Annotated in this window: 45 protein-coding genes, 1 rRNA gene and 1 pseudogene (1 of these 47 running past the window's edge); 22 read left to right on the top strand and 25 right to left on the bottom strand. The window is 62.2% G+C overall.

Annotated elements, in window-relative coordinates; all coding sequences use genetic code 11:
• On the top strand, nt 1-638 hold the 3' portion of the coding sequence (locus FBY12_RS00250) for a LuxR C-terminal-related transcriptional regulator (protein WP_145249969.1). It extends 67 nt beyond the left edge of the window; 638 of the gene's 705 nt are visible here — the last part of the coding sequence; its start codon lies off the left edge, out of view; it ends in the stop codon at nt 636-638.
• Between the two features lie 15 nt (nt 639-653).
• On the opposite strand, the gene FBY12_RS00245 is transcribed toward FBY12_RS00250, so the two are convergent.
• From FBY12_RS00245 to FBY12_RS00225, 5 genes and pseudogenes are all read right to left on the bottom strand, one after another.
• Nucleotides 654-2,612: a MacB family efflux pump subunit gene (locus FBY12_RS00245; RefSeq protein ID WP_145249966.1), complete on the bottom strand. Its 1,959-nt coding sequence runs from the start codon at nt 2,610-2,612 to the stop codon at nt 654-656.
• Between the two features lie 2 nt (nt 2,613-2,614).
• Entirely contained in the window at nt 2,615-3,763 is a 1,149-nt protein-coding gene (gene macA, locus FBY12_RS00240; RefSeq protein ID WP_145249963.1) for a macrolide transporter subunit MacA, read from the bottom strand.
• A 71-nt stretch (nt 3,764-3,834) separates the two neighbouring features.
• Nucleotides 3,835-12,129: pseudogene (locus tag FBY12_RS00235) on the bottom strand (amino acid adenylation domain-containing protein); the annotation flags it as partial.
• Between the two features lie 50 nt (nt 12,130-12,179).
• Entirely contained in the window at nt 12,180-25,154 is a 12,975-nt protein-coding gene (locus tag FBY12_RS00230) for a non-ribosomal peptide synthetase (RefSeq protein WP_145249957.1), read from the bottom strand.
• A gap of 923 nt (nt 25,155-26,077) precedes the next feature.
• On the bottom strand, nt 26,078-32,491 hold the full coding sequence (locus tag FBY12_RS00225; protein ID WP_145249954.1) for a non-ribosomal peptide synthetase: 6,414 nt from the start codon (nt 32,489-32,491) through the stop codon (nt 26,078-26,080).
• A gap of 493 nt (nt 32,492-32,984) precedes the next feature.
• On the opposite strand from FBY12_RS00225, the gene FBY12_RS00220 reads away from it, so the two are divergent.
• Together FBY12_RS00220 and FBY12_RS00215 are read left to right on the top strand one after the other, a co-directional pair.
• Nucleotides 32,985-33,788 (top strand): helix-turn-helix transcriptional regulator, encoded by an 804-nt coding sequence (locus tag FBY12_RS00220; RefSeq protein WP_145252265.1) that lies wholly within the window; start codon nt 32,985-32,987, stop codon nt 33,786-33,788.
• A gap of 29 nt (nt 33,789-33,817) precedes the next feature.
• The gene (locus FBY12_RS00215) at nt 33,818-35,239 is read left to right on the top strand and encodes an efflux transporter outer membrane subunit (RefSeq protein WP_145249951.1); all 1,422 of its coding nucleotides are present in this window, start codon (nt 33,818-33,820) and stop codon (nt 35,237-35,239) included.
• A 580-nt stretch (nt 35,240-35,819) separates the two neighbouring features.
• Here FBY12_RS00215 and FBY12_RS00205 read toward each other — a convergent pair.
• A complete protein-coding gene (locus tag FBY12_RS00205; RefSeq protein WP_145249948.1) occupies nt 35,820-36,962 on the bottom strand; it encodes an MFS transporter in 1,143 nt (380 codons plus the stop codon).
• A 99-nt stretch (nt 36,963-37,061) separates the two neighbouring features.
• On the opposite strand from FBY12_RS00205, the gene FBY12_RS00200 reads away from it, so the two are divergent.
• The 3 genes from FBY12_RS00200 to FBY12_RS00190 all read left to right on the top strand — a co-directional run bounded on the left by FBY12_RS00200 (nt 37,062) and on the right by FBY12_RS00190 (nt 40,630).
• A complete protein-coding gene (locus tag FBY12_RS00200) occupies nt 37,062-37,826 on the top strand; it encodes a helix-turn-helix transcriptional regulator (protein WP_145249945.1) in 765 nt (254 codons plus the stop codon).
• Between the two features lie 96 nt (nt 37,827-37,922).
• Nucleotides 37,923-39,044 carry an HlyD family secretion protein gene (locus tag FBY12_RS00195; RefSeq protein WP_145249942.1) on the top strand — a complete coding sequence of 374 codons (1,122 nt, stop codon included), beginning with the start codon at nt 37,923-37,925 and terminating at the stop codon, nt 39,042-39,044.
• Nucleotides 39,041-40,630, top strand: coding sequence for a DHA2 family efflux MFS transporter permease subunit (locus tag FBY12_RS00190; RefSeq protein ID WP_145249939.1), 1,590 nt, complete (start codon nt 39,041-39,043; stop codon nt 40,628-40,630). Before FBY12_RS00195 ends, FBY12_RS00190 begins: the two co-directional genes overlap by 4 nt.
• Here the strand turns inward: FBY12_RS00190 and FBY12_RS00185 are convergent, their stop codons facing one another.
• From FBY12_RS00185 to FBY12_RS00175, 3 genes are all read right to left on the bottom strand, one after another.
• Nucleotides 40,631-41,071, bottom strand: coding sequence for a carboxymuconolactone decarboxylase family protein (locus tag FBY12_RS00185; protein ID WP_092279773.1), 441 nt, complete (start codon nt 41,069-41,071; stop codon nt 40,631-40,633). It lies immediately after the preceding gene.
• A 156-nt stretch (nt 41,072-41,227) separates the two neighbouring features.
• Complete coding sequence (locus FBY12_RS00180; protein WP_101208614.1) at nt 41,228-42,670, bottom strand: mechanosensitive ion channel family protein; 1,443 nt, start codon at nt 42,668-42,670, stop codon at nt 41,228-41,230.
• A 201-nt stretch (nt 42,671-42,871) separates the two neighbouring features.
• Complete coding sequence (locus tag FBY12_RS00175) at nt 42,872-43,738, bottom strand: pirin family protein (protein ID WP_145249936.1); 867 nt, start codon at nt 43,736-43,738, stop codon at nt 42,872-42,874.
• A gap of 274 nt (nt 43,739-44,012) precedes the next feature.
• Here FBY12_RS00175 and dkgB point away from each other — a divergent pair, with 274 nt between their 5' ends.
• Complete coding sequence (gene dkgB / locus FBY12_RS00170; RefSeq protein WP_145249933.1) at nt 44,013-44,816, top strand: 2,5-didehydrogluconate reductase DkgB; 804 nt, start codon at nt 44,013-44,015, stop codon at nt 44,814-44,816.
• Nucleotides 44,817-44,825: 9 nt separating this feature from the next.
• On the opposite strand, the gene FBY12_RS00165 is transcribed toward dkgB, so the two are convergent.
• From FBY12_RS00165 to FBY12_RS00145, 5 genes are all read right to left on the bottom strand, one after another.
• Nucleotides 44,826-48,071: a transporter substrate-binding domain-containing protein gene (locus FBY12_RS00165; RefSeq protein ID WP_371927352.1), complete on the bottom strand. Its 3,246-nt coding sequence runs from the start codon at nt 48,069-48,071 to the stop codon at nt 44,826-44,828.
• Nucleotides 48,072-48,692 carry a response regulator transcription factor gene (locus FBY12_RS00160; protein WP_121732249.1) on the bottom strand — a complete coding sequence of 207 codons (621 nt, stop codon included), beginning with the start codon at nt 48,690-48,692 and terminating at the stop codon, nt 48,072-48,074.
• Between the two features lie 110 nt (nt 48,693-48,802).
• Nucleotides 48,803-49,261: a response regulator gene (locus tag FBY12_RS00155; protein WP_121732248.1), complete on the bottom strand. Its 459-nt coding sequence runs from the start codon at nt 49,259-49,261 to the stop codon at nt 48,803-48,805.
• A gap of 358 nt (nt 49,262-49,619) precedes the next feature.
• The gene (locus FBY12_RS00150) at nt 49,620-50,957 is read right to left on the bottom strand and encodes a lysine N(6)-hydroxylase/L-ornithine N(5)-oxygenase family protein (protein WP_121732247.1); all 1,338 of its coding nucleotides are present in this window, start codon (nt 50,955-50,957) and stop codon (nt 49,620-49,622) included.
• 131 nt (nt 50,958-51,088) lie between these two features.
• Nucleotides 51,089-51,571, bottom strand: a complete 483-nt coding sequence (locus FBY12_RS00145; RefSeq protein ID WP_121732246.1) for a sigma-70 family RNA polymerase sigma factor — start codon at nt 51,569-51,571, stop codon at nt 51,089-51,091.
• A gap of 312 nt (nt 51,572-51,883) precedes the next feature.
• Between FBY12_RS00145 and FBY12_RS00140 the strand changes: the two genes are divergently transcribed.
• The 3 genes from FBY12_RS00140 to FBY12_RS00130 are packed head-to-tail and all read left to right on the top strand — an operon-like array spanning nt 51,884 to nt 56,444.
• Nucleotides 51,884-53,068, top strand: coding sequence for an efflux RND transporter periplasmic adaptor subunit (locus FBY12_RS00140; RefSeq protein WP_145249930.1), 1,185 nt, complete (start codon nt 51,884-51,886; stop codon nt 53,066-53,068).
• Nucleotides 53,069-55,042, top strand: a complete 1,974-nt coding sequence (locus tag FBY12_RS00135) for a MacB family efflux pump subunit (RefSeq protein WP_145249927.1) — start codon at nt 53,069-53,071, stop codon at nt 55,040-55,042.
• A gap of 7 nt (nt 55,043-55,049) precedes the next feature.
• Nucleotides 55,050-56,444: an efflux transporter outer membrane subunit gene (locus FBY12_RS00130; RefSeq protein ID WP_145249924.1), complete on the top strand. Its 1,395-nt coding sequence runs from the start codon at nt 55,050-55,052 to the stop codon at nt 56,442-56,444.
• 61 nt (nt 56,445-56,505) lie between these two features.
• On the opposite strand, the gene FBY12_RS00125 is transcribed toward FBY12_RS00130, so the two are convergent.
• Complete coding sequence (locus FBY12_RS00125) at nt 56,506-58,134, bottom strand: PvdJ/PvdD/PvdP-like protein (RefSeq protein WP_145249921.1); 1,629 nt, start codon at nt 58,132-58,134, stop codon at nt 56,506-56,508.
• Nucleotides 58,135-58,342: 208 nt separating this feature from the next.
• On the opposite strand from FBY12_RS00125, the gene pvdM reads away from it, so the two are divergent.
• The 5 genes from pvdM to FBY12_RS00100 all read left to right on the top strand — a co-directional run bounded on the left by pvdM (nt 58,343) and on the right by FBY12_RS00100 (nt 68,154).
• The gene (gene pvdM, locus FBY12_RS00120; protein ID WP_145249918.1) at nt 58,343-59,713 is read left to right on the top strand and encodes a pyoverdine-tailoring dipeptidase-like protein PvdM; all 1,371 of its coding nucleotides are present in this window, start codon (nt 58,343-58,345) and stop codon (nt 59,711-59,713) included.
• Nucleotides 59,710-61,017 carry an aminotransferase class V-fold PLP-dependent enzyme gene (locus tag FBY12_RS00115; protein ID WP_145249915.1) on the top strand — a complete coding sequence of 436 codons (1,308 nt, stop codon included), beginning with the start codon at nt 59,710-59,712 and terminating at the stop codon, nt 61,015-61,017. The genes pvdM and FBY12_RS00115 overlap by 4 nt, the downstream gene beginning before the upstream one ends.
• 279 nt (nt 61,018-61,296) lie before the next feature.
• The gene (locus FBY12_RS00110; RefSeq protein ID WP_145249912.1) at nt 61,297-62,184 is read left to right on the top strand and encodes a formylglycine-generating enzyme family protein; all 888 of its coding nucleotides are present in this window, start codon (nt 61,297-61,299) and stop codon (nt 62,182-62,184) included.
• Nucleotides 62,185-62,315: 131 nt separating this feature from the next.
• The gene (locus FBY12_RS00105) at nt 62,316-63,974 is read left to right on the top strand and encodes a cyclic peptide export ABC transporter (protein WP_145249908.1); all 1,659 of its coding nucleotides are present in this window, start codon (nt 62,316-62,318) and stop codon (nt 63,972-63,974) included.
• A 34-nt stretch (nt 63,975-64,008) separates the two neighbouring features.
• Nucleotides 64,009-68,154 (top strand): non-ribosomal peptide synthetase, encoded by a 4,146-nt coding sequence (locus FBY12_RS00100; RefSeq protein ID WP_145249905.1) that lies wholly within the window; start codon nt 64,009-64,011, stop codon nt 68,152-68,154.
• A 705-nt stretch (nt 68,155-68,859) separates the two neighbouring features.
• On the opposite strand, the gene FBY12_RS00095 is transcribed toward FBY12_RS00100, so the two are convergent.
• The 5 genes from FBY12_RS00095 to FBY12_RS00075 all read right to left on the bottom strand — a co-directional run bounded on the left by FBY12_RS00095 (nt 68,860) and on the right by FBY12_RS00075 (nt 101,852).
• Entirely contained in the window at nt 68,860-71,331 is a 2,472-nt protein-coding gene (locus FBY12_RS00095; RefSeq protein ID WP_121732235.1) for a TonB-dependent siderophore receptor, read from the bottom strand.
• Between the two features lie 337 nt (nt 71,332-71,668).
• Entirely contained in the window at nt 71,669-74,947 is a 3,279-nt protein-coding gene (locus FBY12_RS00090) for an amino acid adenylation domain-containing protein (RefSeq protein ID WP_145249902.1), read from the bottom strand.
• Complete coding sequence (locus FBY12_RS00085; protein WP_145249899.1) at nt 74,944-88,518, bottom strand: non-ribosomal peptide synthase/polyketide synthase; 13,575 nt, start codon at nt 88,516-88,518, stop codon at nt 74,944-74,946. Before FBY12_RS00085 ends, FBY12_RS00090 begins: the two co-directional genes overlap by 4 nt.
• The gene (locus FBY12_RS00080; protein WP_145249896.1) at nt 88,518-100,871 is read right to left on the bottom strand and encodes a non-ribosomal peptide synthetase; all 12,354 of its coding nucleotides are present in this window, start codon (nt 100,869-100,871) and stop codon (nt 88,518-88,520) included. The genes FBY12_RS00085 and FBY12_RS00080 overlap by 1 nt, the downstream gene beginning before the upstream one ends.
• 246 nt (nt 100,872-101,117) lie before the next feature.
• On the bottom strand, nt 101,118-101,852 hold the full coding sequence (locus tag FBY12_RS00075) for a thioesterase II family protein (RefSeq protein WP_145249894.1): 735 nt from the start codon (nt 101,850-101,852) through the stop codon (nt 101,118-101,120).
• A gap of 132 nt (nt 101,853-101,984) precedes the next feature.
• Between FBY12_RS00075 and FBY12_RS00070 the strand changes: the two genes are divergently transcribed.
• Nucleotides 101,985-103,127: a cupin-like domain-containing protein gene (locus FBY12_RS00070; RefSeq protein ID WP_145249892.1), complete on the top strand. Its 1,143-nt coding sequence runs from the start codon at nt 101,985-101,987 to the stop codon at nt 103,125-103,127.
• 107 nt (nt 103,128-103,234) lie between these two features.
• Here FBY12_RS00070 and FBY12_RS00065 read toward each other — a convergent pair whose 3' ends face one another.
• Complete coding sequence (locus FBY12_RS00065; protein WP_121757355.1) at nt 103,235-104,407, bottom strand: MFS transporter; 1,173 nt, start codon at nt 104,405-104,407, stop codon at nt 103,235-103,237.
• Between the two features lie 175 nt (nt 104,408-104,582).
• Between FBY12_RS00065 and FBY12_RS00060 the strand changes: the two genes are divergently transcribed.
• From FBY12_RS00060 to FBY12_RS00045, 4 genes are all read left to right on the top strand, one after another.
• A complete protein-coding gene (locus tag FBY12_RS00060; RefSeq protein ID WP_145249889.1) occupies nt 104,583-105,383 on the top strand; it encodes a glucose 1-dehydrogenase in 801 nt (266 codons plus the stop codon).
• Nucleotides 105,376-107,202 (top strand): glycoside hydrolase family 15 protein, encoded by a 1,827-nt coding sequence (locus FBY12_RS00055; RefSeq protein WP_145249886.1) that lies wholly within the window; start codon nt 105,376-105,378, stop codon nt 107,200-107,202. Before FBY12_RS00060 ends, FBY12_RS00055 begins: the two co-directional genes overlap by 8 nt.
• A gap of 274 nt (nt 107,203-107,476) precedes the next feature.
• Nucleotides 107,477-107,872 (top strand): hypothetical protein, encoded by a 396-nt coding sequence (locus FBY12_RS00050; protein ID WP_121732227.1) that lies wholly within the window; start codon nt 107,477-107,479, stop codon nt 107,870-107,872.
• 234 nt (nt 107,873-108,106) lie between these two features.
• Complete coding sequence (locus tag FBY12_RS00045) at nt 108,107-109,009, top strand: alpha/beta fold hydrolase (RefSeq protein ID WP_256663245.1); 903 nt, start codon at nt 108,107-108,109, stop codon at nt 109,007-109,009.
• Here the strand turns inward: FBY12_RS00045 and FBY12_RS00040 are convergent.
• Nucleotides 108,978-109,961 (bottom strand): GlxA family transcriptional regulator, encoded by a 984-nt coding sequence (locus tag FBY12_RS00040; RefSeq protein ID WP_145249880.1) that lies wholly within the window; start codon nt 109,959-109,961, stop codon nt 108,978-108,980. The genes FBY12_RS00045 and FBY12_RS00040 overlap by 32 nt on opposite strands.
• 91 nt (nt 109,962-110,052) lie before the next feature.
• Here FBY12_RS00040 and inhA point away from each other — a divergent pair, with 91 nt between their 5' ends.
• Nucleotides 110,053-110,736, top strand: coding sequence for an isonitrile hydratase (inhA, locus tag FBY12_RS00035; RefSeq protein WP_145249876.1), 684 nt, complete (start codon nt 110,053-110,055; stop codon nt 110,734-110,736).
• Between the two features lie 690 nt (nt 110,737-111,426).
• On the opposite strand, the gene FBY12_RS00030 is transcribed toward inhA, so the two are convergent.
• Entirely contained in the window at nt 111,427-111,915 is a 489-nt protein-coding gene (locus FBY12_RS00030) for an SRPBCC family protein (protein ID WP_121732724.1), read from the bottom strand.
• A 323-nt stretch (nt 111,916-112,238) separates the two neighbouring features.
• Here FBY12_RS00030 and FBY12_RS00025 point away from each other — a divergent pair, with 323 nt between their 5' ends.
• Entirely contained in the window at nt 112,239-112,643 is a 405-nt protein-coding gene (locus FBY12_RS00025; protein WP_145249873.1) for a lysozyme inhibitor LprI family protein, read from the top strand.
• 219 nt (nt 112,644-112,862) lie between these two features.
• Here FBY12_RS00025 and mrdA read toward each other — a convergent pair whose 3' ends face one another.
• Nucleotides 112,863-114,755: a penicillin-binding protein 2 gene (gene mrdA, locus FBY12_RS00015; protein ID WP_145249870.1), complete on the bottom strand. Its 1,893-nt coding sequence runs from the start codon at nt 114,753-114,755 to the stop codon at nt 112,863-112,865.
• A 221-nt stretch (nt 114,756-114,976) separates the two neighbouring features.
• Nucleotides 114,977-115,092 (bottom strand): 5S ribosomal RNA (gene rrf, locus FBY12_RS00010).
• Nucleotides 115,093-115,343: the final 251 nt, after the last annotated feature.

Below are 115,343 nucleotides of genomic sequence, written 5' to 3'. Positions count from 1 at the left end.
CGCAGATGCTCCACGAGCTGATGCTCACCCGCCTGGCCATCGACGCCACGCACATTTCGCAGACCAACGTCGACGCCCACGGCCATTTGCAGACGCAAACCTGCGGCTGCTGGCTCGGCGCGCAATTGACGTCCCTGCCCACCACCGAGACGTCGCCGCAATTGCACATGAGCCGCCGCGACGCCAATGTGCGTTATCTGGTCTCGGTGCATCGATCGCCGCACGCTGCGGACTTTTCCGCGCAGGATCGACGGCTTTTCGAAGGTTTCGCCCCGCTGCTGCTGCCGATGGTGGAAAAACACGTCGCCGCCCTGCACCACGCCGCCATCGGCCACGAACACGCCACCGCAAGCAGCGAAGGCCAGCACCTCGACGTGTTGCGGCAAAGGTTTTCCGAACGTTTGCTGCAGTCGGGCTTGAGCCTGTCCAATCGCGAACTGGAAGTGTGCATCGGCTTGCTCGCCGGCAGCACCGCGCCCGAGTTGGCGCAGCAGTTCAACCTCAAGGCCAATACGGTCGAAAGCTACCTCAAACGCGCCGCGATAAAAATGGGCATCAGTGGCCGCCATTCGCTGAAGCGCTGGATGTACTCAGCGCAGGACCGCGCGGCCACCGAGACGTCCTTCACGCTGGCCTGAGCGCATTGCTCGTGCTCAATCGCGCGCCAGCGCTTCAATCGGGTCCAGGCGCGCCGCGTTGCGCGCCGGGACAAAACCGAAAACGATGCCGATCAATGTCGAGCAGGCAAACGCGGTGATGATCGAGCCCATCGAGAAGACCATTTGCCATTCCTTGACGAACAGCGAAAACAGATAGCCGATAGCGTAGGACAACGAAATACCGATCACCCCGCCAATCAGGCAAACCATCACCGCTTCCACCAGAAATTGCTGGCGAATGTCCGATTGGCGGGCGCCGACCGCCATGCGGATGCCGATCTCGCGGGTGCGCTCGGTCACCGACACCAGCATGATGTTCATCACGCCAATGCCGCCGACCAGCAACGAAATCACCGCAATCAGCGACAACAACAGCGCCAGTGAACGGCTGGTTTTCTGCACCGTTTGCATGATGCTGTCGAGGTTGTTGGTGAAAAAATCCTTGCTGCCGTGGCGCTGCAACAACAGCTTGTTGACGTGATCTTCCACCACTTTGCTCGGCTGGCCGTCCTTGATCCGCACGGTGATGCTGTCCAGATAACGCTGGCCCAGCAAACGTCCGGCGGCGGTTTCGTACGGCACCCAGACGTTGAGCAATTTGCTCGCGGCGAAGATGTTCTTGTTCTCGGCAGTGACGCCGATCACCGTGCACGGCAAATTGCCGATCAGGATCACCTGCCCCAGCGGATCGACCCCGGCACCGAACAGCCGCAGACGCGTGTTGTGATCAATCACCACCACTTGCGCCTGGCGCCGCGCATCGCTTTCGCTGAAGGCAATGCCGGCCGCCATTTTCAAACCTTTGACCTTGAAATACTGATCGCTGACGCCGTTGACCTGGGCATTCAGGTCGATGTTGCGAAAGCGCAGCAACAGGTTGCGCCCGACCACCGGGGTGGCGCTGTCGACGTAATACAACTGGCTCAGCGCGAGCACGTCCGCCGGCACCAGTGTTTCTATCGCCGTCGCCCGACTGTCGCCGAAACTGGTGCCGGAATAGACGTCGATGGTGTTGCTGCCAATCGCCTGAATGTCCTTGAGGACGTAGCCCTTGGCGCCTTCGCCGATGGCCGAAATCGACACCACCGAGGTGATGCCGATGACAATCCCGAGCATGGTCAGCAGCGTGCGCATGCGATGGGAAATCAGCGCCACCCACGCCATGTTGAACGCTTCCTTGAACAAGCCGAGGCTCGCCACCAGCCGCCGCGTGCGGTTCGGTTTGAGCGTGGTTGATGGCTCGGAGGACAACGGCTGCTCGGTGCGTTCGTTGCGCCGGTCGCTGAGGATCTGGCCATCGCTGACCTCGATGATCCGTTGCGCGTTGGCGGCGACTTTCGGGTCGTGGGTGACGAGTATCACCGTGTGCCCGGCCGCGTGCAGCTCCAGCAGGATGCGCATCACTTCCTTGCCGCTGGTGGTGTCGAGCGCACCGGTCGGCTCGTCGGCGAGAATCACTTCGCCGCCATTCATCAAGGCGCGGGCGATACTCACGCGCTGCTGTTGCCCGCCCGAGAGCTGGCTCGGCCGATGCGTCAGATGCCCGGACAAGCCCAGCCGCGCCAGCAGGTCCCTGGCGCGGCCATGCCGTTTGACCTCGGCGGTGCCGGCATAGATCGCCGGCATCTCGACGTTGTGCATCGCGCTCAGGTGCGGCAGCAAGTGGTATCGCTGAAAGATGAAACCGAAGTAGTCGCGGCGCAGCTCGGCCAACGCCTGATCGTCGAGTTCTCGGGTTTCCAGGCCATTGATTTTGTAGCTGCCGGCCGTTGCGTAATCGAGGCAACCGAGGATGTTCATCAAGGTCGATTTGCCGGAACCGGAAGCGCCGATAATCGCCACCATTTCCCCGGAATGGATCGTCAGGCTGATGTCCTTGAGCGCGAGAAACTCACGCTCGCCGGCCATGAAACTGCGGGTGATGCCCTGAAGTTCGAGTAATGGCTGGCTCATGTTCAGCTCCCGGCCACGGCGGGCAGCGGATCGCCAATCACCACTTTGTCGCCCTCGGCCAGGCCTTGGTTGACCTGAACTTTGACGTTGTTGTTGATCCCGGTGTGCACGTTGCGCGTTTGCGCCTGGCCCTTGGCATCCAGCACGCGCACCGGAAAAGTGCCGTCACTGTTGCGCGGCCCGAGCGCCGCGACCGGCACGGTCAAAACCGAGGTCGCGGTGTCGAGGACGATGCGCACCTGCGCAGTCATGGCGATGCGCAAACGGTGGTCCGGGTTCGGCACATCGAACAGCGCGTTGTAGAACACCGCAGTGTTCTGTTTCGGCGTGCCGGCGGTCTGGGTTTCGAGGAAGTTTTGCGGCGCCGGTTCGGTGCCGCGCAATTTGCCGTAGTAGCGTTTGTCCTCGCCGAGAATGGTGAAATAAACGTCCTGCCCCGGCGTGATGTGAATCACGTCGGCTTCCGAGACCTGCGCCTTGACGGTCATGGTGTCCAGGTCCGCCAGTTTCAGCAGCACTGGCGCCAGTTGCTGGGCGATCACCGTTTGCCCCTCCTGAGTGACGATGCCGACCACGTCGCCGTCAATCGGCGCGACGATTCGCGTATAGGCGAGATTGACCTTGGCGGTGTCGATCTGAATGTGCGCGCTCTTGATTTGCGCATCGAGGGACAACAGGTTGGCGCGCTGCACGTCGTAGGCGGATTCAGCGGTTTCGAAATCCTGTCGGGAGATCGAGGCGTCTTCCTGCAAGTCGCGATAACGCGTGTAAACCGCCTGCGTCTGTTTGAGTTGGGCCAGCGTGGCGCGGCGTTGCGCTTGCAGGTTTTCTTCGTCGACCTGGGCCTGGCGCAAGGTGTTCTGCAGCACCAGTGGATCGATTTCCGCCAGCCATTGGCCCTTTTTCACCTTGTCGCCGAGCTTGACCTTGAGCGACTTCATTTGCCCGGACACCTGCGCGCCGACATCGACCTGCTTGATGCCTTCGAGCAAACCGGTGGCCAACACGGCGTTTTCGATGTCCGCCCGCTCGACGCTGGCCAGCAGGTATTGCGGCGGCTCGGCCGGTGCTTGCACGGTGTAGAAAATCAACCCGGCCACCGCCGCCAGTCCCAGCGCCAAACCGATTTTGCGTAGCTTCGACTTTTCCATAAATGACCACAAAAAGCGTTGAGGGCAGACCCGACCGGCAGCGGCCGGGCCTGTGTTCAAGCGAACGGCATTCAAGACACCTGCGCGGCGCGCGGCAGCGCCAGACCATCGCGCCACCACGCGGCCAGGTGCAACACGTGCGGGGGTTTGAGCAAAGTGAAATGGTTGCCCGGCCCGTGCCATACCGCTAACTCGCGACAGTGCTGGCGCCAGCCTTCGAGCATCGCCATTTGTTCGCGCTGGTTGCCGGCGGCATCCAGTGTCGGGTCGTCGGCGAGCACCAGCCGCACCGCGCCGGTGTAGGGCTGGCGCGGTTGATAAACCGTGCGCAGCGCCGTGGCGAACGTGCGCGCCAAGCCGTGAAGCGACTGCGCCGTCGAACGCGCCGGAATCAGCCCAACGCGCACCATGCCGGCGTGCAATTGCTGCAACTGCGTGGCGTCATCGGCGTCGGCAAACTGCGCCGGTTCGATGCCCAGCGATTGGCCGCTGGCCAGTTGCATGGCTTCGATCAAACGCTGCAACGCCGCCGTGGTGGTGTACGGCTTGCCGACCACGCCGTTGCCGCCGGGTGATTCGCTGTCGATCAAGGTCAGCGACGCCACTTCACGCCCCTGCGCTTGCAACCGCGCGGCCATTTCACAGGCGACCCAGCCGCCGAACGAGTGGCCGAGCAGATGCAAAGGGCCGTCTGGATAATGTCGTTGCAGCGCTTCGAGGTAATGCTCGGCCGCGCTCTCGACGGCGCTGTGCGGCACCGCTTCGCCGTCCAGCCCTCGGGGTTGCAGACCGATGATCGGCCACTGCGGCCCGAGCGCCTGGGTCAAACCGATAAACCCGGTGACGCTGTCGCCCGCGCCCGGCACGCAGAAAATCGGCGCATGCCCCGGTTGACCGATCTGCAACGGCAATACCGGTTGATGACGCGACGGCGGCTGTGCTTTGACCCACGCTGCCGAAGCCTCGATCGCCGCGCTGATGGCCTGCCCCAGCGCGGCGATGTGCGGCGCTTTCATCATGCTTTGGTGATCGCCGGGCACACCAATGCACTGCAGCCGTTCGGGCGCCACCACCTCGGCCCAACCGAGGGTTTGGCTCAAATGCGCCAGCTCTGGCGGCCGCTCCTGCGCTACGAACAGATGCAGCGGCACCGGCAGCGGCGCCAGGCTGTAATGGGCCATGGCATGACCGTGACCGACCTCGCGTTCCAGGTAATGGCGCACGTCGCGGTCCGCCGCAGCGGCGATTTGCGGGTACAACAGTTGCTGCTCACGACAGGTTTGCAGCAGCGAATCGAAATCCAGCCGTTCAAGGGATTGCTCAAGGGCCTGCAATTGTCCGCGCGCGGCCTCACCCGCAGCGCCCTGGCCGGTCCAGTATTGCGTGCACAGCAGCAGCAATTGGCGTTTCGTTGCATGGTGATCGGACCAACGCGCCTTGCCCTGATCCGCCAGACGCGGCACATAAGTGTCGATCAAACCGAGGAATTCCACCGCTTCGTCGGCACCGAGCAATTGCGCGGCAATCTCGTAAGCCAGCACCCCGCCAAAAGACCAGCCGGCCAGCCGATAAGGCCCGTGCGGCTGCACCGAACGGATGATTTTTACCAGCCGCGCCGCCAGACAGTGCATGGTTTGCAACTGTTCCTCCCCGAGCGCCAGCCCCGGCAGACCGTACACCGGAATCCCCTCGGCGATGTGCCGACCGAGTGCCGGAAAATATAGGTCCTGACCGCTGAACTCATGCACCAGAAACAGCGGCGGCTGACTGCCGCCAGTGCGCACTTTTACCAGTTGCTCATCATCGCCGGCAGCGCCTGAGCGTTGGCTCAAGAACAACGCCATCGACTCGATGCTGGCGTGCTGGAAAAACTCGGCTAGGGTCACCGGCAAACCGGACTTTTGCATCAGGTTGACCAAGCGCACGGCCAACAACGAGTGGCCGCCGAGTTCGAAGAAGTTGTCGTGACGACCGACCCGTTGCACGGTCAACACTTCGGCCCACAAGCTCGCAAGGTTCTGCTCCAACGGCGTAATGGGCGGCGCGTAGTCGCGGCTGAGCATTGCGCTTGGCTGCGGCGCGGGTAACGCTTTGCGATCGACTTTGCCATTAGCGGTCAACGGCAGGTTTGCCAGGTGTACGTAGGCGGCCGGGATCATGTAGTCCGGCAATTGCCCTTGAAGGTGCGTGCGCAGATGTTCGATGTCGAGCGCGTCGTCGGCGGTGTAATAAGCGACGAGGCGCTTGTCCCCCGGCGCGTCCTCGCGGGCCAGCACCACCACGTCCTTGACGCCTTTAGCGGTGGTCAGCCGGGCTTCGATCTCGCCCAATTCGATGCGGAAACCACGGATTTTCACCTGATCGTCATTTCGCCCGAGGCATTCCAGCAAGCCTTGCGCGTTCCAGCGACCGAGGTCGCCGGTGCGGTACAGCAAGGCGTCGGGATCGGCGCTGAACACGTCAGGCACAAACTTTTCGGCAGTCAGCTCCGGGCGATTTAAATACCCCTTGGCCACACCCTGCCCGCCGATGCAGATTTCGCCAACGGCGCCGATTGGCACGGGTTGCCGAAAAGCGTCCAGCAGATAGATCTGCGTGTTGGAAATCGGCCGGCCAATCGGCACGTTGTCGGCATCGGCCGCTAACGATTTCACTTCGTAAGTGGTCGCGTAAGTGGTGCTTTCCGTGGGTCCGTAGCAATGCACCAAACGCAGTTCTGGAGCAAATGCGAGCAAGCGCCGAAACGCCGCCGGGTCCGCGCGTTCGCCGCCGCACAGCAAAATTCGCAAACCCTTGAGCACTTCGGGAATCAGTTGCACGTATTGGTTGAACAACGCCGTGGTGACAAACAACACAGTCGCCCCGGCGTCACTCAGCACTTGGCCAAAGCGTGCCGGTTCGAGCAGCGTCTGATGGTCGATCACCAGCACTTGTCCGCCATTGAGCAACGGCCCCCAGACGTCCATGGTGCTCGCGTCGAATGCCGGATTGGAGGCAAACGCCACGCGATCCTGCGGATTGAAATCGGCGTAACCGTTATTCAGCACCAGCCGCGTGATCGCCCGGTGCGGGACCAATACGCCTTTTGGCGTGCCGGTCGAACCAGATGTGTACATGATGTACGCCACCGCTTCCGAGGACTGCGGCAGTTGCGGGTTGTGCGTTGGTAAGCCGGTCAGCGTCAGCCGGTCGAGGTCAACCCGTTGCAGCGCGCCGCTGCTGGCAAGGTTGCTGGCAAGACCGCTGCGGGTTAACAGGCACACGGCGCCGCTGTCGCCCAACATGAAGGCCTGGCGCTCGGCCGGGGCATTAAGGTCCAGCGGCACATACACCGCCGCGCATTTGCACACAGCCAATTGGCTGACGAGCAAGTCCAGCGAGCGCTCCAGCACTATCGCCACGCTGTCGCCCGGCGCCACGCCGAGGCTGACCAAGTGGTGGGCCAGTTGGTTGGCGCGCTGATTCAACGCGGCATAGCTCAACGCGGCACAGCCCTGCGAATGCGCGCCGTCCAACGCCGCCAAGGCTTCGGGGCGCAGCAGCACTTGCGCTTCGAACAGTTGATGGACCGTTTGTGTCTGCGGATAAGCACGGTGGGTGGCGTTGAAATCCACCAGCAACTGCCGGCGCTCGGGCTCATCGAGCAAGTCCACCTGCGCCAGCAGCGCTTGGTCATTGGCGACCATCGCTTGCAACACCCGATTGAAATAACCGGCAAAACGCTGCGCTGTCGATTGATCAAACAGCGCCGTCGCGTATTCCAGCACACCGCTGATCCTGCCCTGCCCTTCGCCGAGGCTCAGCGACACATCGAACTTGGCAACATGACTGGCTTCGGCCAGCCCTTCCACACGCAAGTCCGCCAGGGTCAACGCCGTGCTTTCGAGGTTGTGCCACGCCAGCGAAGTCTGGAACAACGGGCTGTACGCCAGGCTGCGCGTGGGTCGCGTGACTTCGACTACTTGCTCGAACGGCAGGTCCTGATGGGCCTGCGCTGCCAGGGTTTGCGCCTTGACCCGGGCCAGCAGCGCCGCGACGTCGAGCGCGCCGGACGTGTCGATGCGCACTGCCAGAGTGTTGACGAACAGGCCGATCAAACCTTCGACCTCGGCGCGCTGCCGATTGGCCGCCGGCGAACCGATGACCACATCGTCCTGCCCGGACAGACGACTCAACACCGCGGCCCACGCCGCCATCAGCGTCATGTACAGCGTGGTGCCGTGGCGCTGACTCAACGCCTTCAACGCCGTCGTCAGTTGTTCATCGAGACGAATGTCGACGCTGCTGCCGGCGTAATCCTGTTGCGCCGGGCGCGGCCGGTCGGTCGGCAACAGCAACAACGCCGGGGCGCCGGCCAGCGCGTGTTGCCAATATTCGCTCTGGCGTTGCAGCACCTCGCCGCTCAACCAGCGCCGCTGCCACCGGGCAAAGTCGCCATATTGCACGGCCAGCGCCGGCAGCGGATCGGCCTCGCCCTGACTGAATGCCTGATACAACGCGATCAACTCAGCGGTCAGCACGCCCATCGACCAGCCATCGGCAACGATGTGATGCAGGGTCAGCAGCAACACGTGGTGATCATCGGCGAGGGTCAGCAAACTGCCGCGAATCAACGGGCCATGCTTCAGATCAAACGGCTGCACCGCTTCGGCCTGAATCCGCGCGCTCAATGCCTGCGGCGATTGCGCCTGATCACGCCAGTCTTCGATTTGCAGACGCAACGTCGCAGTGGCGTCGATCGACACCTGCGGCTGGTCCTGATGCTCGACAAACCGGCTGCGCAACGTGGCGTGCCGCTCGACGATGCGCGCCAATGCCTGTTGCAGCGCCGCGACGTCGAGCCGCCCGCGCAGCCTCAGGCTCGCCGCAATGTTGTAGGCGCTGTTGCCGCCGTCCATTTGCGCGAGAAACCACAAGCGCTGCTGCGCGAATGACAGCGGCGATCCTTCGTCATCCGCGCCAGCCATGATCGCTGGCAAGGTGCTGCGCCCGGCCTCGGCCAGCACCTGCGCGACCGCGCTCAGTTGCGGGTTGGCGAACAGTTCATTCAGGGCCAGCTCGACACCCAAACGCAGACGAACGCGCGAGACCATGCGCATCGCCAACAATGAATGGCCGCCCAGTTCGAAAAAGTGATCCTCGCGGCCGACCTGCTCGACTTGCAGCACTTCGGCCCAGATCTGCGCCAGCACGGTTTCGATTTCGCCCTGCGGCGCCTGATATTCGCGGGTCAGCAGCGCCGCGTGATCGGGGGCCGGCAAGGCCCTGCGCTCGACTTTACCGTTGGCGTTCAGCGGCAGCGTTGGCAGGTGCACGCAAGCGGACGGGATCATGTAGTCCGGCAGCGAATTTTGCAGGTGAGCGCGCAGGCTTTCGCCGCTCAACGCCGCGCCGTGCACCGTGTAATAAGCCACCAGACGCTTGTCCCCCGGCACGTCCTCGCGGGCCAGAACGACAACATCTTTCACTCCGGGACAGGTTGCCAAGCGTGCTTCGATCTCACCCAGCTCGATGCGAAAACCACGGATTTTCACCTGGTCGTCATTACGACCAAGGCATTCCAGCAAGCCTTGCGCGTTCCAGCGGCCGAGGTCGCCGGTGCGGTACAGCAATTCCTGGGAATTGCCGCTGAACACGTCAGGCACAAACTTTTCGGCGGTCAGCTCCGGGCGATTTAAATACCCCTTGGCCACGCCCTGCCCGCCGATGCAGATTTCGCCGACAACGCCGATGGGCACCGGTTGCTGAAAAGTGTCCAGCAGATAAATCTGCGTGTTGGAAATCGGCCGGCCAATCGGCACGCTGTCGGCGTCGGCCGCTAAGGATTTCACTTCATAAGTGGTGGCGTAAGTGGTGCTTTCCGTGGGTCCGTAGCAATGCACCAAACGTAAATCCGGAGCAAATGCGAGCAAGCGCCGAAACGCCGCCGGGTCCGCGCGCTCGCCGCCGCACAGCAGAATTCGCAAGCCCTTCAGCGCTTCGGGAATCAGCTGCACGTACTGGTTGAACAACGCCGTGGTGACAAACAACACGGTTGCCCCGGCCTGACTCAATACCTCACCGAAACGCGTGGGATCGAGCAGCGTCTGCCGATCAATTACCAGCACTTGTCCGCCATTGAGCAACGGCCCCCAGACGTCCATGGTGCTCGCGTCGAATGCCGGATTGGAGGCAAACGCCACGCGTTCCTGCGGATTGAAATCGGCGTAACCGTTGTTGATCACCAGCCGCGTGATCGCCCGGTGCGGGACCAATACGCCTTTTGGCGTGCCGGTCGAACCGGAGGTGTACATGATGTACGCCAGCGCTTCCGAGGACTGCGGCAGTTGCGGATTGTGCGTCGGCAACGCTTCGCCGGGCGGCAACTGTTCGGGGTCGATGCGCCGGGCGGGAAAATCAAGCGTGGCGCTGGCCGGGCTCAGCACACAGTACGCCTGGCTGTCCTCGACCATAAACCGCTGGCGCTCGGCCGGCGCGTGAATATCCAGCGGCACATAGGCCGCCGCGCACTTGCTGATCGCCACTTGGCTGACCAGCAAACCCACCGAGCGCTCCATCAGGATCGCGACGTGGTCGCCGGGTTTGAGCCCAACGCTGATCAGGTGATGAGCGAGGCGATTGGCGCGGATATTCAGTTGCCGATAACTGAGGATTTGCTCGCCGTGGACCACGGCAATCGCCTCGGGCTGCGCGAGTGCCAGCGCTTCGAACACGCCGTGCACGGTCATTTGATCCGGGTAATCGCGGCGCGTGTCGTTGAAGCCGAGCAACAATTGTCGGCGCTCGCTCGGCGGAATAATCGCCAACCGCGTGAGCGCCGCATCAGCCGGTTGCTCAAGCGCACCCACGAGGTTTTCCAGGGCCTGATGCAAGTAACCGCAGATGCGCGCCGCGTCGATGCCGGGCGCCGTCAGTGCGGTCAGGGCAAAATGTTCGCCGAGGTCATCGACACTCAAGGTCAGCGGGTAATTGGTCCGTTCTTCGCTGCTCAGCGCTTCGATGCCGCGCCACGCCGCGAGCGCTTCGGCACTGGCATTGGCGGCGCTGGAGGTGCTGTGCCGATAGTTGAGCAATGCGCTGAACAGCGGCGTCGGCGCCACGACTGCGCTGCAGCGTTGGGCCAGGGCCAGCGGCGCATGTTCGTGACGCAGCAATGTGGTCAGGCGCGCATGGGTCGTCTTGACTGCGGCGTGCAGCGATTCGCCGCCGACATCGACGCGAAACGGCAAGGTATTGATGAAAATCCCCAGCGCGCGGTCGGTCGCGTCGGCACCGAGCATGCGCCCCATCAGCACTGTGCCGAACACCACGCGCTGCTTGCCGGACACCACCGCCAGCACCTGCGCCCACGCCAGGTGAAACAGGCTCGCCGCGCTCACCCCCAACACCCGCGCTTGCGTGCGCAGACGCCGGCCCAGCTCAGCGTCAACCGCAAGGCTGGCCTCTTCGATGGCGTGGCCGTCGCCCTGCACATCCTGCAAACCGAACGGCAATGTCGGTTCATCGATGTCGCCGAGCATCTCGCGGAAAAACCCTTCGTGCTCCTGTTCGCTGACCCCGAGCAACGCCTGCGCCACATAAGTGCGAAACGGCACTGCGGCACCCAGCCGTGCGCTGCGCCCGAGCAGGAACGCCTGCATTTCCTGGCTCACCACTTCCAGCGCGCTGTGGTCGAGGGCCATGTGGTGAAACATCAGCATCGCAACGATGCGCTGGCTCGCTGCATCCCACGCGTGCACCAGCCGCAGCAACGGCGCCTGGGTCACGTCAATTCGGTAACGCCGACCGTCGAAACGCTGGTGCAATTGATCAGCGATCTCGCCATTTGCCGGGTCGAGGTGCAACGCTTCGACCGGCAACGTCGCCTGTCGCCAGACCACTTGCATCGGTCGCTCCAGTCCTTGCCAGACCACCCCGGTGCGCAAGATGTCGTGACGGTCGATGACGCCCTGCAAGGCGCGGACAAAATCGTCGAGGCGTTCGCGGCTGTCGAACGCGAACCGCGATTGCATGATGTACGGGTCGCCCTGCACGGCGCTGACGTGGTGGAACAGGATGCCTTCCTGCAACGGCGCCAACGGGTAAATGTCCTGCACATTGGCCGCGCCGCCAGGTACGGTGGCGACGATGCGCTCGATGGCGGCCTGATCAAGTGTCGCCAAGGTCAGCATCGACGGGGTGATGCGCTTGGTGCCGGGGCGGATCGCGTTGGCCGGTACCTCGACCGAACCGGCGCGGCTCGGCGAATACTGCCCGGCGCGGATCATCGCGATCAGCGCCGGTTTGTGTTCACGCATCGAAGCGAGGATGGCCGGCTCGCTGAGTGCCTGTTTGTTGCCTTGCACCAGCAACTGATCACCCTTGAGCGACAGCTGAATATCCTTGGCTTTGAGTGTCGCGAGTAATTCGATCACGCTCACAGGACGATCTCCATTCGTTCGGTTACAGCGGCGTAGCCCGCCAGCGTCGGGTGTTCGAACAACGTGCGCACGTCGGCTTCAAGACCTTCCTGGCGCAAACGGCCCATCAGGCTCACGGCCAGTAACGAGTGGCCGCCCAGTTCGAAGAAATTGTCGTCGCGCCCGACCTGTTCGACGTGCAACAACTCGGCCCAGAGCCGCGCCAGCAGTGTTTCGGTATCGCCAATCGGCGCCCGGTATTCGCGGACCTGCATTGCGCTCAGGCCTGGGGCCGGCAAGGCTTTGCGGTCGAGTTTGCCGTTGGGGCTCAGCGGCAAGGCGTCGAGGTGGACGAACAGTGCCGGCACCATGTAATCCGGCAGGTGTTGCAGCAAATCGCCGCGCAGCGCTTCGATGTCCTGCGCGATGCCGGTGTACCAGGCGACCAGGCGTTTATCGCCGGGCACGTCTTCGCGAGCGAGGACCACGGCTTCCTGCACGCCGCTGCACTGAGTCAGCCGCGCCTGGATTTCCCCGAGTTCGATGCGCAAACCACGGATTTTCACTTGGTCATCGTTGCGTCCCAGGTACTCGATGTTGCCGTCGGCGCGATACCGCGCAACGTCGCCGGTGCCGTACATGCGCGCGTTTGGATCGTCGCTGAACGGGTCCTGGAGAAAGCGTTCGGCGTTGAGTTGCGCGCGGTTCAGGTAACCCCGGGCGACTTGCACGCCGCCGATGTACAACTCGCCGATCACCCCCAGCGGCACCGGTTGCCGGTGCGCGTCGAGCAAATAAATGCGCGTGTTGGCAATCGGTTTGCCAATCGGCGTGTTGTCCGGCACTTGCGTTGAAGGCCCGGCGCAATGCCACGCGGTGACGTCAACCGCAGCTTCGGTCGGGCCATAGAGATTGTGCAACTGAGTGGCGGGTAATTGCGCGTGGAAACGCCGCACCACACTGCCCGGCAACGCTTCGCCGCTGCACATCACGTTTTTCACCCCGTGGCAGGCAGCGACGTCGCCGTGGGCGAGGAACACGTCAAGCATCGACGGCACAAAGTGCAACGTGGTGATCTGCTCGGCGGCAATCACTTCGCAGAGGTAGGCCGGGTCCTTGTGCCCTTCCGGGCGCGCCATCACCAGGCGCGCGCCGGTCATCAGCGGCCAGAAGAATTCCCACACCGACACGTCGAAACTGAACGGGGTTTTCTGCAGCACTGCGTCGCTCGGCGTCAGGTTGTAAGCGTCCTGCATCCACAGCAAACGGTTGACCACCGCGCGGTGTTCGTTGATCACGCCTTTGGGTTGACCGGTCGAGCCCGAGGTGTAAATCACGTACACCGTGTGTCGCGGCGTCAGCGCCGCAACCTGCGGATTGGCGATTGGCTGCGCTTGCCACAGCGACTGATCAACCTCGAGATCGATCACCGGCACTGCAACGGCACCGAGCAAACCACGCGTGGCACTTTGCACCAGCACCGCGACCGGCGCGCAGTCTTCAAGCATGTAGGCCAGACGCTCCAGCGGATAGCTCGGGTCGAGCGGCACATAACCGCCGCCAGCCTTGAGAATGGCCAGCAGGCCGACGACCATGTCGAGCCCGCGCTCGACGCAGATCGCCACCCGCGAATCCGGCCCGACACCTAGTTCGCGCAAATGATGGGCCAGTTGGTTGGCGCGCTCATTCAGCTGGCGATAGCTCAGGCGTTGCGGGCCGGCGAGCACCGCCAGCGCCTGCGGCGTGCGTTGCGCCTGGTCTTCGAACAAGCCATGAACGGTTTGCTCCAGCGGGTAATCGGCTTCAGTGGCATTCAGTTCAAACAGCAGGTGTTCACGCTCGCGCGCAGTAAGGACCGGCAAGCGATTGAGCGCGCGTTGCGGCGCCTGCTCCAGCGCATCGACCAGACCTTGCAGCGCCGTGTGCAGGTAATCGCAGATGCGCTGGGCGCCGACCTCGGCCAGGGTCATCGCGCTGAGCATGAAGCCTTCGCCAAAGTCATCGACATTCAGCGTCAGCGGGTAGTTGGTGCGTTCTTCGCTGGTCAGCGTTTGAATGCCGGGCCACTGGTTTTGCGCGGACTGCTGCGGTTCGCTGTGGCGATAATTGAGCATCGCGCTGAACAGCGGCAATGGCGCCGCCACCGCGCTGCAACGTTGCGCGAGTGCCAGCGACGCATGTTCGTGGCCAAGCAACGCGCTGAGCCGCGCATGGGTCGCTTTGAGCGCATCGTGCACGGCGTTGTCACCGAGATCCACGCGCAACGGCAAGGTATTGATGAACAGACCCAAGGCACGGTCGGCACCCTCGCCGCCCTGCATGCGGCCCATCAACACCGTGCCGAAAACCACCGAGTCCTTGCCCGAAGTGGCGCCCAGCACCTGCGCCCAAGCGAGATGAAACAGGCTGGCGGCGCTGACCCCAAGCAGCCGCGTTTGCACGCGCAGACGCTGGCTCAACTCTACCGGCAATGCTTGTCGCGCCTGCTCGATGTCGGCGGCATGCCCTTGCACATTGTGCAAACCGAACGGCAGCGTCGGCTCGTCGATGTCGCCGAGCATGTCGCGGAAAAAGCCTTCGTGTTCCTCCTCGCTGACGCCGCGCCGCGCCTGGGCCACGTAATTGCGATAAGGCATCGCCGCGCCGGGCAGTTGCCCGCCACCGAACAACAAGGCGTGAATTTCGCCACGCACCACGTCCAGCGCGGTGTGGTCGAGGGCGATGTGGTGGAACAACAGCGTCGCGGCGACCCGTTGTCGCGACGAATCGCGCGTGTAGAACAGGCGAATCAGCGGTGCCTGGGTCAGGTCGAGGCGCTCGGGCAGTTGCTCGACCGGGGCCTCCAGCAACAGCAATTGCGCCTGACGCCAGACCACTTGCAGTGGCTGGCTCAACCCTTGCCAAACCACCGCCGTGCGCAGGATGTCGTGACGGTCGATGACTTTTTGCAACGCCTGGGCGAACGCTTGCAGGCGCTCGAGGCTGTCGAACGCCAGCGCCGATTGCAGCAGGTACGGGTCGCTCTGCTCGGAAGTGATGTGGTGATAAAGAATGCCTTCCTGCAACGGCGCGAGCGGGTAAATGTCCTGCACGTTGGCGGCGCCACCGGGCACGTTGGCGAGCACTTGGTCGATGGTGGCTTGATCGAGCTCGACCAGCGGCAACAGGTCTGGGGTAATGTGCTGGCAACCCGCGGTTATCCGATTGGCCGGGACCACGATTTCGCGGCCACTGCCAATCGCAGCGGCCAGCGCCGCCAATGTCGGTTGGCTGAACAGCACACGCACGTCGGCGCCCAAACCTTGCTGGCGCATGCGTTCGATCAGGCTGACGGCGAGCAACGAATGGCCACCGAGTTCGAAGAAATTGTCTTGCCGGCCGACGCGTTCAACCTTGAGCACGTCGGCCCAGATTTGCGCCAACGCCTCTTCGACCGGGCCTTGCGGCGCCTCGTACTCGCGATTCAACAGCGCTGTTTGGTCCGGCTCGGGCAAGGCCTTGCGGTCGAGTTTGCCGTTGGCGGTCAGCGGCAGCTGGGCGAGGCGCACATACGCTGAAGGCACCATGTAATCCGGCAATTGCCCCTGCAAATAACTGCGCAAATCCTCGATCAGCAGCGGCGTGTGCTCGACGAACCAGACGCCCAGGCGCTCGTCGCGCACCAGCGCCACAGCCTCTTTGATCCCGGCGTGACTGGACAACGCCGCTTCAATCTCGCCCAGTTCGATGCGCATGCCACGAATTTTTACCTGATCGTCGTTGCGACCGAGGTATTCAATCCGCCCGTCCGCCAGCCACCGCGCCAGATCGCCGGTGCGGTACATCCGCGAATGCTCGACAAAAGGATCCTCAAGGAAGCGCTCGGCGGTCAGCTCAGGACGATTCAGATAACCCCGCGCAACTCCAGAACCCGCCACGTACAGCTCGCCGGCCACGCCAATTGGTACTGGTCGTTGCTGTGCATCGAGCAAATAAACCCGCGCATTGGCGATGGGCTGGCCGATATGCAGCGGCTCGCCAACATTGACCCGTCCCGAGCTCGCGACTACCGAAGCCTCAGTCGGACCGTAGTTATTGATCACTTCAAAGGTTTGCTGGCGGGTGAACTGACGCAAACGGTCGCCGCCGATCAGCAACGTGCGCAAGGTCGGGTGTTCGAGGTGTTGACTGAAGGCATATTCGGCCACCGGCGTCGGCAGGAAACTCACGTCCAGCGGCTGCGCTTGCCACCAATTCAACAGCTCATCGATGTTCTCGTTGCCGACATCCGCCGGCGGCAAATGCAAGGTTGCGCCGCTGCAAAGCGCTGGCCAAACCTCCCACGCCATCGCATCAAAACCAAAACCGGCGACGCTGGAGGTCTGGCTGTCCTGGCCCAGATCAAACGCTGCGCAGTGCCAGTGCACGAGGTTTTCCACGGTGTGATGCTCGACCATCACGCCTTTCGGCAACCCGGTCGAACCCGAGGTGTAGATCACATACGCGAGGTGCGCCGGGCTCAAACCGGCGATCAGCGGATCGGCGATTGAATGTTGTTGCCAGGTCGCCCCGTCGAGGTCGATCAGCGGGATGTCACCGAGCAAAGCGCGGGTTGTACTGTGCGCCAACACCGCGACAGGCGCGCTGTCCTGCAACAGATAAGCGATGCGTTCGGGCGGGTACGCCGGATCAATCGGCACGTAACCGCCGCCCGCCTTGAGAATCGCCAACAGCCCCACAAGCATGTCCGGCCCGCGCCGCACGCAGAGCGCCACGCGGTCATCCGGTTTGACCCCGTGCTGGACCAGATGATGGGCCAACTGGTTGGCGCGGCGGTTGAGTTGCTGATAGTTCAGCTCCTGCGAGCCCTGAACCACCGCCAGCGCATACGGGCGCAACTGCGCTTGGGCTTCAAACAAACCGTGCAAGGTCTGCGGGCTCGGATAATGCGTGTCGGTAATGTTGAAGGTTTGCAGCACTTGCACGCGTTCGTGCGCCGGCAGGATCGACAACTCGTTGAGCGCCCGTTGCGGGGTCTGTTCCAGCGCGTGGATCAGTTGTTCAAGCGCGGTGTAAACGTATTCGGCCACTCGCCCGGCGCCGACCGAGGCCAGCGTTTGCACGCCCAGTCGAAAGCCTTCACCGGCATCGTTGACGTTGAGCACCAACGGGTAATTGCTGCGCCCGCGCACATTGAACACCTCGATGCCGGGCCAACCGACAAAGCGCTGGCCACCGTCGTCCGCCGCGCTCAGCCGATAGTTGAGCAGTGCGCTGAACAATGGCAATGACGCAGGCACGCAGCTGCAACGCTGGGCCAGCGACAGCGAGGCATGTTCGTGACCGAGCAATTGCGAGAGTCGCGCGTGGGTGGCACGGACCGCCGATTGCACGCCGACCGCATCGACGCTGATGCGCAACGGCAGGGTATTGATGAACATTCCGAGCGCGCGGTCGGCGCCCTCGCCGCCCTGCATGCGACCGAGCAGCACGGTGCCGAACACCACGTCTTCGCGCCCGGTAACCTGCCCCAACACCTGCGCCCACGCCAGGTGCAGCACGCTGGCGGCGCTGACCCCGATTTGCCGCGCCTGTTCGCGCAAACGCTGGCTCAAGGCATCGTCCAGGGTCAATTGCGCGTCTTCGATATCGCTGCCGTCACCGCTGACGTCGTGCAAACCGAACGGCAGCGTCGGTTCATCAATGTCGCCAAGCATCTCGCTGAAAAACCCTTCGTGCTCGTCCTGACTGACGCCCAACCGCGCCTGCGCCACATAGTTGCGATACGGCACGGCGGCGCCCGGTTGCGCGCTCGGGTCAAGCAGAAACGCCTGAATTTCCTGCCCGACCACGTCCATCGCCATGTGGTCCAGCACCAGATGATGGAACAGCAGCGTCGCTTCTATGGGTTGTTGCGACGCCGGGTCCCGCGTGTAAATCATCCGAATCAGCGGCGCCTGGCTGATGTCGAGGCGTCCGGGCAACTGAGCGACCGGCGCTTGTGTAACCGGGGCTTCTGTAACCGGCAAGCGCGCCTCGCGCCAGACCACTTGCAGCGGCTGCTGCAACCCTTGCCACACCACGCCGGTACGCAAAATGTCGTGGCGGTCGATGACTTTTTGCAGCGCGTTGGTGAACGCTTGCAGGCGTTCGAAGCTGTCGAACGCCAGTTGCGTTTGCAGCAGATACGGATCGCCGTGAGTCGCGCTGAGGTGGTGATAAAGAATGCCTTCCTGCAACGGCGCGAGCGGGTAAATGTCCTGCACGTTGGCCGCACCGCCGGGCACGCTGGCGACTACCTGGTCGATTGCGTCCTGATCCAGATCTACCAGCGGCAACAGGTCTGGGGTGATGCGCAGGCAACCCTCGGTTATCGGATTGGCCGGGACCGCAATTTCGCGACCACTGCCAATCGCAGCGGCCAGCGCAGCCAATGTCGGTTGGCTAAAGAGCACGCGCACGTCGGCGCTCAAGCCTTGCTGGCGCATGCGTTCGATCAGGCTGACGGCAAGCAGCGAATGGCCGCCGAGTTCAAAGAAATTGTCTTGCCGGCCGACACGTTCAACCTTGAGCACGTCGGCCCAGATTTGCGCCAGCGCCGCTTCGACCCTGCCTTGCGGCGCCTCGTATTCGCGGTTCAGCAGCGCGGTTTGGTCGGGCTCCGGCAAAGCCTTGCGATCAAGTTTGCCGTTGGCGGTCAGCGGCAAATGGTCGAGGCGCACATAGGCGGACGGCACCATGTACTCCGGCAACTGATTTTGCAGATGTTCGCGCAGGTCCTCGATCAGCAGCGGCGTGTGTTCGACGAACCACACGATCAGGCGTTCGTCGCGCACCAGCGCCACGGTTTCCTTGATCCCGGCGTGGGTTGCCAGCGCGGTTTCGATCTCGCCCAACTCGATGCGCATGCCGCGGATTTTCACCTGGTCGTCATTGCGACCGAGGTATTCGAGGCTGCCGTCGGCCAACCACCGCGCGAGGTCGCCGGTGCGGTACATCCGCGAATGATGCACAAACGGATCGCGGAGAAAACGTTCGGCGGTCATTTGCGCACGATTCAGATACCCGCGCGCCACCCCGGCGCCCGCCACGTACAACTCGCCAGCCACGCCAATCGGCACCGGACGTTGTTGTTGATCAAGCAAGTAAACCCGCGCATTGGCAATGGGCTGGCCGATGTGCAACGGCTCGCCGACGTTCACCCGTCCCGACGTCGCGACGACCGAGGCTTCGGTCGGACCGTAGTTGTTGATCACCTCAAAGGTCTGCGCTTTGGCGAACTGGCGCAAACGGTCGCCGCCAATCAGCAGCGTGCGCAACGTTGGATGCTCGAGGTTTTGGCTGAAGGCGTATTCGGCCACCGGCGTCGGCAGAAAACTTACGTCCAGTGGCTGCGCCTGCCACCAAATCAGCAGTTCATCGATGTTCTCGTTGCCGACATCCGCCGGCGGCAAATGCAGGGTCGCGCCGCTGCACAGCGCTGGCCAGACTTCCCACGCCATCGCATCAAAACCAAACCCGGCGACGCTTGAGGTCTGGCTGTCCTGGCCCAGATAAAACGCCTCGCAATGCCAGTGCACGAGGTTTTCCACGGTGCGGTGTTCGACCATCACGCCTTTGGGTAAACCGGTCGAGCCGGAGGTGTAAATCACGTAAGCGAGGTGCGCCGGGGACAGCCGCGCAAGCTGCGGATTGCTGATTGGTTGTTGTTGCCATGTGGACGAATCCAGATCTATCGCGGCGACATCACCGAGCAAACCGCGCGTGGCACTCTGCGCCAGCACGGCGACGGGCGCGCTGTCCTGCAACAGGTAAGCGATGCGTTCGGCCGGGTACGCCGGGTCAATCGGCACGTAACCGGCGCCAGACTTGAGAATTGCCAGCAGGCCGACGAGCATCTCTGGCCCGCGCCGCACGCAAAGCGCCACGCGGTCGTCGGGCTGCACGCCGTGTTGCAGCAAGTGATGCGCCAACTGATTCGCGCGCTGGTTGAGTTGCTGATAATTGAGCCGCTGCGAACCCTGAATCACCGCCAGCGCATACGGGCGCAATTGCGCCTGCGCCTCGAACATCCCGTGCAAGGTTTGCGCGCTCGGGTAGTCGGCGTCGGTGTGGTTGAAGGTGCGCAGGACTTGTTCACGCTCGTGCGCCGGCAAAATCGACAAGCCATTAAGCGCGGCGCCCGGCGCCTGTTCCAGTGCATTGACCAGTTGCTGCAAGGCGCCATACATATAGTCGCCGACCCGCTGCGCGCCGACCTCGGCGTGGGTTTGCACCACCAGGCGAAAGCCCTCGCCGAGGTCGTCGACGCTGAGCACCAACGGATAATTGCTGCGCTCCTGCGATTGCAGAATCTCGATACCTTCCCAGCCCAGCGGACTGGCGGCAGCGTCGTCCGCGTCATTTTGGCCCGCCGCACTGTGGCGATAGTTGAGCAAGCTGTTGAACAACGGCAACGAGGCCGGCACGCCGCTGCAACGCTGCGCCAGCGACAACGAAGCGTGTTCGTGGCCGAGCAATTGCGAGAGCCGCGCATGGGTCGCGCGCACACCGGCCTGCACGCCGCTGGCGCCGACATTCACGCGCAACGGCAAGGTATTGATGAACATGCCCAACGCGCGGTCGGCGCCCTCACCGCCCTGCATCCGCCCGAGTAAAACCGTGCCGAACACTACGTCTTCTCGACCCGTGACCTGGCCCAACACCTGCGCCCACGCCAAGTGCACGATGCTCGCCGCGCTCACGCCCAACGTGCGCGCCTGCTCGCGCAACCGCCGGCTCAGCGTGGCGTCGAGGTTTTGCTGCGCTTGCTCGATGCCGCTGCCGTCGCCATTGACATCCGGCAAGGCAAACGCCAGGGTAGGCTCATCGATATCGCCGAGCATTTCGCTGAAAAATGCTTCGTGCTCAGCCTCGCTCACGCCCAACCGTGCCTGCGCCACATAGTTGCGATACGGCACCGCAGCGGTTGGCGGCAGCGCCTGGCCGCAGAGGCTGGCGCTGAGTTCCTGCACCAGGACGTCGAGCGCGGTGTGGTCGAGCACCAGGTGATGCAGCAACAGAATGCCGATCCAGCGAGAGTGATCCGGGTCATGCGTATAGGCGAAGCGCATCAGCGAGGCTTTGCTGAAATCGAGGCGATAGTGCCGCGGGTCGAAGCGTGCCTGCATCTGTTGCAGCACGTCACCGTCCTGCGGGTCGGCATCGACGCGTTCCAGCGCCAGCGGCGCCTGCCGCCAGACCACTTGCACCGCTTCGTCGAGCCCTTGCCAATGCACGCTGGTGCGCAAAATATCGTGGCGCTGGATCGCTGCTTGCAGCGCACGTACAAAAGCTTTGATCTGCTTCAGGCCGTCAAACGCAAACTGCACCTGCAACACGTAAGGGTCGCCCTCGGTCGCGGCCAAATGGTGATAAAGAATCCCGGCCTGCAACGGCGCGAGCGCATAAATATCCTGCACATTGGCCACGCCGCCCGGCACGCTGTCGACGATCTGGTCGATGGCCGCTTGGTCGAGCGTCGCCAGTGGCAACAACTCCGGGGTGATGCGCGGGCAATCAGCGGCAATGCGATTGGTCGGCACGCGCACCTGCTGCTGGCCGCCGACCGCTGCCGCCAGTGCGGCGAGGGTCGGTTGGCCAAACAGCACGCGCACGTCGGCGGCCAATTCCAACTGCCGCATGCGTTCGATCAGCTTCACCGCCAACAGCGAATGGCCGCCGAGTTCGAAAAAGTTATCGTGCCGCCCGACCTGTTCGAGGTTGAGCAAGTCGCGCCAGATCGCGGCAATCGCACGCTCGACCTCGCCCTCCGGGGCCTGATAATCGCGACGGGCAACGGCCTCGGCGTCCGGCGCCGGCAAGGCTTTGCGGTCGAGTTTGCCGTGGGTGGTCAAGGGGAAATGATCGAGCAGGACAAACGCGCTCGGCACCATGTATTCGGCCAATGAGCGCAGCAAGTGATCGCGCAATTCGGCGGCGCTCGGCTCGGCGTTTGCAGCGGCATTTGGCTCGGCAATCAGATAAGCGACCAGACGCAAATCACCCGGTGTGTCTTCGCGGGCGACCACCAGCGCTTCGCGCACGCCGTGATGCGTGAGCAATCGCGCTTCGATCTCGCCAAGTTCAATGCGAAAACCACGGATCTTCACTTGATCATCGTTACGCCCCAAGTAGTGCAGGCTGCCATCGCCGCTCCAGCGCGCGAGGTCGCCGGTCTTGTACAGCCGCGCATCGGCGCGGCCGCTGAACGGGTCGGCGATGAAGCGTTCGGCGCTCAGTTCGGCGCGGTTCAGGTAACCGCGCGCGACCCCGGCGCCGCCGACGTACAACTCGCCAATCACCCCGGCCGGCACCGGCTCGCGGCGGGCGTCGAGCACGTACAGTTGCAGGTCGGGAATGCGTCGGCCAATCGGGCTGACGCCGGTCAATTGGCTGTCCGCCGCTTCCAGTGGGTGGTACGTCACGTGCACCGTGGTTTCGGTGATGCCGTACATGTTGACCAGTTGCGTGCCGGCGTTGGCGACCCGGCCATACCACGGTTTGAGGATGCCGGGATCGAGCGCTTCGCCGCCGAAAATAACCTGGCGCAGCGAGTGTTTCTGTTGGCTGTTGCCCTGAGCGACGATCAATTGGCGAAAGGCGCTCGGCGTCTGGTTGAGGATGCTCACGCCGGCCTCGCAGAGCAACGCGTAGCACTCGTCCGGCGAGCGGCTGACCAGTTGCGGCACCACCAGCAATTGCCCGCCGTGCGCCAGCGCGCCCCAGATTTCCCAGACCGAAAAGTCGAACGCAAAGGAATGGAACAGCGCCCAGACGTCTTGCCGATTGAAGTCGAACCAGTCACGCGTCGCCGAAAACAGCCGCGCGACTTGCCGATGCTCGACCATCACGCCTTTGGGTAAACCGGTCGAGCCGGAGGTGTAAATCACATAGGCGAGATTGGCGGCAGTCAGCGCAGGGACGTGCGGATTAGTGGTGGTCTGGTCGCGCAATTCGCGACTTTGCAGATCGATGACCGGCACCGTCAGTTGGCCAACCAGCGCCAGCGTGGCTGGCTGCACCAGCACCGCGACCGGCGCGCTGTCGCTCAGGGTGTAGGCAATTCGCTCGAGCGGATAGGCCGGGTCAATCGGTACATAAGCGGCGCCGGACTTGAGGATGCCGAGCAGGCCGATGAGCATGTCCAGACCGCGCTCGACGCAAATCGCCACGCGATCATCCGGGCGCACGCCGAGGCTCAACAATTGATGCGCAACCTGATTGGCGCGCTGATTGAGCGCGCCGTACGTCAGGTTCCAGTGCTCATACATCACCGCGATCGCGTCCGGGCGCACGGCGGCTTGGGTTTCGACCTGATGATGAATCAGCGAAGCATCGGCGTACTCGCCTTGGGGTGCATTCAGGGTGTGCAGCAGATGATGACGTTCGCTGGCCGGCAGAATATTCAGGGTTTGCACGGCGATCTCGGGTGTTGCTTCGAGCGCCTGAACCAGACTTTCCAGCGCGGTTTGCAGGTAACGTGCGACCCGCGTGGCGCCAATCGAGCAGGCGACCATCACCGTCACCGAGAAGTCGTCGCCGAGATCGTCGACGTTGACCGTCAGCGGATAGTTGGTGCGTTCCTCGGAGGCCAGCACCTGAATGCCCGGGGCAATGTCGATGACGTCCGCGACATCGACCGCGTCGGTGTGCCGGTAGTTGAGAATCGCACTGAACAGCGGCGTCGGTGCGGTCACGCCACTGCAACGTTGCGCCAGCGCCAGCGATGCGTGCTCATGGCCGAGCAATGCGGTCAGGCGCAGGTGCGTGGTTTTCACTGCGGCGCGGACACTTTGCGCGTCGATGTCGACGCGTAACGGCAAGGTGTTGATGAAGATCCCCAGTGCCTGATCCGAGCCGGCGCCGGCGTCCATTCGCCCGAGCAGCACGGTGCCGAACACCACCGACTCAGCAGCCGACACCTTGCTCAGCATCAAGGCCTGCGCGAGGTGCATCAGGCTCGCGGCGCTGACCCCAAGGTGTCGCGCCTGCGCGCGCAAGCGCAGGCTCAACGCGCTGTCCACAGCTACCCGCGACTGTTCGATGTTGCGGCCATCGCCCTGCACATCCTGCAATCCGAAGGGCAATGTCGGCTCGTCGATATCGCCAAGCATGTCGCGGAAGAACGCTTCATGTTGCTGCTCGCTACTGCCGCTCAACGCCTGCGCCAGGTGATTGCGAAACGGCACCGGTTGGCCCAACAGCTCGGTTTGATCAAGCAACCTGGCGCGCAACTCGCGACGCACCACATCGAGCGCGGTGTGGTCCATCACCGTGTGATGGAACAGCAGCATCGCCACCAGGCGTTTTTGACTGGGATCCTTGGCAAATACCAGCCGCAACAGCGGTGCCTGACGCAGATCGAGCCGATAGTGGCGCGGGTCAAAACGGCTTTGCAATTGGCTGAGGCTGTCGCCCTGGGCTGCCGCCAGTCGGACCTCTTCGCAGACCAGTTGCGCGTGGCGCCAGACCACTTGCAACGGCTGGTCGAGGCGTTCCCAGACCAGCGCGGTGCGCAGAATGTCGTGGCGGTCGATCACCCATTGCAGCGCTTCGGCGAAGGCGTTGAAACGCTCGCGGCTGTCGAAGGCGAATTGCGCCTGCAACACGTAAGGGTCGCCCTGTTGCGCCGACAAATGATGGTAGAGCATGCCTTCCTGCAGCGGCGCCAGCGGGTAAATATCCTGCACATTGGCCGCGCCGCCGGGCACGCCGGCGACGATGCGGTCAATGCTCGGCTGGTCGAGTTGCACCAGCGGCAGCATGTCCGGGGTGATGCGAAACGCCGGGCTTAACCAGTCGCCACCGTTGCGCGCGACCAGTTCGAGCAATTGCGTCTTGTGCCGCAGCAGGTTGTCCCACAGCGCGTCGTCCAGCGCTTCATCGTCACCCAGAATGACCAGATCATCCTCTTCGCGCTGAAGACGAATCGCGTAGGTGGAAATAACGGCCATCAATTCGCTGAACTGCATGGGTAACCTGCTCCTTGGTTCAAAAAACGAGTAACGGCAAGACCCGGTTCCAGCGACGCATCCACGCCCGCGCGACAACCTGAAAGTCTGTTTGGCCGTCATGCTCAAAAAGTAAAAAGACACTGCTCCATCAGGCCTGAAAAACTAAAACATCCGCGCGAAGGCGTCTGACACGGGAAGCCGGGACAAGCCGCATGCCCACCAACGCAAGACCCCCACTGATCTGCGTTTGGAAGATCGGGGCGCGGCGTATGACCAACGCAAAACCTGTGGGAGCAGAGCTTGCTCGCGATGGCGTCTATCCATTCAACAATGATGTTGACTGGGCGGATGCTTTCGCGGGCAAGCCTCGCTCCCACAGGGGTTTTGCGGCGTTACGCCGATCGGGTAAACGCTCGATAACCCTGTAGGAGCAGAGCTTGCTCGCGAAGGCGTCTATCCAGTCGATATTGATGTTGACTGACCCACCGCTTTCGCGGGCAAGCCTCGCTCCTACAGGGGTTTTGCGGCGTTACGCCAATCGGGTAAACGCTCGATAACCCTGTGGGAGCAGAGCTTGCTCGCGATGGCGTCTATTCAGTCGAAATTGATGGTGCCTGACACCACGCTTTCGCGGGCAAGCCTCGCTCCTACAGGGGTTTGCGGCGTTACGCCAATCGGGTAAACGCTCGATAGAGCCTGTAGGAGCAGAGCTTGCTCGCGAAGGCGTCTATCCAATCGAAATTGATGGTGCCTGACACCACGCTTTCGCGGGCAAGCCTCGCTCCTACAGGGGTTTTGCGGCGTTACGCCAATCGAGTAAACGCTCGATAAACCTGTGGGAGCAGAGCTTGCTCGCGATGGCGTCTATCCAGTCGAAATTGATGGTGCCTGACACCACGCTTTCGCGGGCAAGCCTCGCTCCTACAGGGCCGCGATTGTGGTCAGAGGCGGCGCTTGCGTTGCAGGGTTGGAATGGTGGTTTCGGGGATGGCGAGTGGTTGCACGTGTTCGACGGTTTTCGCCGCCAATGCCGACAAAGTCGGCTCGCTGAACAACGCGCGGGCGTCGGCGTTCAGGCCCGCTTCACGCATGCGCGCGACCAGATTGACCGCCAGCAGCGAATGCCCGCCGAGCTCGAAAAAGTGATCGTGGCGCCCTACCCGCTCGATCTTCAACACCTCGGACCAGATCGCCGCCAACGCATTTTCCACCGGGCCCAGCGGTGCTTCGTAGTCGCGGGCCAGCACCGCGTCCACGCCCGGCGCTGGCAAGGCGCGGCGGTCGAGTTTGCCATTGGGGCTCAGCGGCAGACTGTCGAGCACCACGTACGCCGACGGCACCATGTAATCCGGCAGCAGGCGCAACAGATAACCGCGCAGCTCTTCGATTGTCGGCATCTGCGCGGCAGTCGTCAGCGTGTAATAGGCGACCAGACGCTCGTCGCGCATCAACACCGCGACCTCTTTCAACGCCGGGTGCGCCGCGAGCCTTGCCTCGATTTCACCCAGCTCGACGCGCAAACCGCGCAACTTAACCTGGAAGTCATCGCGCCCAAGAAACTGCAGCGAGCCGTCCGGCAGATAACGCGCCAGATCCCCGGTGCGGTACAGCCGATCCCCCGCGACAAACGGGCTGGCGATAAACCGCTCGGCCGTCAGTTGCGCCAATCCCCGGTAACCCCGAGCCACGCCGACGCCGCCGATGTGCAAGTGCCCGCTGACACCGAACGGCACCGGCAAATCGTGCGCGTCGAGCAAATACAGGCGGGTATTGGCGATGGCCCGGCCAATTGGCAACTGAATATCGGGAATGGCCGCGCCCGGTTCGAGGGTCCAGGCGCTGCTGTCCACCGTGGCTTCCGTCGGGCCGTAAACGTTGTGCAAACGCACTTTAGGCAATCGAGTTTGCAACTGTCGCGCCAGTTCGGCGGTCAACTCCCCGCCACCGCACACCACGTCAGTGAGGCTGCCGCACAGGCTGATGTCGGCCAGTTCGAGAAACTGCTGGAGCATCGCCGGGACAAACTTGATCACAGTGATGTGCTGTTCATGCACCTGTTGCGCCAGGTACGCCGGTTCGCGATGACCGTCCGGGCGCGCCAGCACCAGGCGCATGCCGACGGTCAGCGGCCAGAAGAATTCCCACACCGAACCGTCGAAACTGAACGGGGCTTTTTGCAACAGCGCGCCGTTCTGGCTGTGCGGGATGAGCTGCGAACTCCACAACACCAGGTTGTTCAAACCCCGATGTTCAAGCATCACGCCCTTCGGCGTACCGGTCGAACCGGAGGTGTAAATCATGTACGCCAAGTGCGACGCGTTGAGGCCCGGCACCTGCGGATTGCTCGGCGACTGACCTTGCCAGGTGCTGTGATCGAAGTCGATCAGCGGCACGCCGATGTCCGGCAGCAACCCGCGAGTGGCGCCGTGAATCAGCAGCGCCACCGGCGCGCAATCGCGCAGCATGAAAGCGATGCGCTCCGGCGGATAACCGGGATCGAGCGGCACATAAGCGCCGCCAGCCTTGAGGATCGCCCACAGGCCAATCACCAATTCCAACCCGCGCTCGACGCAGATCGCCACGCGCGCATCCGGCACCACGCCGTGCTCGCGCAAGTGCGCGGCCAGTTGGTTGGCGCGCGCGTTGAGTTCGGCATACGTGAGGCTTTGCGCGCCGGCCACCAGCGCCACGGCGTCCGGCGTGCGCAACACCTGAGCCTCGAAGATTGCCTGAATGGTCTGCTCCAGCGGCCAATCGACATCAGTGGAATTCAGCTCTGTCAGCAGGTGCTGGCGCTCCTGCGGCGTGAGGATCGGCAAGCGATTCAGCGCCCGATGCGGCGTGTGCTCCAGCGCTTGCACCAGCGACTCCAGCGCAACGCGCAGGCTATCGCCGATGCGCTGCGCGCCGATCTGCGCGGGGGTACGGGCGGTCAGCAGAAAATCTTCGCCGAGGTCATCGACACTCAAAGTCAGCGGAAAATTGGTGCGCTCGTCACTGGCCAGAATCTCGATGCCTTCCCACGCGGTTTGCTGCTGCAACGTGCTGTCGCTGTGACGATAGTTGAGCATCGCGCTGAACAGCGGCAACGCTGGCGCGACACCGCTGCAACGTTGCGCCAGCGCCAGTGAAGCGTGTTCGTGGGCGAGCAGTGCCGTCAGCCGGGCGTGGGTGGCTTTGACCCCGTCGCGCACGCCGGTTTCGCCGACATCAACACGCAACGGCAAGGTGTTGATGAACATGCCCAAGGCCCGATCAGCACCGTCGCCAGCGTGCATTCGCCCCAGCAGCACAGTGCCAAACACCACTGTGTCGTTGCCCGACGCGGCGCCCAACAACCGCGCCCACGCCAGGTGAAACAGGCTCGCCGCACTGACCCCGAGCACACGCGCCTGGCTGCGCAGCCGCACACTTAACGCATTCGGCAGCGTTTGCGTGGCTTCTTCAATGTCGCCGTGCACGCGCTGCAAACCGAACGGCAGCGTCGGCTCGTCGACGTCACCGAGCATCTCGCGGAAAAACGCTTCGTGCTTTGCTTCGCCGACACCCAACCGCGCCTGCGCCACGTAATTGCGATACGGCATCGGCGCGTCCAGCGGGGTGCCGTTGCCGTGCAAAATCGCCTGGATTTCAGCGCGCAAGACGTCGAGCGCTGTGTGGTCCATGACGATGTGATGAAACAGCAACACCGCCACCACCCGCGCATTCCGAGGGTCCGGCGCGTACATCAGCTGGATCAGCGGCGCCTGGGCGAGATCCAGTCGATAGTGTCGGGCATCAAATCGGGCGTGCAACTGGCCGAGCACATCGCCGTCGCGCGGATCGAGAATGATCTGCTGCAGCGGCAACATCGCCGCGCGCCGCACCACTTGCAGCGGTTGGCTGAAACCCTGCCAAAGCACTGCGCTGCGCAGGATATCGTGACGGTCGATGACGGTCTGCAATGCCTGCGCGAACGCCTGCAAGCGCTGAATGCTGTCGAACGCCAATTGCGCGTTGAGCAGATACGGGTCGCCTTGCTGGGCGGTGATGTGGTGGTAAAGCACGCCCTCCTGCGACGGCGCCAACGGGTAAATGTCCTGCACATTGCCGACGCCACCGGGCACGCTGGCGACGACGCGGTCGATGCCTGGCTGATCGAGCGTCAGCAAGGGCAACAGCTCTGGCGTGATCGACTGGCAATCGGCAGGGATGAGATTGACCGGCACCTCAATCTCGCGACCGCTGCCGATTGCGCCGGCCAGCGCGGCCAAAGTCGGTTGGCTGAACAACACGCGCACATCGGCGCTGAGCCTGACTTGACGCATGCGCTCGATCAACACCACCGCGAGCAATGAATGGCCGCCCAGTTCGAAGAAATGATCATGGCGCCCGACGCGTTCGACGTTGAGCACTTCGGCCCAGATCTGCGCCAGCGTGGTTTCCACCGGACCTTGCGGCGCGACGTATTCACGGCTGCGCAGCGCCGATGCATCCGGCGCCGGCAAGGCCTTGCGGTCGAGTTTGCCGTTGGCGGTCAGCGGCAGGCTGTGGAGTCGCACATAAGCCGACGGCAACATGTAATCCGGCAAACGCGCTTGCAGGTGCGCGTGCAGATCTTCGATTGCCAGTGTGCGGAACTCGGTGAACCAGGCGACCAGACGCCCCTCCAGCAACTGCACCACGGCTTCTTTCACCGCCCGGAAAGTGCCGAGCGCACGCTCGATTTCGCCGAGCTCGATGCGCATGCCACGGATTTTCACCTGATCGTCATTGCGCCCCAGGTATTCGATGTTGCCCTGCGCCGACCAACGCGCGAGGTCGCCGGTGCGGTACATCCGCGCGTGCGCAGCGCTGCTGAACGGGTCGCTGAGGAAACGCTCGGCGCTCAATTCCGGACGGTTGAGGTAACCGCGCGCGACACCGGCACCGCCGACATGCAACTCCCCGGCGACACCGATCGGCACCGGGCGCTGCTGCTCGTCCAGCAAGTAGATGGTCGCGTTGGCAATCGGCTGGCCGATGTGCAAGTCATGCCCGACCTCGACGCGCCCGGAGGTGGCGACGACTGTGGCTTCGGTCGGGCCGTAGTTGTTGATCACCTCGAAGGTTTGCGCGCGCGAAAACTGCCGCAAGCGGTCGCCGCCGATCAGCAATGTGCGCAAGGTCGGGTGCGAACGGTTTTGGCTGAATGCGTATTCGGCCACCGGCGTTGGCAAGAAACTGACGTCCAGCGGCTGCTCGCGCCACCACTCAAGCAGCGCGTCGATGTCCTCGTTGCCGTCATGCGCCGGCGGCAAGTGCAGGGTCGCGCCGACGCATAACGCCGGCCAGACTTCCCAGGCCATCGCATCAAACCCGAAACCGGCGACGCTGGAAGTGTGGCGCCCCAGGCACAGGTCGAACGCCCGACAATGCCAGTCGAGCAAATTCGACACGCTTCGATGCTCGACCATCACGCCTTTGGGCAGGCCGGTGGAGCCGGAGGTGTAAATCACGTAGGCGAGGTTCGCGGCGCTGAGGCCGTCGACCTGCGGGTTGTGCGCGTTGTGTTGCGTCCACGCGGCGTCGTCGAGGTTGATTATCGGCACGTCCAGCGACGGTAAATGCACGCGTAAATCTGCCTGCGTGAGCAGCGCAACCGGCGCGCAATCGCTCAATAAATACTGCAGACGCTCGGCCGGGTGCGCGGGATCGATCGGCACATAACAGCCGCCGGATTTGAGGATCGCCAGCAAGCCGATCAGCGTTTCCAGGCCTCGCCGGGCGACAATCGCCACCCGGTCATCCGGCTGTACGCCGAGTTCACGCAAGTGATAAGCCAGTGAATTCGCCCGTTGATTCAACTCGGCGTAGGTCAGCGATTGCCCCTGATACAGCGCAGCCACGGCGTGCGGATGTTCGGCGGCGCGCGCTTCGATGCGTTGATGCAGTGTGGTGTTATCGCTGAACGCCTGCTCGGTCGAATTCCACTGCTGCAACAGCGTCGTTTCGGCAGGCGTACTCAGGGAAAAATCGGCCAGTGTCAGGCGCGGATTTTCCAGGCCTTGCTCAAGGATGTGGAGCAAGCGCTGCGCCAAGGCCTCAACCTCGGCGCGCTGAAAATAAGCCTCGTTGTAGACGTAATGCACCCAGGTCTGGTCGTTGCAGGCATTGGAGCGCAAATGGATGGCCAACGGCATCGGCTCGTGGTTGTTCGAGACTTTGACCGACTGCGCCAGTGCCTCGCCGTAGCGATAGTCGTGGTCTTCCTTTTCGTAGGACACCGAGACGTCGAACACCTGCGCGCGATCGTCACGCAACAGCCCCAGCGCCCGATTCAGCTCGCTGAGGGCAAAGCGCTGATGACGAAAATCCTGCTTCAGCACCTCGCTCGTCGCGCGCACTTGCGCGCTGAATGACAGCCCTTGATCGAGCGGAAATCGCACCGCGCTGACTTGGGTGAACAAGCCCAGCGTCGACTTGAACCGCGCGTTGCTGCGGTTGAGCAGCGGCAGCCCGACCACCCACTCGTCACGCTGGGCGCTGCGGCAGAAATACACCTGCAACGCGGCCAGCAACACATGAAACGCCGAGGCCTGGCAGGCGCTGCCCAACTGCTTCATGCGCTGGTGCAACGCCGTCGGAAACGCCAGCACCAGGTTGCTGCTGTGCGCCGCGAGTGTGCCGTTGCGCTCGCGATAACGCGGCGCCAGCAACGGTTCGGGGAGCGAGTGAAATTTCTCCAGCCAGTACGCGCGGTCGCGCGCATGACGCGGCGAACCGTGGTAACGCGCGTCGTCGACAATGAAGTCGATATACGACGGCGCGACGCTGTCGATCGGCTGCTGGCGTTCCAGCGCACTGTAGATTTCGCCGAGCGACTGGAGCATCTGGGCAAACCCCCAGCCATCAAGAATCAGGTGATGCGCCTGAGTGCCCAACAGGTGATGACGCTCGTCGAGGCGTAGCAGAAAAAATCGGAATAACGGGCCGTCGTGCAGCGCGTAGGCCTGCTCCATCTGCTGCTGCATCAAGGCCTGCGCGGCGGCGTGTGGGTCCGGCTGCTCGGAAAAATCATGCAGCGGCACTTCGACTGGCACGCTTTGAGGAAATGTCTGCAACGGCAAGCCGTCGGGGCCGGGTAACAGTCGCGTGCGCAAGGCGTCATGTTTGGCCACCAGCATTTCGATGGCCTGGCGCATCAGCGCGGGGTTGAGGGGGCCGCGGAGTTCGAGGTAACCGCCAATGTTGTACAGCGGTGAATCGCCACGGCTCTGTTGATCGAGCCAGATATCGCGTTGGGCGCTGCTCAGGGCGAAGGTCTGCGGCGGCGTTTGTGGACGGCGCGCAGGGTCAGTAACAGCCACAGCAGCGGCGGCAGAAATAAGCGTCATAAGATCCGTCTCATGGGAGGTGTCGCTGCGCAGCGCCGGTGGTCGGACGCACCGCCCTGTACAGGTTTTTTCCGTATTCAAGCATCGGCGCTGACGGGTGTCTGTCACCGGAAACCCGGACAACGCCAGACGCCCGACGCAGAGCCTTGGTTAATCAATCGCGCGGACAGGGAAAGCTGAAAAATGTGTAGGAGATCGGCTACAGATTGTGCGGGGGCGGGTGGTTAATCTCTGCTATTGAAATGCTTTGTTTTCAGATAGTTAACTAAATTTCAGGGTTCCTCCCGACAGCCTTCGAAAGAGTTTCCTGGTGAAAGCGTCAATTTCTCCACGCGATTTTCATGGCAGGTTTGTCCCCGGATTCCGCTACAGACGTTGCACGGTTCCATGGCTTAAATACAACTCGGGCACTCGGGCCTGTTCAAGGAGAACAGGAACATCGAGTTTCCAATGAGTGGCCGCATCACGTTTGGACTTCAAGGATGATCAGAAAATGGGCCTGACCAGCAGTATCCGCAACATTGAAAGCCCCCATTTCTACGGCGAGTTAGGCGAGCTGATCGCCAGCACCGGCGACGACCGGTTTGCCGCGAACCTGCTGCATCTGGTGGAGAAACTGGTGCCGGTCGACCTCGTCGATCTCAGTGAATGGACCCTCGACGAGCGCCAGGCAAGCATTCTCGAGATCAAGCTGCTCGGCAGCGCCAGCCTTGAGCAGGCAACGCCTTCGCCCGCTCGAACACTGCAACAGCGCGATGATCATCCGCTGCTCAAAACCCTGATCGACATGGACGATTCGCTGCTGATCCAGATGAACGCCCGCACCCGCAGCGCGCACCCGCGCGACACGTCCCACCAATGCAATCTGGTGTCGCGCAACTCCAATCGACGCTGTGTGATTTCCCTCTATCGTCCGCCCACGCAACGGGTCTTTTCCCTGTCTGAACTGGCGTTTCTGAAAAACCTCTCGCAAACCTTGCTGCCGCTGATCGAGTGCCACGCCTACATCAGTCGCCAAACCACCCCGGACAAACCGCAAGCGCACGTTATCGGCAGCATTGGAGAACAGGCCCCGTTGCAACGGGAGTTCTATACGCGGCTGGAACACGGCGACATCAATTTATCGGCGCGGGAAAAAGAGGTGTGCCTGGGTTTGTTGAGCGGCGGCACGGTGCCGGAAATGGCGGAGAAGCTCAGGGTCAAAACCAGCTCCATCGAAACCTACCTGAAACGCGCGGCGGCGAAACTCGGCGTCAGTGGCCGGCATGGTCTGGCCAAGTGGATGGCCGGGGCGTGAGCGCTGTTGATCTGCAGCTAGGCGCGTGAATGAAAGGCTTATCGATGTGGCATTTGGGCATGGCGCTGTTGCTTGGCGGTTGCTCGCTGAGTCCTGAATACCAGACGCCGCAGTTGCCGGTTTCGCCGCAGTATCCGCAGGGTCCGGCGTATGCCGCCGCCGAACCGGCCGCGACAGCCGCGAGGGATTGGCAGCAGGTGTTCCGTGATCGCGGATTGCAGCAGTTGATTGGCGAGGCGTTGCTGAATAACCGCGATTTGCGTGTTGCCGCGCTGAATGTGCAAGCGTTTCAGGCGCAATACCGGATCCAGCGCGCCGACCTGTTCCCCGCCGTTTCCGCGACCGGCGCGGGCAAACGCCAACGGGTGCCGGCCAGCGTGACGGGTGCCGATGACGCGGTGATTACCTCAGCGTATTCGGCGACGTTGGGTATCAGTGCCTACGAGCTGGATTTTTTCGGTCGCGTGCGCAGCCTCGGCGAGCAGGCAATGCTCAACTATCTGGCAACGGAACAGGCGCGGCGCAGCGCCGAATTGAGCCTGGTCGCCAACGTCGCCAATGCCTACCTGACGTGGCGCGCCGATCAGGAATTGCTCGAACTGACCCGCCAGACCCTCGCCGCCGATGAGCAGAGCCTGCGCCTGACTACGCGCACCAGCCAGGCCGGCAAGGTGTCGGCACTCGACCGGATTCAGGCGCAGACCAGCGTCGACAGCACCCGCGCCAGCCTTGCGCGTTATACCCGGCAGGTCGCGCAAGACCTCAACGCGCTGACCCTGCTGGTTGGCGCGCCGGTGGCCGAGTCGATTCCCGGGCAACCGCTGGCCAACGATCTGCTCGCGCAAGTGCCCGCCGGTTTGCCGTCGAACCTGCTGCAACGCCGCCCCGATATCGTTCAAGCCGAATACCAGTTGCAAGCCGCCAATGCGAATATCGGCGCGGCTCGCGCAGCGTTTTTCCCCAGTGTCAGCCTGACCGCCAATGCGGGAAGCAGCAGCCTGGAGCTGTCCGGTTTGTTCAAGGGTGGCTCTGGGAGCTGGACATTTCAGCCGCAAATCAGCCTGCCGATTTTCAACGCCGGCAGCCTGCGCGCCAGCCTCGACTACGCGACATTGCAGAAAGACATCTTCGTCGCACAGTACGAGAAATCGATTCAAGTGGCTTTCCAGGAAGTCGCCGACGGGTTGGCCGCGCGCCAGACTTACAGCGATCAACTCAGCGCTCAACGGGCCTTTGTCCAGGCCAGTCAGGACTATTACGCGATGGCCGAGCACCGCTACCGCATCGGCGTCGACAGCCATCTGGTGTTTCTCGACGCGCAACGCTCGCTGTTCAGCGCCCGGCAAACCCTGATCACCGATCGCCTCGCGCAATTGATCGCCGAGGTGAATTTGTACACGGCTCTGGGCGGCGCGTGGGAGGTGGCGCCGGGATTGGCGGGTAACCAATGACTGCCGTCGTCCGGCCTTGCTCGCGATGAGGCCGGCACCTGCAAAATTAATGTTGGCTGACAGATCGCTATCGCGAGCAAGCTCGCTCCCACAGGGGGATTGTGGTTGATCACAAAAACTGTGTTCACCGCAGTTCCAATGTAGGAGTGAGCCTGCTCGCGATGAGGCCGGCACTCGCAAAATTAATGTTGGCTGACAGATCGCTATCGCGAGCAGGCTCGCTCCCACAGGGGGATTGTGGTTGATCACAAAAACTGTGTTCACCGCAGTCCCCATGTGGGAGTGAGCCTGCTCGCGATGAGGCCGGTTACTGCGAAATAAATATTGGCTGACAGATCGCTATCACGAGCAAGCTCGCTCCCACAGGGGGATTGTGATTGATCACAAAAACTGTGTTCACCGCAGTCCCCATGTGGGAGTGAGCCTGCTCGCGATGAGGCCGGTAACTGCGAAATAAATGTTGGCTGACAGATCGCTATCGCGAGCAGGCTCGCTCCTACAGGGGGATTGTGGTTGATCACAAAACCAGTGTTCACCGCAGTTCCAATGTAGGAGTGAGCCTGCTCGCGATGGCGGTCTATCAGGCGCTTTCCAACCTGGATCGCTGCTTGGCAAGTGCCAACACCAACGAGAAGCCAGCGCAGACCATCAACGTTTCGCCCAATGCCTGAAACCATGCGACAAGCATCAGTCCGCCGCCAATCAACAGGTAATACATCAAGCCGAACAGCGCCCCCGCGGTCCCGAGTCGATCAGCATAATTGACCAGCGCCGCGCCAAGAATGTTGGGGATCGCCATGCCAAACGCCAACACCACCCACAGCATCGCCAACACAAACCAGGCGCTGTCCTGCATCAGCCACACGCCGATTCCGCCGATTAATCCCGAGCCTGCCGCGACAACGATCAAACGTTGGCCGCTAAACCCGCGCCGCAGCAAAGACTTGTTCAACCACGCGCCCAAACCAGACCCCAGCGCCAGAATCTCACCGCTGTAACCGAACCATTGCCCGCTCAAACCCAGCCGTTCAAACAGGAACGGGCCGAGGCTGTAGTAACTGAACAAAGCCACGTTGAACAACGCCACCAGCAGCGCCGCACGCCAGATGTCGCGGTCGCGCAGCATGCGCCACAGCGTTTCGAACAGGCCCGCGTTGACCAGATGCGCCGGCCGGGTTTCCGCGAGAACGCGCCAGCACCACAGCCACAATCCCAACGACAGCAACAATAAACCACCGAGCACGCCGCGATAACCGAAGGCGTGCACCAGGCTCGCACCGCTGAACAAACCGATCGCCGGGCCGGCGGCCAACGCGATGCCGATCAGGGAAAAGACCTGTGCCAGTTCCGCGCCTTGAAAACGATCGCGCAACAACGTTTGCGTGACTACCGAGCCCACCGCCACCCCAAACGCGCCCAGCGCCTGTGCGACTAACAGGCCTTCAAAGGTGCTGACCTGCAGCGCCAGCAACGACGCGCCGGCGTAAATGCCAAGGCCGATCAGCATCGTCGGTCGCCGCCCAACGCGGTCGCACACCCGCCCCCATACCACCATGCCAAAAGCGAATGCCAGGAAATACACCGACAACGTCTGCGCCGCCGCTTGCGGGCCTACGCCGAACGCCTCGCCGATGTCGGCCAGCGCCGGGCTGTACAGGGTTTGGGCGATCTGCGGGAACATCAACAAAGCAATCGCCAATAGCAGCAATGGTTTGGCACTCATCACGTCAGTACTCTTCAAGAAAACTGCCGAAGAGTTTAAGAAGTGCCGGATGACGTATTATCCAAACCCGGACAATTTATCGCTGAAATCGGACAGACCATGGCTTGGCTCGATCCCCGCAGTTCTTTCGACCCTGATCACTACGCCGCTCCGGTCATCGGCATTGCCTCGACCCTTGGCGACCACGACTCCGGGCTGCACCGGCATCATCGCGGACAGCTGCTATTCACGCGCCGCGGCTGCACGCGCATCACCCTCGCGCAGCAGTTGTGCCTGTTGCCGCCGTCGCGCGCGGCGTGGATTCCCTCCGGTGTGGCGCATCGCGTGGCAATGCAGCAAAGCGTGGATTACCGCTCGATTTACCTGACGCCGGCGCTGTGTGCCGACCTGCCGCAGCAAGTCTGCGTGATTGCCGTCAGCCCGCTGCTGCGCGCCGTGCTGGAGCCGATAGCGCTGGCCGATTTCGCCACCGATTGGCAACACGGCAAATTCGCTCATCTGCTCGGTTTATGCCTGAGCGAGATCAACGAAGCGGCGCAGCAACCAATGCTGCTGCCCCTTCCCCGCGACAAACGCCTCGCGCCGCTGCTGGCAAATCCGCAAATCATGCCGCCCGAACTGCAGGTGCTCGAACAACAGATCGGCGGCAGCGGGCGGACCATCGGCCGGATCTTCCGGCGCGAAACCGGCATGAGCTATCAACAATGGCGCCAGCAATGGCGGCTGATGCGCGCCATGGAATTACTCGCCACCGGGCGCAGCCTCAGCTACAGCGCGTTCGAACTGGGTTTCGCCAGTGACAGCGGTTTTATTGCGTTCTTCAAAGACCTGACCGGCACCACGCCCGGCGCCTGGCTCAAGTAAACACCTGACGACCGGCAGCAAATACCAATTGCGACAAAATATTACCTGCGTCATATTACACCCGTAATAAAGACCCGATTCCCACAGGTATTCGCCATGACCAGCATGCCCACCGTTGAACCCGACCTGGCTGCCCCCGTGCAAACCCCCAAGCCACCGCTGCTCAAACGCCTGTTGTTGCTGATCGCAGCAGTCGCCGCGCTGGTGGCTATCGGGCTGTACGGCGTGCACTGGTGGAGCGCCGGGCGGTTTATCGAGGAAACCGACGATGCCTACATTGGCGGCGACGTCACGGTGATCGGGCCGAAAGTCGCTGGTTACATCGAACAAGTGCTGGTCACCGACAATCAGCAGGTCAAGGCCGGTGACGTTCTGGTGCGCATCGATTCACGCGACTATCGCGCCAATCTGGCCAAGGCTGAAGGCGCGGTGGCCGCGGAAGAAGCGCTGCTGGCCAACCTCGACGCCACCGAACAATTGCAGCACGCGGTGATCGGCCAAGCGCGTGCCGGGATCGACGCGGCAGGCGCCGAGACTTCGCGTTCGCGCGATGACGATGCACGCTATAAAAAACTCGTCGGCAGCAACGCGGTGTCGGTCGAAAGCGCGCAACGCGCCAACGCCACGTTCAAGACTGCCCAGGCCATCAGCGCCCGCGCGCAAGCTGAATTGCTCGCCAGTCAGCGCCAATTGCTGGTGATCGAAACACAGAAACAACAGGCCCGCGCGGCACTCATGCAAGCCAAAGCCGAGCGTGATCTGGCGCAATTGAACGTCGGCTACACAGAGCTGAAAGCCCCGGTGGATGGCGTGATCGGCAATCGCCGGGCGCGGGTTGGCGCGTATGCCCAGGCCGGTTCGCAGTTGCTTTCGGTGGTGCCGTCGAGTGGCTTGTGGGTCGATGCCAATTTCAAGGAAGACCAACTGGCGCGGATGACCTCCGGCCAACGCGTGGTTATCCGTGCTGATGTGTTATCGGGTCAGGTATTCCATGGTCATCTCGACAGCCTGGCCCCGGCCAGCGGCGCGCAGTTCAGCGTGTTGCCGCCGGAAAACGCCACCGGCAACTTCACCAAAATCGTCCAGCGCGTGCCGGTGCGCATCGTCCTCGACCCGGCCGACGGCGTGCTCGGTCATTTGCGCCCAGGCCTGTCGGTAACCGCCGAAGTCGACACCCGCGCCGAGGACAAAAGCCCAGCCGTGGCCAGCGCACCATGAGCGCGCTCGCCGCCCCGGCACAACCGACAAGCGCCGCCAACATGGCCACGGCGACCAAGGTTTTCGCCTTCGCCAGCATGTGCATCGGCATGTTCATCGCGCTGCTGGACATCCAGATTGTCTCGGCTTCGCTGCGCGACATCGGCGGCGGGCTCTCGGCCGGCACCGACGAAACCGCGTGGGTGCAAACCAGTTACCTGATCGCCGAAATCATCGTGATTCCGCTGTCGGGCTGGTTGTCGCGGGTGTTTTCGACGCGCTGGTTGTTCTGCGCCTCGGCGGTCGGTTTCACCCTCGCCAGCCTGCTGTGCGGCGCGGCGTGGAACATCCAGAGCATGATCGTCTTTCGCGCGCTGCAAGGCTTTCTCGGCGGTTCGATGATCCCGCTGGTATTCACCACCGCGTTCTTTTTCTTCACCGGCAAACAACGGGTGATCGCCGCCGCGACCATCGGCGCCGTGGCCTCATTGGCGCCGACACTGGGGCCGGTGATTGGTGGCTGGATAACGGACATTTCGTCGTGGCACTGGCTGTTCTACATCAATCTGGTGCCGGGGATTTTTGTCGCGGTAGCGGTGCCGATGCTGGTGAAGATCGATCAGCCGGAACTGTCGCTGCTCAAAGGCGCGGATTACCTGAGCATGCTGTTTCTGGCGCTGTTTCTCGGTTGCCTGGAATACACCCTCGAAGAAGGCCCACGCTGGAACTGGTTCAGCGACAGCACGATCGTCACCACCGCGTGGGTCAGCGGCATCGCCGGCCTGGCGTTCATTGGCCGGACGCTGCACGTGGCCAATCCGATTGTCGATCTGCGGGCCTTGAAGGATCGCAACTTCGCCCTCGGCTGCTTCTTTTCCTTTGTCACCGGGATTGGCCTGTTCGCGACGATTTACCTGACGCCGCTGTTCCTCGGCCGGGTCCGTGGCTACGGCGCGCTGGACATTGGCCTCGCGGTTTTTTCCACCGGGGTGTTCCAGATCCTGGCGATTCCGCTGTACGCCTTTCTGGCCAACCGCATCGATTTGCGCTGGATCATGATGACCGGGCTGGGACTGTTCGCGTTGTCGATGTGGGATTTCAGCCCGATCACCCACGACTGGGGCGCCAAGGAATTGATGCTGCCGCAAGCTCTGCGCGGGATTGCCCAGCAATTGGCGGTGCCCCCCGCCGTGACGCTGACCCTCGGCGGGCTGGCGCCAGCGCGGCTGAAACATGCTTCGGGGTTGTTCAACCTGATGCGCAATCTGGGCGGCGCGATGGGTATCGCCGCGTGCGCGACCATCCTCAACGACCGCACCAACCTGCACTTCACGCGGTTGGCGGAAAACCTCAACAGTACCAATGAAGCGCTGAATCAGTGGCTGTCCCAGGTCGGCAACAACTTTGCCAACCTCGGCCAAAGCGGTGACGCCGCAGTCACCGCCAGCCTGCATCAACTGTGGTTGCTGACCTACCGCGAAGCGCAGACACAAACCTACGGCGACGCGTTTTTGATGATCATGCTCTGCTTCATCATCGCCACGGCGATGGTGCCCTTGATGCGCAAGGTGCAACCACCGGCCGCGCCGTCAGCCGATGCGCATTGATCAGGCTTGAGGCATTTTGCGGAAGCCGACTGCGAGGCGATTCCAGGCATTGATGGTGGTGATCGCCACGGTCAGATCGACCAATTCCTTGGGGCTGAACTCGGCGATGGCCACTTCGTAGTCTTCGTCCGGCGCGTGGGTCTGGCTGAGCAGAGTCAGGGATTCGGTCCAGGCCAGCGCTGCACGCTCACGCGGGGTGAAAAACGGCGTTTCGCGCCACGCCGACAACGTGTACAGGCGCCGCTCGTCTTCGCCGCCCTTGCGCGCATCGGCGCTGTGCATGTCGAGGCAGAACGCGCAGCCGTTGATTTGTGAAGTGCGCAGCTTGACCAGTTCGATCAGGTTCTTTTCCAGCGGCAGTTTCGATACCGCCGTTTCCAACGCGATCATGGCTTTGAGCGCGTCTGGCGAAGCGGTGTAGAAATCGATACGCGGTGTCATGGTGGGGCTCCGTCACAAGTGGGTGTGGAGCTAAGTTAATCCCGCGCGGGCCGCGAACAAATAGCCAATATCCCGGAAAACCCCTAGGCCAGACAGCGGCCATCCGCCCAATCCCCCAAGCCGCCCACCTGCTCACCTGCTCACCTGCTCACCTGCTCACGCACGATTACGCAGCCACTGCAAAAAGCCCTTTTTCGGCACCACCACCGGCTCGTCCTCGGTCAACGCCTTGGCCTTGTGCAAACGGAAGTCGAGCAAGGCTTTCATCGCGTCGTTGATGTCGTGGCGCGCGTCCAGGCACGGTTTGAGGTAGCTCTTCTCTATGCGGTACAGCGCGCAGAATGTCTTCGCGGTGAATTCGGCCGGCACCGAGGTATCGGACAGAATCCCGGCCTCGCCGATCACCTCGCCCGGCCCCATGCGCCCGGACTCGAACGGTGTGCCGTGGCGAGTCAAGGTCACTGTGACCACGCCGGATTCGATGATGAACAAATGATCGCTGACCTCCGCCGCCGCCAGTATCGTTTCGCCGGCGCGGAAGGTTTGCAGGGTCATGTTCTGGCTGAAGGTGTCTTTCTCTTCCTCGCGCAGGGTAGAGAAAATTGCCGAGCTTTCCAGCAATGCCCGTGGCCGCGAAAAATTGCTCGGTGTGTTCGGCTCGACGCTCGACAGCAGATTAATCCCGGACGCCTGCAAGTGCCGGTACGCCAGGTCAAACAGCTGATTACGCACCGCGCGTTTCTGCTCCATCGAGGCGACAAATCCGCTGATTTCGTACTCCATGCCACTGCTGGTAGCGGTTTTCAGCGCGACACTCGGCGCCGGTCGATCGAGCAGAAAACGACAGCCCTGCATTGCTCGCTCCAGTGCTTCGACCACGGTGTTGGGCCGCGCGTGCGGGCTCAGTTGCAGGCTGATGGAGACGCCGAACATGTCGCTCGGGCGGCTGAAGTTGATGATTTTGGCTTTCGCCGCCAGCGAATTGGGAATCACCGCGAGGCTGCCCTGCGCGGTTTGCATGCGCGTGGCGCGCCAGTCGATGTCGGTGACCCGGCCCTCGGTGCCGTCGATGGAAATCCAGTCATCGATTTGGTAGGGCTTGGTGGTGTTGAGGACGATGCCGGAGAAGACGTCGCTGAGGGTACTTTGCAGCGCCAGGCCGACAATGATCGCCACCGCGCCGGACGTCGCGAGCACGCCTTTGACCGGCAGGTCGAGCACATAAGCCATGGCCGCGATGATCGCGATGAGGAAAATCACAGCGCCGAGCAAGTCCTGGAGCAGCCGCCCGGTGTGCCCGACCCGCTGCATCATCACCGCGCCGAGCAGCACGGTCAGGGTCCGCGCGCCGAACAGCCACCAGCCAATCTGCAACCCGGTGGCGGCCAGGTGCAGCGGCACGTTGTCGGCCCATGGCGCCGGTTCCAGCGGGTTCAGGCCTTCGTTGAACAGCACGACGCTGAACAGCGCGAAGATCACCAGCCGCACCAGCAGTTTCCAATTGCTGCCGTTGCTGCTGATCAAGCGCCACAAACCGAGATCGATGAGGATCAGGATCAGCGCGGCCAACAGAGGATGAGCGGTGAGCAGTGACAGCATCAAACAACTCCAGCAAAGGCCAATGACGCGAAGATCGCACATTGCGCACAGTGTAGGAGGAATTGATCACCTGCGAACAACCCTAACCACTGTGGGAGCGAGCTTGCTCGCGATAGGGGTAGAACAGACACTTGTGCAGTGAATGTCAGACCGATATCGCGAGCGAGCTCGCTCCCACAGGGGATTGCGGTGTGGCTTTGGTTACTGGCTCATACGGCCGAATTGGCCGGAATGGAAATCGGCGAAGGCCTGGTGGATTTCCGCTTCGCTGTTCATCACGAACGGCCCGTGACCGACAATCGGCTCGTCAATCGGCTCGCCGCTGAGCAGCAACACCACGGCGTCGTTGTTCGCTTCCAGGCTCAGTTGCTCGCCGTCGCGCTCGAACAACGCCAATTGCCCTTCGCGCGCCAGTTCGCCGCCATTGATCTGCACCGTGCCGCGCAGCACCACCAGCGCGGTGTTGCGCCCTTCGTGCAAATCGAGGGTGAGCAACTTGCCGGCATTCAGGCGAATGTCCCAGACATCGATCGGAGTAAACGTGCGCGACGGCCCGGTTTGCCCATCGAACTCACCGGCGATCAGGCGCAGGCTGCCGGCCTGATCCTGGAGCGGGATGTTCGGAATGTCACGGTCGAGAATGGTCTGGTAACCGGCGTCAGCCATTTTGTCCTTGGCGGGCAGGTTGACCCACAGTTGGACCATTTCCATGTTGCCGCCGCGTTCGGCGAAGGCTTCGGAATGGAATTCCTCGTGGATGATGCCGGATGCGGCCGTCATCCATTGCACGTCGCCGGGACCGATTTTGCCGCCACCGCCGCTGGAGTCGCGGTGCTCGACTTCGCCGTCGTAGACGATGGTCACGGTTTCAAAGCCTCGATGCGGGTGCTGGCCAACGCCGCGACGTTCGCTGGTCGGGGTGAAGTGCGCAGGACCGGCGTGATCGAGCAGCAGGAACGGGCTGATGTGTTGGCCCATGGTGTCGTAGGAAAACAGCGTGCGAACGGGAAAACCGTCGCCGACCCAATGGGCGCGTGGACTGGTGTAGATACCGATGAGGTTTTTCATCGTGCCTCCGAAAAAGGTGGGTGACGCAATGAACCCAGCTTAAAACTGATCGTATTGGTGCGCTAGACGGTAATAACCCACCACAGCGTTCTATCAGTGGGACGATGGGTTGGCGGCAAGGCGTGAAATTGTCTTCGCGGGCAAGCCTCGCTCCTACGCGTTTGAGGGGTATTCATGACTTCGAGTAAACAGTGCTTTGTCCCATCGGCGGTTTTTCTCAAGGATGCGAGCGCGGATACTCGGGGGCATTCCCACTGCAACCCTGGAGTCATTGATGTCTATTCCCGCATTCGGTCTTGGTACGTTTCGCCTGCAAGGTCAGGTGGTCATCGATTCCGTCAGCGCCGGTCTTGAATTGGGCTACCGCGTCATCGATACCGCGCAAATCTACGACAACGAAGCCGACGTCGGCCAAGCCATTGCCGCCAGCGGCATCGCCCGCGAAGAACTGTTCATCACCAGCAAGATCTGGGTCGCCAACTTTGCCAAGGATCGCTTGATCGACAGCCTCAAAGAGAGCCTGCAGAAGTTGCAGACCGACTACCTCGACCTGACGCTGATTCACTGGCCATCGCCGGAAGACCAGGTGCCGGTCGAAGAATTCATGAGCGCCCTGCTTGAAGCGAAAAACCTCGGTCTGACCCGCCAGATCGGCGTGTCCAACTTCACCGTCGACCTGCTGAAACAGGCGATTGCCGTGGTCGGCGCTGAGAACATCGCGACCAATCAGATCGAGCTGCATCCGTACTTGCAGAACCGCACAGTGGTGGAATTTGCCCAGAGCCAAGGCATTCAGATCACGTCGTACATGACCCTGGCTTACGGCGAAGTGCTGAAGGACCCGGTCATCCAGCAGATCGCCGAACGCCTGCACGCCACTCCGGCGCAAGTCACGCTGGCCTGGGCCATGCAATCGGGGTACGCGGTGATTCCGTCCTCGACCAAACGCGCCAACCTGCAAAGCAACCTCAAGGCCTGCGAATTGACCTTGAGCGACGCCGACATGGCGCTGATCGCCAGTCTGGAGCGCGGCCATCGCTTGACCAGCCCGAAAGGCATCGCGCCGCACTGGGATTGATCGACAGCGTTAACCGAGGCTCTGATCGAGGCGCGTCATGCTCTGCTGCAAATGCTCGACCGCGTCATCGATCAGCGCCGCTTGACCATCGACGCAGGCCTGTTCCAGCAACTCGCAACCGTCGATCAGGCGTTGCGCCTGTACCATCCGCGCGCCGCCCTTGATGCGGTGCGCCAACTCTTCGAGCGCCGCACGGTTGTCCGCCGCGTGCGCCCGCAGCAAACGTTCGCGGTCCTCGCGATTGCTGATCGCCAGATCACGGCGCAACTGATTGATCAACGTGCGATCGCTGCCGACGTAGCGTTCCAGAGCGCTCAAATCGAACGCTGATTCCTCGCCGATCAAGCTTTGTTCCTGAGCAACGTCAGCGGCAAACCGCGCCGCCAGCCACGCGCTCAAATCCGCCAGGCGAATCGGCTTGAACAAGCAATCGTCCATCCCCGCCTCCAGGCAACGGAGCTTTTCCTCGGGTTGCGCATTCGCGGTAAACCCCAGAATCAGCGTCGGCGGCAAGCCCTGCGCCTGTTCTTCATCGCGGATAGCCATTGCCAGTTCATAGCCGCTCAGCACCGGCATGTTGCAGTCGGTGATCAGCACGTCGAGCGGTTGCTTGCGCCACTCCTGCAAACCCTGCTCGCCGTCCTCGGCTTCCAGCACCCGATGCCCCAGATAGCTCAACTGGCGCGCCAGCAACAGCCGATTCGGCGGGTAATCGTCGACCACCAGAATCGCCAGCGAACGACTGAATGCCGGCGATTCCACGGTCTGCACATCGCTGGGCAGCCGCGGCAACAAGGTCGGCAAATCCATGCTGACATCGACCGTGGTGCCGACGCCGAGCGCACTGTGCAACTGCAAGCGGCCACCCATCATTTCGCATAACGAACGGCTGATTACCAAGCCCAGCCCCGAGCCGTGGCGCGCCGATTGCGCACTGTTGCCGGCCTGCACAAACGGGCTGAACAAGCGCTGCTGATCGACCGCGCTGATACCGATGCCGCTGTCGGCAATGCTCACCGTCACCGCCAGATGGTTGAACGGCCCAGGCTTGACGCGCAGGGTCAGGCTGACCTCACCTTCACGAGTGAACTTCAGCGCGTTGTTCAACAGATTGGACAAAACTTGCTTGAAACGCAGCGGATCGACCAGCACATCGCAGTCGCTGTGAGCATCCAGATCAACCCGCCACTCCAGCTCTTGCTGACGGGCCAGGCCCTCAAACACCCGACACACTGATTGCGCCAGTTCGTGCAGGTTGGCGCGTTCCGGGGTCAGCGACAGATGCCCGGATTCGATGCGCGCGATGTCGAGAATATCGCCGATCAGCAACAGCAATTGCTGCGCCGAACTGGACGCCACTTCAATTGCCAGACGATCGGTAACGCCCTCCTCCGCGCGTTTCAGCGCCAGTTCGAGCATGCCGATCAAGGCGTTCATCGGCGTGCGGATTTCATGGCTCATGGTCGCAAGAAACGTGGTTTTCGCGCGGTTGGCGTCGTCCGCGACTTGCTTGGCGTCGTGCAATTGCTGCAACCATTGCTGGCGCTGGCGCAATTGTCGACGCTGCCGGGCGATCCAGATCACCGCCAACAAAAGTAAGGCACCGGCGACAGCGAAGCCCTGCAAAATGGCTTGGCGATGACGCAACCAATAACTGTCATCGACCGCCAGATCGCTGCTCCAGCGCGCGACCAGTTCGTTCATTTCCTGCGGCGAGATACTCAGCAACGCCTTGTTCAGGATCGAGCGCAATTCCAGTGCGCCGCGATCGGTAGCGAGGGCGATGTGCGCCGGTTCGTCGCCCACGGTGCTGCGGATGTGCAGCCGTTCGCGATACTGCCGGGCGATCAGGTAACGCGCGACGATCAACGAACTGACCGCCACATCCGCCTGGCCCTTGAGCACTGATTCCATGCCTTGCGCCGGGCTTTGCGCATCTACCAGACGCACGCCCGGGACGTGATTTCGAATAAACCCGGACAACGGGTGGCCACGGTAAATCGCCACGCGTTTGCCCGCCAGATCGTCGAGGGTTTGCGGGCTGCCGGGCGCCGTGGCACTGACCAGCACAAACGGATTTTTCAGATACGCGCGGGTGAAGCGCAACTCGGCCTCGCGTTCGACGCTGGGCGTGATCACCGGCAGCAGGTCGATTTCGCCAGCCTTGAGTTGCTCGACTTGCCGGTCGAGAGAATTGCCGCGCAACACTTTGAAGGTCAGGCCGCTGCGCTGGCTGATCAACGTTAGCAACTGTGCGGTCAGACCGCTGAAACGGCCTTGGGCGTCGAAAAATGTCAGCGGTGCGAAGTCTTCGATGGCACCGACGGTGAGTAGCGGATGCTCAGCCAGCCAGCGCTGTTCGCTGGCGCTCAATTGCACACTTTGCTGCCCGGAATGGCTGACCCGGCCGGCGCTCCAGCGCTGCTCGATGGCCGCGCGCTGATCCGGCGGAATCGCCGCCAGCGCGCGGTCGACAATCGCCGTCAACCGGGCATTGCTGCGGGCCAGCGCGAAGCCGAACGGGTTGGCCTCCAGAGTGGAAGGCCCGGCCACAGTCACGTTGTTCAGGTAGTTATTGTTGATCAGGTATTTGGCGCTGATGAGGTCTCCGAGGTAGACGTCATCCTGGCCGAACGCGACCGCACCGAGCGCTTCGAGTGTCGAGGGATAAAGGTGCACGCTCGCCTTGGGATACAACGCCGTGACACTCGCCATCGGCAGATAGTCATCGACCATCGCGATGCGTATGCCGACAAGGTCGTCGGGCAAGCGCTCATCGAGCCGTGTCACCAGCATCGGCTGGTCTTCGGCGTAGGCGCGCGAACGGGTCAATTGACGGTCAGCGGCCTCGAAATTGTTCGAGGTGCCGAGCAGGTCCAGCTCATCGTGCTTGAGCGCCTGCATGGCCGCCTGACGATTGGCGTAACGCCGAACCTGGATTTTTACGTGGAGCAGCTGCCCGAGCAGATCGGCGTAATCGGCGGTAATGCCTTCCAGTTCATCGGGGTTGCGCGTGACCTCGAACGGTGGGTAATCGGGGCCCGACACGCCCAGTCGCAGCACCCGTTTATCGCGCAGCCATTGCCACTCGGCTTCGCTCAATTGCACCTGATAACCGTCGACGGTCGAACGCCCGAGCACGTGCTGGATTTTTGGCTCGTGCAGTTGCTGCTCCGATGCCTGAGCCCCCGCATGGAGCAGGAGCATGAGCAGGAACAAAACCAGGAACAGGCCGACACTCAGGTTCTGGCGCATTCAGATCAGGTGGTTGCGTTTGGCAAATTCGCGCAGGTGCACTGCCGAACTGACCCGAAGTTTTTCGATCAATCGCGTTTTGTAGGTGCTCACCGTCTTATGGCTCAAGTGCATCACCTCGGCAATTGCCTTGTTACTCAACCCGCGCGCCAAATGCTGACAGATCGTCAGTTCGCGATTGGACAGTGAGTCGATCATGTAAGTCTCGCTGTGCTGCACATTGTTCAACGATGCCGACGGCAATCGGGCGAAGTAGGTGTAGCCGGCCATGACCGCCTGCACTGCTTTGTGCAATTGGCTGAGGTCGTTGGTTTTCGACACATAGGCCAACGCGCCTGCGCGCATGCAGCGCTCCTGAAAGTGCTGCGGGTCCAGCGATGAAAACGTCAGCACCCGACACGACAGCTCACCAGTCTTGATCCGTTCCAGCACATCCAGGCCATCAAGCGACGGCATGACCAGGTCGAGCACCAACAGATCAGGCGAATGTTCGCGCAGCAACGACATGACTTCGTTACCGCTGGAAGCCTCATGGATTTTTTTGAAACCTTCCTGCTCAAGCACGATTTTGACTGCGGCCCGTACAACCGGATGATCATCCACAATCAGTGCAGACTTCATGGCAACTCCCTAGACGTGACAATTGCCCAACGCGGATACCCGGGACCGGCCCGGCCACACGCATTGACTGCGCGATGACTTTTGCATGGGTGAAAAGGCAAAACTACCTGTCAGATCTGACAGTTCCGACGAACGGCAAGGCGCATTTGGGATTTGTACAGTTCGGTGAGCCAGGGTTGATCAGCGTCTTTGAACGGAGGATCGATGGCCGTCATTAACCGCTGGATGCCGACCTGATCAGGCAGGAATGCGTGGCTGACCTGGACTCTCCCCTGCCCCGCGACAGGCATTGGCGAGCGCCGCGCCTGGGCGTTGTAGACCAGCGCGTGACGTACTTGCGGGTTGTCGAGGAGAAATCCGTGCAGGCCCAACGTTTCGCCAGCCATCGAGGCATTGATCACCACCAGATCGAACGGCTCGCTGCCGTATTCGACCACCGTCAGCATTTCCCCCAGGCTTTGCACCGGGGCCACACGGTAATAACCCAGCACATTGAACAGCCGCTCGATTTTCATCCGATGGAAATGTTGCTCGTCGGCAATCAGGATTCTTAAGGCTTTGTTCGGCATCGTTGGCCTCGGGGAAGCGGCAATTTTGTGAGGACGCAAGGCTACGGAACACTTGACGCTTGTTCTGTAGGACTTTTCCTAAAATAGGCGTCTCACTTCGACCAGGACGCTCTGCGTCACCTGCACAGCGCAATGCGCAGCGTCCCCGGTGGCGCTCCCGCCCGTTGCCAGCCGAACCGGGCAATCCGCTGAGTACCTACTGTGGGTCTGCGCTAATGGAGGAAAACGGGCGAGGCTTACGCCGCGATTTTCGCGGAGTAGATGCTGTATGGCGGGGGGCTGGGGGGAATTCTAGGGTTTTGCAGGAGGGGTTCAGGATGATCGTTCCCACGCGCGTGGGAACGATCAGGATTGGGTGTCAGCTGGCAGTCGCCAATAACAGATCCTGCACCGAGCGCACCTTGCCGCGGGATTTGTCGTGCTCATACAGCGAGCCGGCGATTTCATCGGCGCGAATCGGCAGGATCGACAGCAAGGTGTCGCTCAGGCCATGGCTAGCCTGGCAGAAGCCCTGCATGTAAATGCCAGCCTTGCAGCGCTCGTCGGTGATCAGCTTGTAGTTGCGATCAACTTCAAATTCACCCAGATATTCTTCCAGCGGCGCCAGCAGTTTGCGGTGCATCTGCCGCTCGTAACCGGTGGCCAGCACGACCGCGTCGTAATGCCGGACCGACACTTCACCCGTGGCGTTGTTGCGCACCGCCAACTCGATTCCGCGCTCGGTGGCGGTGGCTTTCTCGATAGTGGTCAAGGTGCGGAACGCGTGACGGGCAATCCCGGAAACCTTCTGCCGATAGAAGATGCCGTAGATGCGCTCGATCAGGTCAATGTCGACCACCGAATAGTTGGTGTTGTGGTACTCGTTGACCAGCCGCTCGCGCTCGCTATTGGCCTGCTGGAACACCAAGTCAGTGAATTCCGGCGAGAACACTTCGTTGACAAATGGGCTGTCATCGGCCGGTTTCAGCGCCGAGCCCCGCAGGATCATGTCCACTTGCACCGACGGGAAGCTGTCGTTCAGATCGATAAAGGCTTCCGCCGCGCTCTGCCCGCCGCCGATGATCGCAATGCTCATCGGCTGATTGTTCACGCACGGCTGCTTGGCCATTTGCGCCAGGTATTGCGAGTGGTGGAACACGCGGCTGTCATCCTTGAGTGCCTTGAACGCTTCAGGAATACGCGGCGTGCCACCGGCGCTGACCACCACCGAACGGGTGGTGCGCACGTGTTGCTGGCCTTGGGTATCGCGCGAAATCACGCGCAGCGCTTCGACCTGCTGGTTGTGCAGCACCGGCTCGATGGTCAGCACTTCTTCGCCGTAACGACTCTGCGCTTCAAACTGGCCGGCGACCCAGCGCAGGTAGTCGTTGTACTCCATGCGGCACGGATAAAAAGTGCCGAGGTTGATGAAGTCCACCAGGCGCCCGTGGTGCTTGAGGTAATTGACGAACGAATACGGGCTGGTCGGGTTGCGCAGGGTCACTAGGTCCTTAAGGAAGGAAATCTGCAACTCGCTCTGCGTCACCAGGGTGTTGCCGTGCCAGCGGTAGTCGGCCTGCTTGTCGAGAAACAGCACATCCAGCTCACCCTGAATCGGCCCGCGCTCTTGCAGGGCGATGGCCAGCGCCAGGTTCGATGGGCCGAAGCCGATGCCGATCAGGTCGTGAACGATGGGCGATGCAATTGCCTGTGTCATTTCCAGTGTCCTCTGGATGAACCCCTCAACAAGGGGAGGAAGCCTATGTGACCCGGTCGGCTTTGAGCAGCGCGGCAAGTCGTCTGTTGATTAGGAACGAGGACAATGAAAAAAAATTTAGCGAGAAGAGATCAGTGGGCGTCCCACTGCTTGATGCGCACGCGGCAATGTTTCATGGCGTTGACGATGTGTTTTTCGACCAGTGCGCGGGAAATCCCCAGGTGCTCGGCAATCTCCGGGTGCGACAAGCCTTCGATCTTGCGCAGCAAAAAGCTTTCGCGGCACAGCTGCGGCAATTCCGCCAAGGCGCGCTGCAACATGGCCAGGCGCTGACCGTGATCGAGACTGGTGTGCGGCGACGGGGTGAAATAGCGCTCTTCGGTGTCGAGTACGTCGAGCGATTCGAGTTGGCGCAGCGAGTTGCGCCGATGATCGTCGATCACCAGATTCAGCGCAGTGCGATAAAGGAAGGCCCGGGGCTGCTCGATCGGCGTTTCGCTGGAACGTTCCAGCACCCGGACATAGGCGTCATGCACCACATCTTCGGCAACCTGACGGTTGCCCAGCTTGGCGTTCAGGAAACACACCAGCTCGCGATAGTAGTTTTCCAACATGACTCCCGGCCGCACGGGGTGCGGTTTTCTGTCCTTGAGCCACATTTTCGCCAGCCAGAACAGGCAGTGGCACGATAGTGGCAGTTCGAGGTGCGTAATTTATAGTAATTCTCATATAGATTTAAAGTGTTGTTTCGATTTGCCCGACAACTTGCCGCAAACCACTGGGCGCGGGCAACGCTAAATTTGTCGCTGCTTTCATCGTTTACAGGACAGCTCCCCGTCTCTGTCGCCCTGCGGCAGCGCGCAGCTGTCGCCTGATTCTGTGCGTCATCTGCGCGACGGGCCGATTTCCATTGGCCGGAACCCTGCATGAAACGTCCCCGCACCGCACGACGCGCCTTGCTTGTTGCACTGTGTCTGATCCCCGTCATTGCCGTTGCCGCGTGGCAGATTCTGCCGCCGGGGCGTGATCAATTTGCCACGGTGCAAGTCAGTCGCGGCGATATAGAAAGCAGCGTCACGGCGCTCGGCACCTTGCAACCGCGGCGTTATGTCGATGTCGGCGCCCAGGCGTCGGGGCAGATCCAGAAGATTCATGTGGAAGTCGGCGACGTGGTCAAGGAAGGCGACCTGCTGGTGGAAATCGACCCGTCCACCCAACAGGCCAAACTCGACGCCGGACGCTTCTCCATCGATAACCTCAAAGCGCAGCTGCAAGAGCAGAAGGCTCAGCACGAACTCGCCCGGCAGAAATTCCAGCGTCAGCAAAACCTCGCGGCCGGCGGCGCCACCCGCGCCGAAGACGTGCAAACCGCTCAGGCCGAATTGCGCGCGACGCAGGCGCGGGTCGACATGTTTCAGGCGCAGATTCGCCAAGCGCAGGCCAGTTTGCGCAGCGATCAGGCCGAACTCGGCTACACGCGCATTTATGCGCCCATGAGCGGCACCGTGGTCGCGCTCGATGCCCGCGAAGGCCAGACGCTGAATGCGCAGCAGCAAACTCCGCTGATTCTGCGCATCGCCAAACTGTCGCCGATGACCGTCTGGGCCGAGGTCTCCGAGGCGGATATCGGCCACGTCAAACCGGGCATGAACGCGTGGTTCACCACCCTCAGCGGCGGCAACCGGCGCTGGAACAGCACGGTGCGGCAGATTCTGCCGATCCCGCCGAAACCGCTCGACCAGACCAGCCAGGGCGGCGGCAGCCCGGCCAGTTCGAGTAAAAGCGGCACGGGCCGCGTGGTTTTGTACACGGTGTTGCTCGACGTCGATAACGCCGACAACGCCCTGATGGCAGAAATGACCACGCAAATATTCTTCGTCGCCGACCAGGCAAAAAATGTCCTCACCGCGCCGATTGCCGCGTTACAGGCCAGCGCACAGACCAGTTCCCAAACCAACATCCAGACCGCACAAGTGGTCGCGAAAAACGGCGCGATTCAACCCCGACAAGTGCGCACCGGCATCAGCGATCGGCTGAAAGTGCAGATTGTCGATGGTCTCGAAGAAGGCGATCACCTGTTGATCGGCCCAGCTGACGGGAGTGGCGGCTGAATGCAGACGCCACTGATCGACCTGCAGGACATCCGCAAAGCCTACGGCGGCGGCGATTCACCCGAAGTTCACGTATTGCGCGGCATCGATTTGGCGATTCATGCCGGCGAGTTCGTGGCAATTGTCGGCGCTTCCGGCTCGGGCAAATCGACCCTGATGAACATCCTCGGCTGCCTCGACCGCCCGACCTCCGGCGAGTATCGCTTCGCCGGGGAAAACGTCGCCGGGCTCGACAGTGATGAACTGGCGTGGCTGCGCCGCGAAGCGTTCGGGTTTGTGTTCCAGGGTTATCACTTGATCCCCTCGGGCTCGGCCCAGGAAAACGTCGAGATGCCGGCGATCTACGCCGGTTTGCCCGCCGCCGAGCGTCACGCTCGTGCCGCCGCCCTGCTTGACCGCCTCGGCCTCGCGTCGCGCACCGGCAACCGTCCGCACCAATTGTCCGGCGGCCAGCAGCAACGGGTGTCGATTGCTCGCGCGTTGATGAACGGCGGCCACATTATTCTCGCCGACGAACCGACCGGTGCCCTCGACAGCCACAGCGGCGCCGAAGTGATGGTTTTGCTCGACGAACTGGCGAGCCAGGGCCACGTGGTGATCCTGATCACCCACGACCGCGAAGTCGCGGCGCGGGCCAAACGCATCATCGAAATCCGCGACGGCCTGATCATCAGCGACAGCGCCCGCGACGACCCTGCGGCGCAGACTTCGGCCAACCCCGGCGCGCTGCAAGCGGTGGATTTGCGCAAGCGCCTGAGCGCAGGCGCCGAAGCCACGGGCGCCTGGAAAGGCGAATTGGTGGATGCCGTGCAAGCGGCGTGGCGGGTGATGTGGATCAACCGGTTCCGCACCGCCCTGACGTTGCTCGGGATCATCATCGGCGTGGCGTCGGTGGTGGTGATGCTGGCGGTCGGCGAAGGCAGCAAGCGCCAGGTCATGGCGCAAATGGGCGCGTTCGGTTCGAACATCATTTACCTGAACGGCTCGGCACCCAACCCGCGCACGCCGCCCGGCGTGGTCAGCCTCGACGACGTTGCCGCGCTGACCAGCCTGCCGCAGGTGCGGCGGATCATGCCGGTCAACGGCGCCGAAGCGGGCGTGCGCTTCGGCAACGTCGACCATATGAGTTACGTCGGCGGCAATGACACCAACTTCCCGGAGATCTTCAATTGGCCGGTGGTTCAGGGCAGCTATTTCACCGACGCCGACGAACGCAACGCCGCCGCCGTCGCGGTGATCGGACACAAGGTCCGGACCAAATTGCTGAAAGATGTGGCTAACCCGATCGGCCAATACATCCTGATCGAAAACGTGCCGTTCCAAGTGGTCGGAGTGCTCGCGGAGAAAGGCGCCAGCTCCGGCGATTCCGACAGCGACAACCGCATCGCCATTCCCTATTCAGCGGCCAGCGTGCGCCTGTTCGGCACGCACGATCCGGAATACGTGGTGATTGCCGCCGCCGACGCGCGCAAGGTCAAGGAAGCGGAAACCGCGATCAAACAATTGATGCTGCAACTGCACAACGGCAAGCAGGATTTCGAACTGACCAACAACGCCGCGATGATTCAGGCCGAAGCGCGCACGCAGAATACCTTATCGCTGATGCTCGGCTCGATTGCCGCGATTTCGCTGCTGGTGGGCGGCATTGGCGTGATGAACATCATGCTCATGACCGTGCGCGAACGTACCCGCGAAATCGGCATTCGCATGGCCACCGGCGCCCGTCAGCGCGACATCCTGCGGCAGTTTCTGACTGAAGCGGTGATGCTTTCGGTGGTCGGCGGTTTGGCCGGGATTGCCTTGGCGTTGATCGTCGGCGGCGTGCTGGTGCTCAGCGAAGTCGCCGTGGCGTTTTCTTTGATGGCGGTGTTTGGCGCCTTCGGTTGCGCGCTGGTGACCGGCGTTGTTTTCGGCTTCATGCCTGCCCGCAAAGCTGCCCGGCTCGACCCGGTCACGGCCCTTACCAGTGAATGATCGATCTATGAAAGCGCAACTCAGTCTCTTGACCCTTTGCCTGCTGCTCGGCGCGTGCGCCGGCCCTGCCCCGCGCCCGGACAGCGGCCTGACGCCGCCCGTTGCATGGCAATCGCCGCACAGCCAAAGCACCGCGCAAAGCAATAGGCAATGGTGGACACAATTCGCCAGCCCGCAGCTCAATCGGCTGATCGAACAGGCGCAAGTCGGCAGTTTTGACCTGGCGGCAGCGGTCGCTCGGGTGCGTCAGGCGCAGGCGAGCACGGTGATTGCCGGGGGTTCGCAGTTGCCGGAAATCAAGGCCGGGACCAATGCCAATCGGCAGAAACTGTTACGCGGCAATGGCTACAGCCAGCTCGATGTCGACAACAACGACAAGGCCGTCGATTACTTTGATGCCAACCTCAGCGCCAGTTACGAGATCGACTTCTGGGGCGGCCAGCGCGCCTCACGCGACAGCGCGCAATTCGCGCTGAAGGCCAGTGAATTTGATCAGGCGACGGTGGAGCTGACGTTGCTCAGCGGCGTCGCCAACAGCTATGCGCAAGCGTTGTCGTTGCGCGAGCAAAAACGCATTGCCGAACTCAATCTGGCCAACGCCCAGAGCGTTTTGCAGCTGGTGCAAACGCGCTTTGATTCGGGCTCTGCCACGGCACTGGAACTGGCGCAGCAGAAAAGCCTGGTTGCGGCGCAGCAGCGGCAACTGCCAACGGTGCAGCAACAGGCCCAGGACGCGCTGATCAGCCTCGCCGCCCTGCTTGGCCGCCCGGTGCAGGAGTTGCCGCCGATCGATGAATCTTTCGATCAACTGCAATGGCCGGTGATCGGCACCGGCGTGCCCAGTGAGTTGCTCAGTCGGCGCCCCGACATTGCCCGCGCCGAGGCGCAACTGGCCGCCGCGCAAGCTGACGTCACGGTTGCCCGCGCGGCGATGCTGCCGGCGGTGACCCTCGGCGCCAGTCTCGGTTCGGGGTCGAATATCGCCGCCGAGCTTTTGCGCAGCCCGTTCTACAACCTCACTGCCGGGCTGGCGGCGCCCATCTTCAACAACGGCCGCCTCGGCGCCGAACGCGACAAAGCCACGGCGCGTCAGCAAGAGCTGCTGGAAACCTATCGCGGAGCAATCATCAATGGCTTCGCCGACGTCGAAAAAGCCCTGAACAGCATTGATGGGCTGGACCAACAACGGCAGTGGCAGAGTGAAGAACTGAATCAGGCGCAGACTGCCTTCAACATCGCGCAGAACCGCTATCAGGCCGGAGCCGAGGATTTGCTGACGGTGCTTGAGACACAACGCACGCTGTACGCCGCGCAGGATATGAATGCGCAATTGCGGCTGTCGCGGCTGCAAGCAAGCATCGCACTGTACAAGGCACTCGGCGGCGGCTGGCAGGCGTTGTAACGCCAAGGACGCCATCGCGAGCAGGCTCACTCCCACATTTGGACTTATGGTGAGACGGATCTCAGACCTGCCGTTGCCGTACTTTCAGATGACGCGCATACCACGGGCGTTGCGGTACGCGGCGGAACAGGCTGGCGAGTTTTTTGTCGTCTTCGCTGAAGGTGATGCGCAGTGCGAGCTTCATGGTTTCCGGGTCCATTTCCACGCTCTTGCCGGCCTGCAACCCCGGCGTGGTGCTACAGCCGTGAGTGCTTGGGCCGAGCCACGGGTCGTCGATTTCAACGAAACGGCCCGGCGCGAACCACGGCACACCATTGACCTCAAGCCGCGTGACCTCGCCCGGATGGAAGCGCTCGTGCGCGCGGAACCAGTCTTCCAGTCGATCATCGATCCAGCCGTGGAAGTGCCAGAACACCGGGTTCACGTGGGAAGAAAACGGGTCGCCAAGAAAATCGTTTTCCGCCCCGAACCAGCGCGCGGAAAAGTCCGATGGATCCCTGGCGAACGGCACCGGTTGCCCATTCGACGGATCGCGCGGCACCGACGCCCAGCGCATGTGCAGCCAGTCGTGCAGGCCCAGTTCGACCTCCGAACCGAACTGCCCCAACGTCAACTTCGACAGATAACGCGGATCGCGGTACTGCGATTCCCAGACCTGAAAGTTGCTGTGATAGGTCTCGGCGGTCTTGATGTCACTGACCCACTGGGTGTAATCGGCGTCCTCGCTGGCCAGCCAGGTCGGCGGCAGCGAGGCGCCGTCGTGGTTATCGAAATAACGTGCGAAGCCCTGACGGTCGCGCTCCAGTTCCGGTTGCGGCATCGGGAAACTCGGCCAGGACGGCAAGTCCTGCATCGAGCGCGCGGTGCCGAGCATGTGGCGGTGCATGAAGAAAAAATCCACCCCGGAGCCATTGCGATCCTTGCGCGGGCCGCGGGCATCGCGCTCCTTGTCGCGCGGGCCGGGTTGCCAGCCAATGCCGCGCAACGCCCCGCGCTTGTCTTCGGAAAGCGTGTGCCATTTGTCCCGCGAGGCGTGCCACAACTGGTGGAACAAACGATGTTCCGGCGACGTCAGCCACGCCAGCAATGTCGGATTGAGGCCGGTGCGTTCGCGCGCTTCAGGGAACAGGCATTTGTGCGCGACAAACTGGCTGTCCAGCGCCGGTAAACCGAGCGGCCGGTCCAACCGCATCAGGCGACCGCTGAGGGTGCCGCTGCCGGCGTTGCCGAAATCTGCCCAGACTTCGTCAAGGGTAACCGCCAATTCATACGCAGCGGCGCCGTTGGCCGATTGGGTATCGACCAGGCGCCAGTACATCTCGCCGGGTTTGCTCGACACCAGATCACCAATCACCCGATAACGCGGTTCACCGTCGCTGCGTAACTGCTGCGCGGTGTCCACGCAGCCGCGCAAACCCCGGCCACGCTGGGCAATGTCGAGAAACAGCTGCAAGCCCTGCAACGGCAACCCGTCGAGCCCCGGCTGCGCGCCGTCAAACCGGATATCCCAGACCCCGCGCAGCGAGTTCGCCAAGTGCTGGCCGGCAGTATCCGCGAGATCGACAGTCGCCTCACCGGGGGTGATCGTCGGGTCCGGTCTGGTCCATTCGCGATGCCCATAATAAGCCGCAGGCACGGCGGCGCCGGTCAGCGCCAGGCCCGCCATGAACCATCGTCGAGAAATCGTCATTGCCCTACCTGTGTCAGCCATGAAGCAGGCTTTATCCAAGCTAGAACGTTCAACCGCAGGACAAATTTAAGCGCTTGACTGTAACCGCGAGACTCGCCCGCGAAGAGGCCCGAACAAACACCTAAATTCTTGCCCCAGCCACTCGTTCATCCCAGATAGCAAAGGCCCCTGCGTTGGCAGCGGGGCGGCGAACCTGACTGAGACGGCAATGACAAAACCACGTTCGAAAAAGGCTCTTTACATCGGCCTGCCGCTGGCCCTGGCGATCAGCGCAGGCGCCGGTTTTGCGGTTTGGAATCACTGGTTCAAGGACAACCCCGGCTACCCGGTCAAGGTAATGAAACAGGCCGACGAGCTGCACGAACGCATGTTGTCCTTCGACAGCCACATCAGCCTGATGCAGAACTTTGGCACCCAAGGCAACGAGGCCGACAAGGATGGCGAAGGTCAGTTCGACCTGGTCAAAGCCAATCGCGGCCACCTCTCCGGCGCCGCCCTGACGATTTTCGGCTGGCCGGAAATGTGGAACGGCCCGAACGCGCCGCACAAACCCACCGCCGGGTTTGTCGAGGAGGCCCGCAACCAGCAGGAAATCCGCTACAAAATCATCACCGGCATGGTTCGCGATTTCCCCAATCAGGTCGCCATCGCCTACACCCCCGACGATTTCCGGCGCTTGCACGGCGAAGGCAAGTTCGCGATTTTCATCAGCATGCTCAACGCCTACCCGCTGGGCCACGACCTGAACCTGCTGGACCTTTGGACGGCGCGCGGCATGCGCATGTTCGGCTTCAGCTACATCGGCAACAACGACTGGGCCGACTCGTCGCGTCCGCTGCCGTTTCTCAACGATTCGCCAGACGCGCTCGACGGCCTCTCGGATCTGGGCAAACAAGCGGTCAAGCGCCTGAATGACCTCGGGGTGATCATCGATGTTTCGCAAATGTCGACCAAGGCCCTGGAGCAAGTCGCGCAACTGAGCCGCACGCCGCTGGTGGCCTCGCACTCGGCACCGCGGGCGATGGTGGATATTCCGCGCAACCTCAGCGACAAAGAATTGCAACTGATCAAGCACAGCGGCGGCGTGGTGCAGATTGTCGGTTTTTCGCAATACCTGAAACCGCTGACCCAACCCACCCAGGACAAACTCAACGACCTGCGCAAACGCTTCGACCTGCCGCCGCTGCCGAACCTGGCGATGGCGCTGATGCCCGGTGACCCGATCATCTCGGCGTGGTCCGAGCAAAAGTTCGGTCAGTACGCCAGTGGCCTCTACGCGATTCTGGAGGAAGAACCCAAGGCCAGCCTCAAAGACCTCGGCGATGCGATTGAATACACCGTGCGCAAGATCGGCATCGATCACGTCGGCATCAGCTCTGACTTCAACGAGGGCGGCGGGATCAAGGGCTGGGAAAACGTCAGCGAGATTCGCAACGTGACCGCCGAACTGCTGTCGCGCGGCTATTCCGAAGCGGACATCGCCAAGCTTTGGGGCGGCAACTTCCTGCGTGTCTGGGACCAGGTGCAAAAAGCCGCCAGACCGGTGCAAATCTCGCAGCAGGACCAGAGCAAGCCATGAGTGATCGTCGAACTTTTTTGAAACAGGCCGGCATCCTCGCCGCCGGCCTGCCTTTGACTGCCGGCCTGCACCGCAGCGCCAATGCAGCCCCCGCCAATAACGCGCACGACGCCATGCCGGCGCCGCTGCCCCGGGACAAATGGGCGCAGTTGCGCCAGTTGTTCGACCAGGATCCGGACTACCTGCACTTCTCCAATTTCCTCATCACCTCGCACCCCAAACCGGTGCGCGAGGCCATCGAAATGCACCGCGCAGCCCTCGATAAAAACCCCGGACTGGCGATGGATTGGGACTTGGGGGTGATCGAGCAACGCGAAGAAGACGTGCGCGTGTGGGCCGGTCGCTACTTGCAGGCCGACGCCAAACAGATCGCGCTGACCGGCAGCACCACCGAAGGCCTGGCGATGATTTATGGCGGCGTGCACGTGCGCCCGGACCAGGAAATCCTCACCAGCGTCCACGAACACTACGCCACGCACACCATCCTCGCCCTGCGCACCCAGCGTGACGGGACCAAGGTGCGCAAGATCAAACTGTTCGAAAACCCGCAGACCGTCAGCAAGGAAGAAATCCTCGCGGCTATCGACCGCAGCATCAAACCCGAAACGCGGGTGCTGGGCATGACGTGGGTGCAATCGGGCAGCGGCGTGAAAACCCCGATCGCCGAGATCGGCGCACTGGTGGACAAGCACAACCGTGGCCGCAGCGATCAGGACCGGATCATTTATCTGGTGGACGGCGTGCATGGTTTTGGCGTCGAGGACCTGAGTTTCCCGGCCATGAACTGCGACTTCTTTATCGCTGGCACGCACAAATGGATGTTCGGCCCGCGCGGTACCGGCATCGTTTGCAGCCGCAGCGCCGAGGTCAAATACGTCACGCCGATCATTCCGACCTTCTCCGAAGCCACGGCGTTTTCCACCACCATGACGCCCGGCGGTTATCACTCGTTCGAGCACCGCTGGGCGCTGAATGAGGCGTTCAAATTGCATCTGCAATTGGGCAAGGCTGACGTGCAGGCGCGCATCCACGCACTCAACGACTACATGAAAAAACGCCTGCTGGCGCACCCGCAGATCGAGCTGGTCACGCCGCTGAGCCGCGAGCTGTCGTCAGGTTTCAGTTTCTTCCGGGTCAAGGGCAAGGACGCCGACAAGATCGCCGCTTACCTGATGCACAACCGCGTGGTCGCCGATGCGGTGGACCGCGACGTCGGGCCGGTGATCCGCACCGCTCCGGGGCTGCTGAATACCGAAGCCGAGATCGACCGCTTCATGATCCTGCTCGGCACCCAGCTCGGGTAAACATGCGCCAGCAAACCCAACCCAACCCAACCCCTGTGGGAGCGAGCTTGTGTGGCGAGGGGGCTTGCCCCCGTTGGAGCGCGAAGCGTTCCCAAAACCCAAGACTGCGGTGCATCAGGCATACCGCATGCGATGGTTTTGCGACTGCTGCGCAGCCGAACGGGGGCAAGCCCCCTCGCCACACAAGCCCGCTGCCACAGGGATGTAAGACACACCGGCGGTGCCAGCCCCACCCGACTCCTTTTACCTTTGCCTTTTATCTTTGTATCGAGAGAGATGATGAACAGTGAGCTGCGTAGTTTTTCCCTGAAGACGCTCCCCGCACTGGCCTTCGCCGCCGTCGTCGCCAGCCTGCTGCCGGGCGTCGCCCAGGCCGCTGAACCGGCGCAACCGGGCAAGGTGTTCAAGGATTGCAAGGACTGCCCGGAAATGGTCGTGCTGCCCACGGGCACCTTCACCATGGGCACGCCGGACAACGAAGTCGGACGCGAGCCGGATGAAGGTCCGTTGCACCCGGTGACCTTCGCCAAACCGCTGGCCATCAGCCGCTTCCAGGTGTTGGCCGGCGAGTGGGACGCCTATTTGCGCGATACCGGTTACGTGATGCCCGATGGCGATACGCGCCCCGGCCGCGAGTGCAAGGCTGGCGTGCCGCGTTACGAGCGCACGGCCAAACATCCAGCGGTGTGCATGGACTTCCCCGAGGCCAACGCCTACGTGGAATGGCTGTCGAAAAAATCCGGCAAAACCTACCGACTGGTCAGCGAATCCCTGCGCGAGTACGCCGCGCGTGCCGGCAGCAGCGGGCCGTTCCCCTTCCCGTTCGATGAAGGCAAGGAATACAGCATCGCCAAACACGCCAACACCTACGGCGCCGCCGACGGCTACAACTTCACCGCGCCGGCCGGCAGCTTCCCGGCCAACGCGTTCGGCGTGTACGACATGCACGGCAACATCTATGAATGGACCGCCGATTGCTACAACGAAAACTACGTTGGCGCTCCGAGCGACGGCAGTGCCTGGCTGACCGGCGACTGCAAAGTGCGGCGCATCCGTGGCAATGACTGGGGCGAAGCGCCGGTGTTCTCGCGTTCGGGCAACCGCAACGCGACCTACACCGACACCCGCGGCGACTGGATCGGCTTTCGCGTCGCTCGGGATCTGTGAGGCTCCCACCTCCTGTCGCATGACCTGCAACAAACCCGTGCGCGGCTAAATCGCCGCCCACGGGTTTCGTCTTTCAAGCAGCCAAACTCTTGAACCATTGCCCATTGCGGCCCTTGAAGCGGAAAACTTCCATGACCTCAAAATCGCGCGGAGCCTTCAGTGAAGTCCTCGGCCTGCTCAAGCCTTTCCGGGTCATCGTTGTCGTGTCGATCCTGCTCGGCATGCTCGGTGGCCTGAGCATCACCGCGTTGCTGGCGGCCATCAATGACGCGCTGAACGCCGCCACCAGCCCGTCGCCGCGCGCCTTGGCGGTGTTTGTCGGGCTGTGCGTGGTCGCGTTGACCACGCAGATTCTGTCGGACATCGGCACCAACCACGTCGGCCAGTACATCATTGCCGGACTGCGAAAATCGCTGGGTGAAAAAGTCCTGCTGGCGCCGATCGAACAGATCGAACGCTTTCGCAGCTATCGACTGATTCCGGTGCTGACCCACGACGTCGACACCGTCAGCGATTTCGCTTTCTCGTTCGCGCCGCTGGCGATTGCGTTCACCGTGACCCTCGGCTGCCTGAGCTACCTGGCGTATTTGTCGCTGCCGATGTTTGCCTTGCTGCTGGTCGCGCTGACCATCGGCACCGCCCTGCAATACGTGGCGCGGGCCAAGGGCATCAAGGGTTTCCAGGCCGCTCGCGAAGCCGAGGACGAACTGCAAAAACACTACAGCGCGATTGCCGCCGGGGCCAAGGAACTGCGCATCCATCGTCCACGCCGCCAGCGCATGTTCAGCCAGCGCATCGAAGGCACCGCCGACTTCATCTGCAATACGCACATCCGCGCGGTCAACACTTTTGTCGTCGCGAAGACCCTCGGCTCGATGCTGTTTTTCGTGGTGATCGGTCTGGCGCTGGCCCTGCAATCGTTCTGGTTGGGCACTGACAAAGCCGTGCTCAGCGGTTTTGTGCTGGTGCTGTTGTACATGAAAGGCCCGATGGAATACCTGGTGACCACCCTGCCCGTGGTCAGCCGCGCCAACATCGCATTCAAGCGCATTGCCGACCTCGCCGAGCAGTTTTCGTCGCCGGAACCGCACTTGTTGCTCAGCGACAAAGACGCGGCCAAACCGCTGGTCGAACACTTGGAAATGCGCGACGTGCATTTTGCCTTTCCGGCGGTGGACGGCAGCACGCCGTTCGCCCTCGGCCCGGTCAACCTGTCGATTGCCCAAGGCGAGATTGTGTTCATCGTCGGCGAAAACGGCGGCGGCAAAACCACGCTGATCAAACTGCTGCTGGGGCTGTATGCGCCACAGGGCGGTGAAATCATCCTCAACGGCGAGCCGGTACTGGCGAAAAACCGCGACGATTATCGCCAGTTGTTCACCACGATTTTTGCCGATTACTACCTGTTCGATGAACTGGTGCAGGGCGATCAGAAAGTACCCGAAGACGCCAGCCGATACCTCGAACGCCTGGAAATCTCGCACAAGGTGAGCATCCGCGACGGCGCTTTCACCACCACCGACCTGTCGACCGGCCAGCGCAAACGCCTGGCGCTGTTGAACGCGTGGCTCGAAGAACGCCCGGTGCTGGTGTTCGACGAGTGGGCGGCCGACCAGGATCCGGTGTTCCGGCGCATTTTCTACACCGAGCTGCTGCCGGAACTGAAATACCTGGGCAAGACCATCATCGTCATTTCCCACGATGACCGTTACTTCGATGTCGCCGACCAGTTGGTGCGCATGGAGGGCGGACGGGTCGTCAGCGAAAAAGCCCCGTTGGCCACCGCTTGAGCCGCCCCACTTTCTGCGCCTTTTGTGAGCTCCCATGAACGAACTTCTTGATGATGATCTGCTGGCGCTGCTGCTGGCAGAGGCCGATGACGACGTCCACGCCCCGGCGACCACAACCCGACTGGAGCAAGCGCCGCTGTCGTTTGCCCAGCAGCGCTTGTGGCTGGAGCAGCAACGCGCGCCGCACAGTTCGGCGTACAACTTGCCGCGCGCCTTGCGCCTGAGCGGTGAGCTGCATGCCGATGCGCTGGAAGCGGCGCTGAATCGCGTGATCGACCGCCACGATATCCTGCGCAGCGCCTTCACTGAACTCGATGGCGTGCCGACGCAGATCGTCGAGCGTGAAGCGCGGCTGACCCTGCACCGCGAGGACCTGTCGGTCCTCGACGAGCAGGCTCGCGCCGCAGCACTGGCGCAGCGCATCCAGGATCAAGCGACGCTGGCCTTCGATCTGCGCCAGGCGCCGTTGATTCGGGCGACGTTGCTGACCACCGCGCCGGGGCAATACCTGTTGCTGCTGAACATGCACCACATCGTTTCGGACGCCTGGTCCAACGCGATCCTCATGGAGGACTTGTCGCGCGCCTACGCTCAGGCGCGGGTCGGTGACGATTCGCCGCTGCCGCCGCTGCACCTGCAGTACGCCGATCATGCGCACTGGCAGCGCGGCGAATACCTCGACAGCAGCGCTTGCGCGCGCAGCGGCGATTACTGGCGCGAGTACCTGGGCGGTGAATTGCCGGTGCTGGAATTGCCGCAGGACGCGACTCGCGCCGACGGTCAGCAGCACTTGGCCGCACGCGTGCAGTGGACGCTTGAACCGGCTCTCGCCGAGGCCTTCAACGCGTTCTGCCAGCGTCAGGGCTTGACGCCATTTGTGCTGGCGCTGGGCGCCTGGCAATTGCTGCTGGCGCGCTACAGCAACCAGAACGACTTCACCGTCGGCGTGCCCAACGCCAACCGCAATCGCGGCGAAACCCAGGAGCTGGTGGGGTTTTTCGTCAGCAGCCAGGTGTACCGCGTGCGCCTCGATCCGTGCCAGCGCACGGTGGATTTCCTGCAGGCACTGCGCGGCCAGTCGCTGGCGGCGATGGACCATGCCGATTACCCGCTGGAACTGCTGATCGACGAGCTACAACGGCCAACCAACCACAGCGCAAATCCACTGTTCCAGGTGTTGTTCAATTGGCGCACGGGCGCTGCGGACGCGCCGCCGATGGTTTGGGATGGGCTGACCCTGGACTTCCTTGATGCCGGAGAAAATCAGGCAAAATTCGACCTGTCGCTGGATGTCGAATACTCAGCGAAAGGCCTGACTGCCAGTCTGGAATTCAGTCGCGACCTCTATCAGGTCACCACCATCGAGCGCATCGCCGGGCATTGGCAGAACCTGCTGCAAGCGATGATTCAGACACCCGAACGCAGCGTCGGCGAGTTGCCGATGCTCAGCCCGGACGAACACCGCCAGACCCTCGCCGAGTGGAATCCCCAGCCAACCCGGCTGCCGCGCCAATGCTGTCTGCATCAGGCGATCGAGGCACAGGCCAGCCGTGCCGGTGAAGCCATTGCGTTGACGTTTGGCGAACAGCACATCAGTTACGCCGAACTCAATCGCCAAGCCAATCGCCTGGCTCATCAATTGATCGGCGCAGGGGTCGGGCCGGAAGTACTGGTGGGCATCGCGGCGGAACGCACGCCTCAGATGATCATCGGCCTGCTGGCGATCCTCAAGGCCGGCGGCGCTTACGTGCCACTCGACCCGGCGTATCCGGCCGAGCGACTGGCCTACATGATTGAGGACAGCGGTATCACCGTGGTCCTGACCCAGCCGCACCTGCGCGAACAACTGGCGCTGCCGCCCGAAGTGCGCTGCCTGATCCTCGAGCCGACGACCACTGGCGCCGAGCACAACCCCGACGTTGCGGTGCACCCGGACAACCTTGCCTACGTGATTTACACCTCCGGCTCCACCGGCAAACCGAAAGGCGCGCTGCTGCCGCACCACAACGTGATGCGTCTGTTCGACGCCACGGCTGACTGGTTTGATTTCAATCACCGCGACGTCTGGTGCCTGTTTCATTCCTATGCGTTCGATTTCTCGGTGTGGGAAATCTTCGGCGCACTGCTGCACGGTGGCCGACTGGTGATCGTGCCGCACGCGATCAGCCGTTCGCCGCAAGACATGTACGCGCTGCTCTGCGCAGAAAAAGTCAGCGTGCTGAACCAGACGCCTTCGGCGTTCAAGCAATTGATGCAGATTGCCTGCGCGCCGGACCAGAGCCTGACGCAACAGTTGCGTTACGTGATTTTTGGTGGCGAGGCGATCGACGTGCAAAGCCTGCGCCCGTGGTTCGAGCGCTTCGGCGATCACGCGCCGCAACTGGTCAATATGTACGGCATCACCGAAACCACCGTGCACGTGACGTACCGGCCGCTGTCGCTGGCCGACCTCGACTGCGCGGCGGCCAGCCCGTTGGGCGTGCCGATTGTCGACCTGTCGTGGTACGTGCTCGACCCGCAGTTGAACCCGGTGGCCAGAGGTTGTATCGGCGAGCTGTATGTCGGCGGCGCCGGCCTGGCGCGCGGCTACCTCAACCGCCGGAGCCTGAGCGCCAGCCGTTTCATTCCTGATCCGTTCGACGCGTTGCCCGGCGGGCTCTTGTATCGCACCGGCGACCTCGCCCGCTATGGCGCCGACGGCAGCATCGAATACGCCGGGCGCATCGATCATCAGGTAAAAATTCGCGGTTTCCGCATTGAGCTGGGGGAAATTCAGGCGCGCCTCCAAGGCTTGCCAGCGGTGCGCGATTGCGTGGTGCTGACCCACGAAGGGCCGAGCGGGCAGCAACTGGTCGGCTACGTGATTGCCAGCGAACTACCGACCGCCGAACTGCGCGAGCAATTGCTCGCCGCGCTGCGGTCACAGCTGCCGGACTACATGGTGCCGGCGCATCTGTCGTTCATCGAAGATTTCCCGCTGAATGCCAACGGCAAACTCGACCGCAGCAAATTGCCGGCGCCCGACGCCAGTCTGTGGCAGCAAGCTTACGTGGCACCGCAAACACCGCTGGAACAGGCGCTGGCGCAACTCTGGCAACAAGCGCTGGGGGTTGACCGGGTCGGCATCAGCGACAATTTCTTCGAACTCGGCGGGCACTCGATTCTGGCGATCCAGTTCATTTCCACGCTCAAAGCGCAATTGAACATCGACCTGCGCCTGCAAGAACTGCTGGCGCACCCGAGCATTGCGCAGTTGGCGCTGTTTCTTTCGCGCAAGCATCGCGATCAGAGCCAATGCGTGGTCGAGCTGAACAGCGCGCCGAGCGGATCGCCCACATTGTTCTGTTTGCACCCCAGCGGCGGCATCGTGTTTTGCTACCAGCCGTTGGCGAAAAAACTCAAGGCGCATGCGGCGGTGAACGGCGTGATGCATCGCGGGTTCAGCGAGCAACATAACGACACGCACACCTGGGACGAGATGATTGCCGATTACAGCAGCGAAATCATCAAGGCCCAACCGCAAGGCCCTTATCACCTGCTGGGCTGGTCACTGGGCGGCGCCATCGCGCTGGACATCGCCGCCACGCTCGAAGGCCTGGGCCATCAGGTGGCTTTTTTAGGCTTGGTCGACAGCACCGTTCCCGAGCACCTGTACCCCGCCGACCTGCCGCGCCAGCGCCAACTCAGCGAGGCGAGCCACAGCGAAGCCTCGGAAGAAATCCGCGACGCCATTCACTACTTCGACCTGCTGTTCCCGACGCTGACCGAACACACGGCGGCGTGGCTGCGAGATTCGCCGCAAGGCTCGGTGAAAGCGTTTTATGACTGGGCAACCGGGCTGGTCGAACCCGGCCAGGGCGACTTGTTGGCGACCGTGCAAAACATCAAAAACGAAGTCATGAACGCCCAGGCGTTCGCGGTGCACGATCGGCTGGTCGAAGCGTTCGCAGCGTTCACCTTCAAACCCGTGACCGTCCAGCCCAGCTGCTGGTGGGCCGCGCCGGAAAAAACCGCTCAAGAACTGGCCTTCAACGAAACCCTGATCAAACGCTACAGCCGCACCGGCGCACTCAACCACTCAATGCACTCACCGCTGTTGCACCGCAGCATGATCTTCGACGACACACTGATTGAATCAGTGATTGAAACATTCCTCGCAAGCGTGAGCACCCAGCGTTAACCCCCCTCCTCCTCAGTAGAAATGCAGCGACGCGATGAAGTGATCCAGACACATCGCGTCGCTGCGTATCGCGAGCAAGCTCGCTCCCACAATTGGATGTCTTTGTGTCAGCACGAAAGGGGCGGCTGGTGGGGAGCTATCGCGAGCAGGCTCGCTCCTACAGGGATTGCGCGGATCGGGGAGAGCCAGGTCGGCTATCAGGCCGCCTCGTGGCGTTGTTGCGGTGCCCGCCCCCTCGTGAGGCCGAGCGCAGGTTCTGCGCAGTGGGCAACCCGGCAAGGATGCCGGGTTAGCCGCCCCCGGCCAGGGATGGCCGATGGCGGCGGGCCCACGGAGCAGGACCGGAGCGAGGGCATGCCGAGCCACGGCGAGGCACCGAACGAAAGGGGCAAAAGCGCTTTGGTTACTTTCGCGCTTCTCGAAAGTGACTCGCTGTAAGAGCGAACCCCAATGCCGCCGTGACCGCAGAAATGGATATGTACACCTGACACAAATAAGTCGGCTGATAGAAAGCTATCGCGAGCAAGCTCGCTCCCACATTTGGGTTTGTGTACATCTGAGAGAACTATGTCGGCTGGTAGAAAGCTATCGCGAGCAGGCTCACTCCTACAGGGACTGCGCAGACTCGGGGGAGACAAATCAGAGCCAATAAAAAGCCCGACTCACACATCGCGAATCGGGCCCAGTCAAACAGTGAAAACGCAATCAGAACTCAGGCGTGTACTTCACACTGAACATCACATTACGTGGATCACCATAATTATTGTTGCCATTAATCTGATTGTAAGCAGGCGTGAAATAACCCTTGTCAAACAAGTTGTTCGCATTCATCGCCAACTCGATCTCCGGCGTCAACTGATAACCGACCCGCGCATTCCACACCGCATAACCCGGCACATTCACCGCATGATCGAAACCCACCGTGTGAGTCTGAGCCGTGAAGCCCAACCCCGTACTGACCTGCTTCCAGTCGCCAGTGAACTGATAATTGCCCCACACCCGCAGCATATGTTTCGGCGTCCACCAGCTAAAGATCTTGCCCTCGTTCTCCGGGTCTTCCAGATACTTCGTAGTGTTATAGGTATAACCGGCAAACAGTTGCAGATTGTCGATCACCTCACCGCTGATCTCGGCATCCAGACCCTGACTGCGGACCTTGCCCGAAGCATTCGAGCAATACCAACCGTCACAACTCTGCTCGCCGGCAGTGTCGATAACGGCACGGTTTTCCTGGTCATAACGGAACAGCGCCAAGGACGTATTGATGCGCCCATCCATCAACTCGCCTTTGATGCCCACTTCGTAGTTGCTGCCGATAATCGGCTTGACCACCGAGCCGCCCGTAGTGCGTTCGGTCTGCGGCACAAACACGTCGGTGTAGCTGGCGTAAACCGACCACTCGCGGCTCAGGTCATAAATGATCCCGGCGTATGGCGTGACTTCACCGGATTCGGTGGAAGTGCTTTCAGGCTCTTCGGTGATGGCGGTGGTGGTCTGGGTCCAGGATTTGTAGCTGTAGTCGTACCAGCTGACCCGCGAACCGAGAACCAGCGTCAAGTCGTCGACCGGTTTGACCCGCCAGCTGCCATACAGGCCTTTCTGGCGAATGTCGTATTCGCTCGGGAAGCCACGGCCACCCGGGCTATTGATCAAACCTTCGTAGCTGATGTCCGGACGATCGTGATTGATGTCGAAGATATTGTCGGAGCTGTTGTTGAAGGTACGCGCGTATTTGTCATCGGTAGTCACCTTCGAATAGTTGCCACCGAACATCACTTCCTGCTGCATCGACCAGGCGTCGAACTTGCCGGTGACGTTCATGTCCAGAGCAACTTTGGTGGAGTCCAGGTCTGTCAGGAAGTCCGCGTATTGCACCCCGGTGCCATCGGCGTTGATGCCGTTTTGCACGCGCTGGTTTTTCGCTTTGTTGGTTTCCGTCATGCGTACGGCGCCGACCTTGAAGGCCCAGTCGTCGTTGAAACGGTGTTCCAGATCGGTGTAAAGCGTGGTGACATCGATGTCCGAATGGTTCCACTTCGCGCCGGTGTACGTCTTGCGTGGCAGGTCGATCGGTTTGCCGTCGGCATAACGCGGGAAGCCGCGGACATTGGAGCGCGATTCGCCGTCGGACTGGCTGACCGCGAAGCCGACGGTGGTGGCGTCGCTCAGGTCGAAGTCCAGAGCGCCGTACAGCGAGGTGGTTTCGTACCATTCGGAATCAACGAACGAGTGGCTGTTGTCCTGGTCGGCGACAAAGCGGCCACGGATCGTGCCTTCCTGGTTCAGCGGTCCGCCGGCGTCCAGTTGCAGACCGTAGTGATCCCACGAACCGGCCTTGCCAGTCAGGCTCACTGTGGGTGCTGCCTGACCGCGTTTGCGCACCAGGTTGACCGCGCCGCCGGGGCTGCCGGTGCCTTGCAGCAGACCTGAGGCGCCACGTAGCACTTCCATGCGGTCGAAGAAAATCAGGTCCTGGGTGGCCCAGTTGCCCAGCGCGTAGGTGTTACGCGGGATCGGCACACCGTCGTACTGCCAGTCATCGATCTGGAAACCGCGCGACGACAGGATCAAGCCTCTGCCCACGCCCTGCGCGCCGACCAGACCGGTGGTTTTGTTGGCCGCGTCCTTGAGATCGACGATGCCCTGATCATCCAGTTGTTTGCGGGTGATCACCGTCACCGATTGCGGAATTTCCCGCAGGGTGTGAGTGCCCTTGCCGATGGTCACGGCGTTCGAGGTGTACGAGTTCGAACCTTCAGTGGTGGCGCTGGCCTGTTGCGCGCTGATGGTGGTGGCGCCCAGTTCCAGGCCCTGAGTCGAGGTGCCGCGCACCAGCATCAGCGTGTTGCCTTCAAAGCTGTAGTTGACGCCCGTGCCGCTGAGCAACCGGCTGATCGCCGCTTCGCTGCTCAACTTGCCGCTGACCTGCGTACTGCGCAGGCCGGCCATATCGTCGGCGTTGTAGATCACCTGTTGATTGGTCTGCGCGCCAAATGCCTGCAGCGCCTGCGGCAACGACTGGGCAGGAATATTGAGGCTGAATTCTTCGGCACAGACCTGTGCGCTGAGTGGCAGCAGGCACGTCAGGCCGAGGCTGGCCATGGAACGACGCGAGCGCAGGGATCGGGCAATGACCAACGCCTTGAACAGAGGTTTGAACTCGTGAATTGCTGACATCGTGCTCTCTATTATTAAAGTGGTTAAGACCAATGGGCGCCCGAGCACCCTGTCGCTGCCAGACCTGAAAACCGCTTGCCTCGGCGGCCCATGCAGGCGCGCGTGGCAAGTCGTGACCGGCCCCTCCCCGGGCTCGATCGCTTGTCCGGACAGCGAAAAATGTTTGATGCAGTCGGTGCAACTGAACCTTGTGGCTACCCTGCCCGGTTCGATTTGTCTGCTTACGTTAGTAAGACGCAGCACCGGGGAAAAACCGGAATGAGTTTATTTATCATTCACAATAATTTTCCCAAAAAAAGGCCGGCGCACTAAGCGCCGGCCTGTTTTCTGCGCCGCCTCAACCGTTCAAAGCAGCCTTGGCGTTGTGCAATTGCCGGGCTTTTTCCGTGAGCAGGGCTTTTTCTTCAGGGCTCATGTTGTCCAGACGCACCCGCGCCTGGGCGATTTTCTCCAGTTGGCCGGGGCTGCTTTCCTGCGCACGCAACGCCGCTGCCAGGCCCGCCACGGTCGGATGATCGAAGACCACGCCCGGCTGGATTTCGCACTGCAACAACTTGCGAATGCCCGCCACCAGTTTGATCACCAGCAACGAATGGCCACCGGCAGCGAAAAAGTCGCGGTCGATGCCCAGCCGCTCGACTCCGAGCAATTGCGCCATCCGCGTGGCCAGCAGTTGCTCCAGCGCATCGCGCGGCGCCAGGCCTTCGTCGTTCGCCGGAATGGCAGCCAATTGCTGCAACGCGCGGCGGTCGATCTTGCCGTTGGCCAAGCGCGGGAAGCTGTCGATGAACTGCAAATGCTGCGGCAGCATCACGCTCGGCAAGCGCAGCGCCAGTTCATCGCGGATAGCCTCAAGCGCCCCGGCTGCCGGTGTTTGCGCAGCGACGATAAACCCGAGCAGCCCCGCTTGCGCGCTCTCACCCGGCAGCACCAGCGCCTGCGCGACATGCGGCAGGCGCAGTAACTCGGCTTCGATCTCGGCCAGTTCAATGCGGAAACCGCGCACCTTGATCTGTTGGTCGCGGCGACCGTGCAGTTGAATCGCCAGGTCCGGGCGATAACGCGCCAAATCACCGGTTCGGTACAGCCGCTCCTGAGGATTGAACGGGCTCTGAATAAACACCTGCGCATCGGCCTCGGCATTCACGTAGCCACGGCACAACTGCGCGCCGCCCAGGTACAACTCGCCGAGCACACCGACCGGCGCCAGGTGCAGGTTGTTGTCGAGCACGAACACATTATTGTTGCCCAGCACCTGCGAAAGCATTCCGCAGTCCGCTGCATCGGCGTCCAAACGCAGCGGATGCACCAGCACACCAACCGTGGCTTCGGTCGGGCCGTAGTGGTTGAACACCCGGCAATCGCTGCGCAACCGGGCGATTTGTTGCACCAGCGCCGGAGCAATCGGCTCGCCGCCTAGAATCAGCGTGCGCGGCAGTTGCGCGCGTTCGCTGGCGAGCAGCGCGGCAAGGTGCGACGGCACGATTTTCAGGCAATCAATCGCCTGTTGCTGGACGAATTCAGCGAACAGATTGCCATCCTGCATCTGCTCGTCGCTGGCCACGTGCAGCGTCGCGCCGGTGAACAGAGCGCCGAACAGCGCGGTGTTGCCGAGGTCTGCGGCCACGGTGGAGGTGAATCCGAACTGCTTGCACAGAGGCAAACCCAACGCCTGACTGGCGTGAGCGGTGTAGTTGAGCAACTGTTGATGCTCAATCACCACGCCTTTCGGCACACCCGTGGAGCCGGAGGTGAACAGCACGTAGGCAGCATCGTTGGCCTGCGCGTCGAACGCGGTGACCGAGACTGCCGAGCCCGGCGCCGATGTTGATGTCGATGTCGATGTCGATGTCGATGTCGATTGCAGCACGCGTTGCACGGTCGCCACGGGCAGCGGCTGATCGTGCCACTGGCCGATCTGCCCGTCCGCGACCAACAGCAGCGCCGCGCCGGCCTGTTCCAGCATCATGGCTTGGCGCGCCACCGGCCACTGCGCATCCAGCGGCAGGTAAGCGGCACCGATGCGCCAAGCGGCGAGCATCGCCACCACCAAGTCTGTCGAGCGCGGCAAGGCCAGCGCAATCACCGCACCCGGCGTCAAGCCTTGGTCCTTCAGGGCCTGGGCCAGGGCTTCGACGTTGGTCTGCAACTGCGCATAACTGAGGCGTTGTTCGGCGTCGGTCACGGCGATCGCGTCCGGCGTCGTTTGCGCCCAATCGGCAATGCGCTGCGGCAAATAGCGGCCATCGATCAAGGCTTGCGCGGGCGGGTTGAGCCCTAGCAGACGTTGCTGCTCGGCGGCGCCCGACACCTGCACCTGAGCGATTTCGCTGTGAACATTGGCGACGATGCTTTCGAGCACGCTGTGCAATTGTGCGATCAACCCTTCAATCGCCTGCGCCGAATAGCGCGACGCCGCGTAGTGAATGCGCAACGCCTGTGGGCCGCCCGCCGAATCGGCTTGCAGTTCCAGCAGCAATTCGAACAGCGCCTCGCCCGATTCGGCACGCGACTGCGCCGACCACTGCAGCCCGGCAGCGGTTTGCGCCTGCGCGGCCCGGCTCTGGGTAAATCCATAAGCCGGGCGCGCCGCGCTCGGCGCCAGTTCCGGCGACCAGTATTCCTGCCAGGTGCGGTGCTCTTCCAGCCGCGCGGCCAACTCGGCCAGCCACGTGCTGAACGGCGCGCGGGCATTGAATGACAAATGCAGCGGCAGGGTTTTCTCGAACACGCCCACGGCAGCGCTGAAGTAGTCGTAATCGTCGCGACTGTCATGCCGCGCGCCGACCAGCATCTGCTCCTGCCCACCGAGTCGGCCCAACAGCAACCACCAGGCACCTTGCACCAGCACCTCCAGCGATTGCCCCAACGAACCGGCCAACTGCTGCAAACCCTCGCGCAACGCCGGCTCAAGGTTGATCGACTGCAACGCGGTGCTCGATGGCAGCGCCGCGCCTGAGTTGCGATAAGCCAGCCACGGTGTGCTCAGCTCGGCGTCCGCCCCTTGCAGATGCTCCTGCCAGTAAACCCGAGCGCCGGCGGCGTCTTCGTCGAGCACCACTTCGCTGCGCCATTCCAGATACTGGCTGAATTCCCCGGTTTCTTCGTCGTCCTGCGCCGTCTCTTGCGCATACGCCTGTAGCAATTGCTGATAAAGCAGGCGCACGCCACTGTCATCGAAGCTATGGCGGGCCAGGCCGATCACCAATTGCCAGCGCTCATCGGCCAAGCGATACAGCACAGCCTGCGCGACCTCGGACTCCCCGACGACATAACACCGAGCGGCCCATTCAGCCAACTGCGCCTGGATCTCCGCAGGCGTTACGACTTGCGCCTGCACCGTCAGCGGAAACCGCTCGGCAGCCCCGGCAAACTGCCGCAGACCGTGCAAACCCGGCGCTTTACCCAGCCGCGCGAGCAACATCGGCTGCTGCGCCAGCACGCTATCGAGGGCGGATTGCAGGCGCTGCGGATCAAGCGCTGCAACAATGTCGACCTGCAGAAACCGCAGCGCATCGGCGCAAACCGGCGCGGTCGGCAGCCGTTCGATCAATAGCTGCTGCTCGGGGGTCAAGGCGTAACCCAGATCCTGCTGGTCCATCGATACCTCGTTCATGCTCCGGTTTCCTCGGTGTTCATTGCGCGTTCAAGGGCGCTGCGGTCGAACATGTCGCCCATCGCCACGACAATCTTGCGCGGCCCTTCGAACGGATCACGGGCGTGCGCCACCAGCATGTTGTCGAGCAGGATGGCGTCACCCTTTTGCCAGTCGAAACGCACCGCGCACTCTTCGTACAGATCGCCGATGCGTTGCATCACTTCATCTTCAATCGGCGTGCCGTCGCCGTAGAACACATGACGCGGCATGCGCTCGAGGCCGAACATCGACAACAGGTCTTCGCGCACATCCGGCTCCAGCCAATAAATGTGATGCAGTTGCACCTGATTGAAGAACGACTTGGCGCCGGTCACCGGGTGGCGAATGATCGCCGGGCCCGGCGTGCGGGTTTGCAGTTCGTTGTTGTCGAGCCAACGCCATTCGATGCCACCGGCGCGGCACCGCGCTTCGACTTCGGCGCGGTCCTCGGTCTTGAAGAAGTGCTGCCAGGACACGTCGAGGTTGTCGGTGAAGGTGCGCACGTAGAGCAGGCCTTTTTCCTCGAACTTGTCGCGCAGGTCCGCCGGCAGTTTTTCGTACATCAAGCGGCAATCCACCACCGGCGTCGCGCCGCCGACCGGTGCAGCCTGCTCGCAATAAAACATCTGTTTGCGCGGCCAGCGGTCCTGATGCGAGCTCTCGTTGTGGAACAGGATCATCTTGCGCTCCGGGTACGGCGTGGAGCGGTAGGTGTTCTTGCCGCCCTCCTTCTTCGGCAGATCGCCGTACTGGCCGTACAACCCCGGCTGGATCGCTTCGGCAAACGCCTCGAAACCTTGAATGCCATCGAGGTCAAAACCGCGGAACAGGATCCCGGCATGGGTCGCCAGTTTGGCTTCGATCAGCGCCCGGTTATGGTTGATCCACTCGATCAAATCCAGCTGCGGCTCGTTCGGTTCCAGCAGCAACGGGAACGGTTGCGGCGCGGCCATCAGCGATTCGCGCACCGGCGCTGGCCGGGCCTTGGCTGTCGGGGCGGCACCGCGTTTCAAAAACTTGCCGAGCTTGTCGGCCTTCGGTGCTGGGGCCTGAGGTGCGGGCGCGGCTGGCTTGGCGGCCACCGCTAAATTGTCGACTGGCATGCTGATAGCTCCCAATTGAATGTCCTGATCAGCGACGATCTGTTCCAACAGGGCTATCCAGGCCTGCACCAGGTGCTGAATGCGCTCGTGTCCGAACAAGGTTGTGGCGAATTGCCAATTACCCAGCAATTGCCCTTCTTCATCGTCAACGAACAACGCCATGTCGAATTTAGAATGGGTCTCCAGCGCCGGCAGCGCTTCGACGCTCAAACCGCCCATGGCGTGAGTGCTTCCCGGCAGGTTGTTCATCACGAACAACACCTGCACCAGCGGGTTCATGCCTTTGTGGCGCGGAACGCCCGACGCCTCGACGATCATGTCGAATGGCAGGTCCTGATGCTCAAGCGCGCTGAGCAGGGTTTCCTGGGTCTGGCCGAGGAACCTGGCGAACGGCATTTCAGCATCGAACCGCGAACGCAGCGGCAGTACGTTGACGAAGAAGCCGATCAGGCGCTCCAGTTCCGCTTGCTCACGCCCGGCGACGTCAGCGCCGACCAGCACATCGGCGCCGCCACTGACTTGGTGCAACAACACCTGGAACGACGCCAGCAGCGTGCTGTACAAGGTCACGCCGCGCTGCATCGACAACTGGCGCAACGCGGTGCTCAGGCCCGGGCTCAGGCGGAATTGCACGGCATCGCCCTCATAAGAAGGCGTCGGCCCGCGCGGGTTGTCCGTTGGCAGCGACAACTGACCGTTGTAACCGGCCAGCCGGGTCTTCCAGTAATCCGCCTGACGCGCCAGCACACCTTCCTGTTCGAGGGCCTGCTGCCACAACGCAAAGTCGGAATACTGCACGTCGAGCGGCGGCAACGGCGTCGAATCAGCGACTTTGCTGCGGTCGTAAATCTGCACCAGTTCGTTGACCAGCAAGCCCATCGACCAACCATCGGAAATGATGTGGTGCATCGCATAAAGCATCACGTGCTCGGTCGGCCCCAGGTGCAGGATCCGCCCGCGCAACAGCGGCGCGTGCTCCATATCAATCGGCGTGCGGGCGTTTTCCAGCGCCGCTTGCGCGACCAATTCTTCCTGCGCGCTGCGTGACAGAGCGGACAAGTCGATCACCGGGAAATCCAGTTCGACATGTTCGGCAATCAGCGCAATCGGATCACCTTCATCGTCCTGGGTGTACGCGGTGCGCAACACTTCGTGACGACGCACGACTTCAGCGAAGCTGCTGATCAGTCGCTCGACCGACAGCTCACCACGTAAGCGCAACGCCATCGGCATGCCATACGCCGACGTGCCGCCGGACAGTTGCTCGGCGATCCACAAGCGGCGCTGCACCAGCGACAGCGGCGCGCTGGTTTTACTGCCATGCGCCTTGAGCAGCGGCGCTTTGAGCAGCGGCGCATCGCTGTCAGGCGAGCCTTGCTCCAATAACCGTTGCTCATGCATGTACGCCGCGAGATCTTGCAGGCGCGGGTGGCCGAACAGGTCACGCAGGTTCAGCGGGCAATCGCTGAGTTTGCGCAGACGCGAAACTGCCTGGGTCGCCAGCAACGAATGTCCGCCGAGCTCAAAGAAGTGGTCGTTGCGCCCGACCTGCTGCAGTTCCAGGACCTCTTGCCAGACCGTGGCGATCTGCTGTTCCAGCGCGCCAACCGGAGCGACAAAGTCGCCGGACGCCGCCGTCGCATCGACCCGCGGCAACGCCTTGCGGTCGATCTTGCCGTTGGGGCTCAGCGGCAGGGTTTCCAGCAGCAGCACATGCGCCGGCACCATGTAATCCGGCAGGCTGGCGCGCAAACGGGCCTTGAGATCTTCACGCAGCAGCGCCTGCGCCGCCGCATCACCACGGGCCAATGCCGGGTCATCGAACGCCACGTAGGCGATCAGTTGCTGACCGATGGCCGCCGGTTGCGCCACCACCAACGCCTGGCGCACCGACGGCGCCTGTAGCAGATGAGTTTCGATTTCACCGAGTTCGATGCGGAAACCGCGAATCTTCACTTGGTGGTCAAGCCGTCCGGCGTAGTCGATCAAGCCGTCGGGGCGATACCGCGCCAGGTCACCGGTGCGGTACAGACGACCACCGCCGAGCGGGTCGAACGGATCGGGAATGAAGCGTTCGGCGGTCAGGTCTGCACGATTGAAATAGCCGCGCGCCAGCAAATCACCGCCAATCACCAGTTCACCGACTACACCGACCGGCGCTGGTTGGCCATGCATGTCCAGCACGTGCAAACCGCGCCCCTGCAACGCATAGCCGATCGGCATGGTCGCCGGCAACGGCCGCTGGCCGAGTGCGTAGTCAGTGCAATCGAGTTCCGTGGCGCTCACCGCCGCTTCGGTCGGGCCGTAGGTATTGAGCAGGCGCACGTGCCCGAGGCCAGCCTTGGCCCAGGTCGCGACGCCTTCCGGCGGCATCGCTTCACCGCCGACGCTGACCAGCCGCAACCGGCCGTAGTCGCGCGGCGCGCTGGCGGCGAAGTCCTTGACCAGCATGTTCCAGTAAGCCGTGGTCAGGTCGCTGATGGTGATCTGTTTGTCGAGCACTTCGCGATGCCAGGTTTCGCTGTCCCAGATTTCCGGACCGCGCAGCACCACCGAGGCGCCGCAGATCAGCGGCGGGTAAAGCTGTTCGACGAAGGCATCGAAGTTGAACGTGGCGAACTGCAATCCGCGATCCGCAGCGCTCAATTCATGGAAACCCACAGTCACCTGGGTATGCCGGGACAGCGCCGAGTGATTGATCGCCACGCCTTTCGGGCGGCCGGTTGAGCCGGAAGTGAACATCACGTAGGCGAGGTTCTGCGCACTGCAACGCACCGGCAGATTGTCGTCCTGCTGCGGCAACGTCAGTTGATCGAGGCTGAGCAGCGTGACGTTTTGCGTGGTCGGCAGCGCGGCTTGCAGATGGCTTAGGGTCAGCAACACACGCAGCCCGCTGTCCTCGATCATTGCCCCGAGGCGCTCGGCCGGGTATTCCGGGTCCAGCGGCACGTACGCGCCACCGGCCTTGAGTACCGCCAACAGGCTGACGATCATTTGCGGCGAACGCTCGACGGCGATTCCGACCAGCACATCCGGGCCGACGCCGTGCTGCACCAGCAGCCGCGCCAATTGATTGGCCTGGCCGTTGAGTTCGGCGTAGCTCAAACGCTGCTCGTTGTAGATCAGCGCCAGCGCATCCGGGGTCTTTTGCACCTGTTGTTCGAACAACTGCTGCACGCAATGCTCGTCATCCGGTTGCGCCAGCACGTTGCGCAGCGCCACCGGCACCAGGGTCAACTCACCGAGACAACGCTCGGCGCCGGCCTCGACCATTTGCAGCAACAGCTGGTCGAGGCACGTCGCCAGTTGCGCAATCACCGCGCCATCGAACTGCTGACGGTTGTAACTGAACTGCAGCGACAGTTGCTCGCCGAGCATCACCGACAGCGTCAGTGGGTAGTTGGTCTGTTCGACATTCGTCACTTCGCCGAAGCGCAGGTCATGCGCTGCGCCCTGCTGCAAGGCTTCGGCAATCGGGTAGTTTTCGAACACCAGAATATTGTCGAACAGCGCTTCCCCGCCCTGCCCGGCCCAGCGCTGAATGTCGAACAGCGGCGTATGTTCCTGCTCGCGCAGCAACAGGTTCTGCGCCTGCACTTGCTGCAACCACTGGTGCAACGGCTGCTCGGCACGCGGGCTGGCGATCACCGGCAAGGTGTTGATGAACAGACCGATCTGCTGCTCGACGCCATTCAGTTGCGCCGGACGCCCGGACACCGTGGCACCAAAACTCACCGTGTCCTGCCCGGTGCAGCGCTGCAACAACAGCAGCCAGGCGGCTTGCACCAAGGTATTGGCGGTGACTTTTTGCGCTCTTGAAAACTGATTGAGACGGGCGGTGCGCGCGGCGTCGAGGTTGAGGAAATGCTCGCCTTGGCCGAGCTGATCCTTGGCGCTGCACAGCAGGGACTTGGCGAGGAACGTCGGCTCGTCGAAATGGGCCAGTTGGCCCTTCCAGAACGCTTCGCTGACCTGCGCATCCTGGCGCGACAGCCACTCGATGTAGTCGCGATAGCGCCCGCCGCCAAGTGTCGGCGCGTTGCCGTTGTAGCGTTGCAGCACATCGCCGAGCAACTGCGAATTGCTCCAGCCGTCCATCAGGATGTGATGGCTGGTGTAGATCAGGTGATAGCGCTCGGCGCTGACCTGCACCAGCACCAGACGCAGTAACGGCGCGGCCTGCAGATCAAAACCCTGCTCGCGCTGGGCGTTCGCCAACGCGCTCAGCGCTTGTGGCAGATCGCTGCGCGAGCGCCAGTCGAGCACGCTGAACGGCACGCGCAAGGTTTTGTGGATCACTTGCAGCGGACGCTGCAATTCACCGTCCCAGCGGAAACTGCTGCGCAGCACATCATGCGCGTCCATCGCCGCTTGCCAGGCTTGCTGGAAGCGCTCGACCTGCAGCCCATCGACGTCCACGCACAGTTGATTGATGTAGTCGCCACCCTGTTGTTCGTAGAGGGTGTGGAACAACATGCCCTGCTGCATCGGTGACAGCGGATAAAGGTCTTCGACCTGGCTCGGATTCAACCCCAGACCGTCGAGTTGCACTTGGCTCAGGCCGGCCAACGGGAAGTCGGACGGGGTCAGGCCCTGATGCGCAGATTGGCAGCAGTGCTCGATCAAACGCTCGAGTTCGCGGGCGTAGGCCTGGGCCAGGCGCTCGATGGTCGCCTCGTCGAACATCTGCCCGCTGAACGTCCAGCCGATGTTCAATTCCCCGGCAAACACCCGGCCGTTCAGGGTCAACCAGTTATCCAGCGGGGCCAGCGGGCTCTGCTGAGTGCCGGAGGCTTCGCTGGCCGGGGTGAACAACGCGGCGGATTCTTCGCCGAACGCGGCGTCAAACTGGCCGAGGTAGTTGAAGGTGATGCGCGGCACCGGCAGCTCTTTCAGAGCCTGGCGGCTGGCGTCGTTGCCGAGGTAGCGCAACGCGCCGAAACCGAGGCCTTTGTCGGGGATCGCGCGCAGTTGCTCCTTGATCGCTTTGATTGATGCACCTGGCTCGGTTGCAGCCGTCAGGCGCACCGGGAACAGGCTGGTGAACCAGCCGACACTGCGGCTCAGATCGATCTCGTCGAACAACGCCTCGCGGCCATGGCCCTCGAGCTGAATCAGCGTCGAGCTATCGCCGGTCCAGTCGCCGATCACCCGCGCCAGCGCGGTCAACAACAGGTCATTGATCTGCGTGCGATAGGCCGCCGGCGCTTCTTGCAGCAGCTTGCGCGTCTGTTCCTTGTCGAGTCGGGTGTGCACCTGTTGCGCATGCCGATTGTGCAGTTCGCCGTGCGGGCGGTCGCACGGCAGATCTTGTCGCGCGCCCTGCAATTGCGTGGTCCAGAAGGCTAACTGAGCCTGCATCGGCGCACTCTCGGCGTGTGCCTGCAAGCGTCGCGCCCACGCCTGGGTGGCGCTGGTCTTGGCCGGCAGTTTCAGCGCTTGGCCGGCGTGCAATTGCGCGTAAGCCTGTTGCAGGTCTTCGAGCAGAATGCGCCACGAAACGCCGTCCACCACCAAGTGATGGATCACCAGCAACAAGCGCTGGCGGCCATCGGCGAGGTTCGCCAGCACCGCGCGCATCAGCGGGCCTTGGGACAGGTCGAGGCTGCGCTGCGCTTGCTCGGCGAGCGCTTGCAGTGCGGCGTCATCCGCCACGTCGGCCTGCCACAACAACGATGGCTGACGCTGTTGTTCGGCCAGCGAACGATGGTTGGCGACCCAGACATCGCCCTGCCGCGTGAACGTCAGGCGCAACGCGTCATGATGCGTGACCAGCGCCAGCAAGGCCTGCTCCAGATGCCCGGCGTGCAATGGCTCGGCGGCTTTGAGCAGCACCGACTGGTTCCAGTGATGCGCCTCGGCGAGGTCGCGTTCGAAGAACAATTGCTGGAATGGCAACAGCGGCGTGTCACCGGTCACCGGGCCTTGATCGATGCTCAACGCATCTTCGCCGAGCGTCGCCACCGCAGCGAGGCTTTGCACGGTCTGGTGCAGGAACAGGTCTTTGGGGCTGAAATGAATCCCGGCCTGACGCGCGCGGCTGACCACTTGAATCGAGATGATCGAATCACCGCCCAACTCGAAAAAGTTGTCGCTGACCCCCACCGGCGTGCGCCCGAGCACGCTTTGCCAGATCTCCACCAAGGCCTGCTCGGTGGCGTTGCTTGGGGCGCTGTAAGCGTGGCTGCTGACGCTGGTATCAGCCTTCGGCAAGGCCTTGCGCTCGAGTTTGCCGTTGGGGCTGACTGGCATTTTTTCCAGCCACAACCAGTGCTGCGGCACCATGTATTCCGGCAGGCTCTGGCTCAGGTGCGCTTTCAATTGCTGCTGCACGGCGTGACGAGTTGCCTCGTCGGCGCTCAGCAGGGCCGCGCGTTGCGGCACCACGTAAGCCACCAGCAGCGTGCCGTCCTGGGCGATGACCACGGTTTCGCGGACTTCGTCGTGCTCGGCCAGCCTTGCTTCAATCTCGCCCAGCTCAATGCGCAAACCACGAATTTTCACCTGATGGTCGATGCGCCCGGCGTATTCGATGACGCCGTCGGCGCGATAGCGGGCCAGGTCGCCGGTGCGGTACAGGCGCTGGCCGCTGCCGAACGGACTGGTGACAAAACGCTCGGCGGTCAACGACGCGCGACGATGGTAACCACGGGCCAGGCCTTCGCCGCCGAGGTACAGCTCACCGGTCACCCCGACCGGCAGCGGCGCCAGCTCGGCGTCGAGAATGTAGGTGCCGACGTTGGCAATCGGCTGGCCGATCGGCACCACGTCATGCCCTTCATCCACGCACGTCCAGTGGGTCACGTCGATGGCTGCTTCGGTCGGCCCGTACAGGTTGTACAGCCCGGCGTTCGGCAACTTGGCGAACACCTGTTGCTGGGCATCGACTTGCAGCGCTTCGCCACTGCAAACGATGCGGGTCAGGCTGGTGCACGCGGTGACGGCCGGGTCCTGGACGAACACCTGCAACATCGACGGCACGAAATGCAGCGTGGTGATCTGTTGCGCGCTGATCAGTTCGATCAGTTGCGCCGGATCGCGATGCGCACCTGGCGCCGCGACCACCAAGGTCGCGCCGGTCAGCAGCGGCCAGAAAAATTCCCAGACCGACACGTCGAAACTGAACGGGGTCTTTTGCAGAACCTTGTCCGCGCCATCGAGCTGATACGCCTGCTGCATCCAGCACAGCCGGTTGACCAGCGCCGAATGGCGGTTGGCCGCGCCTTTCGGTTTGCCGGTGGAACCGGAGGTGTAGATCACGTAGGCGAGGTTTTCGCCGTGCAATGACGGCTGTGGGTTAGCGTCACTGCGCGCGGCCAGCCAGTCGTCGTGCTGATCCAGCACCAGGCTGCGAATGCCCGGCGGAATCGGCAACTGCCCGAGCAGACGGTTTTGCGTCAACAGCAGCTCGATGCCGCTGTCTTCAAACATGTAGGCGAGGCGCTCCGACGGGTATTCCGGGTCCAGCGGCACGTAGGCACCACCGGCCTTGAGAATCGCCAGCAGGCCAATGACCATTTCCACCGAGCGCTCGACCGCGATGCCGACCAAAACGTCGGGGCCGACGCCCTGCTCGATCAACAGATGCGCCAACTGGTTGGCCCGCGCGTTGAGTTCGGCGTAGCTCAAGCGCTGCTCGGCGAACACCAGCGCGCAAGCATCCGGGGTTTTCCCGACCTGCTCCTCGATCAGCTTATGGACCGGGCGCTGCAACGGGTAGTCGGCCGCCGTGGCGTTCCAGTCGTGGATGATGTGTTGGCGTTCGTGCTGATCCAGCAGCGCCAGTTGCGCCACCGGGCGATTGACGTCTGCCACCAGCGCGCGCAGCAGGTTCACCCAGTGCCGGCCCATGCGCTCGATGCTCGCCGGGGCGAACAAATCCGTGGCGAAGGTCAACGCGGCGTGCAGGCCCTGCGGGTTGTCGCTGGTGTCGAGGCTCAAGTCGAACTGCGCGTTGCGGTGTTCCCAGCTGAGGTGTTCCAGTTCGAGGCCGGGCAATGCCGCCGCCAGCGTCGATTCGGCTTCACTGCGGTGGTTGAACATGGCTTGGAACAACGGGCTGTGGCTGAGGTTGCGCTGCACTTGCAAGGCGTCGACCAATTGCTCGAACGGCAGGTCCTGATTCATCTGCGCCGCCATCGCCGTTTGCTTGACCCGTTGCAGCAATTGCGCCGCGCTCAGCGTTTCGTCGAATTCGGCACGCAACACTTGGGTGTTGACGAAGAAGCCGATCAGACGCTCGGTTTCCAGGCGATTGCGGTTGGCAATCGGCACGCCGACGCGGATGTCGGCCTGGCCGCTGTAGCGATGCAGGAGCATCTGGAACGAGCCCAGCAGCAGCATGAACAGCGTGACGTTTTCGCGCCGGGCCAAGGCTTTCAGTTCGGCGCTCAGCGCGGCGTCAATCGCCACTGGCAGGCGCGCACCACGGAAGCTCTGCTGCGCCGGACGCGGATGATCGGTGGGCAACTCCAGCAGCGGTTGTTCGCTGCCAAGTTGCGCGGTCCAGTAACTCAATTGACGGTCGCGCTCGCCGGCCGCCATCCATTCACGCTGCCACACGGCATAGTCGGCGTACTGCACCGGCAATGCCGGCAGATTAGCCGCTTGCTGCTGACTGATCGCCGAATACAGCGCGAGCAAATCTTCGACCATCACTTGCAACGACCACGCGTCAGACACGATGTGATGCATCGTCAGCACCAACACATGATCCTGCGCCGCTCTTTGCTCGCCAACTTGCTCGCCGACTTGCCCGCCGACGTTAAGCAGCACACAACGCACTAAAGCGCCGTCGAGCAGATCGAACGGACGTTGGGTTTCGTTCTCGACAAAGGCTTTGATCCGCGCTTCGTCGGCGCCCACCAGGCGTTGCTCGGTGAAGCTGATACGCCCTTGCGCCTGGATCACTTGCGAGGTTTTGCCGTCGTTCTCGATGAACGTCGTACGCAGGCTTTCGTGGCGCTCGACCAATGCGTCGAAACTGCGCTGCAGCGCGGTTTTGTCGAGTGCGCCGCGCAGGCGCAGGGCGGTCGGAATGTTATAGGCGGCGCTGTGCGGGTCGAGTTTCCACAGGAACCATTGGCGCTCCTGGGCAAACGACAGTGCCAGCGGTTGCTCGCGCGAAACCCGGTTGATGACCGGTGGCTGCTGGCTCTGCCCGACGTCCAGCGCGCGGACGAAATCCTCCAGCACGCTGTGTTCGAACAGGCTGCGCAGCGGCACCTGAATATCCAGCAAGCGACGCACGCGCGACACCACTTGGGTGACCAGCAGCGAATGGCCGCCGAGTTCGAAGAAGTTGTCGGTCAAACCGACGCGCTCAAGCTTGAGCACGTCTTGCCAGATGGCCGCGACTTGCTGCTCGCGCGCACTGTGCGGAGCCACATAACGCGTCTGCAATTGGCTGACATCGACGGCCGGCAAGGCCTTGCGATTGAGCTTGCCGTTCGGTGTCAGCGGCAGGCGCTGGAGAAACAGCCAGTGCGCCGGCACCATGAATTCCGGCAGGCACGCGCTCAGCGCGGCTCGCAGTTCATCGCGCAGGCGCTGTTGCGCGTCTGCGTCAGCGAGGTCCAGTGGCGGGGCGACCACGTAGGCCACCAGTTGCTGGCTGCCCAAGGCTTCCTGCGCCAGCACCGCCACTTCGCGAACGCTGGAGTGTTCGAGCAGACGCGCTTCGATTTCGCCGAGTTCGATCCGGAAGCCGCGAATCTTTACTTGATGGTCGATGCGGCCCATGTATTCGAGCACGCCGTCGTGGCGATGGCGCGCGAGGTCGCCGGTGCGGTACAGGCGCGTGCCGTTGCCGAACGGGTCCGGTAGAAAACGCTCGGCGGTCATCGCCGCACGCGCGTGATAACCACGGGCGAGGCCGTCACCGCCGATCAGCAGTTCGCCGATGCAACCGGCCGGGTTCGGCGCCAGTTCATCGCCAAGGATGTACAGCGTGGTGTTGGCAATCGGCTTGCCGAGGTACGGCTGGCGCTGTTGCTCGGTCAATTGCCAGGCCGCTGACCAAATGGTGGTTTCGGTTGGGCCATAGAGGTTCCACACCTGCCCCGCGAGGCCAAGCATGCGCTGCGCCAGATCATCGGCCAGCGCTTCACCGCCGCAGAAAAATTTGCAACCGCGCAGGATCGACGCCTGCTCGTGGTCGAGCAACATGCGCCAGGTCGACGGCGTTGCCTGCACCACCGTGACCTGCTGCTGTTCGATCATGCTCAACAGCGCTTGCGGGTCCTGGGCCGTCTGCTTGTCGACCAGCACCACGCGCGCACCGCAGAGCAACGGGCCGTAGATTTCCAGACCGAAAATATCGAACGAGAACGTGGTCAGCGAGAGCATGCGGTCGGCGGCCACCAGCCCCGGTTCGCGAACCATGCTGACGACAAAATTGACCAGCGCCTGATGGCGCACCATCACGCCTTTGGGTTTGCCGGTGGAGCCGGAGGTGTAAATCGCATAGGCGAGGTTTTCGCCATCAATCGCGACGTGCGGATTTGTCTCGCTGTAGCCGCGCGCGTACTCGCCCAGCGGGTCAAGCAACAGCGTCTGCACCTCGTGCGGAATCGGCAATTGCTCGAGCAGATGCGTCTGCGTCAGCAGCAATTGCAGGCCGCTGTCCTCGATCATGTGCGCGAGGCGCTCTTGCGGATATTGCGGGTCCAGCGGCACGTAAGCGCCACCGGCCTTGAGAATCGCCAGCAGCCCGACCAGCATGTCGAGGCTGCGATCAATCGCGATGCCGACCAGTCGATCAGGACCGACACCGAGCTCGATCAGACGATGGGCCAACTGATTCGCCGAACGGTTGAGCTGCGCGTAATCCAGCGCCTGCCCGTCGAACACCAGCGCAGTGGCGTCTGGCGTACGCAGCGCCTGAGCTTCGATCAACTGGTGAATGCAAAGCTCGGTCGGGTAGTCGGCGGCACTGCGGTTCCAGTCGACCAGCACTTGCTGTTGCTCGCTGGCGTCGAGCAAGGCCAGTTCGCCGATACGTTGTTGCGGGTCGGCGACGATGCTCACCAGCAGGTTTTGCCAGTGCCGCGCCAGCCGCTCGATGGTGCCCTGATCGAACAGGTCGGTGGCGTAGGTCAACTGCGCGCCCAGGCCTTCGGCGCCGTCGAAGGTTTCCAGGGTCAGGTCGAACTGCGCGGTGCGCGACGGTTGATGCAAGTGGCGAATGCTCAGCGCCGATGGATCGGCAGCCGGGGCATTGCGCGTGGTGCCGCTGCTCTGGTGGTTGTACATGACCTGGAACAACGGGCTGTAGCTGAGGCTGCGTTGCGGCTGCAACGCCTCGACCAATTGCTCGAACGGCAAGTCCTGATGCGCTTGAGCGGCCATCGCGGTGGTTTTTACCTGCGACAGCAGCGTGCTGAAACTCGCTTGTGCGTCGAACTCGGTACGCAACACCTGAGTGTTGACGAAGAAGCCGACCAACCGCTCGGTTTCAACGCGATTGCGGTTGGCTGTCGGCACGCCGACGCGAATGTCGGCCTGACCGCTGTAACGGTGCAACAAGGTCTGGAACGACGCCAGCAACAGCATGAACAGCGTCACGTCCTGAGCTTTGGCCACGGCGCGCAGCTGGTCGGCCAGCGACGTTGGCAAGGCCAGTTCGACCCGCGCCCCGCGCAGGCTTTGCACGGCCGGGCGCGGATGATCGGCGGGCAACTCAAGCACCGGATGATCGTTGCCCAACTGAGTTTGCCAGTAACCCAACTGACGTTCGCGCTCGCCGGCCTCCATCCAGTGCCGCTGCCAGATGCCGTAGTCGGCGTACTGGATCGACAGCGCCGGCAGTGCCGGAGTCTGGCCCTGACGGTAAGCGCCATAGAGGTGCAGCAACTCCTCGATCATCACCCGCATCGACCAGCCATCCGAAGCGATGTGGTGCTGGGTCAACGTCAACACATGATCCTGCGCGCCGAGGCGCAGCAGGCTCACACGCAGCAGCGGCCCGTTGATCAGATCGAAAGCTTGCGCGCCCTGCGCGGCGACAAACGCATCGACTTGCGCCGCCTGCGACAGCGCGGTGCTGCTGCGGTCGAGCTCGTGCACGCCGATCGCCAGCGGCATGTGCGGATGAATCACCTGCACCGCGCGCTCGTCCTGTTGCTGGAACGTGGTGCGCAAGCTTTGATGACGCTCGATCAACGCATTGAAGCCGCGCTCCAGCGCCGTGACGTCAAGCTCGCCGTGCAACTGCATGGCGCTGGGAATGTTGTAAGCGGCGCTGTCGGGGTCCATCTGCCAGAGAAACCACTGGCGTTCCTGAGCAAAGGACAGCGGCACCGGATCGAACTGCGACTGCGTTTCGGGGATCGGCAGGTTGGCTGGCGAAACGCCTTCTTCGAGCATCTTTTGCAGATACACCCTGCGCTTGTCGAGCGGCAAAGTAATGAAGCGCCGAGCGATCTTCAAAGCGACATTGGTATCCATCAAACTTCCTCCATTTCGTCAAGCAGGGCGTCCAGCTTGCTCAGTTTCAACGTATCGATCTGCTCACCGGCGGTGGCCAGACGGCTGACGAAATCTGTCAGTACAGGGTTCTGGAACAGCAGTTGCGGGGTCAGTTTCAGCCCCAGTTCGAGTTGCAGCCGTGACACCACATTGACCGCCAGCAGCGAGTGCCCACCGAGCTCGAAAAAGTGGTCATGCAAACCGACGCGCTCCAGGTCCAGCACTTGCTCCCAGATCGCCGCGACCTGCTGCTCAAGTTCGCTGACCGGGGCGACATAACCACCTTGCAACTGGCTGGCATCCGGCGCTGGCAGCGCCTTGCGGTCGAGTTTGCCGTTGGGCGTCAGCGGCAGTTGCGCGATAAACAACACGTGGGCCGGCACCATGTACTCCGGCAGGCTTTGCTTGAGGCGCGCCTTGAGTGCCTCGCGCAAACCGCGTTGCGCCTCGGCATCGTCCAGCGCCAGTTGCGTGGCGACCACGTAGGCCACCAGTTGCTGAGCGCCCTGTGCATGCAATGCGAGGACCGCGACTTCGCTGACCGCGTCCTGTTGCAGCAGGCGCGCTTCGATTTCACTCAGCTCGATGCGGAAACCGCGAATCTTCACTTGGTGGTCGATGCGCCCGCGATATTCGAGCACGCCGTCGGCCCGATAACGGCACAGGTCGCCAGTGCGATACAGACGCTCGCCGTTGCTGGCGAACGGGTTCGGCACAAACTTCTCGGCAGTCATGTCCGGCCGTGCCAGATAACCGCGCGTGATGCCGGCGCCCCCCAGGTACAGTTCGGCGCTGACGCCAATCGGCACCGGTTGCAGGTCGCCATCGAGCAGGTAACTGGCGGTGTGTTGCAGCGCTCGGCCGATGTTCGCTGTGCCGCCCGCCTCGCGCCGGGTCCAGGTCGAATAGGTGGTGTCTTCGGATGGGCCGTACAGGTCGAAAACCTGCTCGATGCTCGCCTGCTCGTAGAGCGCATCCACCAGCGATTGCTTGAGCGGCTCGCCGGCGAGGTTGATGATGCGCACGCTGTCGGGAATCTGCCCGGCACTGTGCAGCGCATTGATTGCCGAAGGCACGGTGTTGATCAGGCGCACTTGATCGCGCGCCGGCAATTGCGGCAGTTCCAGCGCATTGTGGGCGATGATCAGCGAGCCGCCGTTGGCCAACGTGACGAACAGCTCCCACACCGACAGGTCGAAGCACACCGAGGTCGAGGCCAGCACGCCTTGGATGTCGTCGCGGCTGTAGACCGTCTGCGACCAGTCGATCAGCGCCAGCACGTTGCGATGGGCGATCGCCACGCCTTTCGGTTTGCCGGTGGAACCGGAGGTGTAGATCACGTACGCGAGGTTGTCCGCAGTGACGCCGGTAACCGGTGCGGTGTGCGGATACGCCGCCAGTTGCGAGTCGAGCTGATCGATCAACAGCAGCTGCGTGTCGGCGCCGACGGTAAGCGTCGCGGCGACGGCCTGCTCGCTGAGCAGCACCCGCGCGGCGCTGTCTTCGAGCATGTAGGCAACGCGCTCCGCCGGGTATTGCGGGTCCAGCGGCACGTAGGCACCACCGGCCTTGAGCACCGCGAGCAGCGCGACCAACAAACTGGCGGAACGCTGCATGGCGACGCCGACCCGCACCTCCGGGCCGACCCCCAGCTCGATCAACTTGTGCGCCAGGCGATTGGCCCGCGCGTCGAGTTCGGCGTAGGTCAATTGTTGTGAGGCGAAGGTCACCGCCAATGCGTGCGGTTGCGCCGCCACTTGCTGCTCGATCAGCTGGTGCACGCAAAGGTCCTGGGCGAAACCCTGGCCCGGCGGATTCCACGCCAGCAGCACTTGCTGCTGCTCGTTTGCATTGAGCAATTGCAGTTCATCCAGGCAACGCTCGGTGGCGGTCATCTGGCTCAGCAGATGCTGCAGATGCGCCGCCAGTTGCTCGATGGTCGCCTGGGCAAAACTGCCGCGCTGATAGCTCATGTGCACCGTCAATTGACGGTCCAGGCTCACCAGCACGGTCAGCGGATAGTTGGTCTGTTCATGGTTGGCCACCGCGCCGAAGCGCAACCCGTCCGGCGCGCCCTGTTCCAGCGCCTGGGAAATCGGGTAGTTCTCGAACACCATGATGCTGTCGAACAAGGCTTCACCGCCCTGCCCGGCCCAGCGCTGGATGTCGAACAGTGCCGTGTGTTCGAACTCGCGCAGTGCCAGGTTCTGCGCCTGCACCGCTTGCAACCAACTGCCCAGCGGCTGCTGCGCACGCGGCGTGGCGATCACCGGCAAAGTGTTGATGAACAAACCGATCTGTTGCTCGACACCCGGCAAGTCGGCCGGCCGCCCGGCGACAGTCGCGCCGAACGCCACGGTGTATTTGCCGGTGTAGCGTTGCAGCAACAGCAGCCATGCGGCTTGCACCAGCGTGTTGACCGTGACTTTCGAGGCGCGGGCGAACTCGCTCAATCGCAAGGTTTGCTCGGCATCCAGCACCTGAAAGTGATCCGCATAACCTTGCTCGTCGGCGTCCGCCGGGCGGGCCATGGCTTGCGCCAGACGCGTCGGTTGCTCAAGGCTGCGCAGCGCCGGCAGCCAGAAGGCTTCGCTGGCGGCGGCGTCCTGACGTTGCAGCCAGTCGATGTAATCGCGATAGCGTCCGCCATGCGCAGCCTGAAACTGGCCGCTGTAACGCTGCAGCACTTCGCCGAGCAATTGCGAGTTGCTCCAGCCGTCCATGAGGATGTGATGGTTGGTGTAGATCAGGTGATGACGGTTGTTATCGATGCGCACCAGCACCAGACGCAGCAAGGTCGACGCGTGCAAATCGAGACGCTGGCGTTCGATGTCCGCGAGGGTTTGCAACGCCTGTTGCTGCTGCGGCTCGGCGCGCAGGTCATGCAAGCTGTACGGCATCTGCGCGTGTTTGCTGACCACCTGCACCGGCGCGTCCAGTTCACCCTGCCAGACGAAGCGCGTGCGCAGAATGTCGTGGGCATCCACCGCCGCTTGCCAGGCCTGATGGAAGCGCTCGGGGTCGAGCCCTTCGACGTCCAGACGCATCTGATTGATGTAGTCGCCGGTGGCTTCTTCGTACACCGCGTGGAACAGCATGCCTTGCTGCATTGGCGACAGTGGATAGACGTCTTCGATCAACTGCGGCGCCAGCGGCAAGTGGTCCAGTTGCGCCTGGCTCAAGCGTGCCAACGGGAAGTCCGAAGGCGTCACGCCGTGTTGCCCGGCCTCGCAGCAATGGCTGATCAGCGCTTGCAGTTCCTGCGCGTAATCGTCGGCCAACTGTTGAATGGTTGCCTCGTTGAACATCTCGCGACTGAAGGTCCAGCCCAGGTTCAATTCACCGCCATACACCTGACCGTTGAGCGCCAGATGGTTGGCCAGTGGCGCCTCGGCGTGCAGTTCATCACCGGGCGCTTCGCTGGACGGCACGAACAATGCGCCGTCGCTCTCGGTGAAACTGCCGTCGAACTGGCCGAGGTAGTTGAAGGTCAGGCGCGGCACCGGCAATTGCCCCAGGGCCTGGCGCGCGGCGGCGTCACCCAGATGCGCCAGCGCACCAAAGCCGATGCCTTTGTTGGGGATCGCGCGCAGTTGTTCCTTGATCTGTTTCAGCGAACCGCCGAGGTCGGCCAGCGGCGTCAGTTTCGCCGGGTAGACGCTAGTGAACCAACCGACGGTGCGGGTCAGGTCCACGCCGTCGAACAGTTCTTCGCGACCATGCCCTTCGAGCTGGATCAACGTGCTCTCGGCGCCGGTCCAGCGCACCATGACGCGAGCCAATGCAGTCAGCAGCAGATCGTTGACTTGGGTGCGATACGCCGCCGGAGCGTCTTGCAGCAGTTGCCGGGTCAGGTCTTTGTTCAAACGCGTGCGCACGGTCAGCGCGTGGCGATTCTGCTGCCCGCCCTCGGCGTGGTCCGCCGGCAACGCGACCTCGGCGCCTTGCAACTGTTGTTGCCAGTAGGCCAATTCCTGTTGCAACGGCGCACTGCGCGCATAGGTTTGCAGGTGTTCGGCCCAGACTTTTGCCGCGCTGGTTTTGCCCGGCAATTGCAGCGGCTGATCGGCGAGCAGCTGCCGATAAGCGCTTTGCAGGTCGTCAAACAGGATCCGCCACGACACGCCGTCGACCACCAAATGGTGGATCGCCAGCAGCAACCGCTGGCTGCCATCGTCGAGGTTCGCCAACACCGCACGCACCAGCGGCCCGTCTTGCAGGTTGAGGCTGCGTTGCGCTTCATTGGCCACGACTTCCAGCCCGGTCGCGTCGGCGACATCCACCGCCCAGACCAATGCGTCGCCGTGTGGCTCGACTGCGCGGTAGTGCGCCTGCCAGCCCTCGGCCTGCTCGACGAAACTCAGACGCAACCCATCGTGATGCGCCACCAGCGCGCCTACTGCACGTTCCAGCACAGCAGCGTCGAGAGGTTGCGTCGGTTTGAGCATGACCGCCTGATTCCAGTGCTGGCGCTCAGGGATGTTTTGCCCGAAGAACACCTGCTGCACCGGCAGCAGCGGCAGTTCGCCGGTCACCGGGCCTTGATCGATCAGCAGCGCTTGCTCGCCTCGTCGCGCAACGCTGGCCAAGGCCTGAATGGTCTGGTGCTGGAACAAGTCTTTGGGGGTAAAACGGATGCCGGCCTGACGCGCGCGGCTGACCACTTGGATCGAGATGATCGAATCGCCGCCGAGCTCGAAGAAGTTATCGCTCAAGCCGACCCGATCAAGTTTCAGCACGTCCTGCCAAATCGTCGCCAGTTGCTGCTCCAGCGCACTTTGTGGCGCGACGTAGGCTTGCTGCAACTGACTGACGTCGGGTTTCGGCAAGTTCTTGCGGTCGAGTTTGCCGTTGGGGGTCAGCGGCAGGCGTTCGAGCAGCAGCAAATAGGCCGGCACCATGTGCGCCGGCAAGGCGCTTTTCAGTTGCTCGCGCAGGCTCTCGGCAAAATCGGCGCGCGCGACATTTTGCGCATCGCTGACCACATAGGCGACCAGACGTTTGCCGCTGCCGGCGGTGCCTTCCTGGGCAACCACCACCGCTTCGCGCACGCCATCCAGCGCTTGCAGGCGCGCTTCGATCTCGCCGAGTTCGATACGGAAACCACGGATTTTCACTTGGTTATCGATGCGATCCAGATAATCGAAAGTGCCATCGGCGCGCTGGCGCACCAGGTCGCCGGTGCGGTACAGCAGGCCACCGACGTTGCTGAACGGGTCGGCCACAAAGCGTTCTGCGGTCAGCCCCGGACGGTTCAGGTAACCGCGGGCCAGGCCCGTGCCGCCGAGGTACAACTCGCCCGCCATGCCTTGCGGCAACAGGTTGAGGTCGGCGTCGAGCACATAGGCGCTGCGGTCGCCGATGCGGCTGCCGATTGGCGCGTACGCGGCGCCACACGGTTCGGCGCGACCGGCCTTCCAGATCAGCGGCGTGACCACGGTTTCGGTCGGGCCGTAACCGTTGATGATGTAATCCGGGTCGAGGGCGCGCTTGACCCGCTCGAAACTGGCGGCCGGCACGGCGTCGCCACCGAAGCAATAGATCCGCACTTTCGGCGGGTTGCCTTCGCGCTCGGCGTGCTCGGCCAGTTGCTGCAGGTACACCGGCGGGAATGCGACCACGGTGACGCCGTGCTCGCGCATGGCGTTGTAAGTCTGTTCCGGGGTCCACAGGCTGTCATCGCGAATCAACAGCGAGGCGCCGTGAGTCAGGCTGGTCAGCCAGCGCTCGTGGGCGCCGTCGAAAGCAAACGACATGAAGTGGAATTCGCAGTCGCTGGCGCGCATTTCGTAACGCTCGCCAATCGCCTGGCAATGCATCGCCAATGGGCCGTGGGCGACGCTGACGCCTTTCGGGTTACCGGTCGAACCGGAGGTGTAAATCACGTAAGCGAGGTTGTGCGGATCAAGCGCCACGGTCGGCGCGGTATCGGGTTGGCCACTGAGGTCGAGGCGGTCAAGTTCCAGCACCGGGGTCGCGCCGTCCAGCGGCAGTTGCGCCGACACGCGCGAATCGCTCAGCAACAGCGCCAGCCCCGAGTCCTGCATCAGATACGCCAAGCGTTCACGCGGGTAGCTGGTGTCCAGCGGCACATAGGCGCCACCGGCCTTGAGCACGGCCAGCAGCGCGACGATCACCCCTTCGCTGCGCGGCAACGCCACGCCGACCCGGGTTTCGGCGCCGACGCCACGGGCGATCAGTGCGTGAGCCAGCTGATTGGCGCGGCGGTCGATCTCGCCATAGCTGAAATGCTCCCCGGCAAAAATCACCGCAGTGCGCTCCGGCGCCTCGGCCGCCCATTGGCTGATGCGCTGGTGTACCGTGAGGTCCAGCGGATACGGCTGCGGGTGGTTGTTGGCCAGTTGCACGGCCAATTCCTGCGCACTCGCCAAGGCAATTTCGCCGAGGTTGCGTTGCGCCGACTCGGCAAATTGTTCGAGCAATTGCAGCAACTGCGCGCTGATGCGTTCGATCACCGCCGCGCAGAAATGCGCGCGGTCGAAGCTGTAATGCAGCGCCAGAGTCTGGCCGAGGGTCACGGCGACGCTCAGCGGGAAGTGCGTCTGTTCGAGGCTGGTGACTTCACCGAACACCACGCCTTGCTCCGCGCCTTGTTGCAGCGCCTCGGCAATCGGGTAGTTCTCGAACACCAGAATGTTGTCGAACAAGGCCTCGCCGCCCTGCCCGGCCCAACGCTGAATATCTGCCAATGGCGTGTGTTCGAACTCGCGCAGGCTGAGGTTTTGCGCCTGCACCGTTTGCAGCCAGGCCGCCACGCTCTGGTCCGGACGTGGCGTGCCGATTACCGGCAAGGTGTTGATGAACAGCCCGACTTGCTGCTCGATGCCCGGCAAATCCGCCGGACGCCCCGCCACCGTCGCGCCGAACGCGACCGTCTGGTGACCGGTGTAACGCTGCAACAACAGCAGCCAAGCGGCTTGCACCAACGTGTTGAGGGTGACTTTCTGCTGCCGGGCAAACGCTTCGAGCGCTTGCGTCTGGCTGGCCGGCAACGTCTGATAATGATCGCCATGACCGCTTTGGCTTTGCTCGTCGCTGACCACGCGCGCCAGCCGCGTCGGCTCTTGCAGGGGCGCCAGTTGCTCGGCCCAGAAGTTCTCGCTCAGCTGCGCATCCTGACGTTGCAGCCAACCGATGTAATCGCGATAGCGCCCGGCCGCAGCCGCTGGCGCGCGCCCGCGATAGCGCTGCAAGACTTCGCCAAGCAACTGCGAGTTGCTCCAGCCATCCATCAAAATGTGGTGATGGGTGTAAATCAGGTGCCAGCGATCGGCAGCGGTCTGCACCAGCACCAGGCGCAGCAACGGCGCCTGGGTCAGGTCAAAACCTTGTTGGCGTTCGGCATCGGCCAGGTTATCGAGGGCGGCGAGCTGATCGTCACGGCTGCACCAGTCCAGCGTGGTAAACGGCAATTGCACCTGTTTATGCACGATCTGCAGTGGTTGTTCGAGCTCGCCCTGCCAGACAAAACCGCTGCGCAGGATGTCTTGGGCATCGACGGTGGACTGCCACGCTGCGCGGAAACGCTCGGGATCCAGCCCTTGCACATCGACGCGCAACTGGTTGATGTACTCGCCCGCCGCTTGCTCGTACAGCGTGTGGAACAGCAAACCCTGTTGCATCGGCGACAGCGGGTAAAGGTCGTCGAGCAGCCCGACATTCACCGGCAGCGCATCGATTTGCGCCTGGCTGATGCGTGCCAACGGGAAGTCCGACGGCGTGGCGTGTGGCGCTGGCAGCGTGCTGCAGTGTTCGATCAACTCGCGCAGCTCGGCGCCGAAGCTATCGGCCAGTTGCTGCACCGTCGCCCGGTCAAACATCTCGTGGCTGAAATCCCAGCTCATTGCCAGTTCGCCGCCAAAGACCTGGCCTTCCAGGGTCAACCAGTTAGCCAGTGGCGCACTTGGGTCCTGAGCCTGGCCGCTGCCCTCGGTGGACGGCACAAACAGTGACGTTTGGTCGAACTGACGATCAAACTGCCCGAGGTAATTGAAGGTGATCCGTGGCGGCGGCAGTGCCGCGAGTTGCTCGCGCTGCGCCGGTTCGCCGAGGTGGCGCAACACGCCGTAACCCAGGCCTTTGCCCGGTACGGCGCGCAGTTGTTCCTTGACCGTCTTGATCGAATCCGCCAGCGTCGCCGCCGGTTGCAGGCGCACCGGGAACAGGCTGGTGAACCAGCCCACGGTGCGGGTCAGGTCAAGCTCATCAAACAGATCTTCGCGACCATGACCTTCGAGTTGAATCAGCGCCGCCGGTTGAGCGCTCCACTGGCAGAGCACCCGCGCCAGCGCCGTCAACAGCAAGTCGTTGACTTGCGTGCGGTATGCCGCTGGTGCGCTTTGCAGCAGTTGGCGGGTCAGTTCGCGGTCCAGGCGCCACTCGATTTTCTCGCCGAAGCGGTTGTCGAGACGACCGTCGGCGCGATCACGCGGCAGTTGCTGTTCGCTGGTTTGCTGCTGCCAATAAGCCATTTCTTCGTTGAGCGCTGGCGCGTGCAGCTGCAAGCGTTCGGCCCAGGCCTGATAGGCGCTGGTCTTGCTCGGCAGGACAATCGCGCCGCCACTTTGCAGCTGCGTGTAAGCCTGCTGCAGATCTTCGAGCAGCAGCCGCCACGACACGCCATCGACGGCCAGGTGATGGATCACCAGCAACAAGCGTTGCGCGCCATCCGCCAGGGTCACCAGCATCGCTCGCAGCAGCGGACCGTCAGTCAGATCGAGGCTGCGCTGGGCTTCGTTGCACAACGCGAGCAGCGCGGCCTCGCTGTCGGCCTGTCGCTGCCAAAGTGCGCACTCGCTTACTGCGCCGGCATAGTGTTGCTGCCAGCCTTGCGCGCCTTCGACGAAACGCAGGCGCAGCGCGTCGTGGTGATTGCACAAACGCGTCAACGCGGTTTCCAGCCACTCGGCTTGCAGCGGTTCGCGTGGTGCCAGCAGCAACGACTGGTTCCAGTGGCCGCGCTCGCTCATCGGTTGCGCAAAGAAATATTCCTGCACCGGCGTCAGCAGCACGTTGCCGCTGGCCGGGCCTTGATCGATGTTGCTCTGCTCAGCGACCGTCGCCACCAGCGCCAGGCTGCGCACGGTTTGATACTGGAACAAGTCGCGCGGGCTGAGGCGGATGCCGGCCTGACGCGCACGGCTGACGACCTGGATCGAAATGATCGAGTCGCCGCCCAATTCGAAGAAGTTGTCCTCCAGGCCAATACGCTCGACACCGAGCACGTCCTGCCAAATCGCCGCGAGGGCTTTTTGCAGCGCGTCTTGCGGTTCGACAAAGGCTTGCTGCACCGCCGCTTCCGGCTCGGGCAAGGCCTTGCGATCAAGTTTGCCGTTGGCCGTCACCGGCAGTTTGACCAGCGGCATCAGGTGCGTCGGCACCATGTATTCCGGCAGACTGCCGAGCAGCCAGGCTTTCAGCGTTTGCGGCCATTGTGCATCCGGTTCAGTGTCGTCGAGCACCAGATAGCCGACCAGATGTTTGCCGCCCTGCACCAGCACCACCGCTTCACGCACCAGCGGGTGCTGCATCAGACGGGTTTCGATCTCGCCCAACTCGATACGCAAACCGCGCAGTTTGACTTGATGATCGAGACGCCCGAGGTATTCGATAACCCCGTCGGCGCGTTGGCGCACGCGGTCGCCGGTGCGGTACAGGCGCGCACCGTCATGGAACGGGCACGGCACAAAACGCTCGGCGGTCAGCGCCGGACGACGATGGTAACTGCGCGCCAGACCGGCGCCACCGAGGTACAACTCACCGGCGACACCCGCCGGCACCGGCGACAATTGGGCATCCAGCACGTGGGTGCGCAGGTTGGCAATCGGCTGGCCGATCGGCACGCTGTCGGCGCCTTCATCGACGCAGGTCCAGTGAGTAACGTCGATGGCGGCTTCGGTCGGGCCGTACAAGTTATACAAACCAGCGTTCGGCAGTTTGGCGAACACTTGCAATTGCGCATCCAGCGGCAGTGCTTCACCGCTGCAGACGATCCGCTTGAGGCTGGTGCAGGCTTGCACGCCCGGCTCATGGATGAAGGCCTGGAGCATCGACGGCACGAAGTGCAACGTGCTGATACGGTGGCGATCGATGGTTTCGATCAAGCGCGCCGGCTCGCGGTGCTCACCCGGCGCCGCCACCACCAGGCGGGCGCCGGTCATCAGCGGCCAGAAAAACTCCCACACCGACACGTCGAAACTGAACGGGGTTTTCTGCAACACCGCGTCGCTGTCATCCAGGCCATAGGCTTGCTGCATCCAGCACAAACGGTTGACCAGCGCCGCGTGGCTGTTGCCGGCACCTTTGGGTTTGCCGGTGGAGCCGGAGGTGTAAATCACATACGCCAGGTTCTGGCTGTGCAGCGCCAGCGGCAGGCGCTCGGCGCTGTAGCGATCCAGCCAATCGGCCGGCTGATCAAGGGTGATGACCGTCACGCCAGCCGTCGGCAAGCGCTGCAACAGCGAAGTCTGGGTCAGCAACAGCGCAATCGCGCTGTCTTCGATCATGTAGGCCAGGCGTTCCTGTGGATATTCCGGGTCCAGCGGTACATAGGCGCCACCGGCCTTGAGAATCGCCAGCAGGCCGACGACCATTTCGATCGAGCGCTCAACGGCAATCCCCACCAGCACATCCGGGCCGACGCCGTGCTCGCGCAACAGCTGCGCCAGTTGATTGGCCCTGGCGTCCAGTTGCGCGTAGCTCAACGTTTGCTCGCCGAATACCAGCGCCGTCGCTTCGGGGCTGCGCGTTGCCTGAGCTTCGATCAACCGATGCAGGCATTGGTCGGTTGGATAGGCCTGCGCCGTGGCGTTCCAGTCGTGGACCAGCGTCTGCTGCTCGGCCGCGTCCAGCAGCGGCAATTCGCCGACACGCTGGGTGGCATCGGCGACCATCGCCTGCAACAGGCGCGTCCAGTGCCGGGCCATGCGCGCGATGGTTGCAGCGTCGAACAGGTCGTTGGCGTAGGTCAGCGCCGCGTGCAGTTTGCCGGCCTTTTCCCAGGTATCCAGTGTCAGGTCGAACTGCGTCGTACGACCCTGCCAGTCGATCATGCCCAATTCCAGGCCCGAGGCCGTGGTCACCGTGCTGATGTCGGCGACTTGCGGCTGGTGGTTGTACATCACCTGGAACAGCGGCGTATGGCTGAGGCTGCGTTCCAGTTTCAGCGCTTCGACCAGACGCTCGAACGGCAAATCCTGATGCGCCTGGGCGCCGAGCGCGGTTTCCTTGATGCGGCTGAACAGTTCACTGACGCGGGTCTGGCCGTCCAGTTGGGTGCGCAGCACTTGGGTGTTGACGAAGAAGCCGATCAAGCCTTCGGTTTCACCGCGATTACGGTTGGCGATGGGCACGCCGACGCGGATGTCGGTCTGCCCGGTGTAGCGGTGCAACAGCGCGTTGAAGGCGCCGAGCAGCAGCATGAACAAAGTGATGTTGTGCTTCTGCGCGGTGGCGCGCAGTTGTTCGGCCAGTTGCTCATCGACGGCAAATTCATGGCGGGTGCCGCGATAACTCGGCATCGCCGGACGCGGGTGATCGAGCGGCAACTCCAGCACCGGATGCTCATCGCCCAATTGCGCCTGCCAGTATTGCAGTTGCCGCGCCTGCTCCCCGGCTTCCAGCCAGCGGCGTTGCCACAGCGCGTAGTCGCTGTACTGGATCGGCAGTGCCGCCAGTTGCGGTTGCGCGCCGGCATCATGGGCGTCGTAGCAACGGATGAACTCGTCGATCAGCACGTTCATCGACCAACCATCGGAAACGATGTGGTGCAGGGTCAGCAGCAACACGTGTTCGTCCTCGGCGAGTTGCAGCAACTTGACTCGCAGCAGCGGACCGACGGCCAGATCGAACGGCTGCAACGACTGTTGCTCGGCCGCTTGCGACACCGCCAGTTCACGCTCGGCGGCCGGCAAGGCGCGCAGGTCGAGGTGCTCGATGCGCAGCGGCGCGGTGCTCGGCACTTGTTGCAGGCTGTCATCGGGCTGGCGCTGGAATACGGTGCGCAAGGTTTCGTGACGCGCGACCAGGCTGGCAAACGCCTGATCCAGCGCAGTCAGGTTCAACCGACCGGTAAGGCGTACCGCGCCGGGCAAGTTGTAGGCGCCACTTTGCGCGTCCAGTTGCCAGAGAAACCACATGCGTTGCTGGGCATAGGACAGCGCTTGGCGGTCCTGCGCCTCGACCCCTTGCGGGATCGGGAAACGGGCGAAATCCACGCCTTCCTTTTGCAAGGCCGCTAGGAACATCTGGCGCTTTTCAAGGGGCAACCCGATAAACCGGCGAGCAAGTTTCAAGGAGTCTTCAGCATTCATTTCTTAGCATCCGGATCAGTAGGCAGGAAGCACAAAGGCACGTCGTCCCTATAAAACGAATGCAGACCGGAAAAATTAGCGAATGAGAATAAGTGTCAGGAAGGCGATGCGCGGGGATGTGCCGAACACACAAAACCCTGTAGGAGTGAGCCTGCTCGCGATGGGGCCCACACAGGCAACATTCATGTTGCCTGCCAGGTCGTCATCGCGAGCAAACTCACACCTATAAAGGCTGATTCAGATGAGTCAGGCGCTGGTGGCCATGGCGTGGCGCCGATGGTGTACGTCGAGTTGATCCTTGATCACTCGCAGTACCTTGGCTTCGTGTTCATGAATAAAGAAGTGGCCGCCGGCGAGCATGTCCACCGAGAAACTGCCTTGGGTTTCCTTGCTCCAGCCGATCAATTGTTCGGTGGTGGCCTTGTCGGCCTTGCCGCCGAGCACGTGCACCGGGCATTTGAGCAAGGGCCGATGAACCGGCTGGAAGCGCCCGCACAACAGAAAATCGGCGCGCAGCACCGGCAAGGTCAGGCTCATCAATTCTTCATTGGCCAGCACTTCTTCGCTGGTGCCATTGAGCGTGCGCAGTTGTTCGATCAGCTCGGCATCGGTCTTCGGTTCGGCAAAGCCGCGATCATAATCGGCGCGCATGCTCGGCGCCGCCGTGCCCGAGGCGAACAGCGCCACCGGTTCCGGGCAACCGAGTGCACGAAAAGCGTGGGCCAATTCGCACGCCATCAGCGCGCCGAGGCTGTGGCCGAACAAGGCGTAGGGGGCTTTCAAGGTCGGGCGCAACTCCCGCGCCAGTTGCATCGCCAGCGCCCGCATGTCGGTGTGCAACGGCTCGTCGAACCGCGCGCCACGGCCCGGCAGTTCGACGGGCTGCAATCGCAGCCATTCCGGCAATTTGCGCCGCCAGCGGCTGTAGACCATGGCGCTGGCGCCGGAATACGGCAGGCACAGCAGGGTCAGTTGGGTCACCGTGGGCTCCTCGAAAAGATGGGTCTACCCAAAGGAACGGCCCGGCGCCGAGCGGAATTAGTCACCGCAGCTTAAATTTCCCCCGCAGGCGCTCGTCCCCTCATCAGACCAAAACCAACAAGAGTGCACGCTGTGGACCTGCAGACCATCCTGGGCAAACTGTTCGCCAATGCCGGCGCTGTCGGCATCGAAGGGGTTTTTCAATTTGTCTTCGGCCCGCATCAGGCGTACTGGTCCGAGGTCAAGGCCAGCAGCCGCACCGAAGCCGGGCGCCACGCCAGCCCCGACGTGACCATTGAAGTCGCGCAAAACGACTTTCTCGGGATCATGGGCGGCAGCGCCAACGTCGAGGAATTGTTCGCCAGCGGTCGCCTGAAAATCGGCGGCAACATGGGCCTGGCGACGATGCTGCCGCAGATCATCGACCATGCCCGGCATGGCGGCGCCGTCGCGCAAAAGGTCGACATGAACAAACGCTACCCGACCCCGCCGCGCCTCAGCGAACGCCTGACCGCCAGCCTGCCGACCCAGCGCACCGTTGAACGGCGCCCGCGCAGTGAACTGTCAAAAGAGCAGTTCGACAGCGACTATTTGCCCCACGGCATTCCGCTGGTGATCAGCGATGCCTTGCAGGACTGGCCGCTGTTCAAGCTCAGCCGCGAAGAGTCACTGGTGCATTTCGCCGAACTGCAAGGCATCACCCGCCATGGCGATTATGTGAAGAAGACGTTCTCCACCGAACGCGATTTTCGTTCGACGTCGATGGCCGAGTTCATCGCTTCACTCGACAGCCCGGCGGTCCACGGTGCGAATAGCGTGAATGGCGAGCCGCCGGCGTACATGGGCAACAACATCCTGCCGGCGCAATTGCTGCAACAGATCAAATACCCGCCCTACTTCGATCAATCGCTGTTTATCGCGCCGCGCATCTGGATCGGCCCCAAAGGCACGCTGACGCCGCTGCACCGCGACGACACCGACAATCTGTTCGCGCAGGTCTGGGGCCAGAAGACTTTTACCCTGGCCGCGCCGCATCATCGCGAGGCGTTGGGTACTTGGTCCACGGCGCCGCAGGGTGGCCTCGATGGTTGCGATTTCAACCCGGATGCGCCGGACTACCAACGCTTCCCCACCGCCCGCGACGTGACGTTTTTGCGGGTGACGCTGGAGGCCGGGGATTTGCTGTTTTTACCTGAAGGCTGGTTCCATCAGGTGGAATCGGTGTCGACGTCGTTGTCGGTGAATTTCTGGGTCAATTCGGGGCGCGGCTGGTAACCGTGCCCTGTAGGAGTGAGCCTGCTCGCGATTGCTCCGGGGCATTTAGCCGGATGGTCAACTGATACAACACCTTCGCGAGCAGGCTCACGCCAACAGGTAAAACATCATTTCAGATGACGGAAGCTCTGGATCGCCGAGCCAAGCACCACCGCCCCGGCCGCGATCGCCATCCAGAAACCGCTGCGCGCGCCGAACGCATCCACCAGCCACCCGGAACTCGCCGCGCCAATCGCCACGCCGATGCTCAGCCCGGTGACCAGCCATGTCAGGCCTTCAGTCAGTTTCGCCGGCGGCACGATACGCTCGACCAACGCCATCGCCACAATCAGCGTCGGCGCAAAGAACAATCCGGCGACAAACACCGCCAGCGACAATCCGAAAATATTCGTCGCCAACAACAGCGGCAACGTGGTCACCGCAGTCATCACGCCGCCATACAGAAACAATCGCGGCAACGGCACTTTCGAGCGCAGCGCGCCAAACGCCAACCCGGCCAGGCACGAGCCGATAGCGTAAACCGACAGCACAATGCTCGCCGCCGCCGGTTGCCCCTGCTGCTGGGCGAACGCGACGCTGACCACATCGATCACCCCGACGATGATGCCCATCGCGGTCATCAACAGCATCAGCAAGCGGATTTCCCCAGAACGAATGATCGAGCCCATGTGGTGAGCTTCATGCGCATGCACTGGCGGTTCGGTGCCGCGTTGCAAGACAAACGCGGTCACGCCAATCGCCAGCATCAGCAACGCCGCCAACGGCCCGGCCTCGGGAAACGCGACCACGCACAAACCGACCGACAGCGGCGGGCCGACGATGAAACAAACTTCATCCAGCACCGATTCCAGCGCATAAGCGGTCTGCAATTGCGGCTGGCCGCGATACAACTCGGTCCAGCGCGCGCGGACCATCGCCGACATGCTCGGCATGCAGCCGGCCAGCGCGGCGAAGACGAACAGCGTCCAGTGCGGCGCCTGCAATCTTGTGCAGAGCAACAGCAGCAACAGCGCCCCGCCACCGATCAGTGCCGACACCGGCAAGATCCGGCTCTGGCCATAACGGTCGACCAGCCGCGACACCTGCGGCGCACAAAACGCCGTGGCCAAGGCAAACGTCGCCGCCACCGCACCGGCCAAGCCATAGCCGCCCTTCAACTGCGCGAGCATGGTGATCAGGCCGATGCCGGTCATGGAAATCGGCATGCGCGCGATCATCCCGGCCAGCACAAACGCACGCGCGCCAGGCGCCTGGAACAGTTCGCGGTAAGGGTTTGCCATGGAATGCGGGCCTCGATTCGGGCCTGCAAGTTGCCATAAGGCGGGTGGCGGGGAAAGCGTGGAATTGTTGGCGGAATGTGAAGGCGCCATCGCCAGCACCGTTACCGCACAAATGAACTCTCAGCCCACCCCGTCAGTCAGCTACTTAGGCCCTCAACTCAAGGCGCTAGCGCTCATGCAGATTTCCCTCGATCAACAAGTTGCACTCGTCACCGGCGCCAGTTCCGGCATCGGCGCTGGCGCCGCGAAAGCCCTGGCCGCGGCCGGTGCTGCGGTGGTCATCAACTACAATTCGCAGGCTGAACCGGCCGAAGCACTGGCCCGACAAATCAATGACAGCGGTGGCCGCGCCATCGCCATCGGCGCCGATGTCTCGAAAGAGGCCGACGTCGAGCGGCTGTTCGCCGAGACCCTCAAGGCCTTTGGTTTTCTCGACATTCTGGTGGCCAATTCCGGCATGCAAAAAGACGCGAACGCCGTGGACATGAGCCTCGATGACTGGAACAAAGTCATCGGCGTCAACCTCACCGGGCAGTTCCTTTGCGCCCGCGCGGCGTTGCGGATCTTCAACCAGCAAGGTGTTCGCCAAGGCGTGTCGCGTGCCGCTGGCAAAATCATCCACATGAGTTCGGTGCACCAGCGCATTCCGTGGGCCGGGCACGTCAATTACGCCGCGTCCAAGGGCGGCGTCGACATGCTGATGCAAACCCTCGCGCAAGAAGTCAGCCATCAGAAAATCCGCATCAACGGCGTCGCGCCGGGGGCGATTCGCACGGCAATCAACCGCGCGGCCACCGAGGGCGATGCCGAGCAGAAACTCCTCGAACTGATCCCTTACGGTCGCGTTGGTGACGTCGAGGACGTCGCCAACGCGGTGGTTTTCCTTGCCGCCGATGCGTCCGACTACATCGTCGGCACCACCCTGTATATCGACGGCGGCATGAGCCTCTATCCGGAGTTCCGTGGCAATGGCTGATCATCATTCCGAACGACAAAGTGCCATCGACGCCCACGGCATCATTGGCGATATGCGCAGCGCGGCGCTGGTCAACGACAAGGGCAGCGTGGATTTTTTCTGCTGGCCGGAGTTCGACAGCCCGTCGATATTCTGTTCGCTGCTGGACACGCCCGAAGCAGGGATTTTCCAGTTGTCCCCGGATTTGCCCGACGCGCGCCGCGAGCAGATTTACCTGCCCGACACCAACGTTTTGCAAACGCGCTGGCTGAGCGATCATGCGGTGGTCGAAGTCACCGACCTGCTGCCGATCGGCGACAACGAAGATGACTTGCCGCTGCTGATGCGCCGGGTGCGCGTGGTCAGCGGCACGGCGACCCTGCGCATGCGTTGCGCGGTGCGCCATGACTACGCGCGCGCAGCGACGACCGCGCAAATGGACGGCGACGACGTGGTGTTTACAGCGCCGGACCAGCCATCGATGCGGCTCAATTCCGATCATCCGTTGACCCTGGATGGCGCGGCGGCGACCGCCGAATTCACCCTCGAACAGGGGCAAAGTGCGGCGTTCCTGTTGGGCGCCGTTGACGATCCGCGTTTCCAGGAAGGCGCAGCCCAACTGTGCATCGAGCGCACGCTGAAGTTCTGGCGTGACTGGATCGGCCAGTCCAACTACCGCGGGCGCTGGCGCGAAATGGTCAACCGCTCGGCCCTCGCGTTGAAGCTGCTGACCTCGCGCAAACACGGGGCAATCCTCGCCGCCGCAACCTTCGGCCTGCCGGAAACGGCGGGCGGCGAGCGCAATTGGGATTACCGCTACACGTGGATCCGCGACGCCTCGTTCACCGTCTACGCGTTTATGCGCCTGGGCTTCGTCACCGAGGCCAACGCTTACATGAAGTGGTTGCGCGGACGCGTCAGCGACTGCAATGGCAGCCCGATGAAACTGAACATTCTGTACGCCGTCGACGGCCGTCAGGAACTGCCGGAAACCGAGCTCACGCACTTCGCCGGGCATGGCGGGGCGAAACCGGTGCGCATCGGCAATCAGGCTTACGAGCAGGTTCAGCTGGACATCTTCGGCGAGCTGATGGACGCGGTGTATCTGGTCAACAAGTACGGCGACGCGATCTCTCACGAAGGCTGGCAACACGCGGTGGAAGTGGTCGATCAGGTCTGCGAAACCTGGCAGCAAAAGGACGTCGGAATCTGGGAAATGCGCGGCGAGCAACATCACTTTCTGCACTCGCGATTGATGTGCTGGGTGGCGCTGGACCGGGCGATTCGCCTGGCTTCGAAACGCTCGCTGCCGGCGCCGTTTGCTCGCTGGGACGAAACCCGTCAGGCGATTTATGCGGACATCTGGGAAAACTTCTGGAACGAAGAACGCGGGCATTTTGTGCAGTACATGGGCGGTACGGCGCTGGATGGCTCGATGCTGCTGATGCCGCTGGTGCGTTTTGTCAGCGCCAAGGATCCGCGTTGGCTGGCGACGCTGGAGGCGATCGAAAAAACTCTGGTGCGCGACGGCATGGTTTATCGCTATCGCAACGATGATGCGCAGATCGATGGTCTGGCCGGCACCGAGGGCGCGTTTGCTGCGTGTTCGTTCTGGTACGTGGAATGTCTGGCGCGGGCCGGACAGGTCGAAAAAGCGCATCTGGAGTTTGAGCAGTTGTTGCGATACGCCAACCCATTAGGGTTGTACGCAGAGGAATTCGACAGCCATGCGCGGCATCTGGGCAATACGCCGCAAGCGCTTTCGCACTTGGCGTTGATCAGCGCCGCGAGTTTTCTCGATCGCAAACTGAGTGGCGAGAAGAGTTCGTGGCAGCCTTGACTGTGGTCTGGTGGCACCAGGTGTTGTCGGAAAAGTCCTGTTTACTGGTGAGAAGAGAAACCTGAAGCCGATTCTCTCGGGCATCTCATCAGCCTTCGCCCAGGTTGTGCAGGGTAACTGCTGTTTTCGGTTGAAAAACCGATGCCGCTGCCCTGCCAACCCTGCGTCCGGCACCGGCAAATACCTTGTTGCCAGCTGTTACATCCGCACCTAACATTCACCTCCAACGGGTACAGCGGAGCTGTCCAACACAACCCGAATTCAAGGAACCTGAATGATCCAGCGCATCCACCGCACCATCGACGCCCCACTGCGCTCCGGCCTGAACCGGAATGAACTGTGGGAAGCCCCTGACATGGGCCTGATCAAATGCTGGGAAATCGGCCGCCAGCGCGCCAGCCGTTTCCCCAACGTCGCCCAACAGTGCCTCGCTGGCGAACTGCCGGTGCTGGGCTGGAAAGGAGGCGTGAGCCGCAGCCTGAAAAAACTCGAAAAATACGGATCGCTGAAATACCTGGCGCAGTGGCAAGGCTTGCGCGGGGAAGATCTGGACATCGATCTGGCCGTGGAAAAAGCACTGACCTGCTCGCGGACCAAAATGGTGGTGACGTTTACGCCGGACCGTACCAAGTATTTCAACCAGATGGCCGAGGCAGAAACCCAGAGCTGACACAGTTTTGGCGGTGAAAAAATCCCTCTGCGGCGAAGTACGTACCTGTGGCAAGCGAGCTTGCTCGCGCTCGGCTGCGCAGCAGTCGCCAATTATTGGGGTCACTGGAAATCGTCGGGGACCGCTTCGCGCTCCAACGCGAGCAAGCTCGCTCGCCACACAGTTGCGTGGCTGTGTGGGACGGTTTCATCAGCATGAATGTTTTTGCAGGTGCCCATTTTCAGGAGTTCTCTCGTGACCCAGTCGCCAGCCGTCCATTACGTTGACACGCCGCACTTGCACATTGCCTACGAACAGCACGGCCCTGCGAATGGCGAGCCAATCATTCTGCTGCACGGTTTTCCCTACTCGCCGCGCGGTTACGATGAAGTCGCCCCGGCCCTCGCCGCCCAAGGTTATCGCGTTATCGTCCCGTACCTGCGCGGCTACGGTCTGACCCGGTTCAAGCGCCCGGACACGCCGCGCTCCGGCCAGCAAGCGGCGCTCGCGCAAGACTTGCTGGACCTGATGGACGCCCTCGCCCTCCCGCACGCCGCGCTTTGCGGCTACGACTGGGGTGGACGCGCGGCATGCATCGTCGCGGCGCTGTGGCCGCAGCGGGTGAGTTGCCTGGTCACCGGTGATGGGTACAACGTGCAGAACATTCCCGGCTCGATCCGGCCGCTGGATCCTGAGACCGAGCATCGGCTCTGGTATCAGTATTATTTCCACACCCCGCGCGGCGTCGAAGGCTTGACCGATAACCGCCGTGCGCTGTGCGAACTGCTCTGGCGACTGTGGTCGCCAACCTGGGCGCGCAACGCCGAGCGTTATCCGTTGAGCGCGCCGGCCTTCGACAACACCGATTTCGTCGAAGTGGTGATTCACTCGTATCGGCATCGCTTCATGTACGCCCCCGGCGATCCGGCGCTGGAATGGATCGAAGATGCGCTGGCCAAGCAGCCGACCATCGGCGTGCCGACCATTTCCCTGTGCGGCGCCGACGATGGTGTGGGGCCGGCCCCGGAGAAGGACGAAGACCTCGAGCATTTCACCGGTCTATACGAGCGCCGGGTGTTGGCGGGCGTCGGCCATAACATTCCCGAAGAAGCGCCTGAAGCGACGATCAAAGCGCTACTGGATCTGCTGCGAGGCTGACACTGAAACGTTCGCGATAGGCTTGCGGCGTCACACCGATGGCCCGCACGAAGCTGCGGCGCAGGGTTTCTTCGCTGCCAAAGCCGCATTGCGCGGCGACGCGTTTGACCGGCAGGCCGGTGTCGCTGAGCATGCGGCGCGCGGTTTCGACGCGGATCAGTTCGATGGCGCGCGCCGGGGTTTGCCCCGTATCGGCACGGTAATGGCGGATGAAGCTGCGTTCGCTCATGCCGGCCTGCAGCGCCAGGGTGGCGACGCCGAGGTCTTTGGTCAGATTTTCGCTGATCCAGGCGTGCAGTTCGTCGAAGCGGTTGCCTTCCTGCTGCAACGACAGCGTTACGCTGAATTGTGATTGACCACCCGGACGCTTGAGAAACACCACCAATTGCCGCGCAACGTCGAGGGCCATCGCGCGGCCAAGGTCTTCTTCGACCATGGCCAGCGCCAGATCGATGCCAGCGGTGACGCCGGCGGAGGTCCAGATCGGGCCGTCGTTGATGAAGATCGGGTTGGGCTCGACGCGCAGCTGCGGATGTTTTTGCGCCAACTCATCGCAACGCGTCCAGTGCGTCACCACGCGCCGACCGTCGAGCCAACCGCTGGCCGCCAGCAAAAATGCGCCGGTGCAGACTGACGACACGCGGCGGCAACGCGATGCGTGTTCACGCACCCAAGCCACCAGCGGCTGATCCTCAGCCGCCGCGTAAACACCCCAACCGCCAGCGATGATCAACGTATCGCTGGGCGCTGGCGGCAATGGCTCGGCCAACAGCGCCAACCCTGCTGACGACATCACCGCCCCGCCACCGCTGGCAATCACCGTCGGCGCGTATGGCGCAGACAAACCCTGTTGCCGCGCGATGTCGTTGGCCGAAGCAAACACCTGCAACGGCCCGGTGACGTCGAGCAGTTGCACATTGGCGAATGCGAGCACATGGATGGCTTTAGGCATGATTGGCGGGATTCGTGGGGTAATTGGCGGATACGCCAAATCCTACGAGCCTACAGTGAAGCCGTCCACCCCCAACTCAGGAGAAAATGCCATGGCGCTGCAGATCGGTTTTTTGCTGTTTCCGCAGGTTCAACAATTGGACCTGACCGGGCCTTATGACGTGCTGGCCTCACTGCCGGACGTGAACGTGCATTTGATCTGGAAAGACCTGATGCCAGTGACCGCGAGCACCGGGCTGGTGCTGAAACCAACCACCACGTTCGACGATTGCCCAGCGCTGGACGTGATCTGCATTCCCGGTGGTGCCGGGGTCGGGCCGTTGATGGAGGATGAAGCGACCTTGGCGTTTATCAACACTCAAGCCGCCAATGCGCGTTACGTGACGTCGGTGTGCACCGGCTCGCTGGTGCTCGGCGCGGCCGGCCTGCTCAAGGGCAAACGCGCGACCACCCATTGGGCGTATCACGATTTGCTCGGGACCTTGGGCGCGGTGCCGGTGAATGAGCGGGTGGTGCGCGATGGCAATCTGCTGACGGGAGGCGGAATCACCGCCGGTATCGACTTTGCTCTGACCTTGGCCGCCGAACTCTTCGACGAGGACACCGCGCAGGTCATCCAGCTGCAACTGGAATACGCGCCGGCCCCACCGTTCCAGGCCGGCAGCCCCGACACCGCGCCACAGAGCATCGTGCAAGAAGCGCAGCGGCGCGCGGCACCGTCGTATCAACAGCGTAAAGCAATCACCGAACGCGCTGCGGCCAGACTCGGGATTTGAATAGGCCTGAACCGGGCTGAACTGGCCTGGCATGACCTGGCATTACCTGTGGGAGCAAGGCTTGCCCGCGATGAACGATGACACGGTGCAACAGGCAAACCGCATCATCGTTCTTCGCGGGCAAGCCTCGCTCCTACAAAAACGGTTTTTTGATGGGCGAAAAAAAACCCGCCTAAGCGGGTTCTCAAGACCATCGCGACATCCTGTCGGCAGCCATCCTGGCTAATGGTCGATCATCCATGATCCTGAGCACTTCCTGTGCTTCAGTTGATGGATCCAGAATAAGTGCTTCGCAGCAGGTTAAACAGACGACATACCCGCACCTGCGTGTAAGCGTTTGACCATAACCAGCAAAATCGCAGTTTTCGAAAGACCAAAAAAAACCCGCCGAAGCGGGTTTTTCCCAAGACCATTACGACTCCCTGTCGGCAGCGTGTCCTTGCTTATGGTCGATCATCCGTGATCCTGAGCACTCCCTGTGCTTCAGTTGATGAGGCTAGATTACGCTTCGGATCCAATGCGCAATAGACGACATAGCTGCTAACGCGTGTAAGACATTCGCCATAGCTACCCTTCCGCAAACCCTTAGACGGCTAAGGCATCAAACCTGCAGGCCTTAATTGATAAGGCTCTCAGCTATTTATTGGTTACCACGACCGCTCCACCCACGAAAAACCCAACCGCAGCCAATCAATCGCTCTGCTGCTCAACAATCTTCGCGGCGGGTTTCAAAAATTCTTCAATATTGCTCATCTGCTCATCCCAGCCACGGCTGTCCATGCGGAACGCCTTGAGCCGGCGATTTTGCGGAATATGGTCAAAACCGGATTCAGTCACCTTGAGCCACGTGCCGTTATCCATGTCTTCGAGCTCGAACAGCACTAGCGTGGTCGGCTCCTGGGAGTAATCGACGCCAGGCTCGACCGCATACGGGTGCCAGCGAAACGAAAACACCCGCTCCGGCTCGACCCGCTCCACCAACACATTCCACAGCAAGTGCTCATAACCGGGATAGGTAATCTGCCCCTGCGTCCACTCACCCGCAACAAAGCGCTTGCCCTCAAGCGCCACGCCAAACCACTGGCCAAACGCCTCGGCATTGGCCACCACGCGCCAGACTTGCGAACGCGGCGACTTGAGCAAAATCTTCCTTTCGATGCGATCTGATGCTGGATTCATAAGTCACCTCCTGTAAAGAACAGTAGGCCTGTAAGACCACAAGACCCACCCTAAAGTTGTATCAAGCACGCGAGACAATCGCCAAGACCTGAAATATGCCGCTGCGTTTGCGAGCGCAAGTTGTGCATTTGAGGCTTTGAGCGCGAATACATGGCTTCAACTGAAGACGCTTTTCTGTAGGAGTGAGCCTGCTCGCGAAAGCGCTGTTTGAGTCAGTCCATCCATCAACTGACAGGCTCGCCCTTACAGGAGCGGTGTTGGATTATGGACTTTCGCTTCGCTACACTGCACTTCAACTTTTCCGATCATCGCGAGGTTCTCCCATGCACTTACGCTCCCTCCTGGCGCTGACGCCATTGTTGTTGTTCAGCACTTTTGTGCAGGCTGTGGACTGTGACAATGCGACCAATCAGGGCGATATGAATCGTTGCGCGGCCGAGCAGAACAAAGCGGCGGACAAGGAGCTGAACGCGCTGTACCAGCAAATTACCAAACGCCTGAAAGACAACCCGGACGCGAAGAAGCTGCTGGTCGGCGCGCAACGTAACTGGGTGGCGTTTCGTGATTCGGAGTGCAAGTTCTCGGCGTCCGGGGTCGACGGCGGCAGCGTCTATCCACTGATTTACAGAAACTGCACGACGAATCTGACCCAGCAGCGGGTCGAGGCTTTCAAGCGTTATCTGAAGTGTGAAGAAGGTGATTTGAGCTGCCCGGTGCCGGGGGTTTGAGATTGCGGGGGATTTGAGCGCTGCCGCGCGTTATCGCGCCGACGCCGGATTGCTGGCGCCTGCCGCTGTACGCGGGGATTGTCGACGTCGACATTCATTTGCTATGGCAGCGCGAGCAGCGATGAGCCGGGCGCAAACGCCGCGTATCGACATTTTGCAGGCGCGCTCGACGGGCAGCTAAGTCACTGGTTCTTTAGCCGCCCATTCATCCATGTTCGCTCAGACGTGCGGATCACCCGGTGGTTTGGCCGGCGTGGCGTATTGCGGCTTGAGATGGCCGTCCTGATCGAGCAACCAGGCGTCCATGATCTGCCGCACCACAGGGCCGGCAACGCGGCCGCCGGCCTCACCGTTTTCGATCATCACCGATATCACGATCTTCGGGTGTTCGGCCGGGGCGAAACCGACGAACAAGGCATTGTCGCGGTTACGCTCCAGCGTTTTGGCGCGGTTGTACCGCTCGCCCTGCTTGATCGCCACAACTTGCGCCGTACCACTCTTGCCAGCGATGCGATATTGCGCGCCAGCCGCTGCAGCCCGGGCAATCCCGCGCGGGTCGTGCATGACCATTTGCATGCCGTGGTTGACCTGCTCCCAGTCGCGCGGGTCCTTGAGCAGAATGTTCGGCATCGGATGCTCGTCTACCGGCGCGACGCCGTCGACGGTCTTGGCCAGATGCGGACGGTTCCACACACCTTTGTTGGCGATCAGGGCCGTGGCTTGCGCCAATTGCAGCGGCGTCACCTGCATGTAGCCCTGGCCGATGCCAAGAATCACTGTTTCACCGGGGAACCAAGGCTGGCGGCGGGTGGCGCGTTTCCACGATTGCGACGGCATCAGGCCGGCAGATTCTTCGAACATATCGAGCGAAACTTTCTCGCCGAGGCCAAACATGGCCATGTAATCGTGCAACCGATCGATGCCGAGTTTGTGCGCAAGGTCGTAGAAGTAGGTGTCGTTGGATCGCATGATCGCCGCGTCCATGTCCACCCAGCCGTCGCCACTGTGGTTCCAGTTGCGGTACTTGTGATCGAAGTCCGGCAGTTGGTAGTAACCGGGATCGAAGACGCGGGTTTGCGGCGTGACTACGCCAGCGTCGAGGCCGGCAATGGCGACTTCCGGTTTGATCGTCGAGCCCGGCGCATAGAGGCCGCGCAGCACGCGGTTGAACAGCGGCCGGTCAATGGAATCGTGCAGCGCCGCGTATTCCTTGAAGCTGATGCCGGTGACAAAACTGTTCGGATCAAAACTCGGTTTGCTGACCATCGCTAGCACTTCGCCGGTCGCCGGATCAAGCGCAACCACCGAGCCACGGCGATCACCCAGGGCGTCCTCGGCAGCTTCCTGAAGTTTGACGTCGAGGCTCAGCACGATGTTTTTGCCGGGTATCGGGTCGGTGTGTTTGAGCACGCGAAGTACGCGGCCCTGCGCGTTGGTTTCGACTTCTTCGTAGCCGACGTGACCGTGCAACTGCGACTCGTAGAATTTCTCGATGCCGGTTTTGCCGATGGATTGGGTGCCGCGATATTCGACGCCGTCGAGCACCTTGGATTCTTTCTCGTTGATGCGTCCGACGTAGCCGATCGAATGCGCGAAGTGCGCGCCCATCGGGTAGTGCCGTACGAATTGCGGCTCAACATCGATTCCTGGCAAGCGAAACTCATTGACCGCGAGAACAGCGATCTGCTCTTCACTGAGTTCGTAGAACAAGGTCACCGGCACAAACGGATGCCGGCCCTGCTTCATGGCTTTGTCGAACGACGCGCGATCTTCAGCCGGCAAGTGCAGGAGGCTGATCACTTCGTCCAACTCTTCATTCACATCGACAGCGCGTTCGCGGGTGATGGTTAGGTTGAAGCTGGGGCGGTTGTCGGCGAGGACCACGCCATTGCGGTCGTAGATCAGCCCACGTGTCGGGGTGATCGGCAACACGTGGACACGATTGTTTTCGGAGATGGTCGAGTGGTAATCGAATTCGACGACTTGCAGTACGTAGAGGCGCACTACCAGTGCGCAGGTGATGGCGATAACAAACAAGGCGCAGGCCATCAGTCGCTTGTTGACCAAGCGCGTCTCTTTTTCGTGATCCTTGATGGGTATTGGTTCGGGCATTTCTGCAGCAGCTCTTTGACGATGAAGGGTGAGCCGATCCGTAGGCTTGAAATCAGTCCGTTAAAAACGAGCTGCACCATACCAAAAACTGCGCAGTCGCTTTAGCGCGATTTCCTCGAACGGTTGCACTTTTTGGTTCGAGCACAGAGCCCGATTTGGTTTTCCTGCAGGCAAAAACAAAACCCCTACCTGCATACGCAGATAGGGGTTTCGGAATTTAATCTTGACGATGACCTACTCTCACATGGGGAAACCCCACACTACCATCGGCGATGCATCGTTTCACTACTGAGTTCGGGATGGGATCAGGTGGTTCCAAGGCTCTATGGTCGTCAAGAAATTCGGGTACCGAATCGTGGCCGGAGGGCCGCGCTTCAGCAAATTGGGTATGTGACAGCTGTCGGTATTTGTGTGTGGCTTTGTGCACAGTCGAACTTTCGGTTCATTGCGTCTTCACACACCGCAATCTGGCGCTCTTTCGCTGTTCAGCTCAAAGCAAGCAAATTGCTTGGGTGTTATATGGTCAAGCCTCACGGGCAATTAGTATTGGTTAGCTCAACGCCTCACAGCGCTTACACACCCAACCTA

Source organism: Pseudomonas sp. SJZ131, assembly GCF_007828705.1.
Lineage (GTDB): Bacteria > Pseudomonadota > Gammaproteobacteria > Pseudomonadales > Pseudomonadaceae > Aquipseudomonas > Aquipseudomonas prosekii.
Note: the sequence above shows the minus strand (reverse complement) of the source record. Positions and strands in the feature narration are given on the sequence as shown.

Coding starts and splice junctions, on each gene's coding strand:
- FBY12_RS00025 (WP_145249873.1), top strand. CDS start 112,239: ATGCACTTACGCTCCCTCCTGGCGCTGACGCCATTGTTGTTGTTCAGC.
- FBY12_RS00060 (WP_145249889.1), top strand. CDS start 104,583: ATGCAGATTTCCCTCGATCAACAAGTTGCACTCGTCACCGGCGCCAGT.
- FBY12_RS00215 (WP_145249951.1), top strand. CDS start 33,818: ATGAAAGGCTTATCGATGTGGCATTTGGGCATGGCGCTGTTGCTTGGC.
- FBY12_RS00115 (WP_145249915.1), top strand. CDS start 59,710: ATGAGTGATCGTCGAACTTTTTTGAAACAGGCCGGCATCCTCGCCGCC.
- FBY12_RS00110 (WP_145249912.1), top strand. CDS start 61,297: ATGAACAGTGAGCTGCGTAGTTTTTCCCTGAAGACGCTCCCCGCACTG.
- FBY12_RS00220 (WP_145252265.1), top strand. CDS start 32,985: ATGGGCCTGACCAGCAGTATCCGCAACATTGAAAGCCCCCATTTCTAC.
- FBY12_RS00130 (WP_145249924.1), top strand. CDS start 55,050: ATGAAAGCGCAACTCAGTCTCTTGACCCTTTGCCTGCTGCTCGGCGCG.
- FBY12_RS00145 (WP_121732246.1), bottom strand. CDS start 51,571: ATGTTGGAAAACTACTATCGCGAGCTGGTGTGTTTCCTGAACGCCAAG.
- FBY12_RS00140 (WP_145249930.1), top strand. CDS start 51,884: ATGAAACGTCCCCGCACCGCACGACGCGCCTTGCTTGTTGCACTGTGT.
- dkgB (WP_145249933.1), top strand. CDS start 44,013: ATGTCTATTCCCGCATTCGGTCTTGGTACGTTTCGCCTGCAAGGTCAG.
- FBY12_RS00165 (WP_371927352.1), bottom strand. CDS start 48,071: ATGCGCCAGAACCTGAGTGTCGGCCTGTTCCTGGTTTTGTTCCTGCTC.
- FBY12_RS00095 (WP_121732235.1), bottom strand. CDS start 71,331: ATGTCAGCAATTCACGAGTTCAAACCTCTGTTCAAGGCGTTGGTCATT.
- FBY12_RS00050 (WP_121732227.1), top strand. CDS start 107,477: ATGATCCAGCGCATCCACCGCACCATCGACGCCCCACTGCGCTCCGGC.
- FBY12_RS00175 (WP_145249936.1), bottom strand. CDS start 43,738: ATGAAAAACCTCATCGGTATCTACACCAGTCCACGCGCCCATTGGGTC.
- FBY12_RS00150 (WP_121732247.1), bottom strand. CDS start 50,957: ATGACACAGGCAATTGCATCGCCCATCGTTCACGACCTGATCGGCATC.
- FBY12_RS00030 (WP_121732724.1), bottom strand. CDS start 111,915: ATGAATCCAGCATCAGATCGCATCGAAAGGAAGATTTTGCTCAAGTCG.
- FBY12_RS00105 (WP_145249908.1), top strand. CDS start 62,316: ATGACCTCAAAATCGCGCGGAGCCTTCAGTGAAGTCCTCGGCCTGCTC.
- mrdA (WP_145249870.1), bottom strand. CDS start 114,755: ATGCCCGAACCAATACCCATCAAGGATCACGAAAAAGAGACGCGCTTG.
- FBY12_RS00205 (WP_145249948.1), bottom strand. CDS start 36,962: ATGAGTGCCAAACCATTGCTGCTATTGGCGATTGCTTTGTTGATGTTC.
- FBY12_RS00155 (WP_121732248.1), bottom strand. CDS start 49,261: ATGCCGAACAAAGCCTTAAGAATCCTGATTGCCGACGAGCAACATTTC.
- inhA (WP_145249876.1), top strand. CDS start 110,053: ATGGCGCTGCAGATCGGTTTTTTGCTGTTTCCGCAGGTTCAACAATTG.
- FBY12_RS00100 (WP_145249905.1), top strand. CDS start 64,009: ATGAACGAACTTCTTGATGATGATCTGCTGGCGCTGCTGCTGGCAGAG.
- FBY12_RS00190 (WP_145249939.1), top strand. CDS start 39,041: ATGAGCGCGCTCGCCGCCCCGGCACAACCGACAAGCGCCGCCAACATG.
- FBY12_RS00180 (WP_101208614.1), bottom strand. CDS start 42,670: ATGCTGTCACTGCTCACCGCTCATCCTCTGTTGGCCGCGCTGATCCTG.
- FBY12_RS00185 (WP_092279773.1), bottom strand. CDS start 41,071: ATGACACCGCGTATCGATTTCTACACCGCTTCGCCAGACGCGCTCAAA.
- FBY12_RS00230 (WP_145249957.1), bottom strand. CDS start 25,154: ATGCAGTTCAGCGAATTGATGGCCGTTATTTCCACCTACGCGATTCGT.
- FBY12_RS00135 (WP_145249927.1), top strand. CDS start 53,069: ATGCAGACGCCACTGATCGACCTGCAGGACATCCGCAAAGCCTACGGC.
- FBY12_RS00080 (WP_145249896.1), bottom strand. CDS start 100,871: ATGAATGCTGAAGACTCCTTGAAACTTGCTCGCCGGTTTATCGGGTTG.
- FBY12_RS00055 (WP_145249886.1), top strand. CDS start 105,376: ATGGCTGATCATCATTCCGAACGACAAAGTGCCATCGACGCCCACGGC.
- FBY12_RS00160 (WP_121732249.1), bottom strand. CDS start 48,692: ATGAAGTCTGCACTGATTGTGGATGATCATCCGGTTGTACGGGCCGCA.
- FBY12_RS00065 (WP_121757355.1), bottom strand. CDS start 104,407: ATGGCAAACCCTTACCGCGAACTGTTCCAGGCGCCTGGCGCGCGTGCG.
- FBY12_RS00245 (WP_145249966.1), bottom strand. CDS start 2,612: ATGAGCCAGCCATTACTCGAACTTCAGGGCATCACCCGCAGTTTCATG.
- FBY12_RS00195 (WP_145249942.1), top strand. CDS start 37,923: ATGACCAGCATGCCCACCGTTGAACCCGACCTGGCTGCCCCCGTGCAA.
- FBY12_RS00225 (WP_145249954.1), bottom strand. CDS start 32,491: ATGACGCTTATTTCTGCCGCCGCTGCTGTGGCTGTTACTGACCCTGCG.
- FBY12_RS00125 (WP_145249921.1), bottom strand. CDS start 58,134: ATGACGATTTCTCGACGATGGTTCATGGCGGGCCTGGCGCTGACCGGC.
- FBY12_RS00090 (WP_145249902.1), bottom strand. CDS start 74,947: ATGAACGAGGTATCGATGGACCAGCAGGATCTGGGTTACGCCTTGACC.
- FBY12_RS00040 (WP_145249880.1), bottom strand. CDS start 109,961: ATGCCTAAAGCCATCCATGTGCTCGCATTCGCCAATGTGCAACTGCTC.
- FBY12_RS00085 (WP_145249899.1), bottom strand. CDS start 88,518: ATGGATACCAATGTCGCTTTGAAGATCGCTCGGCGCTTCATTACTTTG.
- FBY12_RS00200 (WP_145249945.1), top strand. CDS start 37,062: ATGGCTTGGCTCGATCCCCGCAGTTCTTTCGACCCTGATCACTACGCC.
- pvdM (WP_145249918.1), top strand. CDS start 58,343: ATGACAAAACCACGTTCGAAAAAGGCTCTTTACATCGGCCTGCCGCTG.
- macA (WP_145249963.1), bottom strand. CDS start 3,763: ATGGAAAAGTCGAAGCTACGCAAAATCGGTTTGGCGCTGGGACTGGCG.